General features: G+C 72.4%; 99 protein-coding genes and 1 pseudogene. 66 read left to right on the forward strand and 34 right to left on the reverse strand.

Features of this window, described 5'->3' with window-relative positions; translation table 11 throughout:
* Nucleotides 1-351: 351 nt before the first annotated feature.
* The 6 genes from HAV39_RS02575 to HAV39_RS02600 all read left to right on the forward strand — a co-directional run bounded on the left by HAV39_RS02575 (nt 352) and on the right by HAV39_RS02600 (nt 7,510).
* A complete protein-coding gene (locus HAV39_RS02575; protein WP_191837565.1) occupies nt 352-1,485 on the forward strand; it encodes an inositol-3-phosphate synthase in 1,134 nt (377 codons plus the stop codon).
* A gap of 227 nt (nt 1,486-1,712) precedes the next feature.
* A complete protein-coding gene (locus HAV39_RS02580) occupies nt 1,713-2,567 on the forward strand; it encodes an SCO3242 family prenyltransferase (protein ID WP_191837947.1) in 855 nt (284 codons plus the stop codon).
* Entirely contained in the window at nt 2,564-4,072 is a 1,509-nt protein-coding gene (locus tag HAV39_RS43485) for an EboA domain-containing protein (protein WP_191837566.1), read from the forward strand. Before HAV39_RS02580 ends, HAV39_RS43485 begins: the two co-directional genes overlap by 4 nt.
* The gene (locus HAV39_RS02590) at nt 4,072-4,920 is read left to right on the forward strand and encodes a TatD family hydrolase (protein WP_191837567.1); all 849 of its coding nucleotides are present in this window, start codon (nt 4,072-4,074) and stop codon (nt 4,918-4,920) included. The genes HAV39_RS43485 and HAV39_RS02590 overlap by 1 nt, the downstream gene beginning before the upstream one ends.
* Nucleotides 4,920-6,137 (forward strand): metabolite traffic protein EboE, encoded by a 1,218-nt coding sequence (gene eboE, locus HAV39_RS02595; protein ID WP_191837568.1) that lies wholly within the window; start codon nt 4,920-4,922, stop codon nt 6,135-6,137. Before HAV39_RS02590 ends, eboE begins: the two co-directional genes overlap by 1 nt.
* Nucleotides 6,125-7,510 carry an alkaline phosphatase family protein gene (locus HAV39_RS02600; protein ID WP_275413981.1) on the forward strand — a complete coding sequence of 462 codons (1,386 nt, stop codon included), beginning with the start codon at nt 6,125-6,127 and terminating at the stop codon, nt 7,508-7,510. Before eboE ends, HAV39_RS02600 begins: the two co-directional genes overlap by 13 nt.
* Nucleotides 7,511-7,684: 174 nt before the next feature.
* Here HAV39_RS02600 and HAV39_RS02605 read toward each other — a convergent pair whose 3' ends face one another.
* Both HAV39_RS02605 and HAV39_RS02610 read right to left on the reverse strand, forming a co-directional pair.
* Nucleotides 7,685-9,388, reverse strand: a complete 1,704-nt coding sequence (locus HAV39_RS02605) for a cellulase family glycosylhydrolase (protein WP_191837569.1) — start codon at nt 9,386-9,388, stop codon at nt 7,685-7,687.
* Nucleotides 9,389-9,596: 208 nt separating this feature from the next.
* Nucleotides 9,597-10,805, reverse strand: coding sequence for a DUF349 domain-containing protein (locus HAV39_RS02610; RefSeq protein ID WP_120318608.1), 1,209 nt, complete (start codon nt 10,803-10,805; stop codon nt 9,597-9,599).
* 234 nt (nt 10,806-11,039) lie between these two features.
* Between HAV39_RS02610 and miaA the strand changes: the two genes are divergently transcribed.
* Both miaA and dapF read left to right on the forward strand, forming a co-directional pair.
* Complete coding sequence (gene miaA / locus HAV39_RS02615) at nt 11,040-11,969, forward strand: tRNA (adenosine(37)-N6)-dimethylallyltransferase MiaA (RefSeq protein ID WP_239120953.1); 930 nt, start codon at nt 11,040-11,042, stop codon at nt 11,967-11,969.
* Nucleotides 11,966-12,766 (forward strand): diaminopimelate epimerase, encoded by an 801-nt coding sequence (dapF, locus tag HAV39_RS02620; RefSeq protein ID WP_191837571.1) that lies wholly within the window; start codon nt 11,966-11,968, stop codon nt 12,764-12,766. The genes miaA and dapF overlap by 4 nt, the downstream gene beginning before the upstream one ends.
* Before the next feature lie 153 nt (nt 12,767-12,919).
* Here dapF and HAV39_RS02625 read toward each other — a convergent pair whose 3' ends face one another.
* On the reverse strand, nt 12,920-14,392 hold the full coding sequence (locus HAV39_RS02625; RefSeq protein ID WP_191837572.1) for an NAD-dependent malic enzyme: 1,473 nt from the start codon (nt 14,390-14,392) through the stop codon (nt 12,920-12,922).
* A 154-nt stretch (nt 14,393-14,546) separates the two neighbouring features.
* Between HAV39_RS02625 and hflX the strand changes: the two genes are divergently transcribed.
* Nucleotides 14,547-15,983: a GTPase HflX gene (hflX, locus tag HAV39_RS02630; protein ID WP_239120952.1), complete on the forward strand. Its 1,437-nt coding sequence runs from the start codon at nt 14,547-14,549 to the stop codon at nt 15,981-15,983.
* A 51-nt stretch (nt 15,984-16,034) separates the two neighbouring features.
* Nucleotides 16,035-17,624, forward strand: coding sequence for a hypothetical protein (locus HAV39_RS02635; RefSeq protein ID WP_191837574.1), 1,590 nt, complete (start codon nt 16,035-16,037; stop codon nt 17,622-17,624).
* A gap of 57 nt (nt 17,625-17,681) precedes the next feature.
* Here HAV39_RS02635 and lexA read toward each other — a convergent pair whose 3' ends face one another.
* Nucleotides 17,682-18,422 carry a transcriptional repressor LexA gene (gene lexA, locus HAV39_RS02640; RefSeq protein WP_191837575.1) on the reverse strand — a complete coding sequence of 247 codons (741 nt, stop codon included), beginning with the start codon at nt 18,420-18,422 and terminating at the stop codon, nt 17,682-17,684.
* Nucleotides 18,423-18,824: 402 nt separating this feature from the next.
* Between lexA and nrdR the strand changes: the two genes are divergently transcribed.
* The 3 genes from nrdR (at nt 18,825) to HAV39_RS02655 (ending at nt 23,268) form a co-directional block, all read left to right on the forward strand.
* Entirely contained in the window at nt 18,825-19,355 is a 531-nt protein-coding gene (gene nrdR, locus HAV39_RS02645; protein ID WP_191837576.1) for a transcriptional regulator NrdR, read from the forward strand.
* Between the two features lie 60 nt (nt 19,356-19,415).
* Nucleotides 19,416-22,223: a vitamin B12-dependent ribonucleotide reductase gene (locus HAV39_RS02650; RefSeq protein WP_191837577.1), complete on the forward strand. Its 2,808-nt coding sequence runs from the start codon at nt 19,416-19,418 to the stop codon at nt 22,221-22,223.
* Nucleotides 22,224-22,344: 121 nt separating this feature from the next.
* Nucleotides 22,345-23,268 carry a serine hydrolase domain-containing protein gene (locus HAV39_RS02655; RefSeq protein ID WP_191837578.1) on the forward strand — a complete coding sequence of 308 codons (924 nt, stop codon included), beginning with the start codon at nt 22,345-22,347 and terminating at the stop codon, nt 23,266-23,268.
* A 94-nt stretch (nt 23,269-23,362) separates the two neighbouring features.
* On the opposite strand, the gene HAV39_RS02660 is transcribed toward HAV39_RS02655, so the two are convergent.
* Together HAV39_RS02660 and HAV39_RS02665 are read right to left on the reverse strand one after the other, a co-directional pair.
* Nucleotides 23,363-24,061: an N-acyl homoserine lactonase family protein gene (locus HAV39_RS02660; protein WP_191837579.1), complete on the reverse strand. Its 699-nt coding sequence runs from the start codon at nt 24,059-24,061 to the stop codon at nt 23,363-23,365.
* Nucleotides 24,062-24,200: 139 nt separating this feature from the next.
* Nucleotides 24,201-24,509: a tetratricopeptide repeat protein gene (locus tag HAV39_RS02665; protein WP_120318619.1), complete on the reverse strand. Its 309-nt coding sequence runs from the start codon at nt 24,507-24,509 to the stop codon at nt 24,201-24,203.
* A 193-nt stretch (nt 24,510-24,702) separates the two neighbouring features.
* Between HAV39_RS02665 and HAV39_RS02670 the strand changes: the two genes are divergently transcribed.
* Entirely contained in the window at nt 24,703-25,629 is a 927-nt protein-coding gene (locus HAV39_RS02670; protein ID WP_191837580.1) for a DMT family transporter, read from the forward strand.
* Between the two features lie 159 nt (nt 25,630-25,788).
* Here the strand turns inward: HAV39_RS02670 and HAV39_RS02675 are convergent, their stop codons facing one another.
* On the reverse strand, nt 25,789-26,790 hold the full coding sequence (locus tag HAV39_RS02675) for an aldo/keto reductase (protein ID WP_191837581.1): 1,002 nt from the start codon (nt 26,788-26,790) through the stop codon (nt 25,789-25,791).
* A 164-nt stretch (nt 26,791-26,954) separates the two neighbouring features.
* Between HAV39_RS02675 and HAV39_RS02680 the strand changes: the two genes are divergently transcribed.
* Nucleotides 26,955-27,716: a hypothetical protein gene (locus HAV39_RS02680; protein WP_191837582.1), complete on the forward strand. Its 762-nt coding sequence runs from the start codon at nt 26,955-26,957 to the stop codon at nt 27,714-27,716.
* Nucleotides 27,717-27,753: 37 nt separating this feature from the next.
* On the opposite strand, the gene HAV39_RS02685 is transcribed toward HAV39_RS02680, so the two are convergent.
* On the reverse strand, nt 27,754-28,131 hold the full coding sequence (locus HAV39_RS02685) for a VOC family protein (protein WP_191837583.1): 378 nt from the start codon (nt 28,129-28,131) through the stop codon (nt 27,754-27,756).
* Between the two features lie 73 nt (nt 28,132-28,204).
* Here HAV39_RS02685 and HAV39_RS02690 point away from each other — a divergent pair, with 73 nt between their 5' ends.
* Nucleotides 28,205-28,750, forward strand: coding sequence for a hypothetical protein (locus HAV39_RS02690; RefSeq protein ID WP_191837584.1), 546 nt, complete (start codon nt 28,205-28,207; stop codon nt 28,748-28,750).
* An 84-nt stretch (nt 28,751-28,834) separates the two neighbouring features.
* On the opposite strand, the gene HAV39_RS02695 is transcribed toward HAV39_RS02690, so the two are convergent.
* Nucleotides 28,835-29,539, reverse strand: coding sequence for an iron-dependent transcriptional repressor DtxR (locus HAV39_RS02695; RefSeq protein WP_191837585.1), 705 nt, complete (start codon nt 29,537-29,539; stop codon nt 28,835-28,837).
* A 100-nt stretch (nt 29,540-29,639) separates the two neighbouring features.
* Nucleotides 29,640-30,071, reverse strand: coding sequence for a VOC family protein (locus HAV39_RS02700; RefSeq protein ID WP_191837586.1), 432 nt, complete (start codon nt 30,069-30,071; stop codon nt 29,640-29,642).
* 63 nt (nt 30,072-30,134) lie between these two features.
* Between HAV39_RS02700 and HAV39_RS02705 the strand changes: the two genes are divergently transcribed.
* From HAV39_RS02705 to HAV39_RS02715, 3 genes are all read left to right on the forward strand, one after another.
* Nucleotides 30,135-30,959: a sulfurtransferase gene (locus HAV39_RS02705; RefSeq protein WP_191837949.1), complete on the forward strand. Its 825-nt coding sequence runs from the start codon at nt 30,135-30,137 to the stop codon at nt 30,957-30,959.
* A gap of 107 nt (nt 30,960-31,066) precedes the next feature.
* Nucleotides 31,067-32,242 (forward strand): acetoin utilization protein AcuC, encoded by a 1,176-nt coding sequence (locus HAV39_RS02710; RefSeq protein WP_191837587.1) that lies wholly within the window; start codon nt 31,067-31,069, stop codon nt 32,240-32,242.
* A gap of 3 nt (nt 32,243-32,245) precedes the next feature.
* The gene (locus HAV39_RS02715) at nt 32,246-34,828 is read left to right on the forward strand and encodes a GNAT family N-acetyltransferase (protein WP_191837588.1); all 2,583 of its coding nucleotides are present in this window, start codon (nt 32,246-32,248) and stop codon (nt 34,826-34,828) included.
* A 111-nt stretch (nt 34,829-34,939) separates the two neighbouring features.
* On the opposite strand, the gene HAV39_RS02720 is transcribed toward HAV39_RS02715, so the two are convergent.
* From HAV39_RS02720 to sigB, 3 genes are all read right to left on the reverse strand, one after another.
* Nucleotides 34,940-36,361, reverse strand: coding sequence for a hypothetical protein (locus HAV39_RS02720; protein ID WP_191837589.1), 1,422 nt, complete (start codon nt 36,359-36,361; stop codon nt 34,940-34,942).
* A gap of 1 nt (nt 36,362) precedes the next feature.
* Nucleotides 36,363-36,863, reverse strand: coding sequence for a SigE family RNA polymerase sigma factor (locus HAV39_RS02725; protein WP_191837590.1), 501 nt, complete (start codon nt 36,861-36,863; stop codon nt 36,363-36,365).
* 130 nt (nt 36,864-36,993) lie between these two features.
* Nucleotides 36,994-37,974: an RNA polymerase sigma factor SigB gene (sigB, locus tag HAV39_RS02730; protein WP_239165452.1), complete on the reverse strand. Its 981-nt coding sequence runs from the start codon at nt 37,972-37,974 to the stop codon at nt 36,994-36,996.
* A 113-nt stretch (nt 37,975-38,087) separates the two neighbouring features.
* Between sigB and HAV39_RS02735 the strand changes: the two genes are divergently transcribed.
* The gene (locus HAV39_RS02735) at nt 38,088-38,873 is read left to right on the forward strand and encodes a sporulation protein (RefSeq protein ID WP_191837591.1); all 786 of its coding nucleotides are present in this window, start codon (nt 38,088-38,090) and stop codon (nt 38,871-38,873) included.
* A 122-nt stretch (nt 38,874-38,995) separates the two neighbouring features.
* Here HAV39_RS02735 and dtd read toward each other — a convergent pair whose 3' ends face one another.
* Both dtd and HAV39_RS02745 read right to left on the reverse strand, forming a co-directional pair.
* Nucleotides 38,996-39,418, reverse strand: a complete 423-nt coding sequence (gene dtd / locus HAV39_RS02740; protein ID WP_191837592.1) for a D-aminoacyl-tRNA deacylase — start codon at nt 39,416-39,418, stop codon at nt 38,996-38,998.
* An 86-nt stretch (nt 39,419-39,504) separates the two neighbouring features.
* Entirely contained in the window at nt 39,505-40,971 is a 1,467-nt protein-coding gene (locus HAV39_RS02745) for a DUF7782 domain-containing protein (RefSeq protein ID WP_239121046.1), read from the reverse strand.
* 28 nt (nt 40,972-40,999) lie between these two features.
* Between HAV39_RS02745 and HAV39_RS02750 the strand changes: the two genes are divergently transcribed.
* Both HAV39_RS02750 and HAV39_RS02755 read left to right on the forward strand, forming a co-directional pair.
* Entirely contained in the window at nt 41,000-41,545 is a 546-nt protein-coding gene (locus HAV39_RS02750; protein WP_191837594.1) for a VanZ family protein, read from the forward strand.
* A gap of 60 nt (nt 41,546-41,605) precedes the next feature.
* Entirely contained in the window at nt 41,606-42,187 is a 582-nt protein-coding gene (locus HAV39_RS02755; RefSeq protein ID WP_191837595.1) for an HhH-GPD-type base excision DNA repair protein, read from the forward strand.
* 193 nt (nt 42,188-42,380) lie between these two features.
* Here HAV39_RS02755 and HAV39_RS02760 read toward each other — a convergent pair whose 3' ends face one another.
* Both HAV39_RS02760 and HAV39_RS02765 read right to left on the reverse strand, forming a co-directional pair.
* Nucleotides 42,381-43,970, reverse strand: coding sequence for an MFS transporter (locus HAV39_RS02760; protein ID WP_239121045.1), 1,590 nt, complete (start codon nt 43,968-43,970; stop codon nt 42,381-42,383).
* Nucleotides 43,960-44,658, reverse strand: coding sequence for an LppX_LprAFG lipoprotein (locus HAV39_RS02765; protein ID WP_191837596.1), 699 nt, complete (start codon nt 44,656-44,658; stop codon nt 43,960-43,962). The genes HAV39_RS02760 and HAV39_RS02765 overlap by 11 nt, the downstream gene beginning before the upstream one ends.
* Nucleotides 44,659-44,979: 321 nt before the next feature.
* Here HAV39_RS02765 and HAV39_RS02770 point away from each other — a divergent pair, with 321 nt between their 5' ends.
* The 3 genes from HAV39_RS02770 to HAV39_RS02780 all read left to right on the forward strand — a co-directional run bounded on the left by HAV39_RS02770 (nt 44,980) and on the right by HAV39_RS02780 (nt 52,458).
* A complete protein-coding gene (locus tag HAV39_RS02770) occupies nt 44,980-46,401 on the forward strand; it encodes an aspartate aminotransferase family protein (RefSeq protein ID WP_191837597.1) in 1,422 nt (473 codons plus the stop codon).
* 164 nt (nt 46,402-46,565) lie between these two features.
* Nucleotides 46,566-51,608: a Pls/PosA family non-ribosomal peptide synthetase gene (locus tag HAV39_RS02775; protein WP_191837598.1), complete on the forward strand. Its 5,043-nt coding sequence runs from the start codon at nt 46,566-46,568 to the stop codon at nt 51,606-51,608.
* Nucleotides 51,609-51,723: 115 nt separating this feature from the next.
* Entirely contained in the window at nt 51,724-52,458 is a 735-nt protein-coding gene (locus HAV39_RS02780) for an alanyl-tRNA editing protein (RefSeq protein ID WP_191837599.1), read from the forward strand.
* A gap of 68 nt (nt 52,459-52,526) precedes the next feature.
* Here the strand turns inward: HAV39_RS02780 and HAV39_RS02785 are convergent, their stop codons facing one another.
* From HAV39_RS02785 to HAV39_RS02795, 3 genes are all read right to left on the reverse strand, one after another.
* Nucleotides 52,527-52,919: a DUF3099 domain-containing protein gene (locus tag HAV39_RS02785; protein WP_191837600.1), complete on the reverse strand. Its 393-nt coding sequence runs from the start codon at nt 52,917-52,919 to the stop codon at nt 52,527-52,529.
* 215 nt (nt 52,920-53,134) lie between these two features.
* Complete coding sequence (locus HAV39_RS02790) at nt 53,135-54,049, reverse strand: carbohydrate kinase family protein (RefSeq protein ID WP_191837601.1); 915 nt, start codon at nt 54,047-54,049, stop codon at nt 53,135-53,137.
* Complete coding sequence (locus tag HAV39_RS02795; protein WP_191837602.1) at nt 54,046-54,990, reverse strand: pseudouridine-5'-phosphate glycosidase; 945 nt, start codon at nt 54,988-54,990, stop codon at nt 54,046-54,048. Before HAV39_RS02795 ends, HAV39_RS02790 begins: the two co-directional genes overlap by 4 nt.
* A 131-nt stretch (nt 54,991-55,121) precedes the next feature.
* Between HAV39_RS02795 and HAV39_RS02800 the strand changes: the two genes are divergently transcribed.
* From HAV39_RS02800 to HAV39_RS02815, 4 genes are all read left to right on the forward strand, one after another.
* Nucleotides 55,122-55,367, forward strand: a complete 246-nt coding sequence (locus HAV39_RS02800; RefSeq protein WP_120318641.1) for a DUF3039 domain-containing protein — start codon at nt 55,122-55,124, stop codon at nt 55,365-55,367.
* Nucleotides 55,368-55,453: 86 nt separating this feature from the next.
* Nucleotides 55,454-56,395, forward strand: a complete 942-nt coding sequence (locus HAV39_RS02805) for a ribokinase (RefSeq protein ID WP_191837603.1) — start codon at nt 55,454-55,456, stop codon at nt 56,393-56,395.
* 84 nt (nt 56,396-56,479) lie between these two features.
* Entirely contained in the window at nt 56,480-57,121 is a 642-nt protein-coding gene (locus HAV39_RS02810; protein ID WP_191837604.1) for a trimeric intracellular cation channel family protein, read from the forward strand.
* Between the two features lie 171 nt (nt 57,122-57,292).
* Complete coding sequence (locus HAV39_RS02815; RefSeq protein ID WP_191837605.1) at nt 57,293-59,011, forward strand: DEAD/DEAH box helicase; 1,719 nt, start codon at nt 57,293-57,295, stop codon at nt 59,009-59,011.
* Between the two features lie 88 nt (nt 59,012-59,099).
* On the opposite strand, the gene HAV39_RS02820 is transcribed toward HAV39_RS02815, so the two are convergent.
* Nucleotides 59,100-59,333 carry a DUF7455 domain-containing protein gene (locus HAV39_RS02820; RefSeq protein ID WP_120321755.1) on the reverse strand — a complete coding sequence of 78 codons (234 nt, stop codon included), beginning with the start codon at nt 59,331-59,333 and terminating at the stop codon, nt 59,100-59,102.
* Nucleotides 59,334-59,714: 381 nt separating this feature from the next.
* The gene (locus tag HAV39_RS02825) at nt 59,715-61,397 is read right to left on the reverse strand and encodes an RNA polymerase sigma factor (protein ID WP_280528732.1); all 1,683 of its coding nucleotides are present in this window, start codon (nt 61,395-61,397) and stop codon (nt 59,715-59,717) included.
* Between the two features lie 236 nt (nt 61,398-61,633).
* Between HAV39_RS02825 and HAV39_RS02830 the strand changes: the two genes are divergently transcribed.
* On the forward strand, nt 61,634-62,434 hold the full coding sequence (locus HAV39_RS02830; RefSeq protein ID WP_239121038.1) for an inositol monophosphatase family protein: 801 nt from the start codon (nt 61,634-61,636) through the stop codon (nt 62,432-62,434).
* 90 nt (nt 62,435-62,524) lie between these two features.
* Here the strand turns inward: HAV39_RS02830 and HAV39_RS02835 are convergent, their stop codons facing one another.
* Nucleotides 62,525-63,097: a LytR C-terminal domain-containing protein gene (locus HAV39_RS02835; protein ID WP_239121037.1), complete on the reverse strand. Its 573-nt coding sequence runs from the start codon at nt 63,095-63,097 to the stop codon at nt 62,525-62,527.
* A gap of 301 nt (nt 63,098-63,398) precedes the next feature.
* Here HAV39_RS02835 and HAV39_RS02840 point away from each other — a divergent pair, with 301 nt between their 5' ends.
* Both HAV39_RS02840 and HAV39_RS02845 read left to right on the forward strand, forming a co-directional pair.
* Nucleotides 63,399-63,695: a DUF4193 domain-containing protein gene (locus HAV39_RS02840; protein ID WP_120318646.1), complete on the forward strand. Its 297-nt coding sequence runs from the start codon at nt 63,399-63,401 to the stop codon at nt 63,693-63,695.
* A 182-nt stretch (nt 63,696-63,877) separates the two neighbouring features.
* Nucleotides 63,878-64,714, forward strand: coding sequence for a hypothetical protein (locus HAV39_RS02845; protein ID WP_239121036.1), 837 nt, complete (start codon nt 63,878-63,880; stop codon nt 64,712-64,714).
* Here HAV39_RS02845 and HAV39_RS42510 read toward each other — a convergent pair.
* Nucleotides 64,697-65,140, reverse strand: coding sequence for a DUF3093 domain-containing protein (locus HAV39_RS42510; protein WP_239121035.1), 444 nt, complete (start codon nt 65,138-65,140; stop codon nt 64,697-64,699). The two genes, HAV39_RS02845 and HAV39_RS42510, sit on opposite strands and share 18 nt — an antisense overlap.
* A 180-nt stretch (nt 65,141-65,320) precedes the next feature.
* Here HAV39_RS42510 and dut point away from each other — a divergent pair, with 180 nt between their 5' ends.
* The 4 genes and pseudogenes from dut to HAV39_RS02870 all read left to right on the forward strand — a co-directional run bounded on the left by dut (nt 65,321) and on the right by HAV39_RS02870 (nt 68,048).
* On the forward strand, nt 65,321-65,776 hold the full coding sequence (gene dut / locus HAV39_RS02855) for a dUTP diphosphatase (protein WP_120318647.1): 456 nt from the start codon (nt 65,321-65,323) through the stop codon (nt 65,774-65,776).
* Nucleotides 65,777-65,785: 9 nt separating this feature from the next.
* A pseudogene (locus HAV39_RS02860) lies at nt 65,786-66,547 on the forward strand (DUF3710 domain-containing protein); the annotation flags it as partial.
* A gap of 378 nt (nt 66,548-66,925) precedes the next feature.
* Entirely contained in the window at nt 66,926-67,315 is a 390-nt protein-coding gene (locus HAV39_RS02865; protein ID WP_191837607.1) for an OB-fold nucleic acid binding domain-containing protein, read from the forward strand.
* 31 nt (nt 67,316-67,346) lie between these two features.
* A complete protein-coding gene (locus tag HAV39_RS02870; RefSeq protein WP_191837608.1) occupies nt 67,347-68,048 on the forward strand; it encodes a DUF3159 domain-containing protein in 702 nt (233 codons plus the stop codon).
* 65 nt (nt 68,049-68,113) lie between these two features.
* Here HAV39_RS02870 and HAV39_RS02875 read toward each other — a convergent pair whose 3' ends face one another.
* Both HAV39_RS02875 and HAV39_RS02880 read right to left on the reverse strand, forming a co-directional pair.
* A complete protein-coding gene (locus HAV39_RS02875; RefSeq protein ID WP_120318650.1) occupies nt 68,114-68,806 on the reverse strand; it encodes a potassium channel family protein in 693 nt (230 codons plus the stop codon).
* Between the two features lie 11 nt (nt 68,807-68,817).
* Nucleotides 68,818-69,480, reverse strand: a complete 663-nt coding sequence (locus tag HAV39_RS02880; RefSeq protein ID WP_191837609.1) for a potassium channel family protein — start codon at nt 69,478-69,480, stop codon at nt 68,818-68,820.
* A 178-nt stretch (nt 69,481-69,658) separates the two neighbouring features.
* On the opposite strand from HAV39_RS02880, the gene HAV39_RS02885 reads away from it, so the two are divergent.
* The 8 genes from HAV39_RS02885 (at nt 69,659) to HAV39_RS02920 (ending at nt 81,663) form a co-directional block, all read left to right on the forward strand.
* The gene (locus tag HAV39_RS02885) at nt 69,659-71,665 is read left to right on the forward strand and encodes an APC family permease (RefSeq protein ID WP_191837610.1); all 2,007 of its coding nucleotides are present in this window, start codon (nt 69,659-69,661) and stop codon (nt 71,663-71,665) included.
* Nucleotides 71,665-72,873 carry a class I SAM-dependent RNA methyltransferase gene (locus tag HAV39_RS02890; RefSeq protein ID WP_191837611.1) on the forward strand — a complete coding sequence of 403 codons (1,209 nt, stop codon included), beginning with the start codon at nt 71,665-71,667 and terminating at the stop codon, nt 72,871-72,873. The genes HAV39_RS02885 and HAV39_RS02890 overlap by 1 nt, the downstream gene beginning before the upstream one ends.
* A 228-nt stretch (nt 72,874-73,101) precedes the next feature.
* Nucleotides 73,102-75,039, forward strand: coding sequence for a 1-deoxy-D-xylulose-5-phosphate synthase (dxs, locus tag HAV39_RS02895; protein WP_191837612.1), 1,938 nt, complete (start codon nt 73,102-73,104; stop codon nt 75,037-75,039).
* A gap of 146 nt (nt 75,040-75,185) precedes the next feature.
* Nucleotides 75,186-76,487 carry a hypothetical protein gene (locus tag HAV39_RS02900; protein WP_191837613.1) on the forward strand — a complete coding sequence of 434 codons (1,302 nt, stop codon included), beginning with the start codon at nt 75,186-75,188 and terminating at the stop codon, nt 76,485-76,487.
* On the forward strand, nt 76,484-77,809 hold the full coding sequence (locus HAV39_RS02905; RefSeq protein ID WP_191837614.1) for an outer membrane protein assembly factor BamB family protein: 1,326 nt from the start codon (nt 76,484-76,486) through the stop codon (nt 77,807-77,809). The genes HAV39_RS02900 and HAV39_RS02905 overlap by 4 nt, the downstream gene beginning before the upstream one ends.
* Complete coding sequence (locus HAV39_RS02910; protein ID WP_191837615.1) at nt 77,806-79,083, forward strand: hypothetical protein; 1,278 nt, start codon at nt 77,806-77,808, stop codon at nt 79,081-79,083. The genes HAV39_RS02905 and HAV39_RS02910 overlap by 4 nt, the downstream gene beginning before the upstream one ends.
* The gene (locus HAV39_RS02915; RefSeq protein ID WP_191837616.1) at nt 79,080-80,366 is read left to right on the forward strand and encodes an outer membrane protein assembly factor BamB family protein; all 1,287 of its coding nucleotides are present in this window, start codon (nt 79,080-79,082) and stop codon (nt 80,364-80,366) included. Before HAV39_RS02910 ends, HAV39_RS02915 begins: the two co-directional genes overlap by 4 nt.
* Nucleotides 80,367-80,388: 22 nt before the next feature.
* The gene (locus HAV39_RS02920; RefSeq protein WP_191837617.1) at nt 80,389-81,663 is read left to right on the forward strand and encodes an outer membrane protein assembly factor BamB family protein; all 1,275 of its coding nucleotides are present in this window, start codon (nt 80,389-80,391) and stop codon (nt 81,661-81,663) included.
* Nucleotides 81,664-81,715: 52 nt separating this feature from the next.
* On the opposite strand, the gene HAV39_RS02925 is transcribed toward HAV39_RS02920, so the two are convergent.
* Nucleotides 81,716-82,960 carry a C39 family peptidase gene (locus tag HAV39_RS02925; RefSeq protein WP_191837618.1) on the reverse strand — a complete coding sequence of 415 codons (1,245 nt, stop codon included), beginning with the start codon at nt 82,958-82,960 and terminating at the stop codon, nt 81,716-81,718.
* 160 nt (nt 82,961-83,120) lie between these two features.
* Here HAV39_RS02925 and HAV39_RS02930 point away from each other — a divergent pair, with 160 nt between their 5' ends.
* The 5 genes from HAV39_RS02930 to HAV39_RS02950 all read left to right on the forward strand — a co-directional run bounded on the left by HAV39_RS02930 (nt 83,121) and on the right by HAV39_RS02950 (nt 86,072).
* Nucleotides 83,121-83,801: a response regulator transcription factor gene (locus tag HAV39_RS02930; protein WP_120318659.1), complete on the forward strand. Its 681-nt coding sequence runs from the start codon at nt 83,121-83,123 to the stop codon at nt 83,799-83,801.
* A complete protein-coding gene (locus tag HAV39_RS02935) occupies nt 83,798-84,958 on the forward strand; it encodes a sensor histidine kinase (protein ID WP_239121034.1) in 1,161 nt (386 codons plus the stop codon). The genes HAV39_RS02930 and HAV39_RS02935 overlap by 4 nt, the downstream gene beginning before the upstream one ends.
* On the forward strand, nt 84,955-85,344 hold the full coding sequence (locus tag HAV39_RS02940; protein WP_191837619.1) for a VOC family protein: 390 nt from the start codon (nt 84,955-84,957) through the stop codon (nt 85,342-85,344). Before HAV39_RS02935 ends, HAV39_RS02940 begins: the two co-directional genes overlap by 4 nt.
* A gap of 98 nt (nt 85,345-85,442) precedes the next feature.
* Nucleotides 85,443-85,634: a type II toxin-antitoxin system VapB family antitoxin gene (locus tag HAV39_RS02945; protein WP_275413989.1), complete on the forward strand. Its 192-nt coding sequence runs from the start codon at nt 85,443-85,445 to the stop codon at nt 85,632-85,634.
* Nucleotides 85,635-85,676: 42 nt separating this feature from the next.
* Nucleotides 85,677-86,072 (forward strand): PIN domain-containing protein, encoded by a 396-nt coding sequence (locus tag HAV39_RS02950; RefSeq protein ID WP_191837621.1) that lies wholly within the window; start codon nt 85,677-85,679, stop codon nt 86,070-86,072.
* 122 nt (nt 86,073-86,194) lie between these two features.
* Here the strand turns inward: HAV39_RS02950 and HAV39_RS02955 are convergent, their stop codons facing one another.
* The 3 genes from HAV39_RS02955 to HAV39_RS02965 all read right to left on the reverse strand — a co-directional run bounded on the left by HAV39_RS02955 (nt 86,195) and on the right by HAV39_RS02965 (nt 90,909).
* Nucleotides 86,195-88,222, reverse strand: a complete 2,028-nt coding sequence (locus HAV39_RS02955; RefSeq protein WP_191837622.1) for a 3-hydroxyacyl-CoA dehydrogenase NAD-binding domain-containing protein — start codon at nt 88,220-88,222, stop codon at nt 86,195-86,197.
* Nucleotides 88,219-89,442 (reverse strand): thiolase family protein, encoded by a 1,224-nt coding sequence (locus HAV39_RS02960; RefSeq protein WP_191837623.1) that lies wholly within the window; start codon nt 89,440-89,442, stop codon nt 88,219-88,221. Before HAV39_RS02960 ends, HAV39_RS02955 begins: the two co-directional genes overlap by 4 nt.
* Before the next feature lie 105 nt (nt 89,443-89,547).
* Entirely contained in the window at nt 89,548-90,909 is a 1,362-nt protein-coding gene (locus tag HAV39_RS02965; protein ID WP_191837624.1) for a ribonuclease D, read from the reverse strand.
* Between the two features lie 197 nt (nt 90,910-91,106).
* Between HAV39_RS02965 and HAV39_RS02970 the strand changes: the two genes are divergently transcribed.
* Nucleotides 91,107-92,156, forward strand: a complete 1,050-nt coding sequence (locus HAV39_RS02970; RefSeq protein ID WP_239120376.1) for a S1C family serine protease — start codon at nt 91,107-91,109, stop codon at nt 92,154-92,156.
* 50 nt (nt 92,157-92,206) lie between these two features.
* Nucleotides 92,207-92,929, forward strand: a complete 723-nt coding sequence (locus tag HAV39_RS02975; protein WP_191837625.1) for a hypothetical protein — start codon at nt 92,207-92,209, stop codon at nt 92,927-92,929.
* Between the two features lie 150 nt (nt 92,930-93,079).
* On the opposite strand, the gene HAV39_RS02980 is transcribed toward HAV39_RS02975, so the two are convergent.
* A complete protein-coding gene (locus tag HAV39_RS02980) occupies nt 93,080-93,652 on the reverse strand; it encodes a DUF3000 domain-containing protein (RefSeq protein WP_191837626.1) in 573 nt (190 codons plus the stop codon).
* 104 nt (nt 93,653-93,756) lie between these two features.
* Here HAV39_RS02980 and hemE point away from each other — a divergent pair, with 104 nt between their 5' ends.
* The 10 genes from hemE to HAV39_RS03030 all read left to right on the forward strand — a co-directional run bounded on the left by hemE (nt 93,757) and on the right by HAV39_RS03030 (nt 108,810).
* Nucleotides 93,757-94,824: a uroporphyrinogen decarboxylase gene (hemE, locus tag HAV39_RS02985; RefSeq protein WP_191837627.1), complete on the forward strand. Its 1,068-nt coding sequence runs from the start codon at nt 93,757-93,759 to the stop codon at nt 94,822-94,824.
* 123 nt (nt 94,825-94,947) lie between these two features.
* The gene (gene hemG, locus HAV39_RS02990; protein WP_191837628.1) at nt 94,948-96,348 is read left to right on the forward strand and encodes a protoporphyrinogen oxidase; all 1,401 of its coding nucleotides are present in this window, start codon (nt 94,948-94,950) and stop codon (nt 96,346-96,348) included.
* A gap of 4 nt (nt 96,349-96,352) precedes the next feature.
* Complete coding sequence (hemQ, locus tag HAV39_RS02995) at nt 96,353-97,054, forward strand: hydrogen peroxide-dependent heme synthase (protein ID WP_191837629.1); 702 nt, start codon at nt 96,353-96,355, stop codon at nt 97,052-97,054.
* A gap of 121 nt (nt 97,055-97,175) precedes the next feature.
* Nucleotides 97,176-98,195, forward strand: a complete 1,020-nt coding sequence (locus tag HAV39_RS03000; protein WP_191837630.1) for a LacI family DNA-binding transcriptional regulator — start codon at nt 97,176-97,178, stop codon at nt 98,193-98,195.
* A 776-nt stretch (nt 98,196-98,971) separates the two neighbouring features.
* Complete coding sequence (locus HAV39_RS03005; protein WP_191837631.1) at nt 98,972-100,351, forward strand: ABC transporter substrate-binding protein; 1,380 nt, start codon at nt 98,972-98,974, stop codon at nt 100,349-100,351.
* Between the two features lie 83 nt (nt 100,352-100,434).
* Complete coding sequence (locus HAV39_RS03010; protein ID WP_120318672.1) at nt 100,435-101,388, forward strand: carbohydrate ABC transporter permease; 954 nt, start codon at nt 100,435-100,437, stop codon at nt 101,386-101,388.
* A gap of 11 nt (nt 101,389-101,399) precedes the next feature.
* Nucleotides 101,400-102,287, forward strand: a complete 888-nt coding sequence (locus HAV39_RS03015; RefSeq protein ID WP_120318673.1) for a carbohydrate ABC transporter permease — start codon at nt 101,400-101,402, stop codon at nt 102,285-102,287.
* Between the two features lie 111 nt (nt 102,288-102,398).
* A complete protein-coding gene (locus tag HAV39_RS03020) occupies nt 102,399-104,027 on the forward strand; it encodes a glycoside hydrolase family 13 protein (protein WP_191837958.1) in 1,629 nt (542 codons plus the stop codon).
* Nucleotides 104,028-104,155: 128 nt separating this feature from the next.
* On the forward strand, nt 104,156-107,614 hold the full coding sequence (locus tag HAV39_RS03025) for a galactose-binding domain-containing protein (protein ID WP_191837632.1): 3,459 nt from the start codon (nt 104,156-104,158) through the stop codon (nt 107,612-107,614).
* Between the two features lie 197 nt (nt 107,615-107,811).
* Nucleotides 107,812-108,810, forward strand: coding sequence for a LacI family DNA-binding transcriptional regulator (locus HAV39_RS03030; protein WP_191837633.1), 999 nt, complete (start codon nt 107,812-107,814; stop codon nt 108,808-108,810).
* A 10-nt stretch (nt 108,811-108,820) separates the two neighbouring features.
* On the opposite strand, the gene HAV39_RS03035 is transcribed toward HAV39_RS03030, so the two are convergent.
* Nucleotides 108,821-109,258 (reverse strand): GNAT family N-acetyltransferase, encoded by a 438-nt coding sequence (locus HAV39_RS03035; protein WP_191837959.1) that lies wholly within the window; start codon nt 109,256-109,258, stop codon nt 108,821-108,823.
* Between the two features lie 122 nt (nt 109,259-109,380).
* On the opposite strand from HAV39_RS03035, the gene HAV39_RS03040 reads away from it, so the two are divergent.
* The 3 genes from HAV39_RS03040 (at nt 109,381) to HAV39_RS03050 (ending at nt 112,922) form a co-directional block, all read left to right on the forward strand.
* The gene (locus HAV39_RS03040; RefSeq protein WP_191837634.1) at nt 109,381-110,019 is read left to right on the forward strand and encodes an ATP-binding cassette domain-containing protein; all 639 of its coding nucleotides are present in this window, start codon (nt 109,381-109,383) and stop codon (nt 110,017-110,019) included.
* Nucleotides 110,016-112,163 carry a YhgE/Pip family protein gene (locus HAV39_RS03045; RefSeq protein ID WP_239120375.1) on the forward strand — a complete coding sequence of 716 codons (2,148 nt, stop codon included), beginning with the start codon at nt 110,016-110,018 and terminating at the stop codon, nt 112,161-112,163. Before HAV39_RS03040 ends, HAV39_RS03045 begins: the two co-directional genes overlap by 4 nt.
* Before the next feature lie 153 nt (nt 112,164-112,316).
* Nucleotides 112,317-112,922 carry a TetR/AcrR family transcriptional regulator gene (locus HAV39_RS03050; protein ID WP_239120374.1) on the forward strand — a complete coding sequence of 202 codons (606 nt, stop codon included), beginning with the start codon at nt 112,317-112,319 and terminating at the stop codon, nt 112,920-112,922.
* Nucleotides 112,923-112,926: 4 nt separating this feature from the next.
* Here the strand turns inward: HAV39_RS03050 and HAV39_RS03055 are convergent, their stop codons facing one another.
* The gene (locus HAV39_RS03055) at nt 112,927-113,847 is read right to left on the reverse strand and encodes an SMP-30/gluconolactonase/LRE family protein (protein ID WP_191837635.1); all 921 of its coding nucleotides are present in this window, start codon (nt 113,845-113,847) and stop codon (nt 112,927-112,929) included.
* 85 nt (nt 113,848-113,932) lie between these two features.
* On the opposite strand from HAV39_RS03055, the gene HAV39_RS03060 reads away from it, so the two are divergent.
* Together HAV39_RS03060 and HAV39_RS03065 are read left to right on the forward strand one after the other, a co-directional pair.
* On the forward strand, nt 113,933-114,391 hold the full coding sequence (locus tag HAV39_RS03060; protein WP_191837962.1) for an Lrp/AsnC family transcriptional regulator: 459 nt from the start codon (nt 113,933-113,935) through the stop codon (nt 114,389-114,391).
* Between the two features lie 18 nt (nt 114,392-114,409).
* Nucleotides 114,410-114,658, forward strand: a complete 249-nt coding sequence (locus HAV39_RS03065) for an SCO4848 family membrane protein (RefSeq protein WP_191837636.1) — start codon at nt 114,410-114,412, stop codon at nt 114,656-114,658.
* Here the strand turns inward: HAV39_RS03065 and HAV39_RS03070 are convergent, their stop codons facing one another.
* Complete coding sequence (locus HAV39_RS03070; protein ID WP_191837637.1) at nt 114,659-115,027, reverse strand: VOC family protein; 369 nt, start codon at nt 115,025-115,027, stop codon at nt 114,659-114,661.
* Between the last annotated feature and the right edge of the window lie 30 nt (nt 115,028-115,057).

Raw genomic sequence — 115,057 nt, forward strand, 5'->3', positions numbered from 1 at the left:
ACCCAGCCCACCCCCACCGCCTCCGCCTGCGCCGCCGGCTGACACCGGCACCCCTCGGCGCTCCGGGTGCGGCTGAAGATCGCCGTTTGTGGTCGATACCTGTGGTCCAACCGCAGATCTTGACCCGAAACGGCGATCTTCCCCCGCAGCCGGAGCGCGGGAGCCGGGACGCGCGTTAAGAAGGGCACCTTCTACATCGCTATGCGATGGGAAGGTGCCCTTCCTTCATTCGAAACGCGGGAGTGAGCTGCGACGATGATTCGCGAAACGCCTCGTAGGCCCGAATCCGGGTAGTCTCGGCGAAATTAAGTAGTCTGTCTTGGTTTCTCCTCAATCTCCCCGGGAGACCGCATGCGAACAGGTGTTTGGCTGGTCGGCGGGCGGGGGTCGGTCGCCGTCACCAGCATGGTCGGAGCCGTCGCGCTGCGCGCGGGGCTCGCCGAGCCCACCGGTTGCGTCACGGAACTGCCGCAGTTGCGGCACCCGCAGTTGCCCCAGTGGGCCGACCTGGTGTTCGGCGGGCACGACGTGATCGCGACCCCGATCCTCAAGAAGGCCGAGGCGCTCGCCGACGCGGGCGTGCTGCCCGGCCGCCTGGTCACGGCCCTGCAGCCGGAACTGGCCGCGCTCGACGCCGAGGTGCGCCCGGCGCCGCGCGGCGCGACCCAGGCCGAGACGGCCGCGCTGATCACGGCCGACATCGACGAGTTCCGCCGCCGCCACGAACTCGGCCGGGTGGTGGTCGTCAACGTGTCGTCGACCGAGCCCGCCGCCGAGCCGCACGAGGCGCACGCCGCGCTCGACGTGCTGCGCGAGGCCCTGCGGGGGGTGACGCCGGTGCTGCCGTCCAGCTCGCTGTACGCGTACGCGGCGTTCACCGCCGGGTGCTCGTTCGTCGACTTCACCCCGTCCACCGGAGCCCGGCTGCCGGCGCTGTCGCAGCTGGCACACGAGCGCGGCGTGCCGTACGCCGGGCACGACGGCAAGACGGGGGAGACCCTGGTCAAGTCGGTGCTCGCGCCCATGTTCGCGATGCGGGCGCTCGACGTGCGCAGCTGGTCGGGGGCCAACCTGCTCGGCGGCGGCGACGGGGCCAACCTGTCCCAGCCCGCGCCGAACGCCGCCAAGGCGGCCAGCAAGCAGCGGGTGCTCGCCGAGACGCTGGGCTACACGCCGCAGGGCGACACCCGGATCGAGTACGTCGAGGACCTGGGCGAGTTCAAGACCGCCTGGGACCTGATCACCTTCCGCGGGTTCCTCGGCACCGCGATGCGCCTGGAGTTCAGCTGGCACGGCTGCGACTCGGCGCTGGCCGCCCCGCTGGTGCTGGACCTGGTCCGGCTCGCCGCCGCCGCGCACCGCGCCGGGCGCAGCGGGCCGCTGCCGGAGCTGGCGTTCTTCTTCAAGGACCCGCTCGGCGACGTCGAGCACGGGCTGACCGCCCAGTTCGACGCGCTGGTACGGATGGTCGAGGGCCTGGCGTGACCGCGCAGACCGAGGCGCAGCGCGCCGCGGCGCTGCCCGCCGCCCGCGCCCTGCGCCTGGCCCAGGGCCGCAGACAGACCGCCCGCGGTCCGGCGCGCACCCGTGTCGCGCTGTCCGGGGCCGGTTCAGGCACCGGGCGGGTCGAAACGGGCGGCTCAGCCGTGCCTGCCGCCCGCACGCCCGAGACGGCCCACGGCCCGCGCGGTGGTCGTCGCGGCTGGGCGGGCGTGGCCCGGGATCTCGCCGAACTGGTGCGGGCGCCGGCGGCGCTGTCAGTGCCGGGGGACGTGATCGCCGGCGCGGCCGCCGCTGGGACGCTGGACCGGCGCACGCCGGGGCTGGCGGCGGCGTCGGTGTGCCTGTACTGGGCGGGCATGGCGGCCAACGACTGGGCCGATCGGGAGCTCGACGCCGTCGAGCGGCCGGAGCGGCCGATCCCCAGCGGGCGGGTGTCGCCGCGGACCGCGCTCGGCCTGGCCGCCGGGCTCACCGCCGCCGGGGTGGGGCTGGCCGCGTGGGCGGGCGGCCGCCGCGGCCTGGCCACGGCGGTGCCGCTGGCCGCCACCGTGTGGGCGTACGACGTGAAGGCGAAGAACACCGCGGCCGGTCCCGCCGTGATGGCGGCCTGCCGGGGCCTGGACGTGCTGCTCGGCGCGTCGACCGGCCGGGCCGCGAAGGCGGTGCCCGCGGCACTGACCGTCGCCGCGCACACGTACACCGTCACGGCGCTGTCGCGGCGCGAGGTGTCCGGCGCGGACGCGAAGCTGCCCGTGGCCACGCTGGCGGGCACGGTCGCCGTCGCGGCGACGGCGGCCGGGGCGAGCCGCCGCCAGGGCTGGCGGGCGGTGCTGCCCGTGGCGCTGGCGGGCTGGTATCTCACCCACTACGGCCGGGCGCAGGCCCGCGCCGCCGCGCAGCCGGACGCGGCCCGGGTCCGCGCCGCCGTCGGCTCGGGCATCACCGGCCTGCCCACGTTGCAGGGCACGCTGGCCGCCCGCACCGGGGCAGGTGTAACGGGGCTCGCCCTCGCCGCTCTCGCGCCGCTGGCCCGGCGCCTGGTTCGGAGGATCTCGGCCACATGAACCTGCGCTTCGGGTACGGCACCAACGGCTTCGCCAACCACCGTCTCGGCGACGCGCTGGCCGTGCTCGCCGACCTCGGCTACGACGGCGTCGCGCTCACCCTCGACCACCACCACCTCGACCCGTACGCCCCGGGTCTGGCCCGCCGGGTCTCCGGCCTGGCCACCCGGCTGATGGAGCTCGGCCTGTCCGTGGTGGTCGAGACGGGGGCGCGTTACCTGCTCGATCCGCGCCGCAAGCACGCGCCGACGCTGCTGCACGACGAGCGCGAGGTGCGCTTGGACTTCCTGCTGCGCGCCGTGTCCATCGCGTCCGACCTGGGCGCGGAGGCGGTGTCGTGCTGGTCGGGGGTGCGCCCGCCGGCCGTCGACGCGCAGCTTGCCTGGGACCGGCTGGTCGACGGCTGTGCCCGGCTCACCGAGGCGGCGTCCAAGGCGGGCGTGCCGGTCGGCTTCGAACCGGAGCCGGGCATGTTCGTGCAGGACCTGTCCGGCTGGCGGGCACTGCACCGGGCGCTGGGCATGCCGCGCGCGTTCGGGCTGACCCTCGATCTCGGGCACTGCCGCTGCCTGGAGCCGGAGCCGGTCGCCGACTGCGTCGTGGCGGCCGCGCCGTGGCTGGTCAACGTGCAGATCGAGGACATGCGCCGCGGCGTGCACGAGCACCTGGAGTTCGGCGAGGGCGAGATCGACTTCCCGCCGGTGCTGCGGGCGCTGGCCGACGCCGGATACCGCGGCCTGGTCGGGGTCGAGCTGCCCCGGCACTCGCACGCGGCACCGGACGTGGCGCGACGCTCGCTGACCTTCCTGCGCGCCGCCGCCGGGCAGTCCGGCACCGCCACCGACCGGCCCGCCGCCACGCCGGGGATGCGTGCCCCGGGGCAGCGCCGCCCGGCCGGGGCGGTGCCCGCGCCCGAGGTGCTGCGCGCCGCGCTGGCCGGGGTGGACGACGGCGGCTGGCTGGACGAGGCGCTGCGCCGGGTCGCCGCCGACCCGTCCGTGATCAGCCGGCTGTTCCCGGCCGCGGCCCGCCGCTGCGGGCGCGCCGAGGTCCTGCCCGGCTGGACCGCCGACGAGGCGGCCCGCGCCGTGCTGCTGGCCATGCTGCCCGCCGAACGCGCGGCGGTGCAGGCCCGCGCGCTCTACCGGCACGGCGACGCGGCCGAGAAGCGGGCGGTGCTGCGCGCGCTGCCGCTGCTGCCGGTCGGCGCAAGCGCGGTGGAGCTGCTGCACGACGCGATCCGCACCAACGACACCCGGCTGGTCGCCGCGGCCCTGGGACCGTACGCGGCGCACCTGGACGCGGCCGCCTGGCGGCAGGCGGTGGTCAAGTGCGTGTTCATGGGCATCGCCCTGTCCTGCGTGGACGACCTCGACCACCGGGCCGACAGCGAGCTCGCCGCGATGCTGGCCGGGGTCGCCGACGAGCGCCACGCCGCCGGGCGCGAGCTGCCGGCCGACGCGGCGGCGCTGCTGGCCCGCCTCAAAGCAGAGAAGGGGATCTGATGCGCATCTTCGACCCGCACGTGCACATGACCTCACGCACCACCGACGACTACGAGGCGATGGCGGCCGCCGGGGTGCGCGCCGTGGTCGAGCCGGCGTTCTGGCTGGGCCAACCGCGCACCAGCCCCGGTTCGTTCGCCGACTACTTCGACGCGCTGATCGGCTGGGAGCCGTTCCGGGCCGGGCAGTTCGGCATCCGTCACTTCGCCACCATCGCGCTGAACCCGAAGGAGGCCAACGACCCGCGCTGCCGCGAGGTGCTCGAACTGGTCCCGCGCTACCTGGACAAGGACGCGGTGGTCGCGGTCGGCGAGATCGGGTACGACTCGATGACCCCGCTGGAGGACCTCGCCTTCGCGGCGCAGCTCGCGCTGGCGGTCGAGTTCGACCTGCCGGCGCTGGTGCACACGCCGCACCGGGACAAGGTCCGCGGCACCCAGCGCAGCCTGGACGTGGTGAAGGAGTCCGGCATCGATCCCGGCCGGGTGGCGATCGACCACCTCAACGAGGTGACCGTGGAACTGGTCCGCGACACCGGCTGCTGGCTGGGCTTCTCGATCTACCCGGACACCAAGATGTCGCCGCCGCGCATGGTCGAGCTGCTGCGCCGCCACGGCACCGAGCGCATTCTGGTCAACTCGGCGGCCGACTGGGGCCGGTCCGACCCGCTGCTCACGCGGCGCACCGGCGAGGCCATGCTCGCGGCCGGGTTCGGCGAGGACGACGTGGACCGGGTGCTGTGGCGCAACCCGGTCGAGTTCTACGGCCAGTCCGGGCGGTTGGACCTGTCCGACGCGGACGCGCCCGCCGACTACGCCGGGAACTCGATCAAGCGGGGTGGCGCCTGATGCGGCTGGCCCACGCCGACGGGCAGACGGTGCACCTGAGCTACTGCACCAACGTGCACCCGGCCGAGGACCTCGACGGCATCGTGGCGCAGCTCGACACGTACGGCACGGCGATCCGCCGCGAGCTGGACGCCGACGTGCTGGGGCTGGGCCTGTGGCTGGCCGCGCCCGCGGCGTCCGCGCTGGCCGCCGAGCCGCACCTGCGCCGCCGGCTGCGGCGTGAGCTGGACTTCCGCGGGCTGGAGGTGGTCACCCTCAACGGCTTCCCGTACCAGTCGTTCCAGGCCGAGGTCGTCAAGCACGCGGTCTACCACCCGGACTGGACCACCCCGGAGCGGCTGCGCTACACCCTGGACCTGGCCGTGGTGCTGGCCGACCTGCTGCCCGACGACGCGGTGCGCGGCTCCATCTCCACCCTCCCGCTGGCCTGGCGCGAACCGTGGGACCACGAACGCGCCGGGACGGCCGGCCGGGTGCTGGACGAGCTGGCAGACGGCCTGGCCGCCATCGCCGGGCGCACCGGGCGCACCGTGCAGGTCGGGTTCGAGCCCGAGCCCGGCTGCGTGGTGGAGACCACCGAGCAGGCCGCCCGGCTGTGGTCCGGCATGGACGGCGACTGGCTGGGCGTATGCCTCGACCTCGCGCACCTGGCCTGCGCCTGGGAGGAGCCCGCCGCGGCGCTGTCCCGGCTGGCCCGGGCCGGGCTGCCGGTGATGAAGGTGCAGGTCTCCGCGGCGCTGACCGCCGAAGACCCGGTCGCCGCGCAGGCCGTGCTGCGCGGCTACGACGAGCCGCGCTTCCTGCACCAGACCCGCGGCTCGCGCGGCGAGGCCGCCGACGATCTCGGCGAGGCCCTGGACCGGCTGCTGCCCCGCCCGCGCCGCACCCCGCAGCCGTGGCGGGTGCACTACCACGTGCCGCTGCACGCCGAACCGGTCGCGCCGCTCGGCAGCACCCTGCCCGAGCTGCGGGTGGCGCTCAAGGAGCTGTTCGGCGGGGCGACCGCGGGCTGCGACCACGTCGACGTGGAGACGTACACCTGGAACGTGCTGCCCCCGGCGCAGCGGCCGGTCACTTCCGCGCAGCTGGCCTCGGGCATCGCCGCGGAGCTGGCCTTCGCCCGTGACGAGCTGACCGCGCTCGGGCTGACGCCGAGTGGTCCCGCCGCACCGCTGAGCACGATGGAACTGCAGGAGGTCCGCCCGTGGACACCGTGACCCCGCTGGTCGTGCTCGACGTCGTCGGGCTGACCTCGTGCCTGCTGGAGCACATGCCCCGGCTGCGAGCCGTCGCCGACGCCGGCTTCTCCGCCCCGCTGGGCACGGTGCTGCCCGCGGTCACCTGCTCGGCCCAGTCGACGCTGCTCACCGGCGTGATGCCGGCCCAGCACGGCATCGTCGGCAACGGCTGGTACTTCCGCGACCTGGGCGAGGTGCTGCTGTGGCGGCAGCACCACGCGCTGGTCGGCGGCGAGAAGGTGTGGCAGGCGGCGCGCAAGGCCCACCCCGGCTACACGGTCGCCAACGTCTGCTGGTGGTACGCCATGGGCGCGGACGTGGACTGGACCGTCACGCCGCGGCCGGTGTATCGCGCCGACGGCCGCAAGGAGCCCGACTGCTACACCGACCCGCCGCAGCTGCACGACGCGCTCACGGCCGAGCTGGGCACGTTTCCGCTGTTCCAGTTCTGGGGGCCGGGGGCGGGCATCGCCTCGACCCGCTGGATCGCCGCCGCGGCCCGGCACATCATGTCGGCCCACCAGCCCGACCTGACCCTGGTCTACCTGCCGCACCTCGACTACGACCTGCAGCGCTTCGGCCCGTACGGCCCCGAGGCCGCCGTCGCCGCGCGGGAACTCGACGACGTGCTAGGCCCGCTGCTCGACGCCGCGGACGCGCGCGGTGCGACGGTGGTGGCCCTGTCGGAGTACGGCATCACGCCGGTGCGCCGACCGGTCGACATCAACCGGGCGCTGCGCGCCGAGGGTCTGCTGCGCGTGCATACCCAGGCCGGCATGGAATACCTCGACCCGTGGACCTCGCGGGCCTTCGCCGTCGCCGACCACCAGGTCGCCCACGTCTACGTGGCCGATCCCGCCGACCGGCCCGTCGTCGCCAAGATCTGCGCGAACCTGCCCGGGGTGGCCCAGGTGCTCGACGACGCGGGTAAGGCCGCGTACGGGCTCGACCACCCGCGCTCCGGCGAACTCGTGCTGGTCGCCGAGCCCGACGCCTGGTTCACGTACTACTACTGGCTCGACGACGCCAAGGCCCCCGACTTCGCCCGCCTGGTGGAGATCCACCGCAAGCCCGGCTACGACCCCGCCGAACTCTTCTTCGACCCGGCCGCCCCGGCCGCCGCCAAGCGCCGCGCCGCCACCGCCCTGCTCCGCAAGAAGGCCGGGATGCGCTACCTGATGAACGTGGTCGGCCTCGACGCCGGAGCCCGCGCCGTCCGCGGCTCCCACGGCCGCCTGCCCACCGACGCCGCCGACGGCCCGATCCTGATCTGCTCGGACCCCACCGCCCAGCGCGACGCCTTCGCCGCCACCGACGTAAAATCCCTCCTCCTCCGCCTGTCCGGCCTCTGAATGGGGCGGGGAGGACCTCGCCGGCCCGGTGCGGCGGTCGCAGTCGGGCCGGCGAGACCTGGCGCCCATCCCGGCGATCGCCGGTGGGATCGATGCAGGGCGCCAGGTGCCATGTGCCCCGCGCGGCCATTGTCCTAAACAGATGGTCGCGCGGGGTCGGTGGCGGGGTGTCGGTTAGGCGCAGACCGCACCGTTGAGGCGGACGTTGCTCGGGGCCGGTGAGGACGGGCCGGTCGCGGTGAAGCCGATCGTCGCCGTGGCGCCCGCGGCCAGCGACGTGTTCCAGGTCGGCGCGGCGGCGGTGAACGTGGTGCCGCTCTGGGTGACGGTCGCGTTCCAGCCGTTGGTCAGCGCGACCCCGCTCGGCACGCTCCAGGTCACCGTCCACGGGTTGACCGCGCTGGTCCCGGTGTTGGTCACCCGGACCTCGGCCTGGTATCCGCCCTGCCACGAGTTCGTGATCACGACGACCTTCGTGCAGGCCTCGGTGCCGGGGCTGGGCGACGCGGAGGGTGAGGCCGACGGCGACACCGAGGGCGACGGCGACGGCGGCCGCGAGGGGGAGGCCGACGGGGAAGGCGACGGCGGCCGGGACGGGGAGACCGACGGCGACGGGCCCGGCGTGGTCGGGTTCGGGTTGCCCGACGGCGGGTTCAGGTACGGCTGGAGGATGTTGTACTTCGTCTGGTTGATCGAGTACCAGTCGTCCAGCGCGATGCCGCCGGTGTCACCGGAGTTCGGGTTCCACGACCAGTACGTGAACGACAGCCCGTTCTCGCCGATGTAGCCCATCAGCTTGGTCAGCCACTGGGTGTCCAGCGGGTTGGCCAGCGTGCTGCCGAACTCGCCGACCAGGATCGGGGCGACGTTCTGCCTGGCGAGCTTGCCCCAGAAGAAGTCCCAGACCGCGGGCAGGTTGTTGGGGAAGTTCGGGTCGTTGAACCACTTCTGCCGGTCGTACACGGAGATGCCGTACTCGTGCGGGGAGTAGACGAGCCGGTTGGCGACGTTCAGGCGCACCGGCTTGTCGATCGCGGCGGACAGGTTGCCGCCCCACCAGTCGCAGGCCATCGGGTCGTCGGGGATGCCGTCCCACTCGTTGGCGACGCCGCCGGACAGGCAGCTCACGCCCTCGACGAAGATCAGCCAGTTGGGGTTGGCGGCCAGCACCGCGTTCCCGATCCGCTCCGCGGCCAGCCGCCAGTCGCGGGCCTGCACGTCGCAGCCCCAGCAGGCGCCGGTCGCGTTCGGGTCGGTGCCCTCGGCGTGCGGTTCGTTGAACAGGTCGGCCCCGATCACCGTCGAGTTCCCGGCGTAGCGCTGGGCCAGCATCACCCAGTCGGCGATCATGCTGGCCTCGGAGACCGACGCGGTGTACCAGAGCGGGGTCTGCCCGGCCGCGGTCGGCCGGTGCCGGTCGAGGATGACCCGCATGCCCTTGGTGCCCGCGTAATTGATCACCTTGTCGAGGATCTGCAGTGGCGAGTTGCCGACCAGGTCGGGGTTGGTGAAGTCGTTGATGCCGGTGGCGACCGCCCCGGCCTTGAGCGCGTCCCCGGAGTACGGCACGCGCAGGGTGTTGAAGCCCAGCGACGCCATCCGGTCGAGCTGGCCCTTCCAGGTGGCGGGGGCGTTGGCCCACAGCCCGTGGAAGGTCTTGTTGTCGGTCTCCATGCCGAACCAGTTGATGCCGGTCAGGCGCACCGTGCGGCCGGTGCTGTCGACGATGTTGCGGCCGCTGGTGCGCAGGTAGCCGGTGCCGGTGTCGGCGTTGGCCGGTCCGGCGGAGAACGTGATCGCCACGAGGGCGGTGGCCGCGGCGGCGAGCGCGGCGGCCAGGGCCGCGGTGACCGCGGTCGTGCGAGTCTTCCAACGCATTTCGGATTGCTCCATCCACAACGGACGTGCGTGATCGGGAAATGCGTGCCTGCCCTGGCTCCGGGTACATCGTGCACCGCCGATGGCGTACACAGCAAGGGGGGCGGCCGCTCGCGCGACCGCCCCCCTTGGTTCAGCTGTATGTCAGCTTGATTTCTCGGCCAGGGCCAAGCAGATCAGCTTGATTTCTCGGCCAAGGCCAAGCAGATCAGCTTGATTTCTCGGCCAAGGCCAAGAAATTGCGCTTGCCGGCCAGGGCCTGCTCGGCCTCCTTGATGCGCTTGGCGTCGCCGGCGGCCTGCGCCCGCTCCAGCCGCGCCTCGGCCTCGGCGACCTGCTCGCGCATCTGCTTGAGCAGCGGGTTCGCCGACGGCTCGGTGCGCCGCCAGGCGGCGTCCATCGCGTCGCGCACCTTGTCCTCGACCGCGCGCATGCGGCGGTCCAGACCGGCCACGTTCTCGCGGGGGACCCGGCCGGTGTCGTGCCACTGGCCCTGGATCTCGCGCAGCAGGTTCTGCGCGGCCTTCGGGTCGGCGTCCACGTCGATGGCCTCGGCCTGGGTCAGCAGCTCCTGACGGCGGGTCAGCGCGGCCTTCTGCTCGTTGTCACGGGCCGAGAAGACCTCGCTGCGGCGCGTGAAGAACGCGTCCTGCGCGGCGCGGAACCGGTCCCACAGCTTCTGCTCGGCCTCCTTGGAGGCACGCGGCGCGGCCTTCCAGTCGGCCATGAGCTCCTTGAGCCGGGCCGCGGTGGCCGCCCAGTCGGTGGACTCGGCCAGCGACTCGGCCTCGGCGACGAGGTCGTCCTTGGCGGTCTGCGCCTGCTTGCGGGCGGCGTCGAGGGTGGCGAAGTGGCCGCCGCGACGGCGGGTGAAGCTGTCCCGGGCGACCGAGAACCGCTTCCACAGGTCACCGTCGGTCTTCTTGTCGACCCCGCGAATGGTCTTCCACTCGTCGAGGATCTCCTTGAACCGGTCGCCGGTCGCCTTCCAGCTGGTGGACTCGGCGGCGAGCTTCTCCGCCTCGTCGACCAGGGCGGTCTTGCGGGCCACGGCCTCGACCCGGGCGGCGTCGCGGGCGGCCTTGGCCTCGCCCGCCTTCTCCTCGGCCAGGGTGGTCAGCCGGTCCAGCCGGGCGGCCAGGCCGTCGATGTCGCCGACGACGTGTGCCTCGTCCAGGCCGGCCCGCAGCCGCTTGACGGTGGTCAGGGTCTGCGAGGCGTCCGCGGCCCCGGACTTGAGGCGGGTCTCGATCAGGTCGACCTCGGTGACGAGATCCTCGTACCGGCGGACGAAGTGCGCCAGCCCCTCTTCCGGGGTTCCGGCCTGCCATGATCCGACGGCGCGCTCGCCCGCGGCCGACTTCACCCAGACCGTGCCGTCCGCGTCCACCCGGCCATACGATGCCCAGTCGCTCATGATGTGCCCATCCTCGTTCTTCCCGACCGAACCTCGCCATCACGTGCGAGGTCGCCGCCACAGCGCAGTTGACCCGTTACACCGGGGAGAGTAGTTCGTCTCTCCTTCAGCATTGTCACAGGTCCGGCTGGACGCGCGGCGCGCGCCCAGGACAAGGTGACCTTACGGGGTCCGCGCCGACACCGCACCTGCTCCGCCCCGCAGCGCAGGGCACGATCCGATTACGGTTGTCCCGTGCGGGTGAACGAGACAGGTGCGAAAACGGACGCAACGGTGATCGCGGTAGTCGGTCCCACCGCCGCGGGAAAGTCGGCGCTGTCCCTCGCGCTAGCCCACACCCTCGACGGTGAGGTGGTCAACTGCGATTCGATGCAGTTCTACCGCGGTATGGACATCGGCACCGCCAAGCTCACCGTCGCCGAGCGCGAGGGTGTGCCGCACCACCTGCTCGACATCTGGCCGGTCACCGAACCCGCCAGCGTCGCGGAGTACCAGCGGCTGGCCCGGTCGGCGATCGACGACATCCAGGCCCGCGGCCGGGTGGCGCTGCTGGTCGGCGGATCGGGCCTCTACCAGCGGGCGGTGCTGGAGGATTTCTCGTTCCCCGGCACCGATCCCGACGTGCGCGCCCGGCTGGAAGCCGAGCTGGCCGAGGTCGGCCCCGGGCCACTGCACGAGCGGCTGCACGCGGCCGACCCGGTCGCCGCGGACAAGATCTTGAAGAGCAACGGGCGCCGCATCGTACGGGCGCTGGAGGTGATCGAACTCACCGGGCAGCCGTTCACCGCCTCCCTGCCCGACCCCGTCCCGGTGTACCCGGTGCTCCAGCTCGCGGTGGACCGCGCCGACCTGGACGTGCGGGTCGAGCAGCGCGTGGGCAAGATGTGGGCCGACGGGCTGGTCGACGAGGTGCGCGGGCTGCTGCCGGCGGGGCTCGCGGGCAGCCTGACCGCGTCTCGGGCGCTCGGTTACCAGCAGGTCCTGGCGTACCTTGACGGTAGGTGCACCGAGCAGCAGGCCCACGACGACACCGTCACCGGGACACGGCGCTTCGTCCGGCGCCAGCGCTCGTGGCTGCGCCGCGACCCCTCGGTACGCTGGCTCGACGGCGCGGCCCCCGACCTGGTGGCCCAGGCGCTGCGGATGGTGAGGGAGACGCCGTGAAGTTCACCAAGGGACACGGCACCGGCAATGACTTCGTGATCATCGAGGATCTCGAAGGCACCGTCGAGCTGACGCCCGCGCTGGTCGCGGCCCTGTGCGACCGGCGCTTCGGCATCGGCGGCGACGGCGTGCTGCGGGTCCAGCCCTCGGCCGACCCGGCGGCGGTCTACTTCATGGACTATTGGAACTCCGACGGCTCGCTGTCGGAGATGTGCGGCAACGGCGTCCGCGTCTTCGCCCGCTACCTGCACACCACCGGCCTGGCGGGAGACGAGATCCCGCTGTCCACCCGGGGCGGTTTGCGCACCGCGTACGTCGAGGGCGACCTGGTCCGGGTCGACATGGCCCCGCCCGCGCTGCTCGGCGACTCGGCGGCCGTGATCGACGGGGTGAGCTACCCCGGCCTGGCGATCTCGATGGGCAACCCGCACCTGGTCTGCGACGTGCCCGCCGAGGTGGCCGAGGCCGTCGACCTGTCCCGCGCCCCGGAGACCGACCCGGTGCTGTTCCCGGCGGGGGTCAACGTGGAGTTCTCGGTCAAGCTCGCCGAGAACCACCGGCGCATGCGGGTGTACGAGCGCGGCTCCGGCGAGACCATGTCCTGCGGCACCGGCGCGACCGCCGTCGGCGTGGCCGCCCTGCACACCAGCGGCCGCGACACCGGCACGGTCACCGTCGACGTCCCCGGCGGCCGGCTGGAGGTCACCCGCGACGCCCGCACCTCCTGGCTGGCCGGCCCCGCCGTCCTCACCTTCACCGGCGAACTCGACCCCACGACCCTGGCCCGCCGCCCCTGACCACTCCCGCGCCGCGCCCGCACGGCACGGCAGGGTGCGGCGCGGCGCGGCGCGCCTGATCGCTGGACTTGCCTGGCAAGTGGGCGAAAAGGCGGGTCAAGATACGCCCACCTGCCAGGCAAGTCGAATGACCTTGGTGAGGGCCGGGACCGGTCACGCCTCCGGGATGGGGGCGGGGTCGGCGTCGAGGACGGACGTGGTCGACTGCTGGGCGACGGCGCGGACGGCGGCGGCGACGGCGGGGGCCACGCGGGCGTCGAAGACGCTGGGGACGATGACGCTCGGGTTGAGCTTCTCCTCGCCGACGACGTCGGCGATCGCCATGGCGGCGGCCAGTGCCATCTCCTCGGTGAACTCCTTGGCCTGCGCGTCGAGCATGCCGCGGAACACGCCGGGGAAGGCCAGCACGTTGTTGATCTGGTTGGGCTGGTCGGAGCGGCCGGTGGCGACCACGGCGGCGTGCTTGCGGGCCTCCCGCGGGTCGACCTCCGGGTCGGGGTTGGCCAGCGCGAACACGATCGCGTTCGGGGCCATCCGGGCGATGTCGTCGCCGACCAGCAGGTTGGGCGCGCTGACCCCGATGAAGACGTCCGCGCCGACGATCGCGCCGGGCAGGTCGCCGGAGTAGTTGTCCTTGTTGGTGTTGTCGACCAGCCACTGCCAGTCCGGGCCGAGGCCGGCCATGTCGCGGTGCAGCGCGCCGCGGCGGTCGTACGCGATGACGTCGCCGACGCCCTGCCGCAGCAGGAGCTTCATGATCGCGGTGCCGGCGGCGCCCGCGCCGGAGACGACCACCTTGACGTCGGCGAGCTTCTTGCCGACCACGCGCAGCGCGTTGGTCAGCGCGGCCAGCACGCAGATCGCGGTGCCGTGCTGGTCGTCGTGGAAGACCGGGATGTCGAGCATCTCGCGCAGCCGGGCCTCGATCTCGAAGCAGCGCGGCGCGGCGATGTCCTCCAGGTTGATGCCGCCGTAGACCGGCGCGATCGCCTTGACGATCTTGATGATCTCCTCGGTGTCCTGGGTGTCCAGGCAGACCGGCCAGGCGTCGACTCCGCCGAAGCGCTTGAACAGGGCCGCCTTGCCCTCCATGACCGGCAGCGCGGCGGCCGGGCCCAGGTTGCCCAGGCCGAGCACGGCCGAGCCGTCGGTGACCACCGCGACGGTGTTGCGCTTGATGGTCAGCCGCCGGGCGTCCTCGGGGTTGTCGGCGATGGCCTGGCAGACCCGGGCCACCCCGGGGGTGTACGCCCGGGACAGCTCGTCACGCGTCTTGAGGTTGACCTTGGAGGTGACCTCGATCTTGCCGCCGAGGTGCAGCAGGAAGGTGCGGTCGGAGACCTTGCGGACCTCGACGCCGTCCATCGCCTCCAGGGCCTTGACGACCTGGTCGGCGTGGGCGCTGTCGGCGGTGTCGCAGGTCACGTCGGCGACCACGCGCAGGTGGTCCGAGTCGACCACGTCGACCGCGGTGACGATGGCGCCCGCCTCGCCCACGGCCATGGTGAGCCGGCCGATCGCCGAGGAGTCGGCGATCACCGCCACGCGTACGGTGATGGAGTATCCGGCGCTGGGCAGGCGGGTAGTGGGCACGATGTCGCCTTTCGTGGAGTCAGTCGGTTTCATTTTCCCACTCCGTGGGCGCGACTCCGCCACCGCCTGCTGAACCCCCGGGTAACCCCTGACAACGTTCGCCGGTTCGGCACGGGTAACACAGGTGCGTTCCGGGTACATCCGTGCCAACCTTGAAGCCGACAGATCGAGAGACGAAGGAGCAGATTTGCCTACTTTCCCCGACACCCTGGTGGCCGAAGAGACCACCGGTGACCTTGAACTCTCGGAGCGGCATTCGCTGCGCCGGGTGGCCGGGCTCTCCACCGAGCTCGCCGACGTCACCGAGGTCGAATACCGGCAGCTGCGGCTGGAACGGGTGGTGCTGGTGGGCGTCTGGACCTCCGGCACCGTCGTGGACGCGGAGAACTCCCTGACGGAGCTCGCCGCGCTCGCGGAGACCGCCGGCTCGCAGGTGCTCGAAGGCCTGATCCAGCGGCGCAGCCAGCCTGACGCCGCGACATTCATCGGCCGCGGCAAGGTGGACGAGCTGAAGGCGGCGGTGGAGTCGACCGGCGCGGACACCGTGATCTGCGACGGCGAGCTGTCCCCGAGCCAGTTGCGCAACCTGGAGCAGAAGATCAAGGTCAAGGTGGTCGACCGGACCGCGCTGATCCTGGACATCTTCGCCCAGCACGCCAAGAGCAAGGAGGGCAAGGCCCAGGTCGAGCTGGCGCAGCTGCAGTACCTGGTGCCGCGCCTGCGAGGCTGGGGCGAGGCCCTGTCGCGGCAGACCGGTGGTTCCGGTCGCGGCGGCGGCGCGGGCGGCGGCGTGGGTCTGCGCGGTCCCGGTGAGACGAAGCTGGAGACCGACCGCAGGCGCATCCGCACCCGGATCGCCAAGCTCAAGCGCGAGATCACCGCGATGGGCGTCATCCGCGACACCAAGCGTGCCGGACGGCGCCGCAACACGGTGCCGTCGGTGGCCATCGCCGGCTACACCAACGCGGGCAAGTCCAGCCTGCTCAACCGGCTCACCGGAGCCGGGGTGCTGGTCGAGGACGCGCTGTTCGCGACCCTGGACACGGCGACCCGCCGCACCGAGGCGCGCGACGGCCGGGTGTACACCCTGTCGGACACGGTCGGTTTCGTGCGGCACCTGCCGCACCAGCTGGTCGAGGCGTTCCGCTCCACGCTGGAGGAGGTCGCGTACGCGGACCTGGTGGTGCACGTGGTCGACGGGGCCCACCCGGACCCCGAGGAGCAGGTGCGCGCGGTGCGCGAGGTGCTGGCCGAGGTCGGCGCGGACCGCCTGCCCGAGCTGCTGGTGGTCAACAAGGCCGACGCCGCGCCGCAGGAGATGCTGCTGCGGCTCAAGCGGGAGTGGCCCGACGCGGTGTTCGTGTCGGCCCGCACCGGTGAGGGCATCGAGGAGCTGCGCGAGATCATCGAGTCGCGGCTGCCGGTGCCGGCGGTGGAGGTGCTCGCCCGCGTCCCGTACGACCGGGGCGATCTGGTGGCCAAGGTCCACCGCAGGGGTGAGGTGCTGGCGTCGGGACACACCGCCGCCGGGACCCAGCTCAGGGTCCGTGTGGACCGGGAGCTGGCCGCTGAGCTGGGCGTTTATGCCATCACTGATGGTGACTGGGTTACCGACGCATCGTGACGTATTAATCGCGTTACACGTGACCGTGCTCTCTCGTGGCAAACTGTCCGGATGCGGTTTACGGGATTCCTGGTGAAGACAGGTGCGGCCTTTTTCGCGGCCGCGCTCGGAGTCGGGTTGCTCGCCGCCCCCGCGGGGGCCGCGCCCAGCCCGGCTCCGAGCGGTGCGGCCCAGAACGCCGTGCCGGGCACGAAGGTCTGCACCGTCACAGGCCCGACGAAAAACACCCCCGGCCTGACCGAGCTCTCGGGCCTGGTCGCGGTGGGCACCGGCTACTACGCGATCAACGACAGCAACGACGTCAAGGCGAACATGAAGCTGTTCAAGCTGAATGCCGCCTGCAAGGTGACGAATTCGTACAAGTACAAGGGTGACGGCGCGCTCGACCCCGAGGACGTCGCGGTGGGCCCGGACGGTGTGATCTGGGTCGCCGACACCGGCGACTCGCACATCAACCAGGAGAACTTCACCGTCACCCACGAGCGCTCCCGGGTCGCGCTGTGGAAGTTCGTCAACGGGAAGCCGAGCGGTCCGTACCGGTTGTCCTACCCGGCGAAGAAGTTCGACTCCGAAGCGCTGATCATCGACAGCAAGGGCAACCCGATCCTGGTCACCAAGGACTGGGACTTCACCGCGGCCGAGGGCAAGACCTACCTCTTCGCGCCCACCGGGCCGCTGGTCGAGAACGGTGACCCGACGCCGATGAAGGAGCTCGGCTCGCTGACCCTGCCGCGCACGGAGACCGCCAACCCGATGGGCGGTCTGGGCCGCCGGCAGGTCACCGGCGCCGCCAAGAGCGACGACGGCGCCAAGGTGGTGCTGCGGACCTACGCCGACGCGTTCGAGTGGGACATCACGGGCGACGACATCGTCGGTGCGCTGACCAAGGACAAGCCGCGGGTCACGCACCTGCCGGAGGAGCCGTTCGGCGAGGCCATCACCTACGGTCCCGACGGCAAGTTCATCACCGTCTCGGAGACCGAGCAGACCCGCACCGCGATCGCGGACGCGCAGACGCCGACGATGCTGAGCTACACCCCGTCGGTGAAGGAGTTCGTCGAGCAGGCCCCGGTCAAGGGCCCCGAGAAGGCAGGCAAGGCCTGGTACCTCAGCCTCTTCAGCGACATCGACCAGCTCTACACGGCGCTGGCCGCGGTCGGCGTGGTCGGGGTGCTGCTGGTGGTGCTCGGCGTGCTCGGCGTGGTCAAGGGCCGCAAGCGCAGGGGCCGCAAGGACGACGATGTCGACGACGGTTCCGAGCCGGTCGACAACTCGGCCACCACGATGCTGGCGCCGGTCGGCGTCGGCGGTGGCGGCTACCAGTCCGGCTACTACGCCGAGCAGGGCGGCGGCTACGACCCGGGCCACGGCCAGCAGTACGGCGGCCAGCCGGGCGGCTACGACCCCGGCTACGGCGGCGCGCAGGTGTACGCGGGCAACGGCTACGAGGGCGGCCAGCAGGGCTACGACCCCGGCTACGGCCAGCAACCCGGCTACGGCCAGCAGTACGGCGGCCCCCAGCAGTACCAGGGCCAGCAGTACGGCCAGGCGCCCGGTGACGGCGTCTACCGGCCCGAGCCCGCCTACTACCAGCCCGACGGCGGCCAGCCGAACCAGCAGGGCTACGAGCAGTACCGCTGACCGCATACGGAAAGCGGCCCGTCCCCGGTCGGGGGCGGGCCGCTGCCGTATGCGGGCTCAGACGCGGCGCATCACGAAGACGACCTTGCCGAGGATCACCGCGGCGTCGCCGGGGATCGGGTCGTATGCCGGGTTGCGCGGCATCAGCAGCACGTGGCCCTCGCGCAGCCGGTAGACCTTGACCGTGGCCTCGCCGTCGATCATCGCGGCGACGATGTCGCCGTTCTCGGCGTTGGGCTGCTGGCGCACCACGACCAGGTCGCCGTCGCAGATCGCGGCCTCGATCATCGAGTCGCCCTTGACCTGGAGCGAGAAGAGCGTGCCCTGGCCGACCAGCTCACGCGGCAGCGGCAGCACCTCCTCGATCGATTCCTCGGCCAGGATCGGCCCACCGGCCGCGATGCGGCCGAGCAGCGGCACGTACACCGGGGTGGGCTGGGCCAGCAGGGCGGCGGCCTCCTCGTCGGGGTCGACCGGGGTGCGCACGTCCACCGCGCGCGGGCGCGACGGGTCGCGGCGCAGGAAGCCCTTCCGCTCCAGCTCCTTGAGCTGGTAAGCGACCGAGGACGGGGAGACCAGGCCGACGGCCTCGCCGATCTCGCGCACGGTCGGCGGGTAGCCGTGCTGCTCCACCCACTCGCGGATGACCGCGAGGATGCGCTTCTGGCGGCTGCTCAGGTCGGTCGACTGAAGGTCGGCGGGGGAGGCGCTGGTCGCGGAGACCGCGCGCAGAGGCCCCGCGCCGGCAGGCGCCGCGGGCGGCCGGCCGGGCCGGGACGCTCGCTCAGTGGGGGACATGTCGGACCTCCGGTGGATAGTGACAGCGAACAGCGACTCTCACCGGACACACTAATGCGACATGATGTCAGTTTCAAACATCTGTACGACTCTGTCGACGGTGTCACGCATGTTTCACGAGTGGGTGACGGTACGTGTTGTTGTCCGCGACACGCCACTCGCAAGGGCGTTTCAACTTGCCTACGCGTCGGTTGAGGCATAGGTTCAACCCCAACATCTTGTGGTGGCACCGAGCCGACCGCCCATAGATTGGGGTAAGAGCCCGATCTGGGGGTATGGCCGTACCCCCGCATCCGCACCCACCCCCGGGCGCCCGCGACGACGCGGACGCCGGCGGTGCCGTGCCCGGAATGCGGGTCGGGACGCCGCCCGAGACGACAGACGACGTGGGAGGTGACAGCGATGCGATGCCCGTACTGCAGGCACCCGGACTCCCGCGTGGTGGACTCCCGCGAGGCCGACGACGGCCAGCTCATCCGCCGCCGGCGGCACTGCCCCGAGTGTGGCAAGCGGTTCACCACGGTCGAGGAGTCGGTGCTGGCCGTGGTCAAGCGGAGCGGCGTGACCGAGCCGTTCAGCCGCTCGAAGATCATGGGCGGCGTGCGCAAGGCCTGCCAGGGCCGTCCGGTCGACGAGGACGCCATCGCGCTGCTGGCGCAGCGGGTGGAGGAGGCGGTCCGCGCGCGGGGGGCGGCGGAGGTGCCCAGCGGGGAGGTCGGGCTGGCCATCCTCGGGCCGCTGCGCGACCTGGACGAGGTGGCCTACCTGCGCTTCGCCAGCGTGTACCAGGACTTCCAGTCCGCCGAGGACTTCATCCGGGAGATCGAGGCACTGCGTGCCGCGGTTAAAACCCGCGCGGTTGGGCAAGAGCCAGCCGAACTCGCCGCGGAGGCGGCCGACGGCGCGATGCCGGCCGGTCACGCCGCGAGCTGAGTCTCGGCATCAGAACGTGCAGTTGTTTGTTGTTTAGAGAGAAACCTGAGGGGGCTGACGATGGGGGAGAACGCCACGGCGAGCGCGAAGCGCACGCGGGCGAACGCCGGAGGTCTGAAGATCGAGCGGGTGTGGACGACCGAGGGCGTCCACCCGTACGACGAGATCGCCTGGGAGCGCCGGGACGTCGTCATGACGAACTGGCGTGACGGCTCGATCAACTTCGAGCAGCGGGGGGTCGAGTTCCCCGACTTCTGGAGCGTCAACGCGACCAACATCGTGACGACCAAGTACTTCCGCGGCGCGGTGGACACCCCGGAGCGGGAGTGGAGCCTCAAGCAGCTGGTGGACCGGGTCGCCAAGACCTACCGGGCCGCCGGTGAGAAGCACGGCTACTTCGCCACCGCCGCCGACGCCGAGCTGTTCGAGCACGAGCTGATCTGGATGCTGGTGCACCAGGTGTTCAGCTTCAACTCGCCGGTCTGGTTCAACGTGGGCACCGCCAGCCCGCAGCAGGTCAGCGCCTGCTTCATCCTGTCCGTGGACGACTCGGTCGACTCCATCATGGACTGGTACAAGGAAGAGGGCCTGATCTTCAAGGGCGGCTCGGGTTCCGGCGTCAACCTCTCCCGCATCCGCGCCAGCAAGGAGCTGCTCTCCTCGGGCGGCACGGCCTCCGGCCCGGTCAGCTTCATGCGCGGCGCCGACGCCTCGGCCGGCACCATCAAGTCCGGCGGCGCCACCCGCCGCGCGGCCAAGATGGTCATCCTCGACGTGGACCACCCGGACATCGAGGAGTTCATCGCGACCAAGGCGCGCGAGGAGGACAAGATCCGCGCGCTGCGCGACGCGGGCTTCGACATGGACCTGGGCGGCCGCGACATCGTCAGCGTGCAGTACCAGAACGCCAACAACTCGGTGCGCGTCTCCGACGAGTTCATGACCGCGGTCGAGGAGGGCAAGGGCTTCGACCTGCTGGGCCGCCTCGACGGCCGGGTCATCGACACCGTCGACGCCAAGGGCCTGTTCCGCAAGATGGCCGAGGCCGCGTGGGCCTGCGCCGACCCCGGCATCCAGTACGACGACACCATCAACGACTGGCACACCTGCTCGGAGACCGGCCGCATCACGGCCAGCAACCCGTGCTCGGAGTACCTGCACCTGGACGACACGTCCTGCAACCTGGCGTCGCTGAACCTGCTCAAGTTCCTCGGCACGGACGGCTCGTTCGACGTGGCGCGGTTCTCGAAGTCGGTCGAGTTCGTGATCACCGCGATGGACATCTCCATCTGCTTCGCGGACTTCCCGACCCAGAAGATCACCGAGAACACCCGGGCGTACCGGCAGCTCGGCATCGGCTACGCCAACCTCGGCGCGCTGCTGATGGCGTCGGGCCTGCCGTACGACTCCGAGTCCGGCCGGCAGCTGTCCGCCGCGATCACCGCGCTGATGACCGGTGTGGCCTACCGCCGCTCGGCCGAGCTGGCCGGCGTCGTCGGCGCGTACGACGGCTACGCCCGCAACGCCACCCCGCACCAGCGGGTCATGCGCAAGCACGCCGCCGCCGCGGACGCCCTCAAGCCGCAGGGTCCGGTCGCGACCCTGGTGGCCAAGGAGGCGCAGAAGCAGTGGAAGGCCGGCAACGCCCTCGGTGAGAAGCAGGGCTGGCGCAACTCCCAGGCCAGCGTGCTCGCGCCCACCGGCACCATCGGCTTCATGATGGACTGCGACACCACCGGCGTCGAGCCGGACCTGGCGCTGGTCAAGTTCAAGAAGCTGGTCGGCGGCGGCTCGATGCAGATCGTCAACCAGACCGTGCCACGCGCCCTGCGCAACCTGGGCTACCAGGAGGAGCAGGTCGAGGCGATCACCGAGTTCATCGCCGAGCACGGCCACGTCGTCGACGCCCCCGGCCTCAAGCCGGAGCACTACGCGGTGTTCGACTGCGCGATGGGCGAGCGCTCGATCGCGCCCATGGGCCACGTGCTGATGATGGCCGCGGTGCAGCCGTTCATCTCCGGCGCGATCAGCAAGACCGTCAACATGCCGGAGTCGGCGACGGTCGAAGAGGTCGAGCAGATGTACTTCGACGGTTGGCGCCTGGGCCTCAAGGCGCTGGCCATCTACCGGGACAACTGCAAGGTCGGCCAGCCGCTGTCGGTCTCCAAGAAGGACAAGGAGCCCGCCGCGGCCGTCGCCCCGGTGTCCGCCCCCGTGGTGGAGAAGGTCATCGAGTACCGCCCGGTGCGCAAGCGCCTGCCGAAGAAGCGCCCGTCGCAGACGGTCTCCTTCACCGTCGGCGAGGCCGAGGGCTACCTGACCGCCTCGTCGTACCCCGACGACGGCCTCGGCGAGGTCTTCCTCAAGCTGGGCAAGCAGGGCTCGACCCTGGCCGGTGTCATGGACGCGTTCTCGATCGCCGTCTCGGTCGCGCTGCAGTACGGCGTGCCGCTGCAGACGTACGTCGAGAAGTTCATGAACATGAAGTTCGAGCCCGCCGGCATGACCGACGACCCGGACATCCGCCTGTCGAACTCGGTGATGGACTACATCTTCCGCCGCCTGGCGCTCGACTTCCTGCCCTACGAGCAGCGGGCCGAGCTGGGTGTCTTCACCGCCGCCGAGCGCGCCGCGCGGCTGCGGGCCGAGGAGGAGGGCACCGAGTACGTGCCGCAGGCAGCCCCGGCCGCCTCGTCGGCCGTGATCCCGGCCGCCCCGGTGCGGGTCGGCTCCTCGACCGAGGTGCTGGAGTCCATCACGGGCAAGGCGTCGGACGCGCCGCTGTGCTACACCTGCGGCACCAAGATGCGGCCCGCGGGCAGCTGCTACGTCTGCGAGGGCTGCGGCTCGACCAGCGGCTGCAGCTGAGCACCCCTGGCGGCATGTGCCGCCGGTGACGTGACGTGAGAACGGGATCGGGCGCTGCGCCCGGTCCCGTTCCCCGTTTTCCGGGGCGGCGGGGATGATCGGCCGGTCGTAGGGTCGGTGGATGCCGACCCTCCCCGAGATCTCCGGCGCGGTGCTGATCATGAAGGGTGACGACGTGGTCGCGGACGTCACCAGCCCCGGCGTCACCGCGCGCACCCGTTTCCAGCTCGCCTCGGTGAGCAAGCAGTTCACCGCCGCCGCCGTGCTGCTGCAGGCCCAGCGCGGACGGCTGCGCCTGTCCGACCCCGTCGGGCGGTGGATCGGCGGCTGCCCGCCGTCGTGGCAGGACATCACGCTGCACCACCTGCTGGCGCACTCGTCAGGGCTGGGGCACTGGGACGAGTACCCGATGATCGACCTGTTCCGGTGGCAGCCGCTGGACCAGCTACTCAAGACGTTCCACGAGGTGCCGCCGCTGTTCGCGCCCGGCGGCGGCTGGCACTACAGCAGCCCCGGGTATGTACTGCTGGCGCACGTGGCGGAGCGGGTCGCGGACACGCCGTACCGGGAGCTGCTGGACCGCGACATCTTCGGGCCGCTCGGGCTCGCGGACACCCTCGCGGGCGAGCCGGGGGACCGGGCGGACCTCGCCATCGGGCTTGGCGAGGACGGCCTGCCGACGCCGTCGTACGAGCTTGACGTGGTGGGCATGGGCGCGGGCGATCTGTGGTCCACCACCGGCGATGTGGTTCGCTGGATCGACGGATTGCGGGCCGGGCGACTGCTCGACGAGCACCACCTCGGGCTGATGCTGTCCGAGCAGGCCCCGACCGGCAGCCGCCCGGACTCCCGCGGCTATGGCTACGGCTGGCTCGTCGGGACCGTCGACGGCCGCGACTGGTTCCACCACTCCGGCGGCAACAGCGGCTTCCGCACCTACGACGCCTGCGTACCGTCCTCGAACCTCCGCATCGTGATCCTCAGCAACTCCGAGACGACCACCACCGCCGTCCTCAACGACGTGCTGGTCGCCGCGCTCACCTGATGATCCCCGGCCCGCAGTTTCAGGGAAACCGCGCGAATCCTGGTCGCCATTCATGCAGTTTCCCCGAAATTGCAAGCCCAGGCGGCGGGGTGGGTCAGGCTTGCCAGACCGCGGGGTCGTGGGCGAAGAGGACGCGCTGCGGGTCGAGTGTGGTGAGGCGGTCCAGCCAGGGGTGGTACGGCGGGAGCGGGTCGGCGGCGCCGTCGGCGGCGGCCCGGCGGGCGAGCTGGGCGCAGCTGAAGTCGGTGGCCAGGTCGTAGGCCTGCCCGGCCAGCACGGTCGTGACGCCGTCGGGACCGCGTACCACCAGGCTCTGGTGTCCGGCGGTGTGGCCGGGCGTCGGGACGATCCGGACGCCGGGGCTGATCTCGGCCGCGCCGTCGAGTTCGCGGTAGTCGACGCCGGGGAAGTCGACCAGGTGGTCGAAGGTGTAGTCGCCGGCCCGCGCGGTCGCCAGCTCGGTCCGCTGGGTGAACACGGGGCGGCCGGGCAGCAGCGGGTTGCCGCCGCAGTGGTCGAAGTGCAGGTGGCAGTTGACGACCAGGGCGATGTCGTCGAGGCGTACGCCGTGATCGGCCAGGGCCTGCGGCAGCGGGCGGCGGTGCGGCCGGTAATGGGCCTCGGTCTCGTCGTCGCCCCGGCCCAGGCCGGTGTCGAACAGGATCAGCCCGTCCGCGCTGTCCACCAGGTAGGCCAGCACGGCCTCGACCCTCGGGTGTGGACCGCCCGCCTCCTCGGCGGGCCGGATGAAGTAGCCGAGATCAAGTCTGCGCACCGCGTTGTCGCCAGCCATCAGGCCATCCTGGCATCGATTGACGAACGCACCGCAGCACGGTCGAGTTCCGCGACCCGGCCGGCGGTTCGGCCCGGCCGCGGCACCGGGGCTGGACAGGGCAACGGCGTCCAGCCCCGGTGCCGCGTGTCCGTCGGGCTCAGGCCCCCATCGCGTCGGCGATGCGCAGGTGCGGCCGGGCCTCGTCGTGGCGGCTCTGCCGCTGCAGGCAGCGGCCCAGCATGAGGTGGGCGTAGTGCTCGGCGGGGTCGTGGTCGAGCACCCGGCGCAGCTGCTCCTCGGCCTTGTGCAGCTGGGCCGAGTGGTAATAGGCGCGCGCCAGCAGCAGCCGGGGCGCCACGTCGTCCGGCGCCTCGTCCACCACGGGTCCCAGGATCTGGGCAGCCGTGATGTAGTCGCCGTAGTCGAAGAACAGCCTTCCGCGCTCGTACTCCTCCAGGATTCCCACGCATCGGACAACTCGCTGGATGGCCTGCGCATTCCCCGGTTAGCATCGCGGCCATGGCTCACTCGATCATCTCCCCGCCGGTCGCCTGAGGGCGGACGGCGTCGCACCACTGACGTGACGGCTCGGCCGTGCGTCCGGTGGCCCGTCCGCGTACGCGGAATCGTCGGCCATCGAGCAGTGGAGACAAGGGAAGATGGAGTCCGTTTCAGGGCTCGCGCCGTCGCGCGCGGGCCGGTCCGCGTCGTACGGGCGCGGCATGTGCTACGTGGCGGTCGCGGCGACCGCCTGGGGCACCGGCGGCGCGGTCGCCGCGGTCCTCTACCGCACCAGTGGCCTCGGGCCGGTCGCGGTGTCCTTCTGGCGGCTGGTGCTCGGCATCGCCGTGCTGGCGGTGCTGCACCTGGCCGTGGGCGAGCGGCTCGGTGCGCGGTGGCGTGACGCGCTGGTCCTCGGGGCCGGGCTGGCGGTGTACCAGACGGCCTACTACGGCTCGATCGCGTACGCCGGGCTGGCCGTCGGCACCGTGGTCACGCTCGGGGCCTGCCCTGTGGTGATCGCGCTCGCGGCTCGTCGGGTGCTCGGCGAGGCGCTGACCGCGGGCCGGGTCGCCGCGGTGGCGGTGGGGCTGGCGGGGCTGGTGCTGCTGGTGGGCGGCGGTGGGCAGGCCGGGGCCGCGCCGGTGCTCGGGGTGGCGTTCGGGCTGCTGTCGGCGGCCGGGTACGCGGTGGTGACGATCTACTCGCGGCGGGTAGGGGGTGACCTGTCCGGGGCCACGGTCGCCTCGTTCGCGGTGGCGGCGGCCTGCCTGCTGCCGTTAGCGGTGGCGGAGGGGCTGCTGCCGTCGGTGGGCGGTCCGGGCGCGCCGTCGGCGGGCGGGCTCGCGGACACGGCCGGCTGGCTGCTGTACCTCGGGGCGGTGCCGACGGCGCTGGCGTACCGGCTGTTCTTCGCCGGGGTGGCGGTGGTTCCGGCGACGGTGACCGCCGTGGTGACCCTGGTGGAGCCGGTGGCGGGCGTGCTGATCGCGGTCGGGCTGCTGGGCGAGCGGTTCACCCTGGCGGCCGCTGCCGGAGCGGTGCTGATGCTGGCGGCGGTCGCGGGCCTGGCCCGCACCGGCTGACTGGTCGTGATCGCTGTCTCGTGTCGGAAAGTCGGGTCAGGGCGCGGATCATGACACGAAACAGCGATCGCCAGGCCGGCCACGCCTGGTCACCACCGGGGCACTGTTAAGAAGGGCACCTTCCTCTACGCATAGCGTTAAGAAGGTGCCCTTCCTTTGTCACTGGTTGACGGTGGACATGCCGGAGGGGGCGTAGCGTTCGCCGGCCACGGCGCCGGGTGGGACGGCCTCGGTGAGGCGGCGGAGCTGGTCGGCGGTGAGGACGAGGTCCGCGGCGGCCATGTTCTCCTCGAGGTAGGGCACGCGCTTGGTGCCGGGGATCGGGAGGACGTCGTCGCCCTGGGCCAGCAGCCAGGCCAGGGCGGCCTGGGCGGGTGTCGCGCCGAGCTCGTCGGCGACCTCGCGGACGGCCTGCACCAGGGCCATGTTGTGGGCGAAGTTCTCCTCGGCGAAGCGCGGCACGGTGCGCCGGAAGTCGTCGGCGGCCAGATCCGCCGGCGAGGTGATCTTGCCGGTGAGCCAGCCGCGGCCCACCGGGGAGTACGCCACCAGCCCCACCCCGAGCTCGCGGCAGGTCGCCAGCATCTCGTCCTCGACGAACCGGGTGAACAGGGAGTACTCCATCTGCACCGCGGTGATCGGGTGCACGGCATGCGCGGCCCGCAGCGTCGCGGGGCTGACCTCGGACAGGCCCAGGTAGCCGACCTTGCCCTCCTTGACGAACTCGGCCATCGCCGCGACCGTCTCCTGGATCGGCACGTCGGGGCTGCGCCGGTGCATGTAGTACAGGTCGATGTGGTCGGTGCGCAGGCGGCGCAGCGAGTCCTCCACCGCCTCGCGGGCCCACCGCGGCGAGGAGTCGACCCAGCGCCGGACCAGGTTGCCCTGCGCGTCGGTCTCGCCGCGGTTGGCGAACTTGGTGGCCAGCACGTACTCGTCGCGCCGGTCGCCGATGGTGCGGCCGATCAGCTCCTCGTTGTGGCCGAAGCCGTACATGTCGGCGGTGTCGAAGTGCGTGACGCCGATGTCCAGGGCACGCCGCAGCGTCGCGGCCGACCCCGCGTCGTCGCGCTGCCCGTAGGCGAAGCTCATTCCCATACAGCCGAGGCCGATGGCGCTGACCTCGGGTCCGTTGCTGCCGATGCGTCGCGTAGCGGTCATGGCTCCATCTTCTCCCCGCACGGGGCGGGCGCGCCCGCGGAGCCGGGTCCCCGCGCCACGGCTTTCCCGCCACCGCCACTCGGCGTCCGGAGCCGGACACCGAGGGTCCCGAATGACGGGGTGCGCCGATACGATGCGCTGACCCCGAACGCCAGGAGCCCTTCATGACGTATCCACCCCCGCCCTCGGAGCAGCCCGGCCCTCCGCAGCAGCCCGGTTACCCCGCCCAGCCCGGATATCCCGCCCAGCCGGGTTATCCTGCCCAGCCCGGTTACCCGGGGCAGCCCGTGCCGCCGGCCCCGAAGAAGTCCCGGGCCGGCCTCTGGATCGGCATCGGGCTCGGTGTGCTCCTGCTCTGCTGCGGTGGCGGCATCGGCGCCTGGTACCTGCTCAAGGACACCGCGGACCAGATCGAGCAGACCGTCGGTGACGTGCTCGCCTCGGCCAGCGCGCAGGCCGCGGCCAAGGACATCACCGTGGTCGCCCCCGCGTCGCTGGCCGGCCGCGCCAAGTCCACCGACCCGCAGCTCGAGGCGCTGACGGACACCATGAAGGGCAGCTTCGAGACGATGCTGCCGTCGTCGACGAACGCCGTGGCCGGCTTCTACGGCGACCAGGCCAAGCAGGACCTCGTGATGGTCTTCGCCGCCGCGGCGCCCATCACGAGTCCCGGCCGGGAGCTGGACGCCGCGTTCGCGGGCATGGGCACCTCGGGTGTCGTCGCGACCGGGATCGCTCCGGTCGACGCGGGCCCGCTCGGTGGCGAGGCCAAGTGCGGCAGCGCCAAGACCGAGGCGGTGCCGCTGGTCGTCTGCGCCTGGGCCGACAAGGGCAGCCTGGGCATGGTGGTCTGGTACTTCAAGACCGTGGACGAGGTCAAGGCCGAGTTCATCCAGATCCGCGGCCAGATCGAAAAGGTCGGCTGACCCGGCCGCGTGACGGGGACGGGCGCTCCCGTCCCCGTCACGCGTTCTGCCAGAGCCCGACCGTGTTGCCCTCGCTGTCGGCGATGTACGCGGTGAAGCCCATCGTGCCGACGGACCGGCGTTCCTGGAGCACCCGGCCGCCGCACGAGACGATCTTGGCGAGTGCCGTGTCGATGTCCTCGACCTCGACCGTGACGACCGGCCCGGTCACTGGCGCCTCGCGCCGGGTCAGGCCGCCGTTGACGGCGCCGGGTTCGGCCGGGTTGCCGCGGTCGTCCGTGGCGACGGTGCGCACCCAGATGTAGTCGAACTCCGGCATGGCGTCGAGCTGCCAGCCGAACGCGTCGGTGTAGAAGGCCCGGGCCCGTTCGACATCGTCGGCCGGAAGCTCGAAATGCACCACTTTTCCCGTCATGGCATCAGGCTAGGCACCGCACTCGAACGTGAGCGGACTTTCGGCGTACCCGGACAGCGACTAGTTTGGTCCGGTGCGGACGACAGTGGTGGCCCTGATGGCGAGCGGAACGCTGCTGGCGGGCTGCTCGGGTGCCGGAGCGTCCGCGCACGAGCCGCCCGAGCAGGCGTCGCCGCGGGTGGTGTCGCCCAGCCCGCCCGCGCCGACCGGCGCCTGCCTGCTGCTGGACTTCCCCGGCATCGAGCAGCGGCTGCACGCGCGGCTGGCGGTGGCCGGCGCGGCGAACCACGAGAAGACCAGCACGTGTGTGGCCCGGCCGACCGAGGCCGCGCTGCCGGAGCTGAGCGTGTCGGTGACGCCGAGCAAGTCCGACGTCGCCGTGTTCAAGGACAAGATGCTGCCCGACGGCGCGAACGCCGTGACGGCGCTGGGAAAGGTCGCCTACTCACAGGTCAAGCCGGCCGCCAAGGGCCGCGGGCCATACGTGGAGATCGGCTGGCTCGCCGGCAACGCCCGGCTGCTGGTGCTGAAGGTCACCCTGCCGGAGGGCGGCGACGCGGCGGCCCTGCTGCCCGACGTCGTCGAGCTGGCCAAGGACATCGACCGCGCCGGAGTCTGACCGGCGGCGAAAACAACCAGGCCCCGCTGCGCGACGGCACAGACGGGACCTGGTGATGAACGGCTTGCGTAACCTGTCGGCCGGCTATACCGCGGCGGGCGCCAAAGTCGCCGTGACGAAGACGCGCGAGGCGACCTCACGCGGCAGGCGGACGGGCTCGCCGCCGTGGTCGATCGAGACGCCGTCGCGCTCCTGGGCGACGGTGACCGTCGCGCCCGGGTCGACGCCGGCGGCGTGCAGCTGGCGCAGCACCTCGGAGTCGGTCTGCACGCTCTCGCAGATCCGGCGGACCACGACCTGGCCGGTGAGCCCGGGGAAGGCGAGGTTGCGCTCGGGGGTGTCGCCGCCGTCGGTGTCGCGGGGCTTGATGTCGAGGGCGTCCAGGCCGGGGATGGGGTTGCCGTACGGCGACCGGGTGGGCCGGTTCAGCAGGTCGTAGACGCGCTTCTCCACGGCGTCGCTCATCACGTGCTCCCACCGGCAGGCCTCTTCGTGGGCCTCCTCGTAGGGCATGCCGATGACGTTGACGAGCAGCAGCTCGGCGAGGCGGTGCTTGCGCATGACGGCGACGGCGTGCGCCCGGCCGGCCTCGGACAGCTGCAGATGACGGTCGGTCTCCACGACGGTCAGCAGACCGTCGCGCTCCATGCGGGCCACGGTCTGGCTGACGGTCGGGCCGCTCTGGTGCAGACGCTCGGCGATGCGGGCGCGCAGCGGCGGCACGCCCTCCTCCTCGAGCTCGAGGATGGTGCGCAGGTACATCTCGGTAGTGTCAATGAGGTCGGACATTGAACGGGTCCTCTCCAAGTCGCTGGCTGCGATTCTATTGCGTGTCACCGCAGCGACACCCGTCGGCGTATGTCGGTTGATCAACCTGTGGCCGCACCGCTCATGGCAGTTCGGGCAGGCCTGCGTCGTTGAGCGGCCAGAACGGGTTGTATGCCACCTCCCAGGCATGTCCGTCCGGATCGGCGAAGTAGCCCGAATAGCCGCCCCACTCCACCTTCTGGGCGGGTTTCAGCAGTGTCGCACCGGCCGCCACGGCTGTCGCGAGCGCCTCGTCCACCTCCGCCTGCGAACCGAGACACACGGCACAGGTGACGTTGCGGAACCCGGCCGGCTCGTGCGCCGGCAGCAGCGCGTCGGCGGCCAGCTCGCTGCTGGAGTACAGCGCCAGCAGGGCGCCCGCGGTGCGGAAGAAGCTGATGTCGTCCTGCGAGCGAGCGGACAGCGGCCAGCCCAGCGCCTGGTAGAAGGCGGTGGAGCGGGCCAGGTCGGTGACCCCGAGGGTCACCACGCTGATGCGACCTGGGAAGGACATGGCCGAAAGTCTCCCAGCGGGGTGGGACAGTGCGCTACGACACACGCCCGCCGATGGTGTTGACTGGCGAACGTGCGTACTCCACTGATCACTGTGGCGGAGCTGGCCGACCGGCTCTGCTCCGGGCAGCCCACGACCGTGCTGGACGTGCGGTGGCGGCTGTCCGGCCCGCCCGGCCGCGACGACTACTACGCCGGTCACCTGCCGGGCGCGGTCTTCGTCGACCTGGACCGCGACCTGTGCGGGCCGCCCGGCGCGGGTGGCCGCCACCCGCTGCCGCACCCGGAGGCGCTGGAGGGCGCGCTGCGCGCCGCGGGTGTGCGCGACGGCGGGCCGGTCGTCGTCTACGACGCCGGTGACGGCATGGCCGCGGCCCGCGCCTGGTGGACGCTGCGCTGGGCCGGGCACGCCGACGTGCGCGTGCTCGACGGCGGTTTCGCCGCCTGGACCGCCGCCGGTGGCGAGGTGACCGACAAGCCGACCGACGTCACCCGGGGCGACGTGACCGTGGTGCCGGGCGGTATGCCGGTGCTCGACGCCGCCGGCGCGGCCGCGCTGGCCGCCGACGGGGTCCTGCTGGACGCGCGCGTCGCGCCGCGGTTCCGGGGCGAGACCGAGCCGGTCGACGCCGTGGCCGGGCACATCCCGGGCGCGCGCAACCTGCCCTACGGCGAGCTGGTCGCCGCCGACGGCACGCTGCGGGCCGACCTCGCCGACGTGTTCGCCGACCTCGGCGACGGGCCGGTCGGGGCATACTGCGGCTCCGGCGTGACCGCCGCGCACACCGTGCTGGCCCTGCACGCCGCGGGCCGCACCGACGCGGCGCTCTACGTCGGCTCCTGGAGCCACTGGATCACCGACCCGTCCCGGCCGGTCGGCCGCGCGTGAGCCGGCGGAGCGGGGAGAAGGCATGAGCGAGCGGAGCGAGCGAATCATGGTCATCCGCGCTGCCGCCGACGAGCGGAGCGGGGAGAAGGCATGAGCGAGGCGGCGGCATGACCGCGACCGTGGTGTGGAGCGACGCGCTGCTCGGCTACGACATGGGCGACCACCCGCTGAACCCGGTGCGGGTCGAGCTGACCATGGCGCTGGCCCGCGCGCTGGGTGTGCTCGACCGGCCCGGGGTGGAGCTGGTCGTGCCGGAGCCGGCCACCGAGGCCGAGCTGCTGCGGGTCCACCGCCGGGACTACCTGGACGCGGTGCGGGCCGCCCCGGACGATCCGTTCTTCCGCGGGTACGGCCTCAACACCCCGGACAACCCGGTCTTCGACCACATGCACGAGGTGTCGGCGCTGGTCTGCGGCGCGACGCTGGCCGCGGCCCGGGCCGTGTGGTCGGGCCGGGCACAGCGCGCGGTGAACGTGGCCGGCGGCCTGCACCACGCCATGCCGGCCCGCGCGGCCGGGTTCTGCGTCTACGACGACCCGGCCGTCGCCATCGCCGACCTGCTCGCCCAGGGCGCGGAGCGGATCGCGTACATCGACGTCGACGTGCATCACGGCGACGGTGTGCAGGAGATCTTCTACGACGACCCGCGCGTGCTCACGGTGAGCCTGCACGAGGGCCCGCTGACGCTGTTCCCCGGCACCGGGTACGTCGAGGAGACCGGCGGGCCGAAGGCCGAGGGCAGCGCGGTGAACGTGCCGCTGCCGCCGGGCACCGGCGACGCGGGCTGGCTGCGCGCCTTCCACGCGGTGGTGCCGTCGGTGGTGCGCGCGTTCCGGCCGCAGCTCGTCGTGCTGCAGGCCGGGGCCGACACGCACCGGCTGGACCCGCTGGCGAACCTGCGGCTGAGCGTGGACGGGCAGCGGGCGGCCCAGCTGGCCGTGCGGGCACTGGCCGACGAGCTGTGCGAAGGGCGGCTGGTGGCCACCGGCGGAGGCGGATACGCCCTGGTCGAGGTGGTGCCCCGGGCCTGGACCCACCTGCTGGCGATGGTCACCGGCGAGCCGCTGGACCCGGCCACCCCGCTGCCGGAGTCGTGGCGGGCGTTCGCCGCCGCGCGCGTGCCCGGCCGGGACGTGCCGACCACGCTCACCGACGGCGGCGACGTCGCGTACACCGCCTGGCAGCCGGGGTCCGACGGCGACCGGCTCGACCAGGCGATCATGGCGGCGCGCCGGGCGGTCTTCCCGCTGCACGGGCTCGATCCGCACGACCCGCGGGACTGAGCCGTGTCCGGCGCGGATGTGCTGCTGGCCGACGGCACCACGGTCCACCTGCGACAGATCACGCCGCAGGATGCCGACGCGGTGGTGGCGATGCACTCGCGCTTCTCCGAGCGCACCCGCTACCTGCGCTACTTCTCGCCGTACCCCCGGATTCCCGCCCGCGACCTGCACCGGTTCGTCAACGTCGACCACCTCGACCGGGAGGCGTTCGTGGTCGCCGCGGGCGACCGGCTGGTCGCGGTGGGCCGCTACGAGCGGCTCGGCGCGCTGTCGCACGAGGCCGAGGTCGCGTTCGTGGTCGAGGACGCCTACCAGGGCCGCGGCGTCGGCTCGGTGCTGCTGGAGCATCTGGCCGCGGCCGCCGCCGAGGCGGGCGTCACCCGGTTCGTGGCCGAGGTGCTCCCCGAGAACGGCGCGATGCTGCGGGTGTTCACCGACGCCGGGTATGAGGTGACCCGGCGCTACGCCGACGGCGTGGTGACGCTGACCTTCCCGGTCGCACCCACCGAACGCTCCCGGGCCGTGCAGGCCGACCGCGAGCAGCGCACCGAGGCCCGTTCGGTGGCCCGGCTGCTGCGCCCGAGCGCGGTGGCCGTCTACGGCGCGAGCGCGTCCGGCCACGGCGTCGGCGCGGCCGTGCTGGCCCACCTGCGGGCCTCGGGTTTCACCGGGCCGATCCACCACGTCCACCCGGACGGGCCACTGCGCTCGCTCGCCGACCTGGCGCCCTCCGTGACGGCGGCGCCTGCCGACGGCGGCGACGGTGCCACAGCCGCGGCCGGTCCGGCCCGTCCGTGGGTGCCGGGATCCGGCCTGGCACATCGTGGCGAGGAGGAGGCCGGACCCGCGATCGATCTCGCGGTCGTGGCCACGCCGCCCGGGGCGCTGCCGGACGTGCTGGCCGACGCGACCGCGGCCGGGGTGCACGGGCTGCTCGTGCTCACCGAGCTGGACCCCGCGCAGCGCCGGGAGCTGGTGCGGGCGGCGCGGGTCGCGGGCATGCGGGTGATCGGCCCCGGCAGCCTCGGCATCGCCGACCACTCGGTGCGCCTCAACGCCACGCTCGTGCCGCGGCTGCCCGGACCGGGGCGGGTGAGCCTGTTCTGCCACTCCGGCACGCTGGGCCTGCTGCTGCTGGCCGAGGCCGAACGCCGCGGGCTGGGCATGAGCGGCTTCGTCAGCGCGGGCCGCCGCGCCGACGTGTCCGGCAACGACCTGCTGCAGTTCTGGGCCGAGGACCCGCAGACCGACGTCGTCGCGATGTATCTGGAGTCCTTCGGCAACCCGCGCAAGTTCGCCCGGATCGCCCGCACCGCCGGGCGGCACAAGCCGATCGTGATGCTGGCCGGGCACACCGGCCACGGCGGGTCCGCCCTCGACGACGCCGCGATGCAGGCGCTGCGGGCGCACTCGGGCGTGATCGAGGTCGGCACCGTCGGCGAGCTGTTCGACGTGACGACGCTGCTGGCCGCGCAGCCGCTGCCGACCGGCGACCGGATCGGCGTGGTCAGCAACGCGTTCGCGCTGTCGGCGCTGGCCGCGGCCGAGATCCGGGCCGCCGGGCTGCGCGTCGGCCGGTCGGGCGCGGTCGGCCCCGCCGCCGGGCCGGACGAGTTCGCCGCCGCGGTGCACGCCGCGCTGCACAGCGACGACACCGACGCGGTGGTCGTGGTGGTCGCGCCGCCGCTGCCCACCGGCCCGCTCGCCGCCGACCAGAGCGCGGAGACGGCGCTGCTGGCCCCGTACGCCGACGCGCTGGCCAAGGCCGTGCACGAGGCGGACAAGCCGGTGCTGGCCAGCTTCCTCGCCGGGCGGGGGCCGGCCGAGGTGCCGTCCTACCGTTCGATCGAGGAGGCGGTGCGGGCGCTCGCCCAGGTGACCCGGCGCGCTGCCTGGCTGCGCGAGCCGCCCGGCACGCTGCCGCCCCCGCCGCCCGGCGCCGATCCGCTCGCCCCCACCGTCGACACCCTGCTCCACGCGTACGGCGTCACCGTCGTGCCGAGCACCCGGGCGGCCGGCGGGGACGAGGTCGCGGCGGCGACGGCGGCGTACGCGGCCCCGGTGGCGCTGAAGGTCGCGGACCGGCCGAACCGGATCGACCTCGGCGCGGTGCGCCTCAACCTCGGCGGGCCCGAGGAGGCCCGGCGCGCCTACGCCGACCTGGAGGGCCTGTTCGGGGCGGGCGTCGAGGTGCTGGTGCAGCCGATGGTGTCGCCCGGTGTGGCCTGCGTGATCGAGATCTTCGACGACCCCGCGTTCGGGCCGGTGGTCGGTTTCGGGCTGGCCGGGCCGGTGCCCGAGCTGGTCGGCGACCGGGCCTGGCGGGCCGCGCCGCTCACCGACACCGACGCCGCCGCGCTGGTCCGCGCGCCGAAGGCGGCCCCGCTGCTGGCCGCCGCCGACGCGTCGGCCCTGGCGCAGCTGCTGGTCGACCTCGGCCGGCTGGCCGCCGACACCGCGCGCCTGCGCCACCTGGTGCTGAACCCGGTCCTGGTGCACGCCGCGGGCGTGTCCGTGCTGCACGCGCGCGGCGAGCTGACCGAAGCCACCCCCCGCCCCGACACCGGCCCCCGCCAGCTGCGGTGAGGCGGCGCTGCCGCCTCGCACCGCCGACGAGGACGGTGCCCGGCCACGGCTCGCGCCATGGCCGGGCACCCTGTTCCGACGGCTGTCCCCCGGTCGGCCGCCGACGACGTCCTACCGGGTCGCCGTCGGAGTGACCACTGCCGTCGGCGTGACCGCGGACGTCGGAGTCGGCGTCCCGGACGGGGCTGGACCGGTCGCGCAGGCGGCCGGGTCGAAGCGGTCGCAGCCGAACTCGTTGCGGTCCGCGTACGCCAACGTCGCCAGCAGCGCGCCGGTGGCGTCGTACACCCGGATGGTGAGCTGTGAGTTCAGCGGCACCGTCAGCCCGCCCACGCCGTTGACGAGCGTGGCCTCGGCCGTCTGACCGTCGCGGACCACCTCGGCCCGCACCGCGGCGGGCGGGGCGATGATCTGCAGCCGATCGCTCTCCACCTGGTACCACGGCAACCGCATGGCCAGCAGGGTGTGTTCCACGTCGCCGGCGATGCCGTAACCCGAAGGATGGTCGCGGTAGTAGCCCTCCCCGGTGTCGATCGTGCCGGTGGCGTACGGACCGCCGCCGTCCGCGGTGACCGCCTGCACGGTGACGACGGCAGCCCGACCGGTGCTGGTGCCCGGCATGTCGATCTCGTCACTCCACAGCACCCGGTACGTCACGTCCGGCCCGGTCAGCCTGGTCAGCGTGGCCAGGCTGTTGGCGATCTGCGTGGCGGCGGCGGGCATCGGCCTGCCCCGGCCGGCCGCGGGCTGCGGATCCACCGTGACCGTACTTCCTGGCCCGGCCGCCGCGCCGCCCTCGGTCTCGTAGAGCACGGTCCCGCCGGTGAGCACCCGGAAGCGCTGCTGCCGAACGAGGTCGGCGATGCCGACGTATCCGTCGGGCGCGTCCAGCCGAGTCCAGTTCCGCTGGATCCCGGTGCCGGTGTAGCGGGTCTCCGCTGTCTCGTAGACCGCGCCGACCGGCCCGAGCAGCAGGTAGGTCCGCTCGGCGTTGCCGTTGTCCATGGCGAAGCCCGTGCCCAGCGCCGGTTCCAGCTCGGCGAGCATGGTGGGCGACAGCTCGTCGGCACCGTCTCCAGGCTTGCCCTGGTACGCCGCCACCAGCGGCTTGCCGTCCACCCCGGCGACCACCGCGATACGCCGCGCACCGATGTCACCGACGAACAGCACTTTGATCAGGCCCGGATCGTCGGGCAGCCGCGATCCGCCGTCGCTGTTCGTGTCGTCCTCCGCCACCAGCTGCCGCAGCGACTCGATGTAGGCGTTGTCCCCGGCGAGGCTGCCGCGGGTGGGGGAGTTCAGCAGCGGGAGCAGCGCGGCCGGCGGCGGCCCGGCGACCGGCAGGTAGGGCTGCGGCCGGCCGAACAGCCAGGCGCCCGGCGCGACGACGAACACCAAGGCCACGGCCGCGATCGCGGCGGTGACGCGACGCCGCCGCCGGCGGTGCCGGCTGACCACCCGGGGGTACGGGTCGGGCCGCGGAGTCACCTCTGCGGCGTGCCGGTCCAGGGTCGCCCGAAGTGCCTCGATCATGTCAGTTACCCCCGTTCGCGGTGGTGAGAGCGGCCGACGGGCCCGGCTCGATCAGCTCGCGCAGCCGGGCCAGGCCGCGCGAGGAGTGGCTCTTGACCGTGCCCACGGTCACCCCGAGGATCTGCGCGGTCTCCTGCTCCGACCGGTCCTCCCAGTAGCGCAGCACCAGCACGGCGCGCATGCGCACGGGCAGGCGGCGCAGCGCGCGCCACAGCTCGTCGCGGTCCTCGACGGCGTCGCCGGCATGGCGCGCCCGGTCCGGCAGGACCGCGGTGACGATCTCGCGGATCGGCCGCCGCCAGCCGTTGGCGAGCTGGTTGACCATCACCCGGCGCAGGTAGGCCTCCGGGTGCTCCATCCGCCGCCATTGGGGCAGCGCCGCGGCGAGCGCGTTCTGCAGCACGTCCTCGGCGCGGTCGCGAGATCCGCACAGCAGGTATGCCGTGCGTAACAGCGCGGTGTAGCGCTGCTCCACGAACGCCTGGAAGTCGTCATCGGGCATCGGATCGCTCTCCCCTCGTGTGTTCACCTGACCGAACACGCGATGAGCCGGAAAGGTTGAGCGACGGGGAGGCTAACGCCGCACGGCCCCGGTCAGGCGACCGGGGCCGTGCGGTTCAGCGGGGCAGACGTCAGGCGGCGTACACCGACAGGCGCTCGGCGCGCTCGCCGCTGCGCAGCTTCAGCAGCGTGGTCTTCTCGATCTGGCGGATGCGCTCGCGGGACAGGCCGAACTCCTTGCCGACCTCGTCCAGGGTGCGCTGGCGGCCGTCGTCCAGGCCGAAGCGCAGCCGGATCACGGCCTGCTCGCGCTGCGACAGGGTGGACAGCACGATCTCGACCTCGTCGCGCAGCTGACCCTGGGCCAGCGCGTCGGCGGCGTCACCGCGCGGGTCGACCGCGGCGACGAAGTCGCCCAGCGCGCTCTCGCCGTCCTCGCCGACGGCCTGGTCCAGGCTGACCGGCTCGCGGTCGTACGAGATCAGCTCGATGACCTGGTATTCCGGGATCTCCAGGGCGACCGCGATCTGCGCGATGGACGGCTCGCGGCCGAGCGCGGTGGCCAGGTCGCGGCGCACCCGGACCATGCGGTTGACCTGCTCCACCATGTGCACCGGGATGCGGATGGTGCGGGCCTGGTCGGCCATGGCGCGGGTGATGGCCTGGCGGATCCACCAGGTGGCGTACGTGGAGAACTTGTAGCCCTTGGTGTAGTCGAACTTCTCGACGGCGCGGATGAGGCCGAGGTTGCCCTCCTGGATCAGGTCCAGGAACGCCATGCCGCGGCCGGTGTAGCGCTTGGCGATGCTGACCACCAGGCGCAGATTCGCCTCCAGCAGGTGGTCCTTGGCGGCGTGACCCTCGCGGATCACCGTCTCCAGGTCCCGGTCGTGCTCGATGCCGTCGCGCTCCATCACGTACTCGGCCATCAGGCCGGCCTCGATCCGGCGCGCCAGCGAGACCTCCTGCTCGGCGGTCAGCAGCTTGGTGCGGCCGATGAGGTTGAGGTACGCGCGGACGAGGTCGGTCGAGACGCCCCGCTCGTCGGTCTCGTCCAGATCGGCGGGCGCGCTGTCCAGTACGGCCACTGCGTTCATGCTCTCGTCGCTCATCGCTGTCCTCCCCGTGTCGCCTTGTGTACTGGACAGCTTGGTGTATGGCGCGTGAGACGGCGGTGAGACGATTTCGTGAATCTGCCACCATGGGGCGGACAGGGGAGGGACGTGTGGTCGTGAAGCGCCTGATGCGCATGTTCGGGGTCGGCGGACCGTCGGTGCGTACGGAGTTGAAGGTGGCCCGGGCCAAGCCCGGCGGCAAGCTCAGCGGCACGGTCGAGGTCACCGGCGGGGATCACCAGGTGTCCATCGGATACATCGCGTTGGCGCTGGTCACCGACGTCGGTGTGCAGGGCGGCCTGCTCGGTGACCAGTCCACGGAGGAGATCAGCCGGCAGCGCGTGGTGGAGGGTTTCACGCTGGCCGCGCGGGAGCGTCGGATATTCGACATCACCTGTGACGTGCCGCTGGAGACCCCGCTGACCCGTGCCTTCGGGCAGCCGCTGGCCGGCATGAACGTCGGGCTGCGCACCGAGCTGGAGGTGGCCCGCGAGGTCGACCGCACCGACCTGGACCCGGTCGAGATCGACCCGATGCCCGCCCAGCAGCACATCCTCGACGCGCTGGTGAAGCTCGGCTTCCAGTTCGTGAAGGCCGACGTCGAACGGGGCCGCCTGCGCGGGCTGCCGCAGACGCTGCCGTTCTACCAGGAGATCGAGTTCCTGCCCGGCACCGCGTACGCCGCCCAGCTGCGCAACCTGGAGGTCACCTTCGTCGCCACCGACCGCAAGCTCCACGTCGTGATGGAACTGGACAGAAAAGTCGGCCCACTGGCCGACCGCGACATCTTCGGCCGATTCACCGTCGACCCCGCCACCATCGCCGACACCGACTGGCGCGGCCTCCTGACCGACTGGCTAGCCCAATCCACCGCCCGCAAGGGCCCCCTGTTCTGACCCCGCCTTTCTGGCGTTGATCATGAACTTGTGGACGTGTTCGACGGCATGTCGCCACCCTGGCACCGTGATCGACTTGCGGTGCCGGGGTGGGGTGCGGGCGAGCGGTGGGTCCGGTGGGGTCAGAGGTCGAGGATCAGGGTGTTCGGGCCCACGTTCACGGATTCGACCAGCATGTGGGTGCGGAAGCGTCCCGTTTCGACGGTGGCGCCGCGGGCGCGCAGGGCCGCGACGAAGGCGGTGACCATCGGCTCGGCGACCTCGGCGGGGGCGGCCGCCTGCCAGGTGGGGCGGCGGCCCTTGCGGGCGTCGCCGTAGAGGGTGAACTGGCTGACCACGAGCAGCGGCGCGCCGACGTCGGAGGCGCTGCGTTCGCCGTCGAGCAGGCGCAACTCGTACACCTTGCGGGCCATCGTCTCGACGGTGGCCTGGGTGTCGCCGTGCGTCACCCCCAGCAGCACCAGCAGCCCGTCCTTGATCTCCCCGACGACCTCGTCGTCCACGGTCACACTGGCCCGACTCACCGTCTGCACCACCGCACGCATCCCCCTAGCCTGCCCTGCCGGAGTTGATCACGGCGGCAGGGTGGCGACACGCCGTCGAACACGTCCATAAGTTCATGATCGACAGGCTAGAGGGGGGTGGGGAGGAGGAGGCCGCGTTCGACTAGGTGGTCGATGACGGGGAGGAGGGCTTCGGAGAGGGCTTCGGTGGGGGCTTCGTGGGCGGTGGCGAGGAGGGCGATCTGGTCACGGAGGGCGAGGTCGCCGTTGGAGCCGCTGACCAGGGCGAGGATGAGGGGGTCGATCTCCTCGACCCAGCGCAGGCCTTCGGGCATGGCGAGGAGCTGGCGGTCGACCATCCAGCCGTCTTCGCCCATGGTGGCCTCCTGGCGGAGTTGGAGGCCGTCGACGCGGCGGTAGCGGGCAGCGAGGAGTTGCTCGCGGTCGTGGGCGTCGAGCCAGTCGCGGCGGGTGAACCACTCCGCGACGCGATCGCCGAGCGGCGCCTGCACCTGCTGGCGCAGGTCCTCGCAGACCACCGACGGGTCGGTCTTGCCGCTGTTGCGGGCGGTGACCAGGCCGAAGCCGATCGCCTCGACGCCGTGCGCGGCGAACCAGTCCAGCCACTGCGCGGCCCGCTGCGCGTCGTGCTTCTCGCTCGCGTCGGCCAGCCACAGGCGTACGTAGTCCAGCGGGTCGCTGACCTCACGCTGGATCGCCCAGAGGTCCATGCCGGTGCCGGCGAACCAGCCCGCGACGCGGTCCTCCCAGTCCTCGCCCTTCACGTGCACCCAGTTGGCCAGGAACTGCAGCGTGCCACCCTCGGCCAGCAGGGTCGGCGCGGCCCCGGCCAGCTCGGCGCAGACGCCGTCGCCGGCCCGGCCGGAGTCGCGGTACACGTGGGTGGCCAGGCCGGGCCCGACCACGAACGGCGGGTTGCTGACCACCAGGTCGAACCGGCGGTCCGCGACCGGCGCCAGCATGTCGCCCTGGAGCAGCTCCCAGCTCAGGCCGTTGAGCGCGGCCGTCGTCGCGGCGAAGCGCAGCGCGCGCGGCGACAGGTCGGTGGCGGTGACCGCGCGGGCGTGCGTGCTCAGGTGCAGCGCCTGCACACCGCAGCCGGTGCCGAGGTCGAGTGCGGTGCCGACGGGCGTGCGCACGGTCGCGCCGGCCAGCGTCGTGGACGCGCCGCCGACCCCGAGCACATGGTCGGCGGGAAGCTGGCGGCCCGGCTGGGCGGGCAGGTCCGACAGGACCCACCAGTCGCCGTACGGCTCCAGGTCGACGCCCGCCGCGAGCCCGCCCTCGCCCTGCACCAGGAGCCCGGCCGCGCGGGCCGTGGCGACCGGCAGCGGGGCCAGCGCGGCGGCCACCGCCGACTCCGGCTCGGTCTGCCCGCAGATGAACAGCCTGATCATGGTGTCCAGCGGATCACCCGAATCGGTGATCCGCAGCGCGGCGCGGAAGTCGCTGCGGCCCGCGTCGGCGGCCGCCTGCGGCCCCAGCCGCGCCGCGATGCCCGAGGCGGTGAACCCGGCACGGGTCAGCGCGGCACGCAGATGATCGATGTCAGCGGTCTCCAGCAGCGTCTGCACCACAACATCGTGCACTACCCTCCGGCGCATGGCGCAGGTATGGGAGCTCTGGCACACCGTATGGATCACCACAGCGGCTTTGGTGCCCCTGGCCCTGCTGGTCGTCGCGGGAATGATCCGGCGCCGGTCCCGGGCGGGCATGCCGCGGGCCCGCGCGTGGCGGTGGTCGCTGGCCGAGGGCGTGATGGTGCTCGGCACGCTGCCCTGGGTGTGGATGACCCTGTCCCCGCAGCAGGTGCCGCCCGGCACCACCATGGTGTACCTGGTGCCGCTGAGTGACCTGGGCTCCTATTTCTCCCGGCCGCTGCCCTGGGTGGTCGCGCAGGTGGGCGGCAACCTGCTGGTGTTCTTCGCACTGGGGGCGGGGGCGCCGGTGCGGTTCGCCGCCCTCGCCTCGCCCGCCCGGCTGCTGCTGCTCGGGGCGGCGTGCTCGCTGGCGATCGAGGTGACCCAGCTGCTGTTCGTCACGGACCGGGTGTTCAGCGTGGACGACGTCCTGGTCAACGCGCTCGGCTGCCTGTTCGGCGGCCTGGCCACCCGCCCCTGGTGGTCCCGCGCCCCCGTGTCGGCCTGACCCGGATCGGGTGGCGCGGTGCGGCGGCCGGGGCGGTGCGGCTTCTGGCAGGCTGTAGTCATGACGAAGCTCTGGCTCGCGCAGGAGCCCGCCGCCGACGAGATGCTGCGGCACGACCCGCTCGCCCTGATCACCGCCATGCTGCTCGACCAGCAGATCCCGCTGGAGAAGGCGTTCGTGGGGCCGTACCGGCTCGCCGAGCGGATGGGCGTGCAGCGGCTCGACGCGGCGCAGATCGCCGACTACGACCCGGCCGCGTTCGCCGAGCTGTACGCGACCCCGCTCGCGATTCACCGCTTCCCCGGTTCGATGGCCGAGCGCACGCAGAAGCTCGCCCGCGCCATCGTCGACGAGTACGACGGTGACGTCGCCACGATCTGGACCGGGGCGAAGGACGGCAAGGACCTGTTCAAGCGCCTGTCGGCGCTGCCCGGCTTCGGCAAGATGAAGGCGCAGATCTTCATCGCGCTGCTGGGCAAGCAGTTCGACGTGCGGCCTGAGGGGTGGCGGGAGGCCGCCGGGGTGTACGGCGAGGAGGGATCGCTGCGCTCGGTCGCCGACATCCGCGACGCCGCGTCGCTGGCCAAGGTCCGCGAGTTCAAGAAGCAGATGAAAGCCGACGCGAAGGCCGCCAAACCCTGACCGGGCACCGACGACTGCTCAAGATCGCTGTTCGGTGTCGAAACCTGTGGTCAGACCTTGGTTTCTGGCACCGAACGGCGATCTCTGCCGCGAGCCGGGCCGACGGGAGTTAAGAAGGGCACCTTCTACAACGCATGGCGTCAAGAAGGTGCCCTTCCTTTGCCCGTAGCGCGGGGAGCACGGCGGGTGAGGGTCACACGGTGTCGAGGACCGGCTCCGCAGGGGCGGGGACGGGTGCGGCGGGGGAGGTGGCCGGGTCGCGGCGGGCCCGCATGCCGAGGGCGGCGAGGGCGCCCAGGAGGCAGATCGCGGCGGCGCCGAGGAAGATCTCGCGGTACTCGGCACGCAGCGCGCCGTCGAGGGCGGTTTCGTAGGCCGCCAGCGCGCGCCGGAACTCGTCCTCGGTCATGCCGAACGGCAGCGGCGTGGGCAGGTCCTTGGTGAACTCCTGGAAGCGGTGCAGGCCCCAGGCGGTCAGCGCGGCGACGCCGAGCAGCATGCCCATCATCCGGGCGACCACCACCGCCGCCGAGGCCACACCGTGCTGGACGGCCGGCACGACGCGCAGCACGAGCGCCGACAGCGGGGCGATGACCAGGCCCAGGCCGAGCCCGGCGAGCACCAGGTCGGTGTCGAGCCGGGGCAGGCTGACGAAGCCGAGGTCGTGCCGGGCGGCGAGCAGGTCGGCGGGCCAGCCGGCGATCAGCAGGTACGCCCCGGCGGCGCCGGCCAGGCCGACGACGGTGAGCAGGCGTTCGCGCAGCCGGCGCAGCAGCAGCCCGCCGAGCACCGCGCCGATCGGCAGCGCGACCAGGAACCGGGTGAGCAGCAGCGTGCTGTCCAGGGTGTCCAGCCGCAGCAGGGTGTGCCCGACCAGCTCCACGTTCACCAGGGTGACCATGAGCGCGGCGCCCGCGCAGGCGCTGGCGGCCAGCGTGGCCAGCAGCGGTCCCATGGCGACGCCGGCCGGGTCGAGCAGGCGGGTGCGGGCGCGCCGCTCCCAGGCGAGGAACGCCACCAGGGCGACGCCGGCCGCGCCGAGCACCGCGGGCCCCCAGCTCGGCAGCACGGCGTGCGCGGGGTCGGGGTTGTACAGGCCGATCACGCACAGGCCGAGGACGACGGCGAGCAGCAGCCCGCCGACGACGTCGACGCGGCGCGGGGGCGCGGCGGGGTCGGCGCGGTGCGGGGGCACCAGCAGCCAGACCGCGACGCCGATGAGCACGGCGAGCGGAATGTTGATCCAGAAGATGCCGCGCCAGCCGATCCAGAGCGCCACCCCGGCGCCGAACAGCGGGCCGAGCACCGCGCCCAGCTCCTGTGCCGCGCCGACCCAGCCGAGGGTGGCGGGCCGGGTGGCGGGCGGGAACAGGTCGGCGATCAGCGCCATGGTCACCGGCAGCAGCGCGCCGCCGGCCATGCCCTGCAGCGCCCGCCCGGCGACCAGCGGGACCAGGTCGGTCGCGGTGGCGGTGACCACGGACCCGACCGCGAACGCGGCCAGGCAGGCGAGGATCAGGACCCGGCGGCCGTACCGGTCGGACAGGCTGCCCAGCAGCGGCATCGCCGCGACGTAGCCGAGCAGGTAGCCGGTGACCAGCGGGGTCGCCCGTTCCAGGTGGTTGATCGGGATGCCGAGGTCGTTGACGATGTCGATCAGCACCGAGACCAGCACGTACGCGTCGAGCGCGCCGAGCAGCACGGCGAGCCCGCCCATGCCGACGGCGAGGCGGTGCCTGCCGAGGGCCGACCCGCCGCCCGCGGCGTCGTGATCAGGGCGCACTGATCGTCACCGGGTCGTTGTACTTGGTGAAGGTCACGGTGACCGTGCCGGCCGGGTCGCTGCCCTTGGCGGGAATGCTGAACTCGCCCTTGACCAGCTGCTTGCTGGTGGTGTCGAGCCAGATGTGCCCGGTGACGCCGGTGCCGACGCCGGGGATCAGCGCGGCCAGCGCGACCGGGTCCGGCTCGACCTGGATCTTGTACGTCTCCTTGCCGTCCACCGTCTCCTTGGCCTGCGTGGTGGCCGTCTTGACGCTGCTGAGCAGCTTGGCCACGCCGCGGTTCGGGTCGAGGATGGCCGAGGGGTCGTACACGGTGGCCGCGGCGGCCAGCGGCAGCTTCTGGAAGCCGCCGGTGGCGGCCTTCAGCCAGAGGTCGGAGCCGACGATGACGAACTGCGCCTCGATCGCCTGGCCGAACTGCTCGATGGAGGCGGTGCCCTGCGCGGAGCCCGCCTGGGTGAGGTCGCCCTCGGCGCGCTTGAGGCTCAGGCCGCTGATCTTGCCGTTGACGTCGATGACGAAGTGCGCGGACTTGACCTCGGCCATCGCCTTGGCCCCGTCGAGCAGCAGGGTCTGCGCGGCGGGCAGGTCGGCGGGCGGCGTCTTGTCGTCCGCTGTGGAGGTGCACCCGGTGAGGGTGAGGGCCGTAACGGCGAGCGCGGCGAGCGCGTACGAGGTGCGGGACATACGCGCATGTTAGTGGGGTCCGCCACGCCGGGCCCGACACGCCGCTTGCGGGCCTGTTGACCTGCCTATTCGTATACCAGTTTCGCGCATCCTCGCGCAGGCGTCCGGACCGGATTCCGTCGTCGGGTCCATTGCAGAACGGACGAACCTTCTGAAATCCGGAGCAAGCGATCGGCCGATCGGTAGCATCACGGAGGGTGAGCTAACGATTTCATTTGGTAATCGTTATGGCACCGCGCTCCTCCATCCAGGCGGAGTGTGTGGGCCGCTCGTCCAGGTGGATGCCTCCCGGCGCCACCGTGTCCCGCCTGAGGAGAACCAATGACGATGCTCAGCGAGCCTGACGCATTGACCGGGCCGTCCGTCCACTGCGACCTGCCCGGACCCCGTTCGGCCGAGCTGCTGGAGCGCCAGCGGCGCCGCGAGTCCAACGCGCGCACCTATCCCCGCAACATCCCGATCGCCATCGCCGAGGGTTCCGGCAGCTTCGTGCGCGATGTCGACGGCAATGTGTTCATCGACTTCCTGACCGGCGCGGGCGTGCTGTCACTCGGCCACAACCACCCTGAGCTGGTGCGGGTGGTCACGTCCCAGCTGGGCCGGCTGACCCACGCGCTGGACTTCCCGACCCCCGCCAAGGACGAGTTCGTCGAGGCCCAGCTCTCCATGCTGGCCCCTGGCCTGCGCGAACGCATGCGGGTCCACTTCTGCGGGCCGACCGGCGCCAACGCCGTCGAGGCCGCGATCAAGCTCTGCAAGACCGCCACCGGCCGCGGCGACATCGTCTCGTTCCAGGGCGGCTACCACGGTTGCAGCCACGCCGCGATGGCCGCCTCCGGGCTGGTCTCGCAGAAGCGCCCGATCGCCAACGGCGTGCCCGGCGTGCATTTCTACCCGTACTCCTACTGCGCCCGCTGCCCCCTGGGTCTGCGGCCGGACAGCTGCGAGACCAACTGCGCCGGGCTGCTGGAGAAGTCGCTGCTCGACCCGAACGGCGGCGTCGCGCGCCCCGCCGCGGTCATCCTGGAGCTGGTGCAGGGCGAGGGCGGGGTCATCCCGGCCACGCGTGACTTCGTCCGGCGGGTGCGGGCGCTGACCCGGTCGCTGGACATCCCGCTGATCGTCGACGAGGTGCAGACCGGCTGCGGCCGCACCGGCACCTGGTTCGCGTTCGAGCAGTACGACATCGAGCCCGACGTGATCGTCGCGTCGAAGGCGCTGTCCGGCATCGGCACGCCCGTCGCGCTGATCATGTATGACGAGCGGCTCGACGTCTGGCAGCCCGGCGCGCACACCGGCACGTTCCGGGGCAACCAGCTCGCCTTCGCCGCGGGGGCGGAGGCGGTCCGGATCCTGCACCGCGACCAGATCCTGGCCAACGTGCGCGAGCGCGGAGCGCAGGTGGCCGACCGGTTCACCGAGCTTTCGGCCCACCCGGTGGTGCGCGAGGTGCGCGGCCGGGGCCTGATGTGGGGCGTGGAGCTGGCCGACCCCGGCGACGGGCGCTCGGCCGGGCAGCTGGCCCGCCAGGTGCAGGCCCGGGCGCTGCGCCGGGGCCTGATCGTCGAACTCGGCGGGCGCGACGACTGCGTCATCCGGATCCTGCCGCCGCTGAACGTGACCGCCGAGGTCATCGACATCGCCTGCGGCATCGTCATCGACGCCATCGAGGAGTCGTGCCGCCCGGGCGCCGAGGCGGACGAGCCGGCGAGCGCACGCGCGGGAGCGGACGGCATGGGCTGAGCACCGGTGCGCCGCGAGGCGCCCCGACCGAATGCGGCTGACCGGCGCGCCGCCTGCCACGGCGCGCCGGATCAGCAGCCGCCTTCACCGAACGCGGCCCTCCCGCCCCTGGCGGGCCCGCCCGTTCCAGCCAGCGTCCTTGTCGTCCGCGGAGGGAGAAGCCCATGAGCACACGCGTCCTCGATGTCAATGATCTTCCCGAGTTCCCTGACGTCGAACCCGGTCGCAACGGCGGTCTGGTGCTGACCTGCCCGGGCTACGCGCACGAGCCGCGGTGGCAGCCGGGGGAGCGGCTGCCGCAGCTGTTCGAGCAGCAGTGCGACCGGTTGCGCCGGTACGGCCGGGGCGAGCAGCTCGCGGTGGACACCGGCGAGGAGGCGCTCACCTACGATCAGGTCGACGCGCGCGCCAACCAGCTCGCCCGGCACCTGATCAGCCGCGGGGCCCGGCCCGGCGACCGCATCGCGCTGCTGTTCGACCAGCCGGTGCAGTCGTACGTCGGCATGCTCGCGATCGGGAAGATCCACGCCGCGTACGTGCCGCTGGACACCGGCTTCCCCGCCGACCGGCTGGCCTACATCGTCGGCGACTCCGGGGCGCGGCTGGTGCTGTCGATGTCGCACCTGCGCGCGCACCTGGCCGAGATCACCGACGCCGAGGTGCTCTGCCTCGACGAGATCACCGCGGAGCTGGCGGCTGCCGCCGAGGACCGGCTAGCCGTCGAGGAGCGCGGCGAGCCCGTCGACGAGCTGGCGTACATCATCTACACCTCCGGCTCCACCGGCCGGCCCAAGGGCGTCGCCGTCGAGCACGCCGCCATCGTGAACTTCGTCCGGGTCGCCGCCGAGCTCTACGGGGTGCGCCCGGAGGACCGGATGTACCAGGGCATGACCATCGCCTTCGACTTCTCGGTCGAGGAGATCTGGGTGTCCTGGATGGTCGGCGCGACCCTGGTGCCCAAACCCGGCGGGGCCAGCCTGCTCGGCCGGGACCTGTGGGAGTTCCTCACCGCGCGCGAGGTCACCGCGATGTGCTGCGTGCCGACGCTGCTGGCCACGCTCGACGAGGACCTGCCCGACCTGCGCTTCCTGCTGGTCTCCGGCGAGGCCTGCCCGCAGGACCTGGTCACGCGCTGGCACCGCCCGAACCGCCGCTTCCTCAACGTGTACGGGCCCACCGAGGCGACCGTCACCGCGACCTGGACGCCGGTGCACCCCGACAAGCCGATCACGCTGGGCCTGCCGCTGCCGACCTACGCCACGGTCATCCTCGACCCCGATGAGCCCCGCGCCCTGCCCCCGGGTGAGCTGGGCGAGATCGGCATCGCGGGTATCGGCCTGGCCGTCGGCTACGTCAACCGCGACGAGCAGACCGAACGCGCCTTCATCCCCGACTTCCTGAAGATCGCCAACAACCCGTCCGGGCGTATCTACCGCACCGGTGACCTGGGCCGGGTCAACGAGGCCGGTGAGATCGAATACCTCGGGCGCATCGACACCCAGGTGAAGATCCGCGGCTACCGCATCGAGCTGACCGAGATCGAGTCGGTGCTGCTGCAGGTGCCCGGCATCGCCCAGGCCGTCGTCGACACGCACAGCCCCGAGCCGGGCGTGACCGAGCTGGTCGGCTACTACAGCCTGCGCAACGACACCGTCGCGCTGGACCGCCAGCAGATCTACGCGTGGCTGCGGGAACGGCTGCCGGGATACATGATCCCGTCGTACCTGGAGCAGCTGGACGCGATCCCGATGCTGCCCAGCGACAAGGCCGACCGCAAGAGCCTGCCGCCGCCGAGCAACCGCCGGCTGGCCGCCCCGCCCACCGAGGCCGAACCCGCCACCCCGGTCGAGCAGGGGTACGCCGAGGTGCTGGCCGAGACCGTCCGGGTGGACCGGGTCGGCGTGGAGAGCCACTTCTTCGAGGAGGTGGGCGCGGACTCGCTGCTCATGGCGCGGTTCTGCGCCCGGGTGCGGCAGCGCGCCGACCTGCCCTCGGTGTCCATGCGCGACGTGTACGTCTATCCGACCGTGCGGGCGCTGGCCGCCGCGGTCGCCCCGGTCGCCGAGTCCACGCAGCCGCGCGCCGTGCCCGTCCCGGCCCGCGTGGCCCGCCGGGCGAGCTCGCTGCAGTACTGGGCGTGCGGCGTGGTGCAGCTGCTGATGGGGCTGGGCAGCGCGGTGATGGGCGGTTACCTGCTCATCTTCGCGTTCCGCTTCATGGCCGCCGCCAACGGCTACCTTGAGCTGTACCTGCGCTCGGCAGCCTTCAGCGTGGTCGGCTTCCTGATCCTGGCCCTTTACCCGATCGCCGCGAAGTGGCTGCTCATCGGGCGCTGGAAGGAGCAGGAGATACCCCTGTGGGGACTGAGGTACCTGCGCTTCTGGTACGTGCGCATGTGCATGGGCGCCAGCCGGCTGCTGATGTTCTACGGCACGCCGCTCTACCCGTGGTATCTGCGCCTGCTCGGCGCGAAGATCGGCCGCAACGTCGTGATCCTGTCGCCAATCATGCCGATCTGCACCGACCTGCTGACCATCGGTGACAACACCGTCATCCGCAAGGACTGCCACTTCACTGGCTACCGGGCTCAGTCCGGCTACATCCAGACCGGCCGGATCACCATCGGCCGCGACGTCGTCGTGGGCGAGCACACCGCGCTGGACATCAACTGCGGCATCGGCGACGGCGCCCGGCTCGGGCACACCTCGACGCTGCCCCCGGGGTACGCGGTGCCGCCCGGCGAGAGCTGGCAGGGCATGCCGGCCCAGCCCGGCCACGCCGGTCTGCCCGAGGTCCCCCCGCGCAGCTGCGGCTGGCTGCGCAAGACGGTCTACAGCGGCGTGAAGATCGCCAACCAGGTGCTCACCCGCGGTCCGCTGGTGTTCGGCGCGCTGGTCGCCCTGGTCACCCAGGTGCCGATGCTGCGCAGCCTGGTCGACGGCAAACCGTTCTCGGTCGGCAGCATGATCTACCTGGACCTGGTGCTGGCCTCGGCGGTGCTCTACGTCGGCTCGCTGCTGCTCGGCCTGGCCAGCATCGTCACCATCCCGCGCGTGCTCAACCTGCTGTGGAAGCCGGACACGGTCTACCCGCTCTACAGCTTCCGCTACTGGCTGCAGTCGACGATCTCGGCGATGACCAACTCCGCGCTGTTCATGCGCCTGTTCGGCGACAGCTCGTACGTCGTGAACTACCTGCGCTGGATCGGCGTCGACCTGCAGCAGGTCGTGCAGACCGGCTCCAACTTCGGCATCGAGTTCAAGTTCGACTCGCCGTTCCTGTGCACCGTCGGCACCGGCACGATGGTGTCCGACGGCCTGTCCATGGTGAATGCCGACTACTCGCACACCTCGTTCAAGATGTCGAAGGTCAGCGTCGGAGCCCGCTCCTTCGTCGGCAACGACGTCACGTTCCCGGCGGGTCACGCCGTCGGCCAGAACGTGCTCTACGCGACCAAGGCGACGGTGCCCACCGACGGCCCGATCCGCTACGACACCGGCCTGCTCGGCTCGCCGTCGTTGCCGATCGCCCGGGTCGTCGCGCGAGAGGCCGGCTGCGAGGCGCCCACCGGTGACGCGCTGCGCGAGCGGCTCTCCCAGAAGAACCGGTACAACCTGCGCACCATGGCGTGGTTCCTGCTGGTGCGCTGGATCTCGGCCGCCGTCGGCATCGTGGTGCTCGCGGCCGCGGTGGACATGTACTCCGAGTGGAGCGTGCTGGTCGTGCCGGCCGCCGCTCTGGTCATGATGGTCTTCCAGATGTTCTACAGCGTGCTCGTGGAGCGGCTGGTCGGCGGTTTCCGGCGGCTGCGCCCGCGGCGCTGCTCCATCTACGACCCGTACTACTGGTGGCACGAGCGGCTGTGGAAGCTGGAGGCGCCGGTCCCGTTCGCGGGTACTCCGTTCCGCCCGCTGATCTGGCGGATGCTGGGCGTACGCATGGGCAAGCGGGTCTACGACGACGGGGCGTACATGTCGGAGCGGACCATGATGACCATCGGCGACGACTGCTGCCTCAACGCCAGTGTGGTGATCCAGTGCCACTCCCAGGAGGACGGCATGTTCCGTTCCGAGCCGACCGTGATCGGCTCCGGCGCGACCATCGGCGTCCACGCGTTCGTGCACTACGGCGTCACCGTCGGCGAGAACGCGGTCCTCGGCGCGCACTCGTTCCTGATGAAGGGCGAGCAGATCCCCGACGGCGGCGACTGGACCGGCAACCCGGCCCGGCAGGTGTGCGAGCCGCTGCCCGCCGCGCCGCGCCGGACCCGGCCCGTGCCCTGCGCGTCCGGCCCGCGGGCCGGTTCCCGGGCCGCGGCCCGGGCCCTGCTCACCGAGTTGCGGGCCACGCCCGCCCCGCGGCGGCGGCGGCCGGCGGGCGTGGCGGTCTCGCTGTTCGCGCTGGCCGCGTGCCGCCGGCGGGAGAAGGACCTGGCGCAGTTCCTCAGCGCGGCCGAGCGGGCCGAGGCGGAGACCATGCGCTCGGCCGAACGCCGCAGCTCCTTCATCGTCACCCGGGCGCTGGTCCGCATGATCCTGTCGATCGAGTGGCACGGCGAGGTCGCGCCGCGCAACTGGAGCCTGCACTACGGCGGGTTCGGCAAGCTCACCGTCTCCGGGCCGCTGCTCGGCATCGACGTGAGCGTGTCGCAGACCGACTCGGCGATCGCGGTGGCGGTCTCGGACGCGTACGACATCGGGGTTGATCTGGAACCGGCCGGCCGGGAGGGCGCGTCGCTGCCCTGGACCGTGCTGTCGGCCGCCGAGCACGCCCGCCTGATGGAGGCCGACGACCAGGGTGAGCAGCTGCTGCGGATGTGGACGCTGAAGGAGGCCTTCACCCGCTGCGCCGGCGACGACGGCGAGGTCAGCTTCGAACAGCTGGACACCGTGCTGGAACCGCTGCAGGTGGTCGGCACCGCGCCGAACGGGCGCCAGCGCTACTGGTTCCACCAGGAGCAGTGGGGTGCCGATGCCGAGCAGCATTGGGTGACCGTCGCGGTGCGGCGGCGGCCCACGGGTCGGCGCGGGCGCAGGCCCGCCGGGCGCGGCGTCCGTCCCGCGGTCGCCAAGTCGGTGGGCCGCACACCTCGCCCCGCCACCCGCTCCGGGGCGAGCCAGGACGTGATGATGCAGATCCTGGCCGGCGGCCGGGTCACCGCCCGCACCGTCGCGTCACCGAACACCGCCCCCGGCGGGGAGGCCTAGTCCGCACGGTCATGGGCGTCACCGGCCGGGTTCCCCGCCGGTGACACCCACGACCGCAGGGTCCGGGAGCGTCACCGGGCACGGCGTCAGCCGGTGAGGCCTAGACTGCACGGTCATGGGCGTCACACACCACGGGCGCACCGAGCGCCTCGACCTCGCCGACCCGACCCTGCGCGACTGGACCTGCACGGTGCTGGCCGCCGATGCCGAACAGGGCATCGTGCTGGACCGCTCGGCCTTCTACCCGGGCGGCGGCGGCCAGCCGCCGGACCACGGCGTGCTGCTCTGGCAGGGCGTGCAGACCCGGATCACCGGCACCCGCAAGGGTGACGACCTGTGGCTGATCCCGGCCGAGGGCGACCCGCTGCCGCCCGTGGGCACGCAGGTCGCCGGCGCGGTCGAGGACACCCGGCGCACGCTGCTCATGCGCACCCACTCCGGGCTGCACGTGCTGTGCGGCGTGGTGTTCCGCGACTTCGGGGCGCTGGTCACCGGCGGCAACATGGAGCCGGGCGAGGCGCGGATGGACTTCAACCTGCCCGAGGTGCCCGCCGACTTCAAGGCGCGGCTGGAGGAGCTGGTCAACAGCGAGGTCGGTGCGGACCGCCAGGTCGTCACCCGGGTGCTGGGCCGCGACGAGGCGCTGGCGCTGCCCGACATCATCCGCACCCAGTCCAACCTGATCCCCGCCGACGAGCAGGAGATCCGCATCGTCGACATCGTCGGGCTGGACGTGCAGGCCGACGGCGGCACCCACGTCGCCTCGACCGTGCAGATCGGCAAACTCCAGGTCGTCAAGGTCGAGTCCAAGGGCAAGGCCAACCGCCGCGTCCGCGTCCGCCTTATCTGACCGCGCCCGACCTCTGCCGCAACTCTTGACGAGTCGCGGCTTCCGGATGCCCGGGACGGCGCGACTCCTTAAGAGTTGCGCTCGGAAGGGCGGTCGGGGTCGGCGGTGCGGGGGGCGTCGTCGATGGTGCCCTCGTAGACAGGGCCGGCGGGTTGGGCGGGTAGGGCGTTGGTGGGGAGCGTCTGGCGGCGGTAGCGCTTGAAGCGGTGCTCGTCCTTGGGCGGGCGGTCGTTCGCCAGGATCACGGCCAGCCAGGGCAGCAGCACCATGCCCAGGCCGCACAGCGGCAGCCACAGCCACAGCAGCGGCACCTGCAGCATCGCCAGCACCGAGCCCAGGATCAGGCAGCCCGCGCGCAGCAGCATCATCGCGATGTAGCGCCGCTCACGCCGCCGCAGCTCGACCTCCGGGCTCTCCGCCGCATCGGTGATCAGCGCCGGCCGATCCGCCTGCCGTTTCACGATGCCTCCTGGTCGCCGGGGAACGCTTCCATCCTGCCCCCATTCGCGTGCGACGCCGACAGCGGGCCACGCCCGCGTCGGTTCAGGCCGCGCGCCGCCCGCCGTCGGCCAAGATCGCTCGACTTGCCAGGCACCTGGGCGAAAGCGTGCTCAAGATACGCACAGGTGCCAGGCAAGTCGGATGATCATGGGCGGCCGCGCGGCGGACCGCCTGATCAGGCCGAGGGCAGGGGTGGGCGGGCGCCGACGATGCCGACCGCGCGGGCGCCCAGCCGGCAGCCCGCCAGCAGCGCGTCGTGCTGCCCGGCCCCGGCCGACCAGGCCGCCAGCAGGCCGGCGGCGAAGGCGTCGCCCGCGCCCGTGGCGTCCACGATCGGCACCGGTTCGCCGGTGACGTGCACCACGCCGGCCGGGCCGGCCCACAGCGCCCCGTGCGCGCCGAGCTTCACCACGACGTCGCCGCCGATCGCGTACGACAGCCGCAGCGCCTGGTCGGCGGGCTCGCCGGGCCCGGCCAGCGCGGTCGCCTCGTCGGCGTTGGCCAGCAGCAGGTCCACCCCGCGCACCCAGTCCAGGAACGGGTGCCCGGTGACCCCGTCCTCGATCAGTTCCGTGGTGACCGCGTACAGCGGCGCGGCCGAGGCGGCGTCGACGCAGGTGCGCAGGCCGGCGGCGCGGGCCGAGGCGAGCGCGTACCGGCCGGTGGGCCGGGAGGGCTGGTCCAGCAGGGTGTATCCGGACAGGTGCAGCAGCGACGCGCCCTGGGCGATCGCGGCGTCGACGTCACTGGAGGCCAGCAGCAGGTTCGCGCCCCGATCGCTGATCATGGTGCGCTCGCCGCCGTGCGTCAGCACCACGATGCTGCCGGTGCTGGCTCCGGGGCGGACGCTCACCTGGGTGCGCACCCCCGCCTGGTGCAGCTCGGCGAGCCGGTCGCGACCGGCCTGGTCGTCGCCGACCGCGCCCACGAAGGTCACCGGCGCGCCCAGCGCGGCCAGCCAGGCGGCGGTGTTCGCGGCCTGGCCGCCCCCGGCGACGTGCACCGTCGCCGGGGTGTCCGAGCCCTGCGCCAGCGGTGCCCGCAGCACCGCCAGCACGTCGGTGACCAGGTCTCCGACAGAGAGGATCACTGGCTGCCGGCCGCGACGGCGATCTGCGCGGCCAGCGCCGCGTTGCGCAGGATGATGCGTACGTTGACCGCCAGGCTCCGCCCCTGTGTCGCGGCGTGGAAGTGCGACAGCAGCACCGGGGTCACCCGCTTGCCGGTCACCCCGTCGCGTTCCACGATCGCCAGGCCCTCGGCGAGCGTGCGGTCGTGCAGGTCCTGGTCGAGCTGCTCGTCCTGCGGCAGCGGGTTGGCCACCACCAGCGCGCCGCGATGCACGCCCTGGTCGCGCTGCGCCCGCATGGCCGCGGCGATCTGCTCGGGGGTGTCCAGCCGCCAGTCCACGCCGAACCCGCTGTCGCGGATGAAGAAGCCCGGGAAGCGGTCCGTCCGGTAACCGGCCACCGCGACGCCCAGCGTCTCCAGCCGCTCCAGGGTCGCGCCCACGTCCAGGATCGACTTGACCCCGGCGCAGACCACCACGATCGGCGTCTGCGACAGCGTGGTCAGGTCGGCGGACTCGTCGAAGGTCTGCGCGGCCTCGCGGTGCACGCCGCCCAGGCCGCCGGTGGCGAACACGCCGATGCCGGCCGCGGCGGCGATCGCCGAGGTGCTGGCGACCGTGGTCGCGCCGTCGACGCCGAGCGCCGCCGCGACGGCCAGGTCGCGGACCGAGAGCTTGGCCACGTTCTCGCCGACGGCCAGGCGGGTCAGCGCCTCGTCGTCGAGCCCGGCCACCAGCCTGCCGCCGACCATGCCGATCGTCGCCGGGACCGCGCCGTTGTCGCGTACGACCTGCTCGATCTCGCGGGCCACCCGCAGATTGTCGGGGCGGGGCAGCCCGTGCGAGACGATCGTGCTCTCCAACGCCACCACCGGCTGCCCGGTCGCCAGCGCGGCTTTGACCTCGGCACCCAGCTGGATGTTCACATCAGTCACGATCATGAGCCTACTGTGCTGCCGCATGGCGCCCGCCTCCGCGGGCGCGGCATTCGGCCTCTCCGCCGGCGGCCGAACGCGGGTGCGGGTCAGGGCTCCTACCAGCGTGGCGGGATATCAGACTGGGCTCGTAGCCGGTGACCTGAGACAATGTTCGGGTGACCACACCAGTGACGAACCCCAGCACCATCGTTGAAGAGCGCACGGCCACGGACTATCGCCTCGACGAGGGCGACCACGAGCGCCTGTCGCACTACGCGCCCAAGGACAAACTGCTCGAAGCGATGATCGAGGGTACGCCGGTGCGCGCCCTGTGCGGCAAGGTCTGGGTGCCCACCCGCGACCCCAACCGCTTCCCGGTGTGCCCGGAGTGCAAGGAGATCTACGAGAACCTCTCCGAATGATCCGGCTTGCGCGCCGACGCACGGCTGTCTCGGCCGCGCGGCACGGGGGTCTCGGCGCGCCCCGGTCTCTCCTCCAGGAGTGAGGCATGACCGCGAGCGTGGTCGTCGTGGGCAGCGCGAACATGGATCTGGTGGTGGCGACGCCCACCCTGCCCCGCCCCGGCGAGACCGTGCTCGGGCAGGACTTCACGACCGTTCCCGGCGGCAAGGGGGCCAACCAGGCCGTCGCCGCCGCCCGAGCCGGAGCCCGGTGCCACTTCCTGGGCGCGGTCGGGCTGGACGCCTTCGGTGACGAGCTCAAGGGCTGCCTGGCCGCGGCCGGGGTGGAGCTGGACGGGCTGCGCCGGGTGGCCGGCTCCTCGGGGGTGGCGCTGATCGCCGTCGACACGGCCGCCGAAAACCTCATCGTCGTCGCTCCCGGCGCGAACGCGCAGCTCACCGAGCTGGACCCGGTCGACCGGGAGCTCATCGCCGGCTGTGACGTGCTGCTCTGCCAGCTGGAGATCCCGCTGGAGACGGTCGCGCAGGCCGCCGCTGCGGCACGGGCCGGGCAGACGGTCTTCATCCTCAACGCCGCCCCCGCCCGGGCGCTGTCGGGCGAGTTGCTGGCCCTGGTGGACGTGCTGGTGGTGAACCAGACCGAGGCCGCGGTGCTGGCCGGGCTCGACGGCGGCCGCGATGTCGCCCGGGCCGACAACGTGCCGGAACTGCTGTCGAATCTGCTGGCAGTCGTGCCGCGGGTGGTGCTGACGCTCGGTGCGGCCGGTGCCGCGTACGCCGACCGCGACGGGACGCGGCTGGAGGTGGGCGCGCCGCCCGTCGCCGCCGTGGACACCACCGCCGCCGGGGACGCCTTCACCGGTGCGCTGGCCGTGGCCTGGGCGCAGGGCCGCCCCATCGAGGAGGCGCTGCGCTGGGCGTGCGCCGCGGGCGCGGCCTGCGCCCAGCACTGGGGCGCCTCGACCTCGCTGCCCCTGCAGGCCGACATCGACGCGCTCTACGAGCGCGCCTACCAGCCCCAGACCTGACCCGTCCACCGCGGGCAGGTTCCGGTGGGCGGTCGGCGGCGAGGCGGCGCGGGGGTACGCCATGCCGCGTCGTAGCCTGCGCCGGTGGACAGTTCGTCGGCCCTGCTGATCGGGGACCTCACCGGGGTCGCCGTCTTCGCCGCGTCGGGCGGCTCCGCCGCGGTCGCCAAGCGGCTCGACCTGTTCGGCGTGGTCTTCGTGGGTTTCGTGGCCTCGCTGGGCGGCGGTATCCTGCGCGACCTGGTGATCAACCAGGTGCCGCCGCTGGCCTTCGCCGACTGGCGGTATCCGGCCACCGCCACCGTCGCCTCGCTGGCCGTGTTCTGGCTGCACCCGCACCTGGAGCGGCTGCGGCGCACCGTGCTCGGCCTGGACGCGGCCGGGCTGGGCCTGTTCACGGTCACCAGCACGCTCAAGGCGTTCGACGCCGGGGTGCCCGCCGTCGGTGCGTGCCTGCTCGGCATGCTCACCGGCATCGGCGGGGGACTGGTCCGCGACCTGCTGCTCACCGAGATCCCGGTGGTGCTGCGCCGGGAGATCTACGCGGTGGCGTCGCTGCTCGGCGCGATCGCGGTGGCGGTCCTGGTGCGGTTCGGCTGGGGGAGCGTGCTCACGTTCACCTGCGCGGCGCTGCTGGTGTTCGTGGTGCGTATCACGGCCCTCTACCGCCACTGGTCGGCGCCGCGGCCACGGCTCGGCGGAGGTGCGACGACGGAGTCCGGCTAGCCCCGAACCGGGTGGTGTGCAACGCGACTCACTGATTTCCGGCTGACAGTCGCGCGGACCTGTCCTGACGAGCCGATAGACTCAGGGCCCCGCCTTCGAGGTGCCGCCGAGCCGTGGCCGACCCGAGGGCTCTTTCGTGCGATTCCCCCTTGAAGAGCAGGAGGCTGCCGCGTGGCGCTGGCCCGCCCCGTCCCCGAGTCGTTCCCGGCGCTACGCGCCTGGCAGCGCAAGGCAATGGTCGAATACCTCCGCCGGCGCTCTCCCGACTTCCTGGCGGTCGCCACGCCCGGCGCCGGCAAGACGACGTTCGCCCTGCGCATCGCTGCCGAGCTGCTGGCCGACGGCAGCGTGGACGCGGTCACCGTGGTCGCCCCGACCGAGCACCTGAAGCTGCAGTGGGCGCAGGCGGCGGCCCGGGTGGGCATCCAGCTCGACGCCATGTTCCGCAACGCCGACGTGCACACCAGTGCCGACTTCCACGGCGCGGTGGTGACGTACGCGCAGGTCGGCATGGCCCCGCAGGTGCACCTGCGGCGCACCCTGACCCGCAAGACACTGGTGATCCTGGACGAGATCCACCACGCGGGCGACTCGCGCAGCTGGGGCGACGGCGTGAAGGCGGCCTTCGAGCCCGCGGTGCGGCGGCTGATGCTCACCGGGACCCCGTTCCGGTCCGACGAGAACCCGATCCCGTTCGTCAGCTACGAGCGGGTGGGCGAGGTGCAGCGCTCGCGCGCCGACTCGGTGTACGGCTACGCCGACGCGCTCGCCGACGGCGTCGTCCGGCCTGTGATCTTCCTCGCCTACTCGGGCGAGACGCGCTGGCGCACCAGCGCCGGTGACGAGCTGGCGGTGCGCCTCGGCGAGCCGCTCACCCAGGACCTGATCGCGCACGCCTGGCGCACCGCGCTGGACCCGAAGGGCGACTGGATGCCGCAGGTGCTGCGGGCCGCCGACGCGCGGCTGCAGGTGCTGCGCGCCGGGGGCATCCCGGACGCCGGGGGTCTGATCATCGCCTCGGACCAGCAGACCGCCCGGGCGTACGCCAAGCTGATCGAGACCATCTCCGGCGAGAAGGCCGTGGTGGTGCTCTCCGACGACACCGGGGCGTCGGCCAAGATCGCCGAGTTCGCAGGCTCCCAGCAGCGCTGGATGGTCGCGGTGCGCATGGTGTCCGAGGGCGTCGACATCCCGCGGCTGGCCGTCGGCGTGTACGCCACCAGCGCCTCCACCCCGCTCTACTTCGCCCAGGCCATCGGCCGCTTCGTGCGGGCCCGCCGCCCGGGGGAGACGGCCAGCGTCTTCGTGCCCAGCGTGCCGACGCTGCTCGGGCTGGCCAGCGAGATGGAGCTGGAGCGCGACCACGTGCTCGGCGGCCCCAAGGCCAAGGACGGGCTCGACGACGAGCTGCTGGAGCGCGCGCAGCAGTCGGAGCAGGCCAGCGGAGAGCTGACCAAGTCGTTCGAGGCGCTGTCGGCCACCGCCGAGCTCGACCAGGTGATCTTCGACGGCGCGACCTTCGGCCTGCCCGCCCAGGCCGGCACCCCCGAGGAGGAGGACTTCCTCGGACTGCCCGGCCTGCTCAGCGCCGACCAGGTGTCGGCTCTGCTGACCAAGCGCCAGGCCGAGCAGGCCGCCGCGGTGCGCCGCAACCGGGCCGAGCAGACCCCCGCCCAGCGGGAGCCCGTAGTCCGCGACATGTCCGCCACCGAGCGCCGCATCCACCTGCGCCGCCAGCTCAACGCCCTGGTCGCGGCCCACCATCACCGCACCAACCTGCCCCACGGCAAGATCCACGCCGAACTCCGCGCCAAGTGCGGCGGCCCCCCCAGCGCCCAGGCCACCATCGAACAACTCGAAGAACGCATCGCCACGATCCAGAGCTTCTGACCCACTCCCACCTGTTGTGGCAGAAGGGTGCGGATACGCCGAAGGGGGCCCGCTGGTTGCGGGCCCCCTTCGGGTCAAGCCTGTGGTGTTACTTGGCCATCATGTCGGCGCCCCGCCAGGTGAACTCGGGGTCCGCCGCCACTTCCACGGCAATCTTGACAAGGTCGTCGGCGTACTTGTTGGCGTGGTGTCCGCAGAACACCAGCTCGCCCCCACCGGCCAGCTTCACACGCAATTTGCCCGCCGCGTTACAGCGGTCGCACCGTTCATCGGCGGCTGGGGCAGCCACCGTTTCCGGCGGCGGCGTGAGGGTCTGGGTCATCGCCTTCCTCCTCTGGTCGTCACCGATGCTGATATCCATCGTCGATCCGCCGAGTCCAGCAGCGCCGAACCCGCCATTGTCATTCAGCTCGTTGCCCATGTAAGCCTCCAACACCGGCCGTGCCGGAGGGCTTCCCGGAAGGGGCCTCGGGGGGACCGGGGTCACAGCCGGTGAGCGTTCGAGCCTACCTGGTCAGACGGGCTATCGGGGAGATGACCCGTCATGGACAGTGTGCCGTTCCACCAGAGTGCCACGTCAACGATCGCGCGTCGAACAGAAACAGAGCGCCTACCCGTCTATGTACGCACGGTGAGTATCTCTGTACGTTCGGTGGATACCAAATGCCCGATATGCGATGAGTGTCGACTTGACTTACTGGCTTTAGTCGAGGTAGTCGCGCAGGACCTGCGAGCGCGACGGGTGCCGCAGCTTGGACATGGTCTTGGACTCGATCTGCCGGATCCGCTCGCGCGTGACCCCGTACACCTGGCCGATCTCGTCTAAAGTCCGCGGCTGGCCGTCGGTGAGGCCGAACCGCAGGCGCACCACGCCCGCCTCCCGCTCGGACAGCGTCTGCAGCACCTGCTGGAGCTGGTCCTGCAGCAGCGAGAAGGAGACCGCGTCGACGGCCACAACCGCCTCGGAGTCCTCGATGAAGTCGCCGAGCTGGCTGTCGCCCTCGTCGCCGATGGTCTGGTCCAGCGAGATGGGCTCCCGGGCGTACTGCTGGATCTCCAGCACCTTCTCCGGGGTGATGTCCATCTCCTTGGCCAGCTCCTCCGGGGTGGGCTCGCGGCCCAGGTCCTGAAGCAGCTCACGCTGTATGCGGCCGAGCTTGTTGATCACTTCCACCATGTGCACCGGGATGCGGATGGTGCGGGCCTGGTCGGCCATGGCGCGGGTGATGGCCTGGCGGATCCACCAGGTGGCGTACGTGGAGAACTTGTAGCCCTTGGTGTAGTCGAACTTCTCGACGGCGCGGATGAGGCCGAGGTTGCCCTCCTGGATCAGGTCCAGGAACGCCATGCCGCGGCCGGTGTAGCGCTTGGCCAGCGACACCACCAGGCGGAGGTTGGCCTCCAGCAGGTGGTTCTTGGCGCGCTCCCCGTCGCGGGAGACCCACAGCAGGTCCCGCTGCATGTCGCGGGTGAGCTGCAGGCCCTCCTCCTCGGCCTGGCGCAGCCGCTCCGCGGCGTACAGGCCGGCCTCGATCCGCTTGGCGAGCTCGACCTCCTGCTCCGCGTTGAGCAGCGGCACCTTGCCGATCTGCTTGAGGTAGGCGCGGACGGAGTCGGCCGACGCGGTCAGCTCGGCGTCCTTGCGGGCCTGCTTGAGCGCCTCGGACTCCTCGGCGTCCCACTCGAAGTCGTCGGAGGCGGCGGCGTCGGCCTCGGCGGCCTGGGCCACCTCGACCGGCTCGTCGACGACGACGTCCTCAAGGTCGGCGGCCAGCTCCTCGATGGTGAGGTCGGCGCCGTCGGGCTCGCCGTCCTCGCCCGGCTCGCCCTTCTTGGCGGCCTTGGCGGGCGCGGCCTTCTCGCCTGTCTTCTTCTCGACAGCCTTCTTGGCAGCGGCCTTCTTGGCCGGTGCCTTGGCGGCGGCCTTGGTGGCCTCCTCGGCGCCGTCCTCCGCCTTCGCGGGGGCGGCCTTGGCGGCGGCCTTCACCGGCTTGGCGGCGGGGGCGGCCTTGGGAGCCAGCTTCACCGGCGCGGGCGTCTCGGCGCCGCTCTCGGTGGGGGTGGCCTGCTTGGGTGCGGCGGGCTTGGCGGTCTTCGACGCGGCGGGCGGGGCCGCCTTCGCGGTGGTGGCCTTCGAGGCCGGGGTCGCGGCCCGCGCCGCGGCCACCTTGCGGCGGCCGTTGGCGGAGTCGTCGACCTCGACCGTCACGCCCGCCTCGAGCAGCGCCCGAAGCATCTTCTTGGCCTGGGCGGGGGTGACGTCGGCAGCCTCCACGGTGCGCGCCACATCCGCAGGCGTGAGCCGGCCGCCGGCGCCTGCGGCTTGGGCGATCAGCATGTCGGTGAGCGTGCGAACGTCGGCGCTGATCTGGCGGGCTTCAGTCACGGACGACCTTCCGGAGGCGAGTATCAAACAAGAATCTGCGGCTTCGGCCGCGTCGCATGGCGCGTCGCGGTAGGTCAGCCAGTGTGATGTGTGGATGCGCCCCGCACCTTCGGCACGTGGCAGGCGTGAATTGTAGCGCCGTACTCGGCGATCATCTCGGCGCGCACGCCGCAGGAGGTCCGCGAGCGGGCTCCGGGGCCTTGGCAGGATGGCACCAGGTGACGAGGAGGACGGTCGTGAACGAGCTGGAACTGCTGGATATCGCGGTGCAAGTGGCCGCTGACGCGGCCGACACCGCCCGCCGTATGCGTAACGAGGCGATCAACGATGTCGGCACGAAATCCACCGCCACGGACGTTGTGACGGCCGCCGATCGCGCGGTCGAGCAACAGGTGATCGCCGCGCTGGCGGCGCGGCGCCCGGGTGACACGGTACTCGGCGAGGAGTTCGGCGGCGCGGGAATTGCCGGCGACGGCGGGGTCCGCTGGATCGTGGATCCGATCGACGGGACCGTGAACTACCTCTACGGGCTGGGCCAGTACGCCGTGTCGATCGCCGCGGAGGTGGACGGGGAGGTCGTGGCGGGGGTGGTGCGCAACGCGGCCACGGGGCAGACCTGGACGGCCGCACGGGGCCACGGCGCGTGGCGGGACGGTCGGCGGCTGACCGGCTCGCCGGCCACCGAGCTGGCCCTGTCGCTGGTCGGCACGGGTTTCGGCTACGCCCGGGAGCGTCGCGTCCACCAGGCGGCGGTGGTGGCGCAGGTGCTGCCGCTGGTGCGCGACATCCGGCGGATGGGCGCGGCGGCGCTGGACCTGTGCGCGGCGGCCGAGGGGATGCTGGACGCGTACTACGAGAAGGGCCTCGCCGAGTGGGACATGGCCGCGGGCGGCCTGATCGCGCGGGAAGCCGGGCTGCTGGTCACCGGGCTGTCGGGCCGTCCGGCCGGCGGGGACATGGTGCTGGCGGCGCCACCGGCCCTGCACGGCCCGCTCGACGCCCTGCTCACCGAGTTGGTCGCCGACGGCGGCCCGTGACCCCGAGCACGGTCGAAGGCCCCGTCCGGCGGCGTACAGCGGCCGGACGGGGCCTTCGGCTCAGGGTGGGGCGACCCGTGGTGCGCTCGGTCAGGGCTTCTCGGCGCAGGTGCCCTCGGGCAGCAGGGGGCGACCCAGGGCGGCGACCGCCTGACGCATCTCGGTAGGCGTGGCGAGCTGCTTGAACTGCCCGCCGATGATCACGTCGATGGTGTCGTTCTCGCGCTTGATGTCGAACACGGGCTCGACGTCATTGAGGAAGTACGCCTTCAGCAGCTGGGCCGCGCCGACCGTCTTGGGGCCGTAGCGCAGCTCGGCGACGATGTCGGGCTGGGCCTTCCTCTCGTTGCCCGTCTTCTCCACCTTGAACTTGCGGTTGGTGAAGTCCGCGGCCACGTTACGGGCGAGATCCACCGTGGTCGTGGCGTTGTAGACGTTGATCTTCACTTCGCTCTCGGAGTCAGGCAGCGTGTTGTCGACGGGCACGAAGCCCGCCGGACAGCTCTGGGTCACGGGAGCGTCGCTCTGCGTGTCACGATTGAGCGTGATCACGGCCAGAGTGATACCGATGATCGCCAGGGTGCTGATGATGGCGATCGCCCGAATTCGTGCTAGTTGCATCTCGGTGCCGCTCCCCGTGAGCCAGAGGTCCGCTGCCGCCACTTTGACGGCATGGGCCAGAGGTTATCGGTTGACCGGCCCGCCGGGGGCCGCGACCCGACAGACGACCGGAATTGGCCGGACGTTCCCGGCGCGCCGACCGTGATCGGCGGGCGGCTGCCCCTACCTTGGTCTCGCCTGACCCGACGGCCCCATAACGCTGTCGGCTCAGTCACATCGGGAACAACTTCGCGTGCAGGAGCGTACAACTCCCACACGGGCGCGCTAAAGTACCGCGCTCGTCGAGAGTGACGACGTTGCGTACGCATGACGGACAAGACACAAATTGGGAGTGTGACAATCGATGGCCACCGACTACGACGCCCCGCGCCGTGACGAGGCCGACCTCGGTGAGGACAGCCTCGAGGAGCTGAAGGCCCGGCGTGTCGACACACAGTCGGGCAGCGTGGACGTGGATGAGGTCGATCTCGCCGAGAACTTCGAGCTGCCCGGCGGCGACCTGGCCGACGAGGAGCTGACGGTCAAGGTCGTGCCGATGCAGGCCGACGAGTTCCGCTGCTCGCGGTGTTTCCTGGTGCATCACCGCAGCCAGCTGGCAGGCGAGCGCAACGGCGAGCCGATCTGCCGCGAGTGCGCCTGACCGCGTGCGCCCACCGGACGGTTTCCGGGGCTTGACGCGATGGGGTGAGATGGCGCAGAACATCTGGGTACACGGATCGAGGCACGCCGCAACGGACGCGGCGTGCCACACGGGGAACGGGTCCAGGGTGGCCCCGAGCAACGTCGTGGACCAGATGCCGTCTCAGCCGACAGGAGCCAGCCATGACCACCAGCCCCGAAGAGGTGCCCGGCGACGCTGCGTCATCGACAGGCGCGTCGGGCACTGCCGCACCCGGCGCCGGTAGGCCCGACGAGCTGGCGCTGGCGGTGGCGGGGCTCGCCGACGAGGACCTCGACAAGGCCGGACGGCGCAAACTGCTCGGGCGGATGCTGGTGGGCCTGCGCGAACGCGGGGTCAAAGAAGTCTTCATGCCCCGCAAGGCGATCAACTGGATCACCGAGGCGGTCTCCGACCTGGCCCCGCACGTGCCGGTGCGCAACCTGGAGACGCTGCGGCGGCACTACCCGGGCCTCGACGACGAAGCCCTCGCCGAGCGGCTGATCCGCAACGCGGCCCGCGCCGCGGCGGGCGTCGGCGCGGTAGGCGGCGGAATGGCGTCCATCGAGTGGGCGGTGCCGCCCACCCTGCTGTCGACGCCGGTGCTGCTGGCGACCGAGACGGTCGGCGTGGTCGGCATCGAGCTCAAACTCATCGGCGAGCTGCACGAGGTGTACGGCCAGCCGGTGCTCGGCACGCCGTCCCAGCGGGCGATCAGCCTGATGCAGGGCTGGGCCAGCCACCGCGGCATCAGCCCGATGCTGCCCGGCGCGGCCGCGGCCACGGTGCTCGGCACGGCCACCCGCAAGCAGCTGCGCGACATGGTGCTCAAGCGGTTCGGGCGCAACCTGACCACGCTGGGCCCGCTGCTGACCGGCGCGGCCATCGCCAGCTACCTCAACCGCAAGGCCACCCGGCGGCTGGGCGACGACATCCGTCGCGACCTGCGGGTCAAGCGGGGACGTCCGGCGCTGCCGCCGGGGTCAGCCGACCCGGCGTAGCGCGCGGGCCAGGTCCTCGGGCCGGCGGCTGCTGATCACCCAGTACGGCGTGACGTCGTCGGGGTCGTCGAGCACCACCTGCACGGCGCCGGGGACCCAGGGCCGCTGCACGACGAAGGCCATCGGGTCGGCGTGCACGCCGAGCAGCTCGCGCTTGGTCTCGGCGTCCAGCGGGATCGCCTGCGCCACGTGGCGCAGCGGCAGCCGGGCGTCGTCGACGACGAACTCGTCCTCGGTCACGCTGATCCGGATCCGGCCCAGCCGCCACAGGCCCACCGTCACCAGGGTCAGCACGACGGGGTAGGCCACCCAGCCACGCGGGCCGGCCGCGCCCAATCCCACCTGAGCCGCCAACACGGCTCCCACCAGCAAGGACGGCAACCACAGCCACCATGGCACGGACAGGCGCTCGGTGTGACTGAGCACAGGCCGTGCCGCACCGACCCCTGTCGCCGTTGTGCCTGAGGATGCCGTGCCGCTGCCTGGATGTGTCACATCATCGAGGGTAGGGCCCGCCGGGTCCAGCAAGCGCGGCAGGATAGAGGCAAGGAGACGCAGCTCCCGTCGCGGGCGCGCGTCCAAGCACTTCCCCCGGAGGTCTGACCGTTGTATCCCCCTGCGACCCCACCCGTCGTGGTGCCGATCCGGCGGCTCGACCCGGACCTGCCCCCGCCGTCGTACGCCCATCCGGGCGACGCGGGCGCCGACCTGTACGCCGCCGAGGACGTCGTGCTCGCCCCGGGCGAGCACCGGCTCGTGCCCACGGGTGTGGCGATCGCCCTGCCGGACGGGTTCGTGGGATTGGTCCACCCGCGGTCGGGTCTGGCCGCGAAAATGGGGGTGACCGTGCTCAACGCTCCCGGCACCGTGGACGCGGGCTACCGGGGCGAGATCCTGGTTCAGCTGATCAACCACGACCGGGCGAACACCGCCAAGATCTCTCGCGGCGACCGCATCGCGCAACTTGTCGTGCAGCGGGTGGAGCGGGCACACTTCCACGACGTCGCCGAACTGCCGGAGTCCGTACGGGGCACCGGTGGGCACGGCTCGACGGGGAAATGAGGAGGAACAGTGATCTTCTCGCGACGACGTGCGGCCGCCGGCGGCCGGCACGCCAAGGCCGAGGAGCCGAAGTTCGTGGACGCCCGCGCCGCCCGGCGCGCCGCGCTCCTCGGCGAGGACTGGCAGCCCGACGAGGCTGACGCGCCCGCCGCCCAGGCCGCCAACGGGACGAACGGCTCCTACTTCCCCGAATCCTCGATCTTCGGCGACGACGGGCCCTACGACGTCGCCGACGCGCCCGACGCGCCCCGGCTGGACCTGGGCAGCCTGCTGCTGCCCGCAGTCGACGGGGTCGAGATCCGGGTGCAGGCCGGCGAGCAGGGCCTGATCCAGCAGATCGCGCTGGTGCACGGCCCGAACGCGCTCCAGCTCGGCGTCTTCGCGGCGCCGCGGACCGAGGGCATCTGGGACGAGGTGCGCGAGGAGATCCGCAAGTCGCTGTTCGCCGACGGCGTGGGCGCCGAGGAGGTGACCGGGCGCTGGGGCATCGAGCTGCGGGCCCGGATCCGCACCCCCGAGGGCTTCAACGACCTGCGCTTCATCGGCGTGGACGGGCCGCGCTGGATGGTCCGTGCGGTGTTCCAGGGCCCGGCCGCGATCGACGTGACCGAGGCCGGCCCGCTGACGCTGTGCCTGACCGGCCTGGCGGTGCGCCGTGACGACACGGCCCGCCCGGTCCGTGAGGCGCTGCCGCTGCGCCTGCCGGCCAACATGGCCGAGGAGGCCGCGGCCCGGCAGGCGGCCCAGGCGCAGCCTGAGCCCCCCGTCGAGCAGCCCCGCCAGCCGCAGTACGGCGAGGGCGCCTACGGCGGCGACCCGTACGGCGGCTCCGGCAGCAACCAGCTGGTGCCCGGCCGGGTGCCGCCGCCGCCCGCGCCGACGCCGTTCGGGTCGATCGCGCCGGCCGGTGGCAACGGCGCCGCGGCCCCCGCTGCGGGCGACGTCCCGCGCCGCAAGCCCTCCCCGCGTCCGCGCCGCGACTGACCTCGGCCGAACACGGTTCGTCCGGCGCGCCGCCGTTCGCGTGGCGCGCCGGACGACTTCGTGACGTTGCGCCCCGGGGTGTCCCCAGCGGGGGTGCCCCGCAGTAGGCTGGCTGTTACGCGCCGCTCGGGGACCTCGCCCCGGCGGGGAAGGATGAAGCAGGTCATGTCGACCGACGACGCCCGACCACGGCACAAGGGGCTGCGTGGCATGCTCCACCGGCTCACCGCCACCGAATCCGAGCTCGAGTCGGAGGAACTGCGCCGGGACACCGAACTCGCGGGCTGCGTCTGCGCGGACACCGTGCACCGCGGCGACCTCGTCAACGTCAGCGGCCGGCTGCGCACGGTGGTCTACACGCCGCGCACCAACCTGCCGACGCTGGAAGCCGACCTCTACGACGGCACCGACCTGATCACCCTGGTGTTCCTGGGCCGCCGCCACATCAACGGCATCGAACCGGGCCGCGGGGTTAACGTGCGCGGCCGGGTCGCCGTGCGGGACGGTCGCAAGGTCATCTACAACCCTTACTACGAGCTGGAAGCGGCCGCGTGAGCGAGCGATCCGCGCGCAGCGAGGAGCAGTCATGAGCGAGCCTGTCACTGACCGTAATCGGGCCTTGGCGGACGAGGATCCCGACCAGCTCCCGCCGTTCGCGGAGCAGGTGGCGCAGCAGCTGGGCGGCTGGCGCGGGATGACCGAGGCGGCCATCCCGGTCATCGTGTTCGTGCTGACCAACATCGTGCTGGGCTTCTGGTTCCCGGCCGAGGAGTCGCGCATCGCGCTGAAGTCCGCCATCGGCGCGTCGGCGGCGGTGGCGATCATGGTCGCGATCGTCCGGCTGGCACAGAAGCGGCCGGTGCGCTTCGCGCTGAACGGTCTGTTCGGCATCGGCCTGGGCGCGTGGATGGCCTGGGACTCCGGCAAGGAGGTCGACTTCTACCTGCCGGGCATCTGGATCACCATGGGCCAGATCGTGGTGCTGCTGGGCTCGATCGCGCTGCGCCACCCCATGGTGGGCTGGTTCTGGTCGGTGATCGCCAACGGCGGCCGCAACGACTGGCGCGAGGACGCCCGGCTGGTGCGGGTCTTCTCGCAGCTGACCGCGCTGTGGGCGGTAGTGTTCTCGATCAAGGTGGTGGTCCAGGGCGGGCTGTGGATGACCGAGCAGGGCACCGCGCTCGGCATCGCCCGCATCGTGATGGGCACGCCGCTGTTCGCCCTGCTCGTCGTGATCAGCTTCGGCGTCGTCCGCCGCGTCCGCCGCGAACAGCCCCAGCCGGCCTGACCGGCCCTTCTCTCACCACCGCGCCGCGCCGACCACCGGGTCCGCGCGGCGCGGTCGGCCGGGGGTCAGCGGCGGCGGGAGCGGGTCTTCTCGACGCTGTCGGCGCCGAGCATGACCGAGCGGACCTGCTCCTCGACCTCGACGGTGCAGACGAAGACCAGCTCGTCGCCGGCCTCGACCGGGTCGTCGGGGGTCGGCGTGAGCACGCGGCGGCCGCGCACGATAGCGACCAGGGCGCTGTCGGGCGGCAGCGGGATGGAGCGGATCGGCAGGCCGACGTGCGGCGCGTCCTCGGGCAGGGTGATCTCGACGAGGTTGGCCTCGCCGTGCCGGAAGGTCATCAGCCGGACCAGATCGCCGACCGTGACCGCCTCCTCGACCAGGGCGGCCATCACGCGCGGCTTGGAGACGGAGACGTCCACACCCCACTGCTCGGTGAACAGCCACTCGTTCTCGGCCCGGTTGACCCGGGCGACCACCCGCGGCACCGCGAACTCGGTCTTGGCCAGCAGCGACACCACGAGGTTGACCTTGTCGTCGCCGGTGGCGGCGACGACCACGTCGCAGGCCGCGAGGTTGATCTCCTGGAGGCTGGACAGCTCGCAGGCGTCGGCGAGCACCCAGTCGGCGGCGGGCACCCGCTCGGGGCGCAGCATGCGCGGCTGGCGTTCCAGCAGCATGACCTGGTGGCCGTTCTCGATGAGCTCCTGGGCGATGGAGCGCCCGACGTTGCCCGCCCCGGCGATGGCGACCCGCATGGTGACTCCTCCTAGGCCGTGGCCGGCGGCGCGGCGGCGATCTTCGTGACGGTTTCCGCGATGTCGTCGGTGACCAGCATGAACACCTGGTCGCCGTCCTGCAGCACGGTGGACGCGGTGGTCAGCGTGCCGAGGCCGAAGCGCATCAGGAAGGCGGTCCGGGTGCCGGTCGCCTCCTCCAGCGTGTGCAGCGGGTGGCCGATCCAGGCGGGGTTCACCGGGATCTCGATGATGGCGACGGTGCTGGTGGGGTCGCGGTAGAGCTCGGTGGCGCCCTCGGGCACCAGGTGCCGCACGATGCGGTCGGCGGTCCAGCGCACGGTCGCCACGGTGGGGATGCCCAGCCGCTCGTACACCTCGGCGCGGCGCTGGTCGTAGATGCGGGCGACGACGCGCTGCACCCCGAACGTCTCGCGGGCCAGCCGCGCGGAGATGATGTTGGAGTTGTCGCCGCTGGAGACCGCGGCGAAGGCGTCGGCCCGTTCGATGCCGGCCTGGATGAGGACCTCGCGGTCGAAGCCGACGCCGGTGACCGTGGTGCCGGCGAAATCGGGGGAGAGCCGCCGGAACGCGTCGGCGTCCTGGTCGATGATCGAGACGGAGTGCCCGCGCGCCTCCAGGCTGTGCGCGAGCGTCGAGCCGACCCGGCCACACCCCATGATCACAACGTGCACGTCACGCCCTCCCGACAATGCCGTCGTCCGGCCACCGCGAAAGCGGTTCGTCCCGGCATGCCGTGCGAACGGCGCACCAGGGGACTCCCCACCTTCGCCCAGCCTGCCATGCGCGCGTACGGCGCGCGACATCAGAGTGCCACGTGCCTTCGCGCCCCGGCGTCGTAGGCTCCCACATGTGGCGAGACCTACCTCCCTGCTGAAGCGCCTCCTGCTCGGCAGGCCGTTCCGTTCCGACCGACTGCAGCACACCCTGCTGCCCAAGCGCATCGCACTGCCGATCTTCGCCTCCGACGCGCTGTCCAGCGTCGCCTACGCGCCGGGCGAGATCCTGCTGACCCTGTCGATCGCGGGCGCCGCCGCCTACGCGTACTCCCCGTGGGTGGCGCTGGCGGTCGTGGTGGTGATGCTGACCGTCGTCGCGAGCTACCGGCAGAACGTGCACGCCTACCCGTCCGGCGGCGGCGACTACGAGGTCGCCACGGTCAACCTGGGTTCCAAGTCCGGTCTCGCCGTGGCCAGCGCGCTGCTGGTCGACTACGTGCTCACGGTGGCCGTGTCGATCTCGTCGGGCGTGGAGAACCTGGGGGCGGCGATCCCGCTGATCGGCCGGCACGAGGTGATCACCGCGGTGCTGCTGATCGCGCTGCTGGCCGCACTGAATCTGCGCGGCCTGCGCGAGTCGGGCTTCATGTTCGCGATCCCGACCTATCTGTTCATGTTCGCCATGCTCGGCCTGATCGGCTGGGGCGTGATCCGGATCTTCGTGCTCGGCGAGGACCTCAAGGCGCCCAGCGCCGACCTGACCATCCTGCCGGAGCACGGCCTGCAGGTCGGCGCGAGCTTCGCGTTCGCCTTCCTGCTGGTGCGCGCGTTCTCGTCGGGCTGCGCGGCGCTGACCGGCGTCGAGGCCATCTCCAACGGCGTGCCCGCGTTCAAGCCGCCCAAGAGCAAGAACGCCGCCACCACGCTGCTCATGCTCGGCCTGCTGTCGATCATCATGCTGGTCTCGATCGTGGCGCTGAGCCTCAAGACCGGCCTGCAGTACGTGGAGAACCCGGCCGAGCAGATCGTGGGCGTCGCCCCGAACTACGTGCAGCCGACGGTCACCGCGCAGCTCGCCGAGACCATCTTCGACCACTTCCCGCCCGGCTTCTACCTGGTCATCGCGGTGACCGCGCTGATCCTGGTGCTGGCCGCCAACACCGCGTTCAACGGCTTCCCGGTGCTGGGCTCGATCCTGGCGCAGGACCGCTACCTGCCGCGCCAGCTGCACACCCGGGGCGACCGGCTGGCCTTCTCCAACGGCATCCTGCTGCTCGCCTTCTTCGCGGCGGTGCTGGTCATCGCGTTCCAGGCCGAGACCACGCGGCTGATCCAGCTCTACATCGTCGGGGTGTTCGTGTCGTTCACGCTGTCGCAGATCGGCATGCTGCGGCACTGGAACCGGCTGCTGCGCACCGAGCGCGACGTGTCGGCCCGCCGCCGGATGCAGCGGGCTCGGGCCATCAACGGGTTCGGCGCGGTGCTGACCGGCTTCGTGCTGATCCTGGTGCTGGCGACGAAGTTCACCCACGGCGCGTGGATCTCGATCGCGGCGATGGCGGTGATCTACGCGATCATGGTGGGCATCCGCAAGCACTACGACACGGTCGCCCGGGAGCTGGTGCCGTCGGAGGAGCGGCCGGTGCTGCCGGCCCGCAACCACGCCATCGTGCTGGTCAGCAAGCTGCACCTGCCGACCATGCGGGCGCTGGCCTACGCGAAGGCCACCCGGCCGGACACCCTGACCGCGCTCACCGTCAACGTGGACGTCGCGGACACCCGGGCCATCCAGGCCGAGTGGGAGCGACGCGGCATCAACACCCCGCTGACCGTGGTCGACTCGCCCTACCGGGAGATCAGCCGGCCCATCATCGAGTACGTGAAGTCGCTGCGCCGGGCCTCGCCGCGCGACGTGGTGACGGTCTACATCCCGGAGTACGTGGTGGGCCGGTGGTGGGAGCACATCCTGCACAACCAGTCCGCGCTGCGGATCAAGGGCCGGCTGCTGTACGAGCCGGGCGTCATGGTCACCAGCGTGCCCTGGCAGCTGGCCTCGACGAACAGCACCGACCTGGACCGGATCGACCGGTCGCTGGTGCGCACGCCGGCCCGTGGGCCGCGGGCGGGGGAGGACTCCTGATGGCCGCCGTGACGGAGCTCTACGAGGGCGACAAGGTCGAGGTGACCGTCGGGCCGATCGCGCACGGCGGGCACTGCGTGGCCCGGCACGAGGGTCAGGTGATCTTCGTGCGGCACGCGCTGCCCGGGGAGCGGGTGGTCGTGGAGATCACCGAGCTGCACAAGGCCTACCTGCGCGGCGACTGCGTCGAGGTGCTGGCGGCGTCTGCCGACCGGATCACCCCGCGGTGCCCGTACGCCCACGCCAACGGCTGCGGGGGCTGCGACCTGCAGCATGTGGCGTCCCCGGCGCAGCGGGAGTGGAAGGCCGCCGTGGTGCGCGAGCAGCTGGAGCGGCTGGGCAAGCTGGACGCGGCCGAGGTGGCGGCGCTCGGTGTCACGGTCGACGCGCTGCCCGGCGGTGACGAGGGCTGGCGCACCCGGGTCCGCTACCGCGCCGACGCGCTGGGCCGGCCGGGCCTGCTCAAGCACCGCTCGAACGAGGTGGTGGCGATCGGCCGCTGCGCCATCGCGCACCCGGAGATCCAGCAGCTCGACGTGCTGGAACGGCGCTGGCCGGACACCGACCTGATCGACGTGGTCAAGCCGTCCACCGGGTCGGCCCAGCTGGTCCAGGACCCGCCGCAGCAGATCGTGGAGCGGGCCGCCGGGCACGACTTCACGATCTCCGCGGGCGGCTTCTGGCAGGTCCACCCCGCCTCCGCGGACACCCTGGTGCAGGCGGTGCTGGAGTTGCTGGACCCGCGGCCGGGCGAGCACGCCTGGGACCTGTACGGCGGGGCCGGGCTGTTCGCCGCGGCGCTGGCCGACCGGGTCGGGGTCACCGGCGCGGTGACCATGGTCGAGTCGGCCCGCGACGGCGTCGCGGCGGCCCGGGGCAACCTGGCCGCGCTGCCGGTGCGCGTGGTGGAGGCGACGGTGGAGCGGGCGCTGCACCGCGATCGGCGGCCCAAGGAGCGGCTGCCGCAGCCCGACGTGGTGGTGCTGGACCCGCCGCGCACCGGGGCCGGGGCCGCGGTGGTCCGGGCGATCACGGCGGCCCGTCCGCGCGCCGTGGCATACGTGGCCTGCGACCCGGCGGCGCTCGGCCGCGACGTGCGCACCTTCCGTGAGCAAGGCTGGCAGTTGCGGGCGCTGCGGGCCTTCGACTGCTTCCCGCAGACCCATCACGTGGAGTGCGTCGCGCTGTTGACACCGGGGCGCGGGTGAAGGTCCCGTGAAGGGGTGGGCGAGGCGGTGAACGGCCGTGCGTGCTGCCGATAGACTTCCCCGGCATGGGTAAGCGGAACGTAGGGCACCCCCACCGGAGTGCCCTACGGGAACGGCGGCGCAGCGAGGCCGACGAGCGCAGCGAGGAGAAGGCGTGAGCGAGCGGAGCGAGGGAACCGTGAGGTTCAGTGTGGTTCAGGCCGCCGACGAGCGCAGCGAGGAGAAGGCATGAACGAGGGCGCGTCCCTGTTGGCTTCCGTGAAGGGGCCGCAGGACCTCAAGACCCTGTCCCCGGAGCAGCTGACCGGCCTGGCGGCCGAGATCCGCGACTTCCTGATCGCCAAGGTCGCGCGCACCGGCGGGCACATCGGCCCCAACCTCGGTGTGGTGGAGCTCACCCTGGCGATGCACCGGGTCTTCGACTCGCCGGCCGACCGCTTCATCTTCGACACGGGCCACCAGGCATACGTGCACAAGATGGTCACCGGCCGGATGGACGGCTTCGACCAGCTGCGCCAGCGCGGCGGCCTCACCGGCTACCCGAACCAGGCCGAGAGCGAGCACGACCTGGTCGAGAACTGCCACGCCTCGACCGCGCTGTCCTACGCCGACGGCATGGCCAAGGGCTACGCGCTGCGCGGCGAGAAGCGCCACGTGGTCGCGGTCGTCGGGGACGGCGCGCTGACCGGCGGCATGTGCTGGGAGGCGCTGAACAACATCGCCGCCACGGACAACCCGCTCGTGATCATCGTCAACGACAACGGGCGCTCGTACGCGCCGACCATCGGCGGGCTCGCCGACCACCTCGCCACGCTGCGCCTGAACCCCGGCTACGAGAAGGTCCTGGACCTGGTCAAGGACGCGCTGGAGAAGACCCCGCTGGTCGGCAAGCCGCTGTTCGACGCGCTGCACGCGGTCAAGAAGGGCATCAAGGACGCGGTCGCCCCGCAGGCGATGTTCGAGGATCTCGGCCTGAAGTACATCGGGCCGGTCGACGGGCACGACCAGGCCGCCCTGGAGTCGGCGCTGGGCCGCGCCCGCCGCTTCGGCGGCCCGGTGATCGTGCACGCGGTCACCGCCAAGGGCTACGGCTACCAGCCGGCCCTCAACGACGAGGCCGACCGGTTCCACGCGCCCAGCGCGTTCGACCCGGAGACCGGCCGGCTGCTGGCCGCCCCCAGCCTGAAGTGGACCAACGTGTTCGCCGAGGAGCTGGTGGAGATCGCCGGCGAGCGGCCCGACGTCGTCGGCATCACCGCCGCGATGCCCGAGTCCACCGGCATCGACAAGCTCGCCGCGGCGTACCCCGACCGGGCGTACGACGTGGGCATCGCCGAGCAGCACGCGACCACGTCGGCGGCGGGCCTGGCACTGGCCGGCCTGCACCCCGTCGTCGCCGTGTACGCCACCTTCCTCAACCGGGCCTTCGACCAGGTCCTGCTGGACGTCGCACTGCACAAGCTGCCGGTGACGTTCGTGCTGGACCGGGCCGGCATCACCGGCCCCGACGGCCCGAGCCACTACGGCATCTGGGACATGTCGGTGTTCGGCGTGGTGCCCGGCCTGCGCGTGGCCGCCCCGCGCGACGCCGAGACGCTGCGCGAGGAGCTGCGCGAGGCCGTCGGCATCGAGGACGGGCCGACCATCGTGCGGTTCCCGACCGGTTCGGTGCCCGCGGCGCTGCCCGCGCTGCGGCGCGTCGGCGGCTCGGACGGCCTGGGCGGCATGGACGTGCTGGCCGAGGCCGAGCGCAAGGACGTGCTGCTGGTGTCGGTCGGCGCGTTCGCGCACCTGTCGGTGCAGGTCGCCGCGAAGCTGGCCGAGCGTGGCTACGGGGTGACCGTGGTCGACCCGCGCTGGGTGCGTCCGGCGCCGGTGGACCTGGTGCCGCTGGCCCGCGAGCACAAGCTGGTGGTGACGATCGAGGACGGCGTACGCAACGGCGGCGTCGGCGACGCGGTCTCCAAGCTGCTGCGCGACAACGAGGTGGACGTGCCGCTGCGCGACCTCGGCGTGCCGTCGACGTGGATCGACCACGGCACCCGCGCCGAGATCCTCGCCGAGATCGGGCTCACCGTCCCGGAGATCACCGAGCGGGTCACCAAGTGGGCCGCCGCGGTCACCCCCGCCGCCCCGTCGCCGCTCGCCACCTCGGTGCGCGGCTAGCACGACAGCACTCGACCGGAGCCGCCGACGACAACCCGTCGGCGGCTCCGGCGCGTCTGAGCACGCGGAGCCCCCGCGGGTCGCGCCGGCGCACCGCCGCCGGCGGTGTGGCGGGCCCGCGCGACGATGCGTGAGGTGGTGCGGGCGTGGTGCGTGAGCCGGTCGACGCCGTCATCGACCTGGGGGTGCTGCCGGCCGACGAGCCGGACGAGCCCGCGGCCCCCGGCGGCATCCTGCGGTGGGTGGTGCGCCGGCTGGCGGCGGGTGTCGCCGTGGTGGCCGTGCTGACCGGTGTCACCGCGGCCGCCCCGCTGCCCCGGCACCGGTTGTCCACGCTGGCCTTCCTGCCCTCGTCGGCCGGTGTCGCGCGGGTGGTCGACGCCGGGCTGGTCATGGTGTTCGAGAACCAGCGTGCGGTCGCGTACGACCCGGCCGGGTGGCGGGAGCTGTGGTCGGTGCCCGGTGCCGCGTTCGCCCACGCGATCGCGTACCAGGACCTGGTGATGCTGTTCCGCGGCGACGCGATGAACGAGCCGACGGGTGAGAAGTCCGAGTGGGTCCGCGCCGTGGACCGGGCGACCGGGCAGCAGCGCTGGAGCAGTGACCGGCAGATCGAGTGGCACGGCGACGTCATGATCTCCTACCTGCCCACCGGCGACGGTCAGGCGGTGGAGTTCCGTGACCCCCGCACCGCCGAGGTGCGCTGGCGGCTGCCGGATTCGCAGTCGTGGGCGCCCGACGAGCGGCGTGCGGCGCTGTGGCGGCTCACCCCCGACGGCACGCTGGTCGAGCACGACCTGCGCACGGGAGCCGTGCGGCGCACCGCGCGTGTGCTGCTGCCCGAGTCGAGCCACAGCCTCACGCTGAGGATCAGCCGTGCGGCGGTGGGCATCACCGCCTTCGGTGAGGGCGGCCGGCAGCGGGACGCCCCGACGCTCTGGTACGACGCCGCCGACCTGGCCGGAGTCAGCGGAGCCGGCCAGTGGGCCTGGGAGCAGGAGTGCGGCCGCGGTCTGTTCTGCGCGTACGCCGCCGAAGGCGACCGGGTGTTCCTGGTCGACCCGGCCACGGGCGCCGTGGTCCGGTCGGTGACCGAGGGATCGGTGCTCGGCAGCCCGCTGGGGGTGCTGGCGCTCGGCCCGCAGGAGGGCGATGCCGCCTTCAGCCTGCCGACCGTGGGGGCCGTGCTGGACCCGCTGACCGGAGACCGGCAGACCGGGCTCAAGGGCTGGCGGGTGCTCGGCATGGACGACAGCGTCGTGCGCGTGCTCGCCCACTACGACCTGCCGCACAAGCTCACCTATCTGGCCGAGCTGACGGCGCGGGAGGCGGTGCGGCTCGACGCCGTGCCGTACCTGTTGCGCGAGTGCACGATGGCGGGACGGACCCTGGTCTGCGCCACCATGGCCGGTGACATCGTCGTGCTGCGAATCGAGCAGGAGCGGTGACGGCGACCGAGGCGGGCTCGTCCGGCTTCGCCGTGATCGACCTGGGCGCGGGCTGGCGCGAGCCGGACCAGCACCTCGACGAGCCGCGGCAGTGGCGGACGCGGTCGTTCGCGCTGGCCGTGGCCGTGGCCCTGACCGCGGCGCTGGGCGGGGCGGTGGCGAACCGGCCCGGGGTCACCGAGTTCGCCCGGGTGACGCTGGACACCGACGTCCACGACGGCAGGTACTCGATCGTCGGCGACGTCGTGCTGGTTCCGGACAGGGGCAACCTGTCGGCGTACGAGCTGCGCGACGGGTCGCGGCGCTGGCGGGTGCCCGCGGTCGGCCTGGTTTCCCCGCCCTTCGTCACCCCGACGGCCGAGGCGGACGTCGTGGTGCTGGAACAGGCCGAGGCCGACGCCGGAGTGCAGACCCGCGTGGTCGACCTGGCCGACGGGGCCACCCTGTGGCGTTCGAGCGTCGCCGTGGCGTCCGTGGACGACGTCGCGGTGGAGTATGCGGTCATGCCGAACCCGGAGGAGATCGCCGGTGGCGCTCCGTTGCCGCCGGCGGATCTGCGCGTCTTCGACCTGCGCAGCGGGCAGGTGCGCTGGCGGTTGCGTGGCGACGCCGTCGCGGTGGACCTGGCCGCCCGGACCGGCTGGGCGATCTCGGCGACGGGCGCGGTGACCGGGTACGACCTGCGCGACGGGCAGGTGCGGCGCACCGGCGTGCTGCGGCTGCCCGAGGGCAGGGTGTATGCGGCCACCGCCGCCGACGGCGTGCTGGCGCTCGGCATCGCCCAGGGGGACTCGCGGGTCGAGGAGCACTTCGAGACGGCCACCTTCGAGGCGATCGACCAGTCGTCGCCGCTGTGGGCGCGCACCGACTGCGGTCCGAGCTGGTGCGCCCTCGCGGCGAAGCCCGGCGGGGAGGAGGCGGACCCGGTCGTCGTCGACCGGGCCGACGGCCGGGTGCGCTACCGCCTGCCGGCCAACTCCCACGGCACGCCGAGCGCGGCGGGGCTGCTCGTCTTCACGAGCGACCTCGACCAGTCGGCGCGGTCCGGCCTGGCCGTGCTGCAGGATCCGGTCACCGGTCGGGTGCTGCACGACCTCGCCGGCTGGACGCGACCGGACCTGCAGCCGTACCCGCCGATCTTCTTGACCCGGGAGGTCGGCCCGGCCGGCGCCGGCCGGCTCCAGATCGCCCGGTTGACGCCCGACGGGCTGCGGCCGCTGACCGAGCTGCCGTTCCGGGTGCGCGGGTGCGCGTTCGCCGAGCACGCGCTGGTCTGCCTGCACGACGGCAACCAGCTGACGTTCTGGCGGCTGCGCGGATGACGGTCATCGACCTCGGTGCCGACTGGGCCGCCGAGCCTTCGCAGCCCACGCGGCCGGCCGTACGCCGCGGATCGACCGCGCTCGCCGCCGCGGTGTGCGGGGTGCTGCTCGCGTGCACCATGACCGCCGCCGCGCCCGCACCGGAACCCCGGTTGACCGAACTGGCCCGCTGGGCCGAGCCGCAGACGCTCCTGCTCGCCACGGCCGGCGACGACACGCTCCTGGTCCACACCGCGGCCGAGGTCGCGGCCTACGACGCGGCCGACGGACGGCGGCGCTGGAGCCTGCCCGGCTCGACCGACTGGGTGTACGACGCCGGCGACATCCTCGTGCTGGGCTTCTCCCGGCCGGAGAGCACGTCGGCGCAGCCGCAGTTCGCGATCGCCGACGCGGTGGCCGTCGACCGGTCGACCGGGCGGGTGCGCTGGCGTGCGGCGGCCTATCTGGAGCAGGTCGCGGGCCTGCTGGTCAGCTTCTCCGGAAATCCGGAGCGGCCGGTGGCGCAGGTGCACGACCCGGCGACCTTCGCGCTGCGCTGGCGGGTGGCCGCGGGGCGGTCGTTCGTCCCGGACCGCTGGGGATCGGCCGTATGGGAGCTGGCCGCCGGCGGCGGGCTGGTCGAGCGCGATCTGGCCACGGGCGCGGTGCGCCGCAGCGCGCGGGTGCGGTTGCCGGCCGGGACCCGGGTGGCCGTGCTGGCCAGCCGCGACGCGATCGGGATCGCCGGCTACCGGTTCGACGCCAACGGGGTCGAGCAACGTGCCGAGGTGCTGTGGTACGACCGCACCGACCTGACCGCCGCGGGCGCGGAGAACCGCTGGCCCTGGGAGGCGGACTGCGGCGCCGGGACGTCCTGCGCCTACCCGTACGACGACGGACCGCCGTACCAGATCGACAGCGCCACCGGCGCCCCGATCCGCCTGCTGGAAGGCTCGTGGCACGTGGGCAGCCCGGCCGGGTTGCTGCTGTTCGACGACGGCGGCGAGCCCGGGAGCGTGCTCCGGGCCCGGCTGGAGCCGGCCGGCCACCGACCGCGCACGGACGTGGCAGGCTGGCGCGTCCTGTCCACGACCGGACAGGTGGCCCGGATCCTCGGGCACGAGGACGGGGACCCGTTCGCCACCCATGTCGCCGAGCTGACGGCCGACGGGTTGCGGCCGCTCGGCCGGGAGCCGCACGGGCTGGTGCGGTGCGCGGCCGTGCCGCGGGCGATGGCCTGCACGACCAAGGCCGGCGAAGTGGTCATCTGGCGGATCGGGGAGGAGAGACCGTGAACGTCGTCGCGGGGGAGCCGGACGGGGCGGCCGTGATCGAGCTGGGTGGCGGCTGGCGGGAGCCGCTGCCCGAGCCCGGCGAGCCGCGCCGCGTCGTGCGCGTCGCCGCGCTGGTGTCCGGGGTGGCGCTGCTGCTGGCGCTCGGTGGCGCGGCGATGCCCCGGTCAGGGCTGATCGAGCTGGTGCGGGTGCCGGTCGCCGACGCGCGCGCCAGCGGCCCGGTGTTCGCGGGTGACGTCTTCCTGCTGCGGGGGCAGGGCCGGCTCACGGCGTACGAGCCGGGCGACGGCGCGCCGCGCTGGAGTGTGGAGCTGCCCGAGCGGCCGCAGATGAGCAACATCGTGGTCTCGCCCGCGGTGCCGGAGATCGTCGTGGTCGCGCAGGTCGACGGGAACGGCGACGAGCAGCTCAGCGTCGGACTCGACCTCGCGACCGGGGCCGTGCGGTGGCGGTCCGGCGAACTGATGGCGCCGGTCGGCGACGTCGTCCGCACGATGGGCTCGGTCTACGGTGCGAACGGGGCGCCCGCCGTCCATGTCGCCGACCTGCGGACCGGGGCGCGGCTCTGGACGATGCCGGACGCGGTGAACCCGGTGTTCGACGACGAGGGCGACACGGCCTGGACGGTGAGCCCGACCGGTCTCGTGACGGCGTACGACGTGCACGACGGACGGGTGCTGCACACCGGCACGGTGCGGGTGCCCGCCACGGTCGAAGGGGCGTTCGCCGACAAGGGGGAACTCGCCGTCCAGTACTCCGGCGAGACAGGCTCCCGACTGGCCTGGTTCGACGGGACGACGCTGGCGGCGATCCCGGCGACCGCGCCGGACGGGTGGGGTGTCCGGTGCGGCGCGGTGTTCCGGTGCGTTCCGCTGTCCGACCCGGCGGGCGGGCTCGAGGTGGTCGACCGGGCGACCGGGGCGGTGGTGCGCCGCCTGCCCACGGAGCAGTACCTGGTCAGGGACTCTCATCTGCTCGTCTTCGACCCGGGTCGCGACATGGACGGCGAGCTCGGCCCCCGCCCCAACACGGTGCTCGATCTCGGCACCGGCCGGGAGACCGACATCACGGGCTGGGAGGTGCTGTGGGAGCAGTCGCCGGTCTCGGTGCTCGTACGGCCCGTCGAGAACGGGGCGCGGCTGCAGGTCGCCCGACTCGGCCCGGACGGTCCCGAGATCCTGGCGCAGCTGCCGGGTGATGTGCGACGGTGTGCGTTCGAGCAGCCGACCCTGCTCTGCTTGCACGACGGGAACCAGGCGACCCTCTGGCGGCTCCCCGACTGAGTCCGGTGAAGCGGGAGGCAGGGTGACCGTGCTCATCGACCTCGGCGACCCCCGCGGGGACGACGAGGAACCGGACGGCGGGCCGAGCCTGTCCCGGACCGGACGGCGGGTGGTGGCGCTGCTGGCCGCCGCGCTCACCGCGCTGCTGGCCTGTGCCGGATCGATCCCTGCCGCCACCCTGCCGCTGCGCCGGATCACCGAACTCGCGCCGCCGCTCGCCGCGCCCGTCGTGTTCGCGGGCGGCCTGGTGCTGGTGGTGGATCGGGGTGCGAACGTGCGGGACCTGGTGGCCGTCGGGGACGGCGACGGCGCGGTGCGCTGGCGTGCGCCGCTGGACGGCCGCTCGCCGGAGGTGCACGAGGCCCGGCAGGTCGACGGGTTGCTGCTGGTCACGGTGCTCGACACCGCAGCCCCGGACGAGCCGTGGAGCACGTACGCGCTGGACGCGGCGACCGGCCGGCGGCGGTGGCACGAGCGGGCCTACGTGCTGGGCGTCGCGTCCCGGACCGTGGTGCTGGCGGGCATGTCCGCCCCGGTCGACTGGTACGGCGGGTGGGACGTGCCGACCGGGCGTCCGCTGTGGCGGCACACCCTCGACACGTCGTACCGGCTGGCGCCGTACCTGGCCGACGGGCGGCTCGCCGGACTGGTGCTGGTCGAGGACGACGGACGGGACCGGGTGCGGCTGGTCGGCGTCGACGGCGTGCCGGGCGCCGTGCACGAGCTGCCCGCGCGAACGTCGGCCGTGCAGGTGGTCGGCGGGCTGGTGGTGGCGGCCTACGAGCGGGACGGGCGACGCCGGGTCGCGGCGCTGCGGTTGCCCGCGCTGGAGACCGCGTGGGACGTCGCGCCCGCGTTCGACAGCCGCCACGTGTACCTGACCGAGTGCGCGCCGCTGGTCTGCGCCAGCGCGGCCGACGAGGTCTGGCTGCTCGACCCCGCCGACGGCACGGTGCGCTGGCAGGGCCGGGTCGACGGGTTCGCGCCGCTCGGGCCGGGCCGGGTGCTGACCGGCACCGACGAGCGCCCGCAGGCCGGTGTGCTGCGCGACACCATGACCGGCGAGCTGCTGCTGCGGCTGGACGGCTGGACGTTGGCCGGGACCGACGGCCGCAGGCTGGTGCTGACGCGGACGAACGGCAACCGGACCTGGTTCGGCGTGGTGGACCTGGCCCGCCCCACCCGGATCCGGCTGGTCGGCGTCGGCGGGATCACCCTGGACCGCTGCTGGCTGGGCGGCGCGGCAGTGGTCTGCCAGTCCCTGGTCGGCCTGGACGTCTACCGCCTCGCGGACTGACCGACCGCGGGCGCCGCCGACCGAGGCCGACCCGGCGCGGACCGGCCCGTCGTCACCAGTTGGCCTGGCCAGGCGGGGTCGGCAGCGGCACCGACGCCGGGTGGATCACGTAGACCAGGCCGCGGCTGCTGTCGAGCCAGGCCGACTCCCACTCGGCCCGGCCGACGGGCTTGCGCACCTGGGCGTTGCTCGGCGAGTTCGGGTCGTTGAGCACCGGGTCGCCCGCGTCGGTGAAGCCGACCAGCGCCATCAGGTGGCCCTTGGTGTCGTAGTCGAGGCCGGGGACCTGGCCCTTGCGGTACGACGCCGACGCGATCAGCGGGATTCCGGCGGCGATGAACCGTTCGGCCTCGTTCAGCGAGCGCAGCCGGGTGACGAAGGCCCGCATCCCGAACCGGCCGGCGTACGCGGTGTTGAACGGCCAGTTGCCGCACCCGGCGAAGGCGTGGTCGTAGGTGTGCCGGGCGGCGAAGTCGACCCACGGGTCGGTGTGGCCGGGCTCGACCCAGGCGTAGTCGGCCGGGGTCGGGCCGACACCCCAGTAGGCCAGCACCATCGAGGTGGAGGTCGGGCTGCACCACGCCTCGCCGCCGTTGTCCCACTGCGGGTGCTCGCCCCGGTGGAGCTGCTGGGAGTAGGGCGGCACGTCGAGCACCAGGCCCCGCGCCGCGAGCGGGCTGCTCGGGGTGAGCGCGCCGGGCGCGGGCAGCGCGGAGGCGGCCGCGCCGAGGGTGCGCAGCACTGGCGTGTCCGTGCTGCCGGCCGGGCGCAGCAGGGTCGCCCGCAGCCGCCAGGAGGCCAGCGCGCGCCCGTCGGCGGCGCGGTAGGTGTCGGCGCTCACGTCGCCGTCCGCGTCGCCCTGGCCGCGCTGGGAGGTGCGCCGGAAGGCGGTGTCGTCGGCGGCCCAGTCACCGAGGTTGAACCACTTCGTGACGGTGCCCGCCGTGGTCGTGCCGCTCACCTGGACCCGCAGGAAGCTGCCGCCGGGGGTGTCGGCGGTCCAGGACGGGATCAGCTCGGTGGCCGCGAAGCCGACCGCGGTCGCCGGGCCGGTCCAGGTGGCGGTCTCGTAGTCGGTGCTCAGCCCGGTGCGGGGGTCGGTGTGCGACACCGTCCCGGTCGCGGCGGCGAAGGTGAGGCCTGCGGTGCCGGCGAAGACGCCGCTGCCTGTGCCCTCGGCCCAGCGCTGCGGTGAGTCCCACCGCCGGAAGGCGATGTCGCGCCCGGCGGACGGTTGCCCGGCGCCGTCGGCAGCCGGGAGGTCGGCGGACGCGGGCAGCGTTTCGCGTCGATTCATCGGTGCCTCCCGTGCGTCGCCCGACCGATGGCGAATCCCTGCGATGAGGCTTCTATACGCGAAGATTTTTTGCAATGGCTCGGGGGCTCTATCTTCGTGGCAGACACCCTCGCCGGCGGCTGCCGCGGGCGATGCCAGGCGGTCGGAGAGAGGCGGAGACGTGCGGGTGCTGGTGGTGGAGGACGAGCGGCACTTGGCCGATGCGATCGCCCGAGGGCTGCGCCGGCACGGGCTGGCCGTGGACGTGGCCTACGACGGCAGTGTCGGCCACGAGATGGCCTTCGTCACCCGGTACGACGTCGTGGTGCTGGACCGGGACCTGCCCGGCATGCACGGCGACCAGCTGTGCGCCGCGCTGGTCGGCTCCGGCGCGCTGACCCGGGTGCTGATGCTGACCGCCAGCGGCAGCGTCGCCGAGCGGGTCGAGGGCCTGCGCCTGGGCGCGGACGACTACCTGCCCAAGCCGTTCGCCTTCGACGAGCTGGTGGCGCGGGTGCAGGCGCTGGGCCGCCGGGCCACCCCGGTCACCCCGCCCGTACTGCGCGCCGGCGACCTCGAACTCGATCCCGCCAAGCGCTCGGTGACCCGGGGCGGTGTGCTGATCGACCTGACCAACAAGGAGTTCGGCGTACTGGAGGAGCTGCTGCGGGCCCGCGGCGGCGTGGTCTCCACCGAGGAGCTGCTGGAGCGCGTCTGGGACGCCAACACCGACCCGTTCACGACCATAGTGCGGGTCACCATGCGCACGCTGCGCATGAAGATCGGGCAGCCCGCGCTCATCGAGACACTGGTCGGCGCCGGCTACCGCATTCCGTCCGCGGCGCAGGACGGTGCCGCGTGATCGCACGACCCGTGCGGGTGCCCCGCCGCGGGCTGCGGCCCACCCTGCGCCTGCGGCTCACCCTGCTCAACGGGGTGCTGCTGGTCGGCGCGGGCATCCTCGTGATGCTCGTCGCCTGGCTGGTGGTGAACGCGGTGCTGCATCCCGCCGACGAGCTGGCCGCGGGCACCATGGTCCGCCTCGCCGACGGCCAGCAGCTGGACGCGCGCCAGTGGCAGGAGTCGGTGCTGTCCGCCGCGCAGACCGAGCTGACCGTCAAGGGCATCGTCGCCGTGCTGGCGATCAGCGTGGTCGGCATCCTCGGGGCGTACGCCGTGGTCGGCCGTGCCCTGCGCCCGCTGCACCACGTCACCGCGACCGCCCGCAAGCTCGGCGGGGAGACCCTCGACCAGCGCATCCGCTACACCGGCGCGGACGACGAGGTGGCCGAGCTGGCCGACACCTTCGACGCGATGCTCGACCGGCTCGGCGCGGCCTTCACCGCGCAGCAGCGGTTCGTCGCCAACGCCTCGCACGAGCTGCGCACCCCGCTGGCGGTGATGCGCACCGAGATCGACGTGACGCTGTCCGACCCCGCGGTCGACACCGCCGAGCTGCGGCGCATGGCGACCGTGGTGCGCGACGCGTCCGAACGCGCCAACGCCCTGGTCGACGCGCTGCTGATGCTGGCCCGCAGCGAGGGCCGCACCGGGCTGCGCAACGAGCCGGTCGACCTCGGCGCGGGCGTGCTGGGCGCGCTGTCGGCGATGGAGCACGAGGTGCGCCGGACCAGGCTCGCCGTCGACACCCAGCTGCACCCGGCGCCGGTCATCGGCGATCCGAGCCTGCTGGACCGGCTGGCGGGCAACCTCATCGAGAACGCGGTCCGCTACAACCACCTGGGCGGGCAGATCTGGGTGGAGAGCCGCCACGACGGCGAGTACGCCCGGCTGATGGTCGGCAACACCGGGTTCAAGGTGGACCAGGCCGACGTGCCCGGCCTGTTCGAGCCGTTCCGCCGCGGCGGGCGGGAGCGCACCGGCGCGCGAGGCTCCGGCCTGGGCCTGTCCATCGTGCGCGCGGTCTGCGTGGCGCACGGCGGCACGGTCGGCGCGGTGGCACTGCCCGGTGGAGGTATGGAGGTCACCATCGCGCTACCCCTAGCATCGGAGAAATGACCTCCCTGATCCGGCATCTGACCGTGGACTGCACCGATCCGTACGCGCTGGCGGGCTTCTGGAGCGAGGTCACCGGCTATCCCCGCGACCCCGACGACAAACCCGAGGACCCGGCCGCGCTGCTGATGTCGCCCGACGACGGGCCCGGGCTGCTGTTCATCGCCGTGCCCGAGGGCAAGGCCGTCAAGAACCGGGTGCACTTCGACCTGCAGCCGACCGACCGCAGCCGTGACGAGGAGATCGAGCGCCTGCTCGCCGTCGGCGCGACGCTGGTCAACGACCTGCGCAACCCGGACGGCACCGGCTGGGCGGTCATGGCCGACCCCGAGGGCAACGAATTCTGCGTCGAACGCTCCGCCGCCGAACGCACCACCGCCGCCGTATGAGCAGAACCTCGCGGGTGTCGATACGACCCGATCTGGTGATACCATATGAGATGAGTCTTGATATCAAGATCTAGATATAGGGGGCTCCCGTGCGGACAGTGATCAACTTGGACGACGAAGCCTGCACCGAGGTGATGGAGCTACTAGGCGTGCGCACCAAGACTGATGCGGTCAACGTCGCGTTGCGTGACGTGCTACGCCGGTGGCGATTGCAGACTCTGCTCAAGGAGACGGCTGACATCCGGGTTATCGCGGATCCAGAGGAGCACTACCGGGCTGCGGGCCGGTAAGCGATGGCGGCGGCGGTCCGGTGCCCCTTCACGATCTACCTCGTGGACACCTCGGTATGGGCACGGCGGACCACCCCGTCGGTCGCCGACGCGCTGTCGGAGCTGAGCCGCTTCGGTGAGTTGGGCACCTGCGCTCTGCTGACCGCCGAGGTTTGCTACAGCGCTCGCAACGCTGATGAGTTCCGGCGGCTGCGTGAGCTGCTCGACGCGACCATCATGCTGGGCGGCGACGACCTCGTCGAAGAGAAGGCGTTGGCGGCGCAGGCGAAACTGGCCGCCTCGGGACAGCATCGGACGTCCGTCGTCGACCTGTTCGTCGCAGCCGTCGCGGCCGCACATGATGCGGTGGTGCTGCATTACGACAGCGACTATGAGCGCATCTGCTCCGCAGTGGGCGCCCGGGCTCAGTGGGTGGTGCCGAGGGGAACAGTCGCCTGACCCGGCTTGGTATGCGGTGTCGCTCTCCGAAACGGCGATGATCGCTGTTTCGGGTCAGGAAGTGGGGTAGAACCCCGGCTCCTGACCCGAAACAGCGATCATCCAGCGGCCCTCCGGGCCGATCAGGCGAAGCGGCGGCCCGTGACGGACTCGGAGACGCCGGCGCGGTCCAGGTACGGCGTGATGCCGCCCAGGTGGAACGGCCAGCCCGCGCCCAGGATCATGCACAGGTCGATGTCGGCGGCCTCGGCCACCACACCCTCGTCCAGCATCAGCCGGATCTCCTGCGCCAGCGCCGCCAGCGCCTTCTCGCGGACCTGCTCACCGGTCAGCGGGGCGTCGCCCTGCACCAGCAGCGCCTCCACCTCGGGGTTGAGCCGCTCGTCGACCAGCAGCGGCAGCCCCGACTTGGCGATCGCGGCCAGGTTGGGGCTGGCCGAGAAGCGGTCCGGGAACGCCCCGTGCAGCGTGCCGCCCACATGCGCGGCCACGGCCGGGCCGACGAGCGCCAGCAGCGCCATCGGGCGCATCGGCAGGCCCAGCGGGTCCAGCGCGCGGTCGGCGGTCTTGAGCGGGGTGCCCGCGTCGACGGCGTTCCAGATCTCGCCCAGGAAGCGGGTCAGGATCCGGTTCACCACGAAGGCCGGCGCGTCCTTGACCAGCACGCAGCTCTTCTTCAGCTGCTTGCCGACGGCGAACGCGGTGGCCAGCGTGGCGTCGTCGGTCGCCTCGCCGCGCACGATCTCCAGCAGCGGCATCATCGCCACCGGGTTGAAGAAGTGGAAGCCCACCACCCGCTCGGGGTGCGCCAGGTCGGCGGCCATCGCGGTGACCGACAGCGAGGACGTGTTGGTGGCCAGCACCGTCTCCGGCTTGACGATCTGCTCCAGCTCGGCCCAGACCGCCTTCTTGACCGACAGCTCCTCGAACACGGCCTCGATGACGAGGTCGGCGTCGGCGAAGACGGCCTTGTCGACCGAGCCGCTGACCAGGCCGCGCAGCTTGGCCGCGGTGCCCACGGACATGCGGCCCTTGCTCACGGCCTTGTCGATCTCGGCGTGTACGTAACCCACGCCCTTGTCGACCCGGGCCTGGTCGAGGTCGGTCAGCACGACCGGCACCTCAAGGCGCTTGGCGAACAGCAGGGCCAGCTGCGAGGCCATCAGGCCCGCGCCGACGACGCCGACCTTGGTGATCTTGCGAGCCAGCGACTTGTCCGGCGCGCCCGCGGGACGCTTGGCCCGGCGCTGCACCAGATCGAAGGCGTACAGGCCGCTGCGCAGCTCGGGCGTGACGGCGAGGTCGGCCAGGGCCTGGATCTCGGTCTCGATGCCCTCGGCGGTGACCCCGTTCTTGGCCAGCGTCAGCAGGTCCAGCGCCTTCGAGGCGGCCGGGACGGCGCCGTGCAGGCGCTTGTCCAGCTCGCCGCGGGCGAAGCCGACGACCGCGTCCCACATCTCGGAGCGGTCCACCTCGGCCCGGTTCACCGTGACCGTGCCGTTGACGACGCCGGCGGCCCACTCCAGCGAGCGCTCCAGGAAGTCGGCCGGCTCCAGCAGGGCGTCGGCGACGCCCATCTCGAACGCCTGCTTCGGCTTGAGCATCTTGTTCATCATCAGCGGGTTCTGCACGACGACCTGCGCCGCCGGCACGATGCCGATCAGGTTCGGCAGCACCTGCGAGCCGCCCCAGCCGGGGATGAGGCCCAGCGAGACCTCGGGCAGGGCCAGCGCCGCCGCACCCGAGGACAGGGTCCGGTAGTGGCAGTGCAGCGCCACCTCCAGGCCGCCGCCCATCGCCGCGCCGTTGACGAAGGCGAACGTGGGCACGGTGCTCTCGCGCAGCTTCGCGAAGGTGGCGTGGCCCAGCCGTCCGATCTCGACGACCTGCTCGCGCGAGGTCATCGCGGAGAAGCCGGTGAGGTCCGCGCCGACGCAGAAGATGTACGGCTTGCCGGTGACCGCGATGAACGACGGGTTCGCGGCGTGCGCCTCGTCGATCGCCTGGGACAGCGAGGTCAGGCCGCCGGGGCCGAACGTGTTCGGCTTGGTGTGGTCCAGGCCGTTGTCCAGGGTGATCAGCGCGGCGGGCCGGTCCAGCCCGGGTACGGCGATCAGCCGCAGCTTCGCGTGGGTGACGATCTCGCTCACTTCGCGCCCTCCCGCAGTTCAGTCTGGCTGGACTCCGTCCAGGCAGGGTTCTCCCAGATAACGGTGCCGCCCATGCCGATGCCGATGCACATGGCGGTCAGGCCGTAGCGCACCTCGGGGTGCTCGGCGAACTGGCGTGCCAGCTGGGTCATCAGCCGTACGCCGGAGGAGGCCAGGGGGTGGCCCACGGCGATCGCGCCGCCCCACGGGTTGACCCGCGGGTCGTCGTCGGCGATGCCGAAGTGGTCGAGGAACGCCAGCACCTGCACCGCGAACGCCTCGTTCAGCTCGAACAGGCCGATGTCGTCGATGGTCAGCCCGCCCAGGCGCAGCGCCCGCTCGGTCGACGGGATCGGGCCGACGCCCATCACCTCGGGCTCCACGCCGACGAAGCCGTAGGAGACCAGCCGCATCGCGATGGGCAGGCCCAGCTCGCGCGCGGTGTCCTCGGCGGCCAGCAGGCAGCTCGTCGCGCCGTCGTTGAGGCCGGCCGCGTTGCCCGCGGTGACCTTGCCGTGCGGGCGGAACGGGGTCTTCAGCCCGGCCAGCTTCTCCAGCGTGGTCTCGCGCGGCGCCTCGTCGGCGGTGGCCAGGCCCCAGCCGGTCTCCGGGTCGCGGGTGGCCACGGTGACCAGGTCGCCCTGCAGCTTGCCGGCGGCGTACGCGGCGGCGGTCTTCTGCTGGCTGGCCAGGCCGAACGCGTCGGCCCGCTGCTTGGTGATGTGCGGGAGCCGGTCGTGCAGGTTCTCCGCGGTCGCGCCCATGACCAGCGCGGACGGGTCGACGATCTTCTCGGCCAGGAAGCGCGGGTTCGGGTCGACGCCCTCGCCCATCGGGTGGCGGCCCATGTGCTCGACCCCGCCCGCGATCGCGACGTCGTACGCGCCGACCGCGATGCCGGAGGCGACGGTCGTGACGGCCGTCATCGCGCCCGCGCACATGCGGTCGATCGCGTACCCGGGCACGGTCTTGGGCAGGCCGGCCAGCAGGGCGGCGGTGCGGCCGATGGTCAGGCCCTGGTCGCCGATCTGGGTGGTGGCGGCGATGGCCACCTCGTCGACGCGCTCCGGCGGCAGCTGCGGGTTGCGGCGCAGCAGCTCGCGGATGCAGCGCACGACGAGATCGTCGGCGCGGGTGTTCGCGTAGATGCCTCCGTTCGCCTTGCCGAACGGGGTGCGCACGCCGTCGACGAAGACGACGTCGCGGACTTCACGGGGCACGGTCTGCCTCCTTGCAGTTAGGGAGCTGCCCCGGATGCTACTCGCGAGTAACTAGTCCGGTGAAGGGAACCGCTGTGGCTTGACTCACAACCGGGCGCGCCCGGCTCAGGCGGGCGCGCCGTCCGGCGTCGGGTCCGGCCCGGACGGTTCCGGGGCCGAACTGTCCGGCTCGGGCTCGGCGGGGACGACGACCAGCGCGTGCGCCAGCTCCTCGGCCAGCAGCCCGCACTGCCACTGCCGGGCCCCGAGGTCGCTGAGCACCTTGGTGACCGCGGCCGTGTCGGGGTCGGCGGGCGGCTCCCAGGCCAGCCGGCGGATGAACTCCGGGGTGATCAGATTCTCCGGCGGCAGGTGGTACTGCTCGGCGGTCTTGGTGACCACCTCGCGGCAGCGGGCCAGCCGCGCGGCGGCCTCCGGGTCCTTGTCCGCCCAGCGGTGCGGCGGCGGCGGCCCCTCGAACACCGGGGTGGTGGGCAGCGCGTCGTCGGGCAGGGCGCGGGCCTCGTCGAGCGCCTCCAGCCAGGTCGGCGCCAGCCGGCGCACCGATCGGCCGCCGAAGCCCGGCAGCAGCAGCAACTCGCGTTCGGTCTTGGGGTTCATCTCGGCCGCCGCGACGATCGCGGCGTCGGGCAGCACCCGGCCGGGCGCGGTGTCGCGGCGGATCGCGATGGTGTCCCGGGCGTACCACAGCGCGCGCACCCGCGACTGGGCGCGCGCCCCGCGCACCCGGTGCATGCCGGAGGTGCGCCGCCACGGGTCGGTCCGCTGCTTGGGCGGGCGGGCGCCGCCGGCGACCAGCGCGGCGAACTCCTGCGCGGCCCAGGCGGACTTGCCCTGGCGGTCGAGCTCCTCGGCGAGCGCGTCGCGCAGCTCCACCAGCAGTTCCACATCCAGCGCCGCGTAGGTCAGCCAGTCATGGGGGAGTGGACGGGTGGACCAGTCCGCCGCGGAGTGGTGCTTCTCCAGGGTGCGTCCCAGTAGCTGTTCGGTCAGCGCGGCCAGGCCGACCCGCTCGAAGTCGGCCAGGCGGGCGGCCAGTTCCGTGTCGAACAGCCGGCGCGGCCGCAGGCCCACCTCGGCCAGGCACGGAAGGTCCTGGCTGGCCGCGTGGAGCACCCACTCGGTGTCGGCCAGCGCTTCGTCCAAGGCGGACAGATCGCCCAGCGGCACCGGATCGATGAGCGCGGTGCCGGCCCCCCGGCGCCGCAGCTGGACCAGGTATGCCCGCTGGCTGTAGCGGAAGCCGGAGGCCCGTTCGGCGTCCACGGCCACCGGGCCGGTGCCCGCGGCGAACCTGGCCACCACGTCGGCGAACTCCGCCGGGGTGACCACCGGTTCAGGGGTGCCGTCAGCGGGTTCGGTCAGCAGTGTCGGCCCACCGCCGTTCGGTGTCGCGTCCGGCGCGCCGTCGCCTGTCGGCGTGCGATGGCGGGTCCGACGGCGCAGTGGTGCGTCCTCGTCGGTCATGGTCACACCGTACGGCCAGCCGGTCGGCGAGGACGGCAGCACCCCGGGTATGGCGCGTCGGTGACGGGTGGGACAGGTGTGACGAGCCGGTGAACCGCGTGCGGAGGGGCCTCGCAAACGGGGCGATACGAGTCGACCGCGCCCAGTATGGTGTGCCAGCCGATCGCACATGATCAGCTGCACGGGGAGGAGAACACATGAGCACGGGCCCTCAGCCCGACACGTCGCAGGGCGCTGCCGCGCCGGGCGTGCCCGCACCGCCACCCCCGCCGATGGCGCCCGGCCCTTACCCGCCCGCTCCGATGGGCCATGGCGTTCCGGCCGGGCACCTGCCGGGCCCGTTCCCGCCCGCCCCCGCGGGCCACCCCCGGCAGCCGTGGCCGCCCCAGCCCGTCCCGATGGCGTACGCGCTGCCCCCATACCCCGCGCCCGTCGTGCCGCGCCCGCCCGCATCCGCTGGCCGGCTGCGTCGGCTGCTGGGCTTCAACACGGTGCTGGCCGTGCTGCTGGCCCTGCTGATCGGCGTGGTGGCCTGGCAGAACGTGCGGATCGGGGAGCTGAGCGCGGCGCTGGAGGGCGCCGACCAGCGGCTCACCGAGCTGCGGCAGAAGGACGGCGACCGTCTGCAGGAGGCCGAGAACCGGCTCGGCGCGCTGGAGAAGGAGGTCGGCGCGGCCTTCAACGTGGAGAAGCTGGCCGCGGCCGTGCTGCCCAGCGTCTTCCGCGTGGAGGCCGGTCGCTCCATCGGCACCGCGTTCGCGGTGGGGCCCGAGGCCGCCGACGGCGGCACCAACCTGTTCACGAACTTCCACGTGGTCGAGGAGCTGTACCAGGACGGCGGCCGCACCGTGAAAATCACGCGTGACGGGCAGCGGTTCGATGCGAAGATCGTCGGCGTCAACAAGCTGCGTGACGTGGCCCAGCTGCACACCACGGCGAAGTTCGCCGGTCTCACGGTCGCCGGGACGCCCGCGAAGCCCGGTCAGCAGATCATCGCGGTGGGCGCACCGCTCGGCCTCACCGACACCGTCACCAGCGGCGTCATCAGCGCGATCCGGGAAACCGGCTACGAAGAGGGCCCGATGGTCCAGTTCGACGCCGCGATCAACCCCGGCAACTCCGGCGGCCCGGTGATCAACGGCCGGCAGCAGGTGGTCGGCATCACCGTCGCCGGATACCTCAACGCCGAAGGCCTCGGCCTGGCGATCCCGATCGCGGACGCCTGCAAGCTCTTCACCGTCTGCTGACCGGAACCCCTTCGGCTCGGCGCGCACCACCCTTCACGGAGGAAACAGTCATGACCCATCCCGCGTCCCCGGCCGACGAGGTTCCTGCGGCGGCAGTGCCCGCGCAGGCGCCCGCTGTCCCGGAGACCGCTCCCGCCACGGAGCCCGTCGCGGTCGCACCGGCGGCGGCGGCCACCGCACCCGCCGCCGCACAGCCCGCTGTCCAGCCGGCCGGCTACCCCGTGCCCGCGCAGCCGGTGCCCGCGCAGGCCGGTCACCCCATGCCAGGCGGTTACCCCGGGCAGGCCGGTTACCCGGCGGGTTACGCGGCCGTCCCGGGGCAGCCCGAGGGCTGCCCGGTGTCGGCCGTGCCGGTGTCGGCCTACCCGATCTCCGGCTACGGCTACCCGGCCGCCGCCCCGGCGCCGGTCAAGAAGTCCATGGCCACGCTGGCGCTGGCGATCGCGACGGGCGTGCTCGTGCTCGCCACCGGTGTGATGACCACCCTGTTCGTGCTCAAGTCGGGCGAGCTCGCCGACACCAGGTCGACGCTGACCCAGCAGGTCGACGAGCGTGACAGGGCCATCAAGGCCAAGGACGGCGAGATCTCCTCGGGCAAGTCGCAGCTGGAGAACACCAAGGACGAGCTGGCGAAGTCCAAGCAGGACTTCGAAGGCGTGCAGAACGAGAACAAGGCGATGGTGGCCTGCCTCGACAAGCTCGACGCGTTCTTCCGCGCGCCGTCCGAGGCGCGGGCGGACGCGATGGACAAGGCCTGCAAGGCCTACCTCTGACGCGGAGCCCCGGGCCGGACGGTCCGCGCCCGACGGGTGACCGCGTGAACCGCTGACAAGGGCGGCCGGTGTTCCGGCCGCCCTTCGTCGTGTCCAGGAGTCAGCACCCCCCAGCGCCGCCGGGGCCGGCCCGCGTCGGGCGGTGCCGGGTCAGCGCTGTTCGACGCGGCGCAGCGGCAGCGCGGAGACACCGACCGGCGGCAGCCCCGCGGTCGAGGCGAGCAGCGCGCACCAGGCCGCGACGTGGCCCTCCAGGTTCAGGTCCAGGGGCGTCCAGGACGCGCGCAGCTCCAGGTCGGTGGTGGGCGGGCCGTCGGCGGCCAGCGCGCCGAAGCGGCTGGAGATGGTCTGCGTCACCGTGCCGCCGATGGCGGCGTATCCGGTGCTGTGCGCGTCGAGCGCGTCCACCAGCCAGCTCCAGCCCACCTGGGGCAGCAGCGGGTCGGTGGCCAGCTCCGGCTCCAGCTCCGCGGTGACATAGGTGACGAGCCGGGTGTCGCCCTCCCACGCCTCGTGGCCGGCCGGGTCGTGCAGCAGGATGAGCCGCCCGGTGGTGACCTCCTCGCCGCGGCGCAGCACGGTCGCGCCGAGGGCGAAGGCGTGCGGGGCGAGCCGGCTCGGGGCCGGCACCTCCTCCAGCGCTATCTCGCTCCGGGGGTCGGCGGCACGCAGCGCGGCGACGGCGCGCGTGAACGTCTCGGGGAGTGCCGTCGTGAGCGCCATAGCCGTACCCTAGGGCGCTTCGGGACCGTTGTCGTGGTTCGGCGCGCCGATACGGCTCACATCCGCGCCACCCGTTCGGAGATCGTTATCTGACCGGTGGCACGATGGCCGTGATGAGCAGCGTTACTGACACCAGTCCCACGGGCCGCACGGCGGGCTCCGCATTCGTCCGGGCGTGTCGCGGGCAGTCCGTGCCGCACACGCCGGTGTGGTTCATGCGGCAGGCGGGGCGCTCCCTGCCGGAGTACCGGTCGCTGCGGGCCGGGGTCCGCATGCTGGAGTCGTGCCGCCAGCCCGACCTGGTCACCGAGATCACCATGCAGCCGGTCCGCCGCCACGGCGTGGACGCCGCCATCTTCTTCAGCGACATCATGGTGCCGCTGGACGCGGCCGGGGTCGACCTGGACATCGTGGCCGGCACCGGCCCGGTCGTCGCCGAGCCGGTCCGCACGCTCGCCGACCTGGACCGGGTGCGCCCGCTGGACCCGGCCGCCGTGTCCTACGTGGACGAAGCGGTCCGCATGCTCACCGCGGAGCTGCTCGCCACCCCGCTGATCGGCTTCGCCGGGGCCCCCTTCACGCTCGCCAGCTACCTGGTCGAGGGCGGGCCGTCGCGCAACCACACCAAGACCAAGGCCATGATGTACGGCAACCCGCAGCTGTGGCACGCGCTGCTGGACCGGCTGGCCGACATCACGCTGACCTTCCTCAAGGTGCAGATCGCCGCGGGCGTCAGCGCGGTGCAGCTGTTCGACTCCTGGGTCGGCGCGCTGTCCGAAGCGGACTACCGCGAGTACGTGCAGCCGCACTCGCGCAAGGTGCTGGACGGCCTGGCCGACGCCGGGCTGCCGCGCATCCACTTCGGCGTCGGCACCGGCCTGCTGCTGCCCGCGATGGCCCAGGCGGGCGCGGACGTGATCGGCGTCGACTGGCGCACCCCGCTGGACCAGGCGGCCAAGCAGGTCCCCGGGCATCCGCTGCAGGGCAACCTCGACCCGGCGGTGCTGTTCGCGCCGTGGGAGGTCGTCGAGCGCGAGGTGCGCCGGGTGCTCGCCGAGGGCCGCACCGCCCCCGGCCACGTGTTCAACCTCGGCCACGGCGTGCTGCCCGAGACCGACCCCACCGTGCTCACCCGCGTCGTAGAGCTGGTGCACACGCTCAGCGCCCGATGAGCGGGCGAATCATGACGCCGTTCCATGCTCGTGACGAGCGCAGCGAGGAGCGGGCATGAGGGAGCGAAGCGAGCAAATCATGACGACGTTCCATGCTCGTGACGAGCGCAGCGAGGAGCGGGCATGAGGGAGCGAAGCGAGCACACCGTCGTCGTCGGGGGCGGGATCGCCGGGCTGGCGGCCGCGCTGCGGCTGTCCGGCGCGGGCGGCCGGGTGACCCTGGTGGAGCAGTCCGCCCGGCTGGGCGGCCGGATCAGCACCCGGCCCGACGGCGTGGACACCGGTGCCGAGCAGTTCCTGATGCGCGACCCGGCCGGTGGCCCGAGCGGCGCGAAACGCCTGGTCGACGAGCTGGGGCTGGGGGACCGGCTGGTCCACCCGGCGATCGCCGGGGCCGGGCTGTGGCTGGACGGTCGGCTGCGGCCGCTGCCCGGCGGCACCGTGCTGGGCGTGCCCGGCCCGCAGGCGGCGCTCGACGGCATCGCCACCCTCGACGACCACGACGCGGACCGGGGCGTCCCGGTGCTGCCCGCGGGCGAGGACCGGTCCGTCGGCGCGCTGGTGCGCGAGCGGCTCGGCGGCGAGGTCGTCACGCACCTGGTCGACCCGCTGCTCGGCGGGGTGTACGCGGGCAGCGCCGACGGCCTGTCCCTGGCGGCCACGGTGCCTGCCCTTCACCGGCTGCTCGGCACCGAGCACACGCTGCGCGGCGCGGTGGCGCTGACCACGGCCGCGAGCCGCGCCCACCAGCCGGGCAGCCCCGTGTTCGGCACCCTGCGCGGCGGCCTGGGCACGCTGATCGCCGCCGCCGCCGCGGAGCTGGCCCGCCGCGGGGTGCGCGTGCTGACCGGGGTGCCGGTGCGGCGGCTGGAGCGCCACGGCGCGGGCTGGGTGCTGTCGGTGGGCGCGGCCGCGCCCGACGCACCGGAGAGCGTGCGCGCGCAGCGCATCGAGTGCGACGCGGTGGTGCTGGCCTGCCCCGCGCGCCCGGCGTCGCGGCTGCTGCACGACGTGTCGCCGGACGCGGCGGCGCTGGTCGGCGCGCTCGACTATGCCAGCGTCGGCCTGGTGACGCTGGAGCTGGCGGGCGTCGAGCTGCCCGCGCTGACCGGTTTCCTGGTCCCGGCCGACCAGGGGCTGACCATCAAGGCGGCCACCTTCTTCAGCAGCAAGTGGGCGCACCATGCCCGCCCCGACGGCCGGGTGCTGCTGCGCGCCAGCGTCGGCCGGTACGGCGAGCAGGCGGCGCTGCAGCGCCCGGACGCGGAGCTGGTGCGCACGGTGCTGGCCGAGCTGGGCACGGTGCTCGGCACGACCCTGCCCGCGCCCGTCGCGGCGGAGGTGACCCGCTGGGGCGGCGGCCTGCCGCAGTACGCCCCCGGCCACGTGGACCGGGTGGCCCAGGCCCGCACGCTGCTCGCCGACCTGCCACTGGCGCTGGCGGGCGCGGCTTTCGACGGGGTGGGCATCCCCGCCTGCGTCACCTCCGCGGAGCAGGCCGCAGACCGGATTCTGGAAGGATGAGAGCATGACCGAACAGACCAACGCGGCCCGGCTGCGGGAGCTCAACGACACCATCCGGTACACGATGTGGTCGGTGTTCCGGGTCAAGGGCCCGCTGCCGTCGATCCGCTCCGAGGTGTCGGGCGAGGTCGAGGCGCTGTTCGCCCAGCTCGCCGAGAAGGACGTCACGGTGCGCGGCGTCTACGACGTGGCGGGCCTGCGGGCCGACGCGGACGTGATGATCTGGTGGCACTCCGGCTCCTCCGACGCGCTGCAGGACGCGTACGGGCTGTTCCGCCGGACCGCGCTCGGCAAGTGCCTGACCCCGGTGTGGTCGCAGGCGGCGCTGCACCGCCCGGCCGAGTTCAACAAGAGCCACATCCCGGCGTTCCTGGCCGGCGAGGAGGCCCGGCGCTACGTCTGCGTCTACCCCTTCGTGCGCTCGTACGAGTGGTATCTGCTGCCGGACGAGGAGCGTCGCGAGATGCTGGCCGAGCACGGCAAGATGGCGCGCGGCTACCCGGACGTGCGGGCCAACACGGTCGCCTCGTTCGCGCTGGGCGACTACGAGTGGATGCTGGCGTTCGAGGCCGACGAGCTGCACCGGATCGTGGACCTGATGCGCGACCTGCGCGCCTCGTCCGCCCGCCGGCACGTGCGCGAGGAGGTCCCGTTCTACACGGGCCGCCGCCGCTCGGTGGAGGACCTCGTCGCCGCCCTGCCGTAGGGGAGCGCTCCCGGCGCTCGACGGGCGTTACGTGCCGTCAACAGGGCTGGAGAGAAGTTCTGCAAACTGTAGGGCAACCCATGCAACTGATTTGCACGATCGTGCCCTACACTTGCGTACCATGACGCGCAGACTCGCCGAAGTGGCGAAGTACGTGGGAGTGAGCACGGCCACCGTGAGCAGGGTGCTCAACGGTCGCCCCGGCATCTCCGAGGCCACCCGAACGGCCGTGCTCACCGCGCTGGACGTGCTCGGCTACGAGCGGCCCACCAAGCTGCGCGGCGAACGGGCCCGGCTGGTCGGCCTCGTGCTGCCCGAGTTGCAGAACCCGATCTTCCCGGCGTTCGCCGAGGTCGTGGCCGGAGCCCTGGCCAAGCGCGGGTTCACCCCCGTGCTGTGCACCCGCACCGCCGACGGCGTGGCCGAGTCCGACTACGTGGACATGCTGCTGGAGCAGCAGGTTTCCGGCGTGATCTTCGCGGGCGGCAACTACGCCCAGGCCGACGCCGACCACGAGCACTACCGGCGGCTGCTCGACCGGGGACTGCCCGCGATACTGGTCAACGCCGGCATCGACGACCTGGGCTTCCCCCGGGTGTCGGCCGACGACGCGGTGGCCACCGAGCAGGCGTACAACCACCTGGTGTCGCTGGGCCACGACCGGATCGGCCTCATCCTGGGCCCGCCCGACCACATGCCGTCCTCGCGCAAGCGCCAGGCCTTCCCCGGCGCCGACGACATGGTCGAGCGCACCATCTTCTCGATGGAGGGCGGCCACGCCGCCGCGGCGCGGCTGATCTCGCGCGGGGTGACCGGCCTGATCTGCGCCTCCGACGTGCTGGCCCTGGGCGCGGTGCGCGGTGCGCGCCGCCTCGGCCTGACCGTGCCCGGTGACGTGTCGCTGGTCGGCTACGACGACTCGGCCGTGATGACCTGCACCGACCCGCCGCTGACCACGGTGCGCCAGCCCATCGAGGCGATGGGCCAGGCCGCGGTCGCGCTGCTGGTCAGCGAGATCGCGGGCAACGTGGTCCCGGCCGACGAGCTGCTGTTCGAGACCGAACTCGTGGTACGCGGCTCGACCGCCGCCGTCCCCGCGAGCGCCCGCCTCGTCCCCGCCCAGGCCCGCGCCACCGACTGACCCCTTCTTCCCCGACGGCTCCGTCCACCCCGTGCAAACGGTGTGCACGGAGCCGTTCGCGTTCCACCAGGCCCGTCGCGCCCGCCGGCCGGCACTGGCCGCCGTGCTGTCGGCCGGTGACCATCAGGAACCGGCCGGGCCATGATCGCCGTCTCGTGTCTCGATCTGCGGTTCAGCCTCACTTTCTGACACGAAACGACGATCACGACCGCCCGCATCGGCGGGAGCACGCACGGCGGCCCGGCCCGGCCCGGCCCGGCCGTGTGTGGCTCGGTGTGGCGCGATGCGGCGGTGCGGGGCGCTGAAACGTTGCGTAAACGTGACCGCCGTAGGCCGCGGTCGATGCCTGCCGGCCGCGGTCCGCTCCCGCCATGCCCCTGGTCGTCCGCGAGCACGTCACCGTTGCCGGGTTTGCGGTCGTGAGCTGCACGTTTATGACTTCGCACCGATCATCGCGTGCATCGCACCGCAAAGATCAGACCGCGTGCAAGCCAGGTTGCGAAACGGTATCGACACATGACGTGTGAAGCAGACCACAGGTGTTCCTTGCAGCGCAGACGCCAGCTCGCGTGCGACAAGGTTCGGTCGAAAAATTGCGTAACTATCTCGACACCTTGCGGACATGAGTCGCCAACGCTACAGTGACTTCACCTAAGCCTGACCTTGGAAAATGCGAGGCAGGTCACACGGAAGTCAGCGCAACACCAAGAGGCCGCCGCGGCGATCCGTCCTCGCGGCTCCGTAGATCAAGAACTGTTTCCCGAAGGGATGGACAGATGTCCGTACCGCACTTCCGGAAGGTCGCGGCGATCGCGCTCGCGACCGGCCTGGGACTGGGCCTCGCGGCCTGCTCCACCAAGAGCGACGATGACACGGATGCTGCCGGCAAGACGATCATCACGGTCGACTGCCAGCCGGTCGGTGCGCAGAAGAACCTGCTGCAGGCGTGGAACGACGACGTCAAGGCGTTCGAGGCGGCCAACCCGACCATCAAGATTAAGAGCGTTTCGGTCGGCACCCAGTGCGCCAACCCGCCGGACTTCACCGCCCGCCTGCAGGGCGGCTCGATGACGGACGTGTTCTACGGCTACATGACCGACGTCCAGCAGGTCATCGACTCCGGCCAGGCGATGGACATCAGCGCCTTCGTCAACAAGGACAACATCCCGACCTGGGACGACGTGCTCGGCGACGCGAAGAACACGTTCACCAAGGACGGCAAGGTCTGGGGCGTCCCGACCAAGAACTACTCGATGGGCCTGGTCTACAACAAGACCCTGTTCACCAAGGCCGGTCTGGACCCGAAGAGCCCGCCGAAGACCTGGGCCGAGGTTCGCGAGGCCGCCAAGAAGATCTCGGCGCTCGGTGACGGCATCGCCGGCTTCGGCGAGTACAGCTCCGGCAACACCGGTGGCTGGCACTTCACCGCCGAGCTGTACGCCCAGGGCGGCGCCCTGGTGACGGCCGACAACAAGAAGGCCGACTTCAACAACGACATGGGCAAGAAGGTTCTGCAGAACCTCAAGGACATGCGTTACGGCGACAACAGCATGGGCGCCCGCCAGCTGCTCGGCTGGGGCGACCTGCTGACCATCGCGGGCGCCGGCAAGGTCGGCATGTTCGTCGGCGCGCCCGACGCGACCACCGCGATCGTCACCCAGTTCCAGGGCAAGTACGAGGACTGGGCGATGGGCGCCATGCCCGGCCAGGACGGCGCCGCCAAGGGCACCCTGGGTGGCGGTGAGGGCTACTTCTTCAAGAAGGGCCTGACCGACGACCAGGTCAAGGCCGGTCTGAAGTGGCTCGCCTTCGAGAAGCTCACCCCGGGCAAGGGCCAGTTCGACTACGCCCGCGCCAAGGCTCAGGGCGAGCAGGTCGGTCTGCCGCAGCCGCAGCTGTTCACCCCGGGCAGCGCGTCGCAGAAGTCGGAGTTCGACCTGCGCAAGGCGAACGGCAACATCGCGCCGGACGACTTCTCCGCCTTCGAGAACAACCCGGTCACGATCAAGTTCGAGCCGCCGAACGCGCAGGGCATCTACGCGATCCTCGACGGTGCGATGTCGGCGATCCTGACCAACCCGAACGCGAACGTCGACGCGGAGCTCAAGAAGGCCGAGGACAAGGTCAACCAGCTCCTCACCCAGGCCGCCAAGTGATGTGAGGACGGGGAGCCGGGCACCACGCCGGCTCCCCGTCCGCACGCGGACCTGACCCCGCACCTTCCCTCAGGAGTGATGACATGGCGATCGCCACCGTTCCTGGCGCCGGCATCGACGTCGGCAGCCAAGCGCCAGCACCCGTCGATCCGCGTCGCGCGCGGCGCAACCGCCGGCTCAAGGACAACCTCACCGGTTACGCGTTCCTGATCGGCGCGGTCATCTGCTTCGCGTTCTTCTCCTGGTACCCGATGATCCGCGGCGTGGTGATGAGCTTCCAGCGCACCCGCGCGGGCGAGACCACCTGGGTGGGCTGGGACAACTACGAGCGGATCATCAACGACCCGAGCTTCTGGACGGCCTGGCAGAACACCCTGTACTTCACGGTGCTCGCGCTGGTCCTCGGCTACGCGGTCCCCTTCTTCCTGGCGGTGCTGCTCAACGAGTTCCGGCACGCCAAGGGTTACCTGCGCATCCTGATCTACCTGCCGGTGATGCTGCCCCCGGCCTCGGCGCTGTTCCTGTTCAAGTACCTGGCCTACGACCCCAGCGACGCCGGCCTGTTCAACTCGATCCTCAAGGGGCTCGGGCTGCCGACCTCGCAGTGGATGCAGTCGACGGACATGACGATGCCGGCCATGGTCATCGCCTCGACCTGGATGAACATGGGCGGCGCGGTGCTGATCTACCTGGCCGCGCTGCAGAACATCCCGGGCGAGCTGTACGAGGCCGCCGAGCTCGACGGCGCCGGCCTGTGGCGGCGCATCACCAACGTGACCATCCCGCAGACCCGGCTGATCCTGTCGCTGATGGCCATGCTCCAGGTCGTGGCGACCATGCAGCTGTTCATCGAGCCGCTGATCCTGGCCAACGGCGCGGGCTCGGAGGACTCGGCCACCTCGGTCGTTTACCTCATCTACCAGCACGGCTTCTTCCAGAACGACCTCAACGGCGCGGCGGCGCTCGGCGTGATCATGCTCGTGGCGCTGATCGGCTTCTCCGCCGTCTACGCCCGGCTGAACGCGAAACAGGACTAGGGGAACGAGTCATGGCGCAGCAATCCGAGACGCGGTCACTGGTCTCCTTCGCGCAGCTCCAGCGGGGCCGCGGCAAGGTGATCTACTGGACCCTCCTCACCGTCGTGGTCATCCTGTTCACGCTCGTCTTCATCGGGCCGCTGTACTGGATGATCACCGGCGCGCTGAAGTCCAGCCCCGAGCTGGCGCAGACCCCGCCGACCCTGTGGCCGGCCGACCCGCAGCCGGAGAACTACTCCGACGCGTGGAACCGGCTGGACCTGGCCAAGCTGCTGTTCAACACCTTCTACTACGCGGTCGGCGCGCTGGTGTTCCAGCTCGTGCTGGACACGGCGGCGGCGTACGCGCTGTCGAAGCTGCGGCCGAAGCTGGGCAACCTGATCCTCGGCATGATGCTGGCGACGCTGATGATCCCGGCGATGGTGCTGATCATTCCGCAGTACGTGACCGTGATCGATCTGCCGATCCTGCACATCAGCCTGATCGACTCGCCGTTCTCGATCTGGCTGCCGGCCGTGGCCAACGCGTTCAACATCTTCCTGCTGAAGCGGTTCTTCGACTCCATCCCGGAGGACCTGATGTCGGCGGCGCGGATGGACGGCGCGGGCTCGATGCGCACGCTCTGGTCGATCGTGCTGCCGATCTCCCGGCCGATCCTGGGCGTGGTCTCCATCTTCGCGGTGACCGCGGTGTGGAAGGACTTCCTCTGGCCCAAGCTGGTCATGCCCTCGCCGGAGACCCGCACCATCAGCGTCGGCATCTACGCGTTCTCCGGCGGCACGCCGCAGAACGTGGTCGTCGCCGCGGCCGTCATCGCCGCGATCCCGACCATCGTGTTCTTCCTAATCTTCCAGCGCAGCATCATGTCCGGCCTGACCGCCGGCGGTCTCAAGGAGTAGCCGGCCGGGGCCCGCTGCCCGCGGGCCCGCCCCGCCGTGCCCGCACCGCTCACGTCCAGTTCGTGTTCCGTAACAGGAAGCAGGTATCTCGTGGTTGACATCGGAGCCCCCATGCCGCAGGGGGTGCGCTCGGCGACCGACGCCTGGTGGCGCGATGCCGCCATCTACCAGGTGTACGTCCGCAGCTTCGCCGACGGCAACGGCGACGGCGTCGGCGACCTGGCCGGTGTCCGGGCGCACCTGACGTACCTGAGGGACCTGGGCATCGACGCCATCTGGTTCAACCCCTTCTACGTCTCGCCCCAGGCGGACGGCGGGTACGACGTGAGCGACTACCGCAACATCGACCCGATCTTCGGTGACCTGGCCGAATGCGAGCAGATGATCCGGGAGGCCCACGAGCTGGGTATCCGCGTCATCGTCGACGTGGTCCCCAACCACTGCTCGGACCAGCACCCCTGGTTCCAGGCGGCGCTGGCGGCGGGTCCCGGCTCGCCGGAGCGCGAGCTGTTCTGGTTCCGTCCCGGCAAGGGCGAGCACGGCGAGCTGCCGCCGACCGAGTGGACCTCGAACTTCGGCGGCGGCACCTGGACCCGGGTGCCCGACGGCGAGTGGTACCTGCACCTGTTCGACGGCGCGCAGCCCGACTGGAACTGGGACCACCCCGCGGTGCGGGAGGAGCACGAGAACGTGCTGCGGTTCTGGTTCGACCGGGGCGCCGACGGCATCCGCATCGACTCGGCGGGCCTGCTCGTCAAGGACCCGACCCTGCCCGAGGTCGGCACCACCGAGCGGCACCCGTTCGAGGACCTCGACGAGGTGCACGACGTGTACCGCGCCTGGCGGCGCATCGCCGACGAGTACGGCGGCCGCGCCCTGATCGGCGAGGTGTGGATGCCCGACGTGCAGCGCTTCACCAACTACCTGCGCCCGGACGAGATGCACACCGCGTTCAACATGAACTTCCTGTGCTCGGCCTGGGACGCCACGCTGCTGCGCGACGTCATCGACGACACCCTGCAGTCGCACGCGCCGGTGGACGCCCCCGCGACCTGGGTGCTGTCCAACCACGACGTGACCCGCCACGTCAGCCGGTACGGCCGGGCCGACACCTCGTTCAGCTTCAAGGGCCGCACCCACGACACCCCGGTCGACCTGGAGCTCGGCACCCGCCGCGCCCGCGCGGCGATCATGCTGGCGCTGGCGCTGCCCGGTTCGGCCTACCTGTACCAGGGCGAGGAGCTGGGCCTGTGGGAGGTCGAGGACATCCCGGCCGAGCTGATGCAGGACCCGATGTGGCACCGCACCGCGGGCGTCGACCCAGGCCGCGACGGCTGCCGGGTGCCGCTGCCCTGGTCGGGCGCGGAGGCGCCGTTCGGGTTCAGTCCCGGCGGCGCGACGGCCAAGCCGTGGCTGCCCCAGCCGGCGGCGTGGAAGGCGTACACCGCCGAGGCGCAGACCGGTGACCCGGGCTCGATGCTGGAGCTGTACCGCCGCTGCCTGAGCCTGCGTCACAGCGAGCCCGCGCTCGGCGACGGCCCGATGTCCTGGCTGGACAGCTCCGCGCAGGTGCTGTCGTTCCGCCGTCCCGCCCCGGACGGCCTCGACCTGGTCTGCGTGGTCAACCTCGCCGACCACCCCGTCGACCTGCCCGCGTACGCCCAGATCCTCGTCGCCAGCGGCCCGCTGGACGGCGACCGCCTGCCCGCGGACACCGCGGTCTGGATCCGCCCCGCCTGACCCTCGCACCCGGGCCCGGGAGGAGCCCGCAGCTCAGCATCGCCAAGGCCGTGGCGGCGCGTCACCCCCGAATCGCGCCGCCTCACTCCGCTCCGGTCCACCGTCCCCACCGGAAGGCAGCACAGGCAATGAACGAGCACAGCACCCCATCCGCACCGACGGGCCGCGTGGCAGCGCCCCGCCGCCGCACCGGGCTGGCCGCCGCGGCCGCCAGCTCGCTGCTGGCCGGCGTGGCGCTGGTCGCGGTCACCTCCTTCGGCACCGCCGGCCCCGACCTGCAGCAGGTCGCGTCGATCTCTCCGTTCTCGATCGCGGGCCGCGGCGCGACCGTCGCGTTCAAGGAGTTCGAGGCCGAGGAGCAGCCCACCAACGGCACGGTCCTGGCGCACACCCGCTACTACGGCCAGCTGGCCTCGGAGGCGTCCGGCCGCCAGGCCGTGGTCCTCGACGCCGTCGGCGAGTACGTCGAGTTCACCCTCACCGCGCCCGCCGACTCCATCAACTTCCGGTACAGCCTGCCGGACAACGCCGCGGGCACCGGCCGCGACGCCACCATCGACCTGCGGGTCAACGGGAACTTCCTCAAGAGCGTCCCGGTGACCTCCAAGTACGGCTGGTACTACGGCGGCTACCCGTTCAACAACAACCCGGGCGACACCAACCCGCACCACTTCTACGACGAGCAGCGCAGCCTGCTCGGCAGCACCTACCCGATCGGCACGAAGATCCGGCTGCAGGTGAACTCGACCGCGCAGTCGCCGACGTTCACCATCGACCTGGCCGACTTCGAGGTCGTCGGCGGCCCGAAGACCAAGCCGACCAACGCGATCGACGTGGTGGCCGACTTCGGCGCGGACCCGACCGGCGGCACCGCCGACAACACGGCCAAGTTCCAGGCCGCGGTCGACGCGGGCAAGGCGCAGGGCCGGGTCGTCTGGATCCCCGCGGGCACCTACACCGTCTGGGACCACATCGTGGTCGACGGGGTGACCCTGCAGGGCGCGGGCATGTGGCACTCGGTGCTCACCGGCCGCCACCCCACCAACCGCAACCGCGCGGTCGGCGTCTACGGCAAGTACGTCGCCGGCGGCGGCTACGGCGGCGAGATCCGCGCCCACGAGGCGGGCGGCCCGAGCCGCAACGTCACCCTCAAGGACTTCGCCATCATCGGCGACGTCCGCGAGCGGGTGGACGACGACCAGGTCAACGCCATGGGCGGGGCCATGACCAACTCGGTGGTCGACAGCGTGTGGATGCAGCACACGAAGGTCGGCGCCTGGATGGACGGCCCGATGGACAACTTCACCATCAAGAACAGCGTGATCCTGGACCAGACCGCCGACGGCGTGAACTTCCACACCGGCGTCACCAACTCGACGGTCACCAACACGTTCGTGCGCAACACCGGTGACGACGGCCTGGCCATGTGGCCCGAGCGCGTCCCGAACGTCAACAACACGTTCTCGTTCAACACGGTCGGCGTGACGATCCTGGCGAACAACATCGTGTCGTACGGCGGCCGCGACATCAAGATCACGGACAACGTGGTCGCGGACACCATCACCAACGGCGGCGGCATCCACATCGGCAACCGCTACCCGGGCGTCAACTCGGGCCAGGGCACGGCCGTGGCGGGCACCTTCACCATCGCCCGCAACACCCTGATCCGGGCCGGCAACTCCGACTACAACTGGAACTTCGGCGTCGGCGCGATCTGGTTCTCCGGCCTCAACGAGCCCATCGCCGGGGCGACCCTCAACATCACCGACACCGACATCCTGGACAGCTCGTACGCGGCGCTGCACTGGATCGAGGGCGGGGCCAGCGGCATCCACTTCAAGAACGTGCGCATCATCGGCGCGGGCACGTACGCGCTGCAGGTGCAGTCGCAGGGCCAGGCCACGTTCGAGAACGTGACCGCGTCCGGCATCGCACAGTCCAACCCGATCCACAACTGCGTGGGCCCGTCGTTCCAGATCACCCAGATCGGCGCCAACTTCGGCTGGTACGCCAACCCGCCGGCCTGCACCGGCATCTGGCCGACCCCGGTCTGGACCAGCGGCTCCACCCCGCCGAGCAACAGCCCGCCGCCGCCCAGCTCGCCTGCCCCGCCTTCGGCGCAGCTGAGCCTGAGCACGTCGAGCCTGGTCTTCGGCACGCAGAACGTGGGCACCACCAGCGCCGCGCAGACGGTCACGGTCAGCAACCCGGGCACCGTCACCGCGAACCTGAGCGGCGTCGCCGTCAGCGGTGACTTCGCCCGGACCACCACCTGCGGCACGACGCTGGCGCCCGGGGCGAGCTGCACCGCCTCGGTGACGTTCACGCCGACCGCGACCGGCACCCGCAACGGGCAGCTGTCCGTGGGCAGCAACGCGCAGGGCAACCCGCACGTGGTGAACCTGACCGGCTCGGGCTTCAACCCCAACGGCAACCTCGCCGCGGGCCGCCCGACCACCGAGACCAGCCACACGCAGTCGTACGCCTCGGGCAACGCGGTCGACGGCGACGTGAACACGTACTGGGAGAGCAACAACAACGCCTTCCCGCAGTCGATCACGGTCGACCTGGGCACGAGCGCGACCGTCAACCAGGTCGTGCTGAAGCTGCCCCCGTCGTGGGGCACCCGGACGGAGACCCTGCAGGTGCTGGGCTCGACGGACGGCTCGAACTTCAGCAGCCTGGCGGGCTCGGCCGGTTACACGTTCAACCCGGCCACCGGCAACAGCGCGACGATCAACTTCACCGCCGCGTCGCGCCGCTACGTCCGGGTGACGGTCACCGGCAACACCGGCTGGCCCGCTGGGCAGTTCAGCGAGTTCGAGGTGTACGGCAACGGCACCCCGCCCCCGCAGACCCCGGCCATCGGCCTGTCCTCGTCGAGCCTGTCGTTCGCGAACCAGACCGTCGGCAGCACCAGCGGCGCGCAGTCGGTGACGGTGACCAACACCGGCACGGCCTCGGCGACGCTCGGCTCGGTGACCGTGACCGGCGACTACGCCCGCACCACCACCTGCGGTTCCTCGCTGGCGGCGGGTGCGTCCTGCACGATCTCGGTGACGTTCACGCCGACCGCTTCCGGGGCCCGCGCCGGCACGGTCAGCTTCACCAGCAACGCCACCGGCAGCCCGCACACGATCAACCTGTCGGGCAACGGCATCGTCGCGAACACCAACCTGGCGCTGAACCGCCCGGTGACCGAGAGCGGCCACGCCGACGTGTACGGCGCGGGCAACGCGGTCGACGGCAACGCCAACTCCTACTGGGAGTCGCTGAACAACGCCTGGCCGCAGACCATCACGGTGGACCTCGGCGCGACGACCTCGGTCTCCCGCGTGGTGCTCAAGCTGCCGCCCGCGGCGGCCTGGGCCACCCGCACCCAGACCCTGTCGGTCCTCGGCAGCACCGACGGCTCCTCCTACAGCACGGTCAAGGCCTCGGCCGGGTACGTCTTCAACCCGTCCTCGGCCAACACCGTGACCATCACCTTCACCGCCACGAGCCAGCGCTACCTGCGGCTGAGCTTCACCGGCAACACGGGCTGGCCCGCCGGCCAGCTCTCGGAGTACGAGGTCTACGCCTCGTAACCCACCCGAACCCCGGTGGAGAGGGTGAGCGGCCCTCTCCACCGGTCGAGTGAAAGGAAGGGCACCTTCACATCGCTCCGCGTTGTAGAAGGTGCCCTTCTTAACACCGGCAGGAGGGTCGGCCCTGGCCGAAGCGTGATCCCGTTTACCGGTTCGCCCGGCAACCGTCACGCGGCCGACCGGTTACAGTGACCGGCGTGACGCGCAGACTCGCCGAAGTGGCGAAGTACGTGGGGGTGAGCGAGGCGACGGTGAGCCGTGTGCTCAACGGCAAGCCCGGCATCTCCGAAGCGACCCGCACCGCCGTACTGACCGCCCTGGACGTGCTCGGCTACGAGCGGCCCACCAAGCTGCGCGGGGAACGGGCCCGCCTGGTCGGCCTGGTGCTGCCCGAGCTCCAGAACCCGATCTTCCCGGCGTTCGCCGAGATCGTGGCGGGGGCGCTGGCGCAGCGGGGCTTCACCCCGGTGCTGTGCACCCGCACCGAGGAGGGCGTGGCCGAGTCGGCGTACGTCGACATCATGATGGAGCAGCAGGTCTCCGGCGTGATCTTCGCGGGAGGTCTCTACGCCCAGGCCGACGCCGAGCACGAGCACTACCACCGGCTGCGCCAGCGCGGCCTGCCCGTGGTGCTGGTGAACGCGGCCATAGACGGACTGGGCTTCCCGGTCGTGGCGGCCGACGACGCGGTCGCGGTCGACCAGGCCTACGGGCACCTGTCGTCGCTCGGGCACACGAAGATCGGGCTGCTGCTCGGGCCGGTCGATCACGTGCCGTCGGCGCGCAAGCTCGCCGCGTTCCGCAAGCGCACCGGGCAGAAGAACCCACCGGTCGCGCGCACCATCTACTCGATGGAGGCGGCGCAGGCCGCGGCGGTGCGGCTGATCAAGGAGGGCGTGACCGGGCTGGTCTGCGCCTCCGACGTGTTCGCGCTGGGCGCGGTGCGCGCGGTGCGCCGGATGGGGCTGCGCGTGCCGGAGGACATCTCCGTCGTCGGATACGACGACTCGCTCTTCATGGCCTGCACGGACCCGCCGCTGACGACGGTGCGCCAGCCCATCGGCGCGATGGGCACCGCCGCGGTGGCCATGCTGGTGTCGCAGGTGGACGGCGGCGAGGTCGCCCCGGACGAGTACCTGTTCGATCCCGAGCTGGTCGTGCGCGGCTCCACCGCGGTGGTCGCCGCCTCCGCCTGAGCGCCGGGGCTCAGCCCCGGCGCATCGGCACGTGCGGGATGCCGTCTTCGAGGAACTCCGGGCCGCTGGGGGCGAAGCCGTACTTGGCGTAGAACTTCGCCAGGTGCGCCTGCGCGTCCAGCACGGCGGGGCGTTCGCCGACCGCGGCCAGTGCGGCCGTGAGCAGCTGCCCGGCCAGGCCGTCGCCGCGCGCCTCGGGGGCGGTCACCACACGCCCGATGCGGCACACCGGGCCGTCCGGTTCGGCGTCTTCGAGCATGCGCAGGTAGGCCACGGGCCTGCGGTCCACCTCGTACCACAGGTGCCGGGTGCCGGGCTCGCCGTCGCGGCCGTCCAGCTCCGGGTAGGGGCACGACTGCTCCACGACGAAGACGTCCACCCGCAGCTTGAGCAGGGCGTACAGGGTGCTGGCGTCCAGATCCTGGAAGCTCGCCGTACGGAAGATCATTGGCTCTGCCGAGATCACCTCTGGATCGTAGTCGGTGAGACGCCTCACGCTCACTTCCGCTCCTCTCGCCTCGTGAGCCAGTATTTAGACCGACTGGTCAGTTCAAATACTTTGGGGGCGGCGTGGAGCCGGCACTGCTGCGGGCCGAGGGGCTCGGACTGCGTACCCGCCGGGGGTGGGTCTTCCGGGATCTCGACCTGGTGGTCCACGCCGGTGAGCTGGTCACGCTGACCGGCCCCGCGGGCGGCGGGCGGACCAGCGCGCTGCTCGCGCTCGGCGGCCGCTTCCGCACCAGCCACGGCACCCTGACCCGCGGGCGTACGGCGTTCGGCCTGGTCCCCGGCGTCAACGAGCCCGAACCCGCGCTCACCGTCGCCGAGCACGTCGGGGAGCGGCTGCGCCTGCTCGGCCTGGCCCGGCCCTGGCACCGCCGCGGCCGGCACGCCCTGCTCGCGGGCGAGTCCGACGACCTGGTCCGGGAGCTGTCCCCGCTCGACCGGCACCGCCTGATGATCAAGCTTGCCCTGCTGGAGGACCCCGACGTGCTGCTCATCGACGACATCGACGTGGGCCTGACCCCCGCCGAGACGCGGACCCTGCTCAGCGACCTCGACGCGACCGGCCGCGCCGTCGTCGCGGTGTGCCGCGACAGCGCCACCCTGACCAGCGCTTCCGCTTCGTGGGGGATGGGAAGGGCACCTTCCACATCGCACAGCGATGTGAAGGTGCCCTTCCTTTCGCCGGTGGGGGTGGGGCGGTGAGTCTGGGCAGGCTGGAGTTGCGGCGGTTCCGGCGGCACCGGATGACGCGGGCCGCGCTCGTGGTGCTGACACTGGTGCCGCTGCTGTACGGGGCGCTGTACCTGTGGGCGTTCTGGGATCCGTACGGCAACATGAACCGGATCCCGGTGGCGCTGGTGCTGGAGGACGAGGCGGCGCGCGACCCGGACGGCGGGCAGGTGCACGCCGGGCGGGACCTGGCCGAGGAGCTGGAGCAGCGGCAGGTCTTCGGATGGCGGCGGGTGGACGCGGCCGACGCGGCCGACGGGCTGCGGGACGGGACCTACCAGCTGATGCTGCGCATCCCGGCGGACTTCTCGGCGGCGCTGGTCACCGGGCCGGATCCGGCGGCGACGGCACGGGCCGGGCAGCTCACCGTCGTCAGCGACGACGGGGTCAACTACATCTCCGGGATGCTGGCCCGCAGCGCGTTCACCGAGATCCGGGCGGCGGCGGCCGAGTCGGCGGCGGCGAAGTACTTCGACGGCATGCTGATCGGCTTCAGCGACGTGAAGTCGGCGCTGGGCGACGCGGCCGACGGCGCCGGCGAGCTGGCCGGGGGCGCGAGCGATGCCCAGGACGGCGCGGACGCGCTGGCCGACGGCGCGCACAGCGCCCAGGCCGGGGCGGGCACCCTCGCCGACGGGCTGGCACAGGCCGAGTCCGGCTCCCGCGAGCTGGCCGGTGGCCTGGCCACGCTGGAGGCCGGTTCTGCACAGCTCGCCGACGGCGCGGCCCGGGCCGCCGCAGGCGGTGCTCGGCTGGCGTCCACGGTGGACGGTGTCGCCGACCGGGTCGAGCCGGTGCTGCGCGCGCACGCCGACACCATCGAGCAGGGTGCGAACGCCGTCGCGACGGCGGCGCAGGCGCTCGCGCAACACCTGGACGCGCTGCCGCAGCTCGCGGACCAGGCTGTGCGGCGCACCGCCGAGGTGGTCACGTCGCTGGACGCGCTCGCGCGGGCGCACCCGGAACTCGCCGACGACCCGGCCTTCCTCGCCGCGCACCGGGCCGCCTCGGTCGCGGCGGAGACCGCGCGGGACCTGGCCGACCGGCTCGACGACGCCGGGCTGCCGCAGGTCAAGGCGCAGCTGACCGAGGTCGCGGCGGCCGCGCGCGCGGTGGCGGAGGCCGCCCCGCACCTGGCCGACGACGTCGCCGCGGCCCGGCGCAGCGTCGACGAGCTGGCCGCGGGACTGGCCACGCTGTCCACCGGCGCGGACCGGCTGCACGGCGGGGTCGCGGACGCCGCCGCGGGCGCGAAGTCGCTGCACGGCGGCCTGTACCGGCTGTCCACCGGGGCCCGGCAGCTCGACGGCGGGCTGGTCCGGCTCTCCGGCGGGGCGGGGGAACTGGCCGCCGGGCTCGCCCGGCTCGACGACGGGGCGCGCACGCTGGCCGACGGGCTGTCCGACGGGGCGGCGCAGGTGCCGGGCTACGACGCCGACACCCGGGCGCAGCGGGCCGGGGTGCTGGCCGCGCCGGTGACCCTGGAACGCGACGTGTGGCACGCGGCCGCCGCGTACGGGGCCGGGTTCGCGCCGTACTTCGTGGCGCTGGCGCTGTGGGTGGGCGCGATGCTGACGTACATGCTGCTGCGGCCGGTGACCCGGCGGCACCTGATGACCGGCGCGCCCGCCTGGCGGGTGGCGCTGGCCGGCTGGCGGCCCGCGGTCGCGGTCGGGTTCGCGCAGACCACCGTGCTGTACGCGGTGCTGCTGCTCGCGCTGGGCCTGGACCCCGCACACCCCTGGGGCATGTACGGCTACCTGCTGGCCACGATGCTGGCCTTCACCGCCGTGCTGCAACTGCTGGGCGCGGCACTGGGCTCGGCCGGCCGCCTGGTCGCCCTGATCCTGCTGATGCTCCAGCTCACCGGCTCGGGCGGCACCTATCCCGTGGCCACCAGCCCCGGCTTCTTCCAGGCCATCCACCCGTACCTGCCGATGACCTACGTCGTCGACGGCCTGCGCCGCCTCATCCTCGGCGGCTCCACGACCACCGTCGTCACCGGGGTCACCGTCCTGCTCGCCGTCGCCGCCCTCGCCCTGACCCTGACCACCCTCACCGCCTCCCGAGCCCGCCGCCTCACCCCCGACAAACTCCACCCCGCCCTCACCATGTGACCTGCCCGCAGGGCCGATGTGGCACGGTGGGGGCATACCCGCGGCGGCCGGCAGTTTCGGGGAAAGTGCGCGAATCGGTGCGCCGCCGGCAGCAGTTTCCCCGAAACTGCGGGCAGGGAGGGCGGGCGCTGAGTGATCGAGGAGGCTGTGGGCGTGGCGGATGGGCGCAGTGCGCGGCGGGATGCGACGCGGCAGAAGCTGTTCGAGGCGACCATGGCGCTGATCGCGGAGCAGGGGTTCTCCGACACGACGGTGGATCAGATCGCCGAGCGGGCCGGGGTGGCGAAGGGGACCGTCTACTACAACTTCGCCTCCAAGAGCGTGCTGTTCGAGGAGCTGCTGCGGTACGGGGTGGGCCTGCTCACCGACGACTTCAAGTCCGCTGTCGCCGGGCGGGAGCCGACCGCCGCGGTCGAGGCTCTGGTCCGCGCGGAGCTCGCGTTCATCCAGCGCTACCGGTCGTTCGCGCAGCTGCTGCTGTCGGAGATGTGGCGCACCCACCGCGACTGGCAGCAGACACTGCGCCTGCTGCGCGAGGAGGCGATCACCGTGATCGCCGCGACGTTGCGCGCGGGCGTGGACAGCGGCGACTTCGCCCCGGACCTGGACGTGCGCCTGTCCGCCTCGGCGCTGTTCGGCGTGTGCCTGGTGGTGGCGCTGGACTGGCTGGTGTTCACCCCGGAGCAGCCGATCGAGCAGGTCGAGGCGGCGGTGCTGGCCATCGTGCGCAGCCGCGCCGCCGTCAACGTGCGGCCCTGACCGTTCAGCGGCGCGCCCACGGGGGAGTGCAGCCGTTCACGGTCAGCCTGATCGCGTACACCGAGGTGCTCGCCGTCATGTAGAGCACGTTGCGTTTCGGGCCGCCGAAGACCAGGTTGGACACGATCTCGGGGAGCAGGATCCGGCCGAGCCGGGTGCCGTCGGGGTGGTAGCAGTGGACCCCGTCGTGGGCCGCCGCCCAGATCATGCCGCGGTCGTCCACGCGCAGCCCGTCGAACGAGCCCGCGTCGCACTCGGCCAGCACGTCGCCGCCGGTCAGTCCGCCCTCGGCGGTGACGTCGAAGACCCGGATGTGCTTGCGGCGCGTGTCGGCCAGGTACAGCCGCCGCTCGTCGGGGGAGAACGCGAGGCCGTTGGGCCGCTCGGCGTCCAGGACGACGGCTTCGGGGTCCCCGCCGGGGGTGACCCGGTAGACGTGGCAGCCGCCGATCTCGCTGACCCCGCGGTTGCCCTCGTAGTCGCTGGTGATGCCGTAGGGCGGGTCGGTGAACCAGACCGCGCCGTCGGAGTGGACCACCACGTCGTTGGGGCTGTTGAGCCGCTTGCCCCGCCAGCTGTCGGCCAGCACGGTGATGCTGCCGTCGTGCTCGGTGCGGGTGACCCGGCGGTTGCCCTGCTCGCAGCTGACCAGCCGGCCCTGCCCGTCCAGGGTGTGCCCGTTGGTGTGGCCGGCGGGCTGCCGGAAGACGCCGACCGTGCCGGTGGTCTCGTCCCAGCGCAGCATGCGGTCGTTGGGGATGTCGCTGCAGAGCAGGTATCGCCCGGCCGGGTGGTAGACCGGCCCCTCCAGCCAGCGGCCACCGGTGAAGAGCCGTTGCACGCGCTCGTCGCCGTTGCACTCGAAGCGCGGATCGAGCGTCACGAGCTGGGCGGGGATGGTGTCGGTGGCGAGCAGCGCACCCATGATGTGCCTCCCAAGGCTTAACAATGTTCGTCCTGACGCTAACATCACCTAACATGGTTCTGTCAAAGGCTCCAGAGAGTGAACGATCATGGACGAGATCGACCGCACGCTGATCGCGCTGCTGCAGGAGGACGCGACGCGGGCGTACACCGCGCTGGGTCAGGCGGTGGGCCTGTCCGGCGCGGCCGCCCACGACCGGGTCCGCAAGCTGCGGGAGCGGGGCGTCATCCGGCGCAGCACGGTCGAGGTCGACCCGCATGCGGCCGGGCGCGGCGTGCTCGCGTTCGTGCTGATCGAGGCGAACGCGTGGATGGGCGACGCCGAGACCGCCGACGCCCTGCGCGCCATCCCGCAGATCCAGGAGGCGCACATCACCGCGGGCGCCGCGTCCGTGCTCACCAAGATCCGGACTGCGACGACCGAGGAGCTGCAGGCGGTGCTCAAGGAGATCTTCGCGGTGCCGGGGGTGACCGGCACGCAGACCGTCGTGGCGCTGGAGACGTTCTTCGAGCGGCCGGTCTCGGTGCGGCCGTACCCGCGCTGACTGGCATACTCGCCGGTTATGAGGTTGTCGCGGGGCTGGTCGCTGTTCCTGATCGCGGTCGGTGTGTGGACCTGGCTGATCTGGCCGCGGTTCGCCCTCGCCATCTGGGACGACCCGCGGGCCTGGTCGACCGGCGTGTCCGGCGACGGCTCGCCGACCAGCTTCCTGTGGGTGCACGCGCTGCTGATCGGGGCCTCGCTGGCCATCGGCACCACCGTCGGCGTGCTCGGCGTCAGGGGTTTGCGGGCCGCCCGCCCCAAGGACTGATCAGCCGGGCAGGTGGCAGACCGCCTCGACGTTGTTGCCGTCGCGGTCGCGGACGAACGCCCCGAAGTAGTGCTCGTGGTACTCCGGCCACACCCGCGGCTCGTGCAGCACCTCCGCGCCGGTGCCGGTGGCCGCTGCGAAGAACGCGGTGACCGAGGCCCGGTCGGCGGCGACGAAGGCGATGTGCGCCTCGCGGGCGACGCCCTCGGTGGTGACCGGGCCGAGCCAGAACACCGGCCGGTCGACGCCGTAGCCGATGACGTCGCCGAACTCCAGGATGCGCCGCCCGCCGAGCGGCGCCAGCACGGTGTCGTAGAAGTAGGCGGCCGCTTCGACGTCGGCGACCTGAATCGACAGGTGATCGAGCATGCCTGCCAATCTAACGGCGGCCGCCGACGG

Origin of the sequence: Catellatospora chokoriensis (assembly GCF_011297315.1) — a bacterium.
Taxonomy (GTDB): Bacteria; Actinomycetota; Actinomycetes; order Mycobacteriales; family Micromonosporaceae; genus Catellatospora; species Catellatospora citrea.

What these genes read in the sequence shown, in the direction of transcription:
- lexA (WP_191837575.1), bottom strand. Translation starts at nt 18,422, where the DNA reads ATGTCCCCCACTGAGCGAGCGTCCCGGCCCGGCCGGCCGCCCGCGGCG.
- HAV39_RS02970 (WP_239120376.1), top strand. Translation starts at nt 91,107, where the DNA reads ATGAGCACGGGCCCTCAGCCCGACACGTCGCAGGGCGCTGCCGCGCCG.
- HAV39_RS03070 (WP_191837637.1), bottom strand. Translation starts at nt 115,027, where the DNA reads ATGCTCGATCACCTGTCGATTCAGGTCGCCGACGTCGAAGCGGCCGCC.
- HAV39_RS02975 (WP_191837625.1), top strand. Translation starts at nt 92,207, where the DNA reads ATGACCCATCCCGCGTCCCCGGCCGACGAGGTTCCTGCGGCGGCAGTG.
- HAV39_RS03010 (WP_120318672.1), top strand. Translation starts at nt 100,435, where the DNA reads ATGGCGATCGCCACCGTTCCTGGCGCCGGCATCGACGTCGGCAGCCAA.
- HAV39_RS02770 (WP_191837597.1), top strand. Translation starts at nt 44,980, where the DNA reads ATGACGATGCTCAGCGAGCCTGACGCATTGACCGGGCCGTCCGTCCAC.
- HAV39_RS02820 (WP_120321755.1), bottom strand. Translation starts at nt 59,333, where the DNA reads ATGACCCAGACCCTCACGCCGCCGCCGGAAACGGTGGCTGCCCCAGCC.
- dtd (WP_191837592.1), bottom strand. Translation starts at nt 39,418, where the DNA reads ATGCGTGCGGTGGTGCAGACGGTGAGTCGGGCCAGTGTGACCGTGGAC.
- sigB (WP_239165452.1), bottom strand. Translation starts at nt 37,974, where the DNA reads ATGAGCGACGAGAGCATGAACGCAGTGGCCGTACTGGACAGCGCGCCC.
- HAV39_RS02875 (WP_120318650.1), bottom strand. Translation starts at nt 68,806, where the DNA reads ATGCGGGTCGCCATCGCCGGGGCGGGCAACGTCGGGCGCTCCATCGCC.
- HAV39_RS03065 (WP_191837636.1), top strand. Translation starts at nt 114,410, where the DNA reads ATGAGGTTGTCGCGGGGCTGGTCGCTGTTCCTGATCGCGGTCGGTGTG.
- HAV39_RS02700 (WP_191837586.1), bottom strand. Translation starts at nt 30,071, where the DNA reads ATGTCCTTCCCAGGTCGCATCAGCGTGGTGACCCTCGGGGTCACCGAC.
- HAV39_RS02780 (WP_191837599.1), top strand. Translation starts at nt 51,724, where the DNA reads ATGGGCGTCACACACCACGGGCGCACCGAGCGCCTCGACCTCGCCGAC.
- HAV39_RS02845 (WP_239121036.1), top strand. Translation starts at nt 63,878, where the DNA reads ATGACCACCAGCCCCGAAGAGGTGCCCGGCGACGCTGCGTCATCGACA.
- HAV39_RS03055 (WP_191837635.1), bottom strand. Translation starts at nt 113,847, where the DNA reads ATGGGTGCGCTGCTCGCCACCGACACCATCCCCGCCCAGCTCGTGACG.
- HAV39_RS02710 (WP_191837587.1), top strand. Translation starts at nt 31,067, where the DNA reads ATGACCGCGACCGTGGTGTGGAGCGACGCGCTGCTCGGCTACGACATG.
- hemG (WP_191837628.1), top strand. Translation starts at nt 94,948, where the DNA reads ATGAGGGAGCGAAGCGAGCACACCGTCGTCGTCGGGGGCGGGATCGCC.
- HAV39_RS02865 (WP_191837607.1), top strand. Translation starts at nt 66,926, where the DNA reads ATGTCGACCGACGACGCCCGACCACGGCACAAGGGGCTGCGTGGCATG.
- HAV39_RS02805 (WP_191837603.1), top strand. Translation starts at nt 55,454, where the DNA reads ATGACCGCGAGCGTGGTCGTCGTGGGCAGCGCGAACATGGATCTGGTG.
- HAV39_RS02910 (WP_191837615.1), top strand. Translation starts at nt 77,806, where the DNA reads ATGACGGTCATCGACCTCGGTGCCGACTGGGCCGCCGAGCCTTCGCAG.
- HAV39_RS03020 (WP_191837958.1), top strand. Translation starts at nt 102,399, where the DNA reads ATGCCGCAGGGGGTGCGCTCGGCGACCGACGCCTGGTGGCGCGATGCC.
- HAV39_RS02650 (WP_191837577.1), top strand. Translation starts at nt 19,416, where the DNA reads ATGGGGGAGAACGCCACGGCGAGCGCGAAGCGCACGCGGGCGAACGCC.
- HAV39_RS02590 (WP_191837567.1), top strand. Translation starts at nt 4,072, where the DNA reads ATGCGCATCTTCGACCCGCACGTGCACATGACCTCACGCACCACCGAC.
- HAV39_RS02795 (WP_191837602.1), bottom strand. Translation starts at nt 54,990, where the DNA reads ATGCGGCAGCACAGTAGGCTCATGATCGTGACTGATGTGAACATCCAG.
- HAV39_RS02685 (WP_191837583.1), bottom strand. Translation starts at nt 28,131, where the DNA reads ATGACGGGAAAAGTGGTGCATTTCGAGCTTCCGGCCGACGATGTCGAA.
- HAV39_RS03000 (WP_191837630.1), top strand. Translation starts at nt 97,176, where the DNA reads ATGACGCGCAGACTCGCCGAAGTGGCGAAGTACGTGGGAGTGAGCACG.
- HAV39_RS02980 (WP_191837626.1), bottom strand. Translation starts at nt 93,652, where the DNA reads ATGGCGCTCACGACGGCACTCCCCGAGACGTTCACGCGCGCCGTCGCC.
- HAV39_RS03035 (WP_191837959.1), bottom strand. Translation starts at nt 109,258, where the DNA reads ATGATCTTCCGTACGGCGAGCTTCCAGGATCTGGACGCCAGCACCCTG.
- HAV39_RS02965 (WP_191837624.1), bottom strand. Translation starts at nt 90,909, where the DNA reads ATGACCGACGAGGACGCACCACTGCGCCGTCGGACCCGCCATCGCACG.
- HAV39_RS02575 (WP_191837565.1), top strand. Translation starts at nt 352, where the DNA reads ATGCGAACAGGTGTTTGGCTGGTCGGCGGGCGGGGGTCGGTCGCCGTC.
- HAV39_RS02655 (WP_191837578.1), top strand. Translation starts at nt 22,345, where the DNA reads ATGCCGACCCTCCCCGAGATCTCCGGCGCGGTGCTGATCATGAAGGGT.
- HAV39_RS02675 (WP_191837581.1), bottom strand. Translation starts at nt 26,790, where the DNA reads ATGACCGCTACGCGACGCATCGGCAGCAACGGACCCGAGGTCAGCGCC.
- HAV39_RS02635 (WP_191837574.1), top strand. Translation starts at nt 16,035, where the DNA reads ATGCGGTTTACGGGATTCCTGGTGAAGACAGGTGCGGCCTTTTTCGCG.
- HAV39_RS43485 (WP_191837566.1), top strand. Translation starts at nt 2,564, where the DNA reads ATGAACCTGCGCTTCGGGTACGGCACCAACGGCTTCGCCAACCACCGT.
- HAV39_RS02660 (WP_191837579.1), bottom strand. Translation starts at nt 24,061, where the DNA reads ATGGCTGGCGACAACGCGGTGCGCAGACTTGATCTCGGCTACTTCATC.
- HAV39_RS02610 (WP_120318608.1), bottom strand. Translation starts at nt 10,805, where the DNA reads ATGAGCGACTGGGCATCGTATGGCCGGGTGGACGCGGACGGCACGGTC.
- HAV39_RS03015 (WP_120318673.1), top strand. Translation starts at nt 101,400, where the DNA reads ATGGCGCAGCAATCCGAGACGCGGTCACTGGTCTCCTTCGCGCAGCTC.
- HAV39_RS02605 (WP_191837569.1), bottom strand. Translation starts at nt 9,388, where the DNA reads ATGCGTTGGAAGACTCGCACGACCGCGGTCACCGCGGCCCTGGCCGCC.
- HAV39_RS02720 (WP_191837589.1), bottom strand. Translation starts at nt 36,361, where the DNA reads ATGATCGAGGCACTTCGGGCGACCCTGGACCGGCACGCCGCAGAGGTG.
- HAV39_RS02625 (WP_191837572.1), bottom strand. Translation starts at nt 14,392, where the DNA reads ATGAAACCGACTGACTCCACGAAAGGCGACATCGTGCCCACTACCCGC.
- HAV39_RS02725 (WP_191837590.1), bottom strand. Translation starts at nt 36,863, where the DNA reads ATGCCCGATGACGACTTCCAGGCGTTCGTGGAGCAGCGCTACACCGCG.
- HAV39_RS02890 (WP_191837611.1), top strand. Translation starts at nt 71,665, where the DNA reads ATGGCCGCCGTGACGGAGCTCTACGAGGGCGACAAGGTCGAGGTGACC.
- HAV39_RS02680 (WP_191837582.1), top strand. Translation starts at nt 26,955, where the DNA reads ATGACGTATCCACCCCCGCCCTCGGAGCAGCCCGGCCCTCCGCAGCAG.
- eboE (WP_191837568.1), top strand. Translation starts at nt 4,920, where the DNA reads ATGCGGCTGGCCCACGCCGACGGGCAGACGGTGCACCTGAGCTACTGC.
- HAV39_RS02840 (WP_120318646.1), top strand. Translation starts at nt 63,399, where the DNA reads ATGGCCACCGACTACGACGCCCCGCGCCGTGACGAGGCCGACCTCGGT.
- HAV39_RS02765 (WP_191837596.1), bottom strand. Translation starts at nt 44,658, where the DNA reads ATGTCCCGCACCTCGTACGCGCTCGCCGCGCTCGCCGTTACGGCCCTC.
- HAV39_RS03025 (WP_191837632.1), top strand. Translation starts at nt 104,156, where the DNA reads ATGAACGAGCACAGCACCCCATCCGCACCGACGGGCCGCGTGGCAGCG.
- hemQ (WP_191837629.1), top strand. Translation starts at nt 96,353, where the DNA reads ATGACCGAACAGACCAACGCGGCCCGGCTGCGGGAGCTCAACGACACC.
- HAV39_RS02750 (WP_191837594.1), top strand. Translation starts at nt 41,000, where the DNA reads ATGGCGCAGGTATGGGAGCTCTGGCACACCGTATGGATCACCACAGCG.
- HAV39_RS03005 (WP_191837631.1), top strand. Translation starts at nt 98,972, where the DNA reads ATGTCCGTACCGCACTTCCGGAAGGTCGCGGCGATCGCGCTCGCGACC.
- hemE (WP_191837627.1), top strand. Translation starts at nt 93,757, where the DNA reads ATGGCCGTGATGAGCAGCGTTACTGACACCAGTCCCACGGGCCGCACG.
- HAV39_RS02775 (WP_191837598.1), top strand. Translation starts at nt 46,566, where the DNA reads ATGAGCACACGCGTCCTCGATGTCAATGATCTTCCCGAGTTCCCTGAC.
- dxs (WP_191837612.1), top strand. Translation starts at nt 73,102, where the DNA reads ATGAACGAGGGCGCGTCCCTGTTGGCTTCCGTGAAGGGGCCGCAGGAC.
- HAV39_RS02670 (WP_191837580.1), top strand. Translation starts at nt 24,703, where the DNA reads ATGGAGTCCGTTTCAGGGCTCGCGCCGTCGCGCGCGGGCCGGTCCGCG.
- HAV39_RS02940 (WP_191837619.1), top strand. Translation starts at nt 84,955, where the DNA reads ATGACCTCCCTGATCCGGCATCTGACCGTGGACTGCACCGATCCGTAC.
- nrdR (WP_191837576.1), top strand. Translation starts at nt 18,825, where the DNA reads ATGCGATGCCCGTACTGCAGGCACCCGGACTCCCGCGTGGTGGACTCC.
- HAV39_RS02695 (WP_191837585.1), bottom strand. Translation starts at nt 29,539, where the DNA reads ATGTCCGACCTCATTGACACTACCGAGATGTACCTGCGCACCATCCTC.
- HAV39_RS02925 (WP_191837618.1), bottom strand. Translation starts at nt 82,960, where the DNA reads ATGAATCGACGCGAAACGCTGCCCGCGTCCGCCGACCTCCCGGCTGCC.
- HAV39_RS02870 (WP_191837608.1), top strand. Translation starts at nt 67,347, where the DNA reads ATGAGCGAGCCTGTCACTGACCGTAATCGGGCCTTGGCGGACGAGGAT.
- HAV39_RS02755 (WP_191837595.1), top strand. Translation starts at nt 41,606, where the DNA reads ATGACGAAGCTCTGGCTCGCGCAGGAGCCCGCCGCCGACGAGATGCTG.